The organism is Aminobacter sp. BA135 (assembly GCF_050859125.1).
GTDB lineage: Bacteria > Pseudomonadota > Alphaproteobacteria > Rhizobiales > Rhizobiaceae > Aminobacter > Aminobacter ciceronei.
Genome location: NZ_CP139572.1, coordinates 1 through 111,135, shown reverse-complemented (window position 1 = coordinate 111,135; position 111,135 = coordinate 1). Strand labels below are relative to the sequence as shown.

Here is a 111,135-nt window from a genome sequence, read left to right as displayed (position 1 = left end):
GGCACGCCGGGTCCGCACGGCTTCTCCGAGATCCTCTACGCCTACACCTCGGGCGCGGCCAACAACGGCTCGGCCTTCGGCGGTCTCACCGGCAACACGCCCTGGTACAACATAACAATTGGTCTCGCCATGCTGATGGGCCGCTTCCTGGTCATCATACCGGCACTCGCCATCGCCGGTTCGCTGGTCACCAAGAAGACCGTGCCCGCTTCCGCTGGCACCTTCCCCACCGACAGCCCGCTGTTCGTCGGCCTGCTTGCCGGCGTCATTCTGATTGTCGGCGGCCTGACCTTCTTCCCGGCGCTCGCCGTCGGCCCGATCGTCGAGCACCTCGCCATGATCGTCGGCCAGACGTTCTGATGCAGCGCCGCAAAACCAAACGACTGGAGTCTCTCACATGAGTGCCCACAAATCTGCGAGCCTGCTCGACGCTCGCATCATCGTTCCCGCCATAGGCGACGCGTTCAGGAAGCTCGACCCACGCAGCCTGGCCAAGAACCCTGTCATGTTCGTCGTCGCCGTCGTCACGGCGCTGACATCAGTGCTGTTCATCAAGGACCTGGTCACGGGTGCGGGCGGGCTCGGCTTCTCGTTCCAGATCATCCTGTGGCTCTGGTTCACCGTGCTGTTCGCCAACTTCGCCGAGGCTGTCGCCGAAGGCCGCGGCAAGGCCCAGGCAGACTCGCTGCGCAAGGCGCGCACCGAAACCCAGGCCAAGCTGCTCGAGGGCGAAAGCCGCACCGCCTACAAGATGGTGCCGGGCACCAGCTTGAAGGTCGGCCAGGTCGTCCTCGTCGAGGCCGGCGACATCATCCCCTCCGATGGCGAAATCATCGAAGGTGTCGCTTCGGTCAACGAAGCCGCGATAACAGGCGAGTCCGCGCCCGTCATTCGTGAATCCGGTGGCGACCGTTCGGCCGTGACAGGCGGCACCCAGGTGCTGTCGGACTGGATCCGCGTGCGTATCACGGCGGCCGCCGGCTCGACCTTCCTCGACCGCATGATCTCGCTGGTCGAGGGCGCCGAGCGCCAGAAGACGCCGAACGAAATTGCGCTCAACATCCTGCTTGCCGGCATGACGCTGATCTTCGTGCTCGCCGTCGCCACCATCCCGAGCTTCGCTACCTATGCCGGCGGCTATATTCCGGTCATCGTGCTTGTCGCGCTGTTCGTGACGCTGATCCCGACCACCATCGGCGCGTTGCTGTCGGCCATCGGCATTGCCGGCATGGACCGTCTAGTGCGCTTCAACGTGCTCGCCATGTCGGGCCGCGCCGTCGAGGCCGCCGGCGACGTCGACACGCTTTTGCTCGACAAGACCGGCACCATCACCCTCGGCAACCGCCAGGCCACAGAGTTCCGTCCGGTCAAGGGTGTAACCGAGCAGGAGCTCGCCGACGCGGCCCAGCTTGCCTCGCTCGCCGACGAAACGCCGGAAGGCCGCTCGATCGTCGTGCTCGCCAAGGAACGCTATGGCATCCGTGCCCGCGACATGGGCTCGCTGCATGCCCATTTCGTGCCCTTCACTGCTCAGAGCCGGATGAGCGGCGTCGATTTCGACGGCTCTTCCATCCGCAAAGGCGCCGTCGACTCGGTGCTCAACCATGTCAAGTCGGGCGCCGCCTCGGCCTCGGGCGCACGGGTCGATGCCGAAGCGGTGCGTGGCATCCAGGCCATCTCCGACGAAATCGGCAAGCTCGGTGGCACCCCGCTCGCGGTTGTCCGCGATGCCCGCCTGCTCGGCGTCATCTACCTCAAGGATATCGTCAAGGGTGGCATCAAGGAACGCTTCACCGAGCTGCGCCGGATGGGCATCCGCACTGTCATGATAACAGGCGACAACCCGATGACGGCCGCCGCCATCGCTGCCGAAGCCGGCGTCGACGACTTCCTCGCCCAGGCGACACCTGAGAACAAGCTCAGCCTGATCCGCGAGGAACAGGCCAAGGGCAAGCTGGTGGCCATGTGCGGCGACGGCACCAACGACGCCCCGGCCCTCGCCCAGGCCGACGTCGGCGTGGCGATGAACACCGGCACGGTCGCCGCCCGCGAGGCCGGCAACATGGTCGACCTCGACAGTGATCCGACCAAGCTCATCGAGATCGTCGAGATCGGCAAGCAGCTGTTGATGACCCGCGGCGCGCTGACGACCTTTTCCATCGCCAACGACATCGCCAAATATTTCGCCATCATCCCGGCGATGTTCCTGGCCTTCTATCCCCAGCTCGGCGCGCTCAACATCATGGGCTTGTCGACACCGCAGAGCGCCATCCTGTCGGCGATCATCTTCAACGCGCTGATCATCGTCGCGCTGATTCCGCTGTCGCTGAAGGGCGTCAAATACCGGCCGATCGGCGCCGGCGCACTACTCCGCCGCAACCTGCTCGTCTACGGCCTCGGCGGCATCATCGTGCCCTTCATCGGCATCAAGGCCATCGACATGGCGATCACCGCCATCGGCCTCGTGTAAAGGACATCCATCATGTTGAAGCAACTCAGACCTGCGCTCGTCATGATCGTCGCGCTCACCGTCATCACCGGCCTTGCCTATCCGCTTGGCATGACCGGCATCGCCCAGGTGCTGTTCCCCAGACAGGCCAATGGCAGCCTGATCGAGAAGGACGGCAAGATCATCGGTTCCGAGCTGATCGGCCAGGCTTTCGCCGGCGAGCAGTACTTCCATGGTCGCCCCTCTGCCGCCGGCGACGGCTACAATGCCGCCGCTTCCTCGGGCTCCAACCTCGGCCCGACAAGCGCCAAGCTCATCGACCGCATCAAGGCCGAGGTGGAGGCGCTGAAGCAGAGCGATCCTGGCGCACCAGTGCCGGTGGAACTGGTCACCGCCTCTGGCAGCGGTCTTGATCCGCACCTGTCGCCTGAAGCTGCCTATTTCCAGGTGGCACGTGTGGCCAAGGCACGAGGTGCCGATGAGGCGGTCATCCGCAAGCTCGTCGACGGCCATGTCGAGGCGCGCGAACTCGGCTTCATGGGCGAACCGGTGGTCAACGTGCTCAAGCTCAATTTGGCCCTCGACGCAGCGGTTTCGCCCTGACAAGGTCGCGTCGGAGTTCCAGTGGGACTTCGGCGCGCCAGACTGCAAAAGAACAGATGCCAGACGATATCAGGGACAAGGAAGCCAGGCCTTCGCCGGACGCGCTGCTCGAGACGGCAGAGCGCGAAGGCCGCGGCCGTCTGAAGATATTTCTCGGTGCTGCCCCCGGCGTCGGCAAGACCTACGAGATGCTGATGTCGGGCCGCGCGCGCCTTGCCGACGGCACTGACGTTGTCATCGGCGTCGTCGAGACCCACGGCCGCCGCGAAACCCAGGCGCTGGTCGAAGGCTTCGAGGTCGTCCCGCGCAAGGCAGTCGACTACAAGGGGCGTACCCTCGAAGAGATGGACCTCGATGCCATCATCGCGCGCCGGCCGGCGCTCGCACTTGTCGATGAACTCGCCCACACCAATGCGCCCGGCAGCCGCCATCCCAAGCGTTATCTCGACGTCCAGGAGCTGTTGAGCCAGGGCATCGATGTCTACACCACGCTCAACATCCAGCATGTCGAGAGCCTCAATGACATCGTCGCCCAGATCACCCGCGTCACCGTGCGCGAGACGGTACCTGACTCCATCATCGATCGCGCTGACGACGTCGAGATCATCGATCTCACGCCCGACGACCTGATCAAGCGCCTGCACGAGGGCAAGGTCTATGTACCGTCCACGGCGCGCCGCGCCATCGAGAACTATTTTTCGCCCGGCAACCTGACCGCTCTGCGCGAACTGGCACTGCGCCGCACCGCCCAGCGCGTCGACGAGCAGTTGCTGACCCACATGCAGGCCAACGCCATTGAGGGGCCGTGGGCGGCCGGCGATCGCGTGCTGGTTGCCGTCGACGAGCATCCGCGCGGCGCCTCGCTGGTTCGTTATGCGCGCCGCCAGGCCGACCGCCTGCGTTGCCCATGGGCGGCACTCCATGTCGAGACGTCGCGCTCGGCCAATCTGCCCGACGCCGACAAGGACCGGCTCGCCGCGACCATGCGCCTTGCCGAGCAGCTTGGCGGCGAGGCGATCACCATTCCCGGCCAGTCGGTGGCTGCAGACATCGTCCGCCATGCCGCCACCCACAACTTCACCCACATCGTCGTCGGCAAGCCGGCCAAGTCGCGCTGGCGCGAGTATTTCGAGGGCTCGGTCACCCATGACCTGATCCGCCAGGCCGGCAACATCTCGGTGCACGTCACCTCGGGCACCGAGCAAGATGCGGGGCCTGCCTCGCAGGGCGTGAAGACGGCGCCAGCTCGGCGGCGCTTAGACCCATGGCCCTATCTCACGGCAGGGCTGCATGTCGTCGGCGCGCTTGTCGTGGGCATGGCGCTGCGGCAATTCCTCGATGTTCGCAACATCGCACTGGTCTTCCTGATGGCCGTGCTGAGCTCGGCGGTCACGCTCGGCCTTTGGCCGGCATTGTTTGCCTCGGTGCTCAGCGCGTTCGCCTATAACTTCTTCTTTTTGCCGCCGCTCTACACGCTGACCATCGCCGATCCGGAAAGCGTGGTCGCGCTGGTGTTCTTCCTCATCGTTGCGGTCATCGCCTCCAACCTGACCGGCCGTGTCCAGCGCCAGGCCGCCGCCGCCCGCGAGCGCGCCCGGATGACCGAGGACCTCTATCTCTTCTCCAAGAAGCTCGCCGGCACCGGTACGCTCGACGACGTGCTCTGGGCCACCGCCTTCCAGATCGCCTCGATGCTCCGGGTCCGCGTCGTCCTGCTTTTGCCCGAGGAGGGCACCATCGCCGTCAAGGCCGGCTATCCACCCGACGACACGCTCGTCGACGCCGACATCGCCGCCGCCAGATGGGCCTGGGAACACAACCGCGCCGCCGGCCGGGGCGCCGACACGCTGCCCGGCGCCAAGCGGCTTTACCTGCCGCTGCGCACGGGGCGCATGGCGGTGGGCGTCGTCGGTCTCGACAACGACCGCCAGGGCCCGATCCTCACGCCCGAGCAGCAGCGCCTGTTCGATGCGCTGGCCGACCAGGCGGCGGTCGCCATCGAGCGCATCCAGCTCGTCGCCGATGTCGATCGTGCCAGACTTGCCGTCGAGGCCGACAGGCTGCGCTCGGCGTTGCTCACCTCGATCTCGCACGACCTCAAGACCCCGCTCGCCAGCATCATGGGCGCGGCGGGCGCGCTGCGCGAGTTCGGCGTCTCGCTGCCCGAGGAGGGCAGGGCGGAGCTCGTCTCGACGGTTCTCGACGAATCCGAGCGGCTCAACCGCTTCATCGCCAATCTGCTTGACATGACCAAGATCGAGTCGGGCGCGATGGAGCCCAATGCGGCGCTGCACTATGTCGGCGACATTGTCGGCTCGGCGCTCCGCCGCGCGGCCAAGATCACCGCACAGCACAAGACCGAGCTCGATATGCCGGCCGACCTGCCGATGCTGAAGCTTGATCCGGTGCTGTTCGAGCAGGTTCTGTTCAATCTGCTCGACAATGCCGCGAAATATGCCCCCGAGGGCTCGACGATCCGCATCCGCGGCTGGGCCGACGGTGTGACGGTCGTCATCCAGCTCATGGACGAGGGCCCCGGAATTCCGCAGGCTGATCTGGAGCGCGTCTTCGATACGTTCTATCGCGTCCGCAAGGGCGACCATGTCCGCGCCGGCACCGGTCTCGGCCTGTCGATCTGCCGTGGCTTCGTCGAGGCGATGGGCGGCACAATCGTCGCCTCCAACCGCGCCGATCGGCCAGGTGCTGTCTTCACCATCACCATGCCGGTGCCGGTCGAGCGACCAAATGTTGGCGGACCTGCCTTGGGCGGATCAAACCTGGACGAAACTGCATGACCAACGCATCGGTGAAGATCCTGATCGTCGATGACGAGCCGCCGATCCGCAAGCTGCTGCGGGTCGGGCTTTCAACCCAGGGCTATGCCATCTCCGAGGCACCGGCGGCCAAGCCGGCGATGGTCATGGTCAAGGCCGAGAAGCCGGATCTCATCCTGCTCGATCTCGGCCTGCCCGACATGGGCGGCCATGATCTGCTCGCCGCGTGGCGGCAGGGGGGCCTGCAGGTGCCGGTCATCATCCTGTCCAGCCGCACCGACGAGGCCGGCATCGTCAAGGCGCTGGAACTTGGCGCAGACGACTATGTGACAAAACCTTTCGGCATGAACGAGCTTGCCGCGCGCATCCGCACCGCGCTTCGTCACCGGCTGCAGCAGCAGGGTGAAAAGCCGGTGTTCCAGACTGGCGAGCTGTCGGTCGACCTGGTCAAGCGCATCGTCAGGCTTGGCGGTCAGGAGGTGAAGCTGTCGCCCAAGGAATACGACATCTTGCGTGTACTGGTGCAGCATGCCGGCAAGGTTCTCACCCACCGCTTCCTGCTCGAGCATGTCTGGGGCGGCTCGGCCGACGTGCAATATCTCCGCGTCTATGTCCGCCAGCTCAGGCAGAAGATCGAAAAAACCCCCGACGAGCCGCACTACATCACCACAGAGACCGGCGTCGGCTACAGGCTGCGCGAGCCCGACTGACTTGCCGGACGGACGGCGTCACGGCCTGCAAGCAACCGGTCTATCGCGATCAGGGTGACGGCGATGACGAGAAAGGCTGCGGTCAACAGCGTAATGCTGGCCGTAAGCTGCTTGAAGTTCAGTGCTTCCGGATTGAGGAACCAGTAGGCGTACCAGCCGTCGGCAGCACCCCTGGCAAAGGCATAGCCGCAATAGGCCAGCGGCAGCGCCGCCGCCCACAGCGCGTCTCGCCATTTGAGCCCGACGTGATCCCAGACGAGCCACGTCAGGAAGAACAGGACCGGCGTCGCGTCATGCAGGGCATGGTCGGCCACCGCCTGCCAACCAATCGGCTGCCAGATCGCCCTCAGCAATACCGAGTAGATCAACCCGCCGAACACGATCGCCGCTGCCGTCACCAGCCGCGAGCGTCGCCCGGCCATCGCGCTGCCGGGGCTCAACGCCAAGGCGCTGGCCACCACCGCAGCCATCAGGTTCATGATGATGGTGAAGAACCCGAAGAACCGCCATACCGCCTCGACGACAGACGCGCCGTCGGCGGTCATCTGCCCGACCAGCAACACAAGCTGCAGCCCAAGCGCTGACCATGCGACAATTGCGGTGATGAAGGCCAGGCTGCGGCGAAGGGGCAAAGCGGGCATTCCCGAGTAATTTCAGCCGCCAAGCTACATCAACAGGCCGTCGGCGCAATGCGCCCGCAGAAACGAAAATCGCCCCCTCCGCTGAGCGAAGGGGGCGACGCATCAAGCCTGAATCCCGTAGGGATCACACATCCAGATTGGCAACGCTGAGTGCGTTTTCCTGGATGAAGTCGCGGCGCGGCTCGACCTCGTCGCCCATCAGGCGGGCAAACAGCGCGTCGGCGTCGGTGGCGTCGTTGACCTTGACCTGCAGCAGCGAGCGCACGTTCGGGTCGAGCGTCGTCTCCCACAGCTGCTCGGCGTTCATTTCGCCCAGGCCCTTGTAGCGCTGCATGGTCAGGCCCTTGCGGCCCGAGGCGAAGACGGCGGTCAGCAGCGCCAGCGGCCCTGCCAGGGTCTCCGAATTGTCCTTGCGGCGCAGCACCGGCGGCTGGGAATAGAGCTCGGTAAGGCGTGCAGCATAACGGTCAAGCGCGCGCGCGTCGGCCGAGTTGATCAGCGCCATGTCGAGGTGGATGCTTTCCTTGACGCTGCGCAGCGTGCGTTCGAAGACATAGCCGCCCGAGCCGTCATTGCTGGTCGCGATCTCGCCCGTCCAGCCGCGCTCGATGTCTTCCGAGATCAGGTCGAGGCGCTGGGCGATTGTTTCGGCCATTGCCTTGGCGCGGCCGAGATCGTTGAAGATGTCGGGGTTGAGCGCGCCGGCGATCGCCGCCTGCTCGACCACCGGCCTGGAATAACGCGTATGCAGGCCGTCGATCAGCGTGCGCACGCCAAGCGCGTCGGCCACGGCCGTACGCAGATCCTGACCGGTCCGCACCTCGCCCGATGCAAGCGTCAGCGACGCCTCGTCGAGACCGACATCGACAAGGTAATCCTCAAAGGCGCTCTCGTCCTTCAGATACTGCGAGCTCTTGCCGCGCGTCACCTTGTAGAGCGGCGGCTGGGCGATATAGAGGTGGCCGCGCTCGATCAGCTCCGGCATCTGGCGGAAGAAGAACGTCAGCAAAAGCGTGCGGATATGGGCGCCGTCGACGTCGGCGTCGGTCATGATGATGATCTTGTGGTAGCGCAGCTTGTCGGCGTTGAACTCGTCCTTGCCGATCGAGGTGCCGAGCGCAGTGATCAGCGTGCCGATCATGTCAGACGACAGCATGCGGTCGAAGCGCGCACGCTCGACGTTGAGGATCTTGCCGCGCAGCGGCAGGATCGCCTGGTTCTGGCGCGAGCGGCCGCTCTTGGCGGAGCCGCCTGCCGAGTCACCCTCGACGATGAAGATTTCGGACTTGGCCGGATCGCGCTCCTGGCAGTCGGCCAGCTTGCCGGGCAGCGAGGTGATGTCGAGCACGCCCTTGCGGCGGGTCAGCTCCCGCGCTTTGCGCGCTGCTTCGCGCGCGGCAGCGGCCTCAACCACCTTGGCGATCAGCGTCTTGGCTTCGGTCGGGTGCTCCTCGAGCCAGGTGCCGAGTGCTTCGTTGACCAGGCTCTCCACCACCGGACGAACCTCGGAGGACACCAGCTTGTCCTTGGTCTGCGACGAAAACTTCGGATCGGGAACCTTGACCGAAAGCACCGCTGTCAGGCCCTCGCGGGTGTCGTCTGCGGTGATCGAGACCTTTTCCTTCTTCGAAATGCCCGAGGTTTCGGCATAGCCGGTCACCTGGCGCGTCAGGGCACCGCGGAAGCCGGCAAGGTGTGTGCCGCCGTCGCGCTGCGGGATGTTGTTGGTGAAGGCCAGCACGTTCTCGTGGTAGCTGTCGTTCCACCACATCGCCACTTCGACCGTGATGCCGTCGCGCTCGGCACGGATGGCGATCGGTGCCGCGATCAGCGGCTTCTTGGCGCGGTCGAGATACTTCACGAATTCGATCAGGCCGCCGTCATAGAGCAACTCCTGCACCTTCACGTCGGCATGGCGCTTGTCGGACAAGACGATGCGCACGCCCGAATTCAGGAAGGCCAGCTCGCGCAGGCGATGTTCCAGCGTGTTGTAGTCGAAATCCACCATGGTGAAGGTCTCGGACGAGGGCAGGAAGGTCACTTCCGTGCCGGTCTCGTCGCCGGCCTGTCCCACCACCTTCAGCGGCGCCACGGCATTGCCGTGGCTGAAGGTCATCTCGTGGATTTCGCCCTTGCGGCGGATTCTGAGCTTCAGCCACACCGACAATGCGTTGACGACGGACACGCCGACGCCGTGCAGGCCGCCCGACACCTTGTAGGAGTTCTGGTCGAACTTACCGCCAGCATGCAGCTGCGTCATGATCACCTCGGCGGCGGAAACGCCTTCCGAAGGGTGGATATCGGTCGGAATGCCGCGGCCGTTGTCGGTCACGGTCACCGATCCATCGGGATTGAGTGACACCGTCACCAGCGTGGCATGGCCGGCCAGCGCCTCGTCGATCGCGTTGTCGACGACCTCATAGACCATATGGTGCAGGCCCGAGCCGTCGTCAGTGTCGCCGATATACATGCCTGGGCGCTTGCGGACGGCATCCAACCCCTTCAAAACCTTGATGGAATCTGCGCCGTACTCGGCTTCTGCGCCGGGAAGGTTCTCGGACTGGTCGCTCATGAAAAACTTTCGTCTGACTGCCGCAGGAGGACGCGGCAAAATCGGCCCCGAATCGCACGCCCGTTGGTACCCGAGATATAGGCGTTAAGTGTGGTTTTTCCAAGTTTTACCGGGCTTTTGCGACGGGATAACGCCACGTCGCGTGGCCTTGCGGCGCCTCGCCTTCCGGCTTGATGGTTCGGCCCATCCGGGCCGTCTGCAGCCGGTGCCGAAAACGAGTAGAGACGCCGTCTACGCGAGCCAAAAATGCCGACAAGCTGCTACCGGGGGCCGACCAACGGCAGCATCTTGGCCGTGTTGCCTGAGGAGGCTGCCTATTGTTGGCAAACTGGCGAAACTATGTGATTTCTCTTCCGTCTATGTAGTCGGGGTTTGGAACAAACACCGCGCTGGCGCATTCAGGCTCGTCAATACTGCCGTCCCACTTCTGTCTGACGCCGTGGGGCCCGCTTTTTGCCGACCTACGCTTTTTACAACAGATTTCAGGCGAGAAAATTCTCATCCATGCCGACCACAAGACCATTGAAGGCCGACGACAAGATTTCCAATCCGATCGTTTCAGGCGAACTCGCCGGGCTCATCGAGGCCCTGGACTGGACGTCTACGCCGATCGGCCCGATCGGCTCCTGGCCAGCAGTCGTGCGCATGACGATCCGCATCATGCTGGCATCGGCAATGCCGATGTGCCTGCTCATCGGCCGCAAGGGCGTGATGATCTACAACGACGCCTATCGCGACATCGCGGGCGCGAGGCATCCGGCCTGCCTCGGCACTTCGGTCTTTGACAGTTGGCCCGAGGTCGCGCAGTTCAACCGTACCGTCATCGACCGCATCTTCGATGGAGAAACGCTGACCTACGAGGATCAGGAACTGGTGCTGTGGCGCAATGGTGCCGCCGAACGCGTCTGGCTCGAGCTCGACTACAGTCCGTTGCTCGACGACGACGGCGAGGCGGTCGGTGCATTTGCGATCCTGGCTGAAACCACCAAGCGCGTACGTGCCGAAAAGGCACTCGCCCGCAGCGAGGAGCGCCTGTCGCTGGCGCTCGAGGCGTCGGGCATCGTCGGTGCCTGGGAACTCGATCTGACCAGCCGGATCGTCACAGCCGACGCCCGTTTCGCCGAGATGTTCGGCGTCGGCCTCGCGGCCGCCGAACAGGGCATTTCGGCTGAAGGCTTCTTCAGGCGCATCCATCCCGCCGACCGGGACTTCGTCGCGCGCAAGACCGACGAAGCAATCGCCAATCGCGGCGGATTTCGGGCCGAGTATCGCCTCGTCGACGACGATGGCGGTATCCGTTGGGTGCTTGCCACCGGCAAGTTTTTCGAAACCGTCGGCGGCAATCCGCGTCTGCCGGGCGTCGTCATCGACATCACCGAGCGCAAGGCGGTCGAGGCGGCACTGGCGGCAAGCGAAGCCGGCTTCCGCACGCTTGCCGACACCATGCCGCAGATGGTTTGGTCGACCAGGCCCGACGGTTTCCATGACTATTACAATGCGCGCTGGTACGAATTCACCGGCATGCCGCTCGGTTCGACGGATGGCGAGGCATGGGCAGGTATGTTCCATCCCGACGACCAGGACCGCGCCTGGGAGTTGTGGCGCCATTCGCTCGCCACCGGCGAGCCCTACCAGATCGAGTACCGGCTGCGTCATGCCAATGGCGAATACCGCTGGACACTGGGTCGGGCGCTGGCCATCCGCAACGAGGCCGGCGAGATCATCCGCTGGTTTGGCACCTGTACCGACATCCATGAAACCAAGCAGGTTGCCGAGGAGCGCGAGATCGTCGCGCACGAGCTCAGCCACCGCATCAAGAACATCTTTTCGGTTCTCAACGGCATCATCAGCCTGTCGGCGCGGTCCCATCCCGACATCAAGCCCTTGGCCGACCAACTCAGGCAGCGCATCAGCGCGATGGGCAAGGCGCATGATTTTGTCCGGCCGCACAGCCAGGCATCGCGGCCGCAGAACAACCAGTCTTCGCTGCGCGCCCTGGTCGAGCTTCTGCTCGCTCCGCATGTCGGCGACGATTCCGGCCGTTTTACCTTCCACGGTGACGACGCCACCATCGACGACGGCGCGGCCACTCCGCTTGCGTTGCTGTTTCATGAGCTTGCCACCAATGCGGCGAAATATGGCGCCTTGGCGGAGGCCGATGGCCGCGTGGTCATCGACGCTGTTTTGAGCGGCGACAAGTATCGCATGGTCTGGAAGGAGACGGGTGGCGCGCCAGTTTCGGGGCCGCCCGCCGGCGAAGGTTTCGGCAGCCGCCTGATCACACTCAGCGTCCAGGGCCAGCTTGGCGGCACGCTGCAGCGGCGCTGGAACGCGGATGGGCTCGAAGTAGAACTGACGATGCCGGCAGCACAGCTCAACCGTTCGGCAACGTTGCGGCGCTAAAGCGACGACAAAGGGCGCAGCGGCTTCGGCCGGAGCGCCCTTGATGGTGTTGAGTCGTCGCGTTTTCGTCAGGCGGTTACGCCAAGTCCGTCCTCGCGCTCATTGCAATTATCCGCTCCAAACAGCTTCAGCCGCGTTGGCGGTTCTGCGGCAAGGCGGTGTCGGCGCGCCACTGCATATCGTACCGCTTCAGACAATTCTTCGTCCATCACCGGCTTGGGCAGTACGCCGATCGTGCCGGGAACGCCGTCGCCCAGTTGCGAAGGGTTGGCGGTGATGAACAGCACCGTCACGCCGAACTGTTCGGCAAGAATCTTGCCCAGTGAAGGGCCGGTAGGGCCATCCCGCAAATTGAGGTCAACAAGCGCTATTTCGGCATGCCGCGCCAAGTCGAGGGCACTCGCCGAGTCCATGGCGATGCCGATCGGTTGGTGTCCTAGCTCTTCGAGCATGCTTTCAATTTCGGTGGCAACGAATATCTCGTCTTCAACCACCATCACCTTGCAGTTCATCATGTCACTCTACACGCGTACTCCCTGTTGATTGGTTGCATGGCCAAACGTCACCGTCAGGGATAGGTTGCATGCCAGGGCGGTGAATTTCCGCAAAGACAATGTTTGTCGCCTCAATTTTGGTCCTGAGGCAACGACGTGGTCAACCGACACGGAGCGGCTTCAGCGCTTCGCTCCAGCGGAACAGTTCGTTGAGCATCGTCTTGGCGCTGTCCTCGATCAGCGCGTTCGACTTGAACTCGCCATCCTCGGCGAGGTGCTGGGTGAAGGCGGGGATGGCGATCGCCTCGGGGATCGGCATGATCTTCAGCGTCGTCAAAAGCATCTTTTCCGACTGCACGGCGCGCAGGCCGGCAGAGACGCCGCCATAGCTCAGGAAACCGGCCGGCTTGTAGTTCCACTCGCGCGCCAGATAGTTGACCGCGTTCACCAGCGCAGGCGCGGCGAAGAAATTGTACTCCGGCGTCACGAACACGAACGCGTCGCCGGCTTTGATCGCCTCGGACCACTTCTTCGTATGCTCGTTCTCGTACTGACCGAGCCTTGGGTGTCTGGGCTCGTCGAAGATCGGTAGGCCGAAGGCCTCGATGTCGGTGATGACGGGTTCGAACTTGCCATGCTCGCGCGCATAGGCATCGAGCCAGCGGGCGAAAACGGGTCCGACGCGGCCGGGGCGGGTGCTGGCCACGACGATATTGAGCTGGTGTTTCAAGATTTCAGTCCTTGGCAGGTAAGGGGGCGGTATCAAAAGGTGACTGGCGGGAGATAGTCGCCTGGACCCTGCCATGGCAAGAAGGCACCTTGAGGTAACCCGGTCACTTCTCGGTCATCGTCCCGTTCCGCCGCATGGACGTGCCCACTCTCCATGCCTACATTCCACGGATGAGGCATATTTGATGGACACAAGACCCGAACCCTTCGTCCCGCCCGCGCCGACGCCGCGCACCACGCCGCCGTCGACGCTGGAGATGATGCGCATCGTCTATCGCAATCCGCTCGAGTTGTGGGGCGAGCCGTCCTACAACGAGCCGTGGATTTCGGTAAACGGCGTCGGCGGTCCGCTGGTCATCGCCAACGATCCCGGGCTCATCCGTCACGTGCTGGTCGACAACGCCAAGAACTACAAGATGGCGACCGTCCGCCAGATGATCCTGCGACCGATCCTGCGCGATGGTCTGCTGACCGCCGAGGGCGACGTCTGGAAGCGTTCCCGCAAGGCTATGGCCCCGGTCTTTACCCCGCGCCATATTTTCGGTTTCGCCCAGCCGATGCTCGCCCGCACCCTCGACTTCGTCAAACGTTACGAGGACGCCTCAGGCACCGTCGATGTTGCCCACGACATGACAATGCTGACCTACGAGATTCTGGCCGAGACGCTGTTTTCGGGCGAGATCGCGGGCGAGGCCGGCAGCTTCGCCCACGAGATCGACCGGCTGTTCGAGACCATGGGTCGCGTCGACCCGCTCGACCTGTTACGCGCGCCCGAATGGCTGCCGCGCCTCACCCGCATCCGCGGCCGCAAGACCATGGCCTATTTCCGCAAGATCGTCACCGACACGGTGGCGATGCGCAGCGACAAGCTGGTGCGTGACGCAGCCGGCGCGCCCGAGGATTTCCTGACCCTGCTCTTGCGTGCCGAAGGCCCCGATGGCCTGTCGCGCCAGGAGATCGAAGACAACATCATCACCTTCATCGGCGCCGGCCACGAGACCACGGCCCGCGCGCTCGGCTGGACCATCTATTGCCTCGCCGAGGCGACCTGGGAGCGCGACCGCATCGAGCAGGAAATCGACGAGGTGCTGGCCCGCGAGCCAGACCCGGTCAAGTGGCTCGACGCCATGCCGCTCACCCGTGCTGCCTTCGAAGAGGCGCTGAGGCTCTACCCACCGGCGCCATCGATCAACCGCGAGCCGATCGCCGAGGACGAATACAAGGGCTTCAAGATCCCGCGCAAGGCGCAGGTTCTGGTCATGCCCTGGACGGTCCATCGACATCGCAAGCTCTGGGACAAGCCGGACGCGTTTCTGCCCGAGCGTTTCCATCCCGAAAACCGCGACAGGATCGACCGCTACCAGTATTTGCCCTTCGGCGCCGGTCCGCGTGTCTGCATCGGCATGAGTTTCGCCATGCAGGAAGCCATCATCGCGCTCGCCATCCTGCTCTCCCGCTTCCGCTTCGACACCGTCGCCGAGACAAAACCATGGCCGGTACAGAAGCTGACCACCCAGCCGCAAGGCGGCCTGCCGATGCGAGTGACGCAGCGGTGACAGCATCTTTCTCCCCGTTTGAGGAGGGGCGGCGCGACGCTCGGCAGAGCGATGTCAGTGTCGCTCGACGCCGCCTTCCCACAAAGAGAGGACGGGGAATCCGGGAGCGCCACAGGGAGGCTGACATGAGCGACCGCGCCGTCCTCGTCCGCATATCAGGCCGCGTCCAGGGCGTCAGTTTCCGCATCTGGACGCAGCGCGAGGCCCGTCGCCTCGGCCTGAATGGCTGGGTCCGCAATGAGCGAGACGGCTCCGTCAGCGCCCTGATCTCAGGTCCTGAGGGGGCAGTAACCTCGATGCTGGACGCATTTTGGCAAGGGCCGCCCGGCTGTGAAGTCCGCAGCGTGGTGCAGGAAACGGCCAGTCCTGCGGACGCTTCCGCCGGCTTCAACATCACCGCTTGACCAACGCAACCGCGCCGACTGGCGCTTCCTCTCCCCCCGTCGAGGGGGGAAGGGGTACGCACCACGACCCGGGTGGTGCTTAGGGGCGGTTGTTCAGCGTACTGCTCGCCAACATCACGCCTTCACGAAAGGCTCGACAGTGCCCTTGAGCTTGATGGTGATCGGCTCGCCGAAGCGGTCCTTGGACTTGCCGGCCGGCACACGGATCCAGCCTTCGCTGACGCAATACTCGCTGACGTCCTGACGCTCTTTGCCGTTGAACATGATGCCGACGCCAGCCTCCAGCGCCTCTGCGTTGAAAAAGGGACTGCGCGGGTCGTTGCTCAGGCGGTCGGGCAGGGACATTGCCATCTCCAGTAACTAGGGCGCCCCCTGGGCGCGAACCTCGTGCCCGCATCGCGAGCTTTGCGAGGCCTGTTAAGGGCAATGGCGGCAGGCGTAAAGAGCCAACGGCTGCTCGATGCTCAGTTCCGCCCCTGGAAGGCGTTCTCGACATGCACCGGCCAACGACGCGGCAGCACCGCCACCATGTCGAAACGCACCGAAAGCTTGCCATAGTCGGGCTGCCGCGCGAGCCACAAATCGGCAGCGCCCTCGATGCGCCGTTCTGACCCATAGGCGACGGCCTCCATCGCCTCGACCAGCGTTCTACGCGCCTTCACCTCGACGATCAGCACCAAGTCGCCGCGCCGCGCGATCAAGTCGATCTCGCCGAGCTTGGTCTTGTAGCGGCGAGCGACGATCCGATAGCCCTTGAGCATCAGCGCAAGCGCGGCCAGCCATTCGCCGCGATGGCCGCGGCCCAGTGCCTTCTGCCGGGTGCGCCGGTCAGTCACTGGATCCTTCCCGGAGCTCCAGCAATCGGCGATAAAGCGCTGGCTTCTGCTGGCCGGTCATGCGCGCGGCTTCCGCCGCCGCCTTCGACGCCGGCATCTCGCTGGCCAGCGACAGCAGGAGCTTGTCGACGTCGTCGGCCGTCTCGGTCCGCTCCTCGGGCGGCGCAACACAGATGACGATCTCGCCCTTCGGCGTGTCGGCCGCGGCATAGTGCGCGGCGAGCTCGGCCAGCGTGCCGGTGCGGATTTCCTCGAAGGCCTTGGTCAGTTCGCGGCCGATCGCTGCCTGGCGCGCGCCGAGCACCTCGGCCATCGCCACGAGCGTGTCGGCCAGCCGGCGCGGCGATTCAAAAAAGATCAGCGTTCCGGGCACGGCCCTGACCTCCTCGAGCCGTGTCCGCTTCTGGCCGTCCTTGACCGGCAGGAAGCCGGCAAAGAAGAACGCGTCCGAAGGCAGCCCCGAGGCGGTCAGTGCCGCCAGCACCGCCGAGGCGCCGGGGATCGGCACGACGCGAATGCCGCGCTCCTGTGCTTGCCCGACAAGGCGAAAACCCGGATCGGAAACAAGCGGCGTTCCCGCGTCCGATACAAGTGCTACACTGCGACCGTTTTCCAGTGCCTCGATCAGCCGCGGCCCGGCTTCGCCGGCATTGTGCTCGTGATAGGCGGTCGGCCGCTGGCGGATGCCGTAGCGGTCGAGCAGGACGCGGGTGACGCGCGTGTCCTCGCAGGCGACATGGTCGGCCCCAGCCAGCGTCTCCAGCGCGCGCAGCGTGATGTCGCCGAGATTGCCGATCGGCGTCGCCACCAGATAGAGCGCAGGCGTCAGCGGCCGCGCCGCGATCTCGGTCTGTCCGATGACATAGACCCGCTTGTTTTCGTTGTTCTGCACGCCGCCTCGCTTTCACCTTCTCCTTGGCATGGTCCGGTCCGGCTTGCAAAAGGATGTGATCGATTCTGCCATGGCTTTGCCACAGTGCGGGAAGCAAATCGCCGCCGCGGATCGGAACAGAGCGATTCGTGAACAGAGGCAATCGTACTGGCCATGCCCCATCGTTTCGACGCTTTCATCTCCCGCCTCGACGCCGCCGCCAAGGCGGCTCCACCCTCACGCCTTGTAGGCGACCAGCACCGCACCCGCCGCGATCAGCGCGACGCCGAGCCAGTTCGCCGTGCCAAGTCGCTCGCCAAGGAAAATGACGCCAAACACCGCGACAAGAACGACGCTTAGCTTGTCGATCGGCGCCACCTGCGCCGCGTTTCCGAGCTTCAGCGCGCGGAAGTAGCACAGCCACGACGCCCCCGTGGCCAGCCCGGAAAGCACGAGGAACAGATAGGTCTTGCTCGAAATCTCGACGAGCGACTGGAACTGCCCGGTGGCGGCAATGATCGCGCCGAGCACCAGAAGGATCACCACAGTCCTGATCAGCGTCGCGAAGTCGGAATTGATGTTCTCGATGCCGACCTTGGCGAATATCGCCGTCAGCGCCGCGAAAGTGGCTGAGAGAATGGCCCAGAACTGCCAGGAATCTAGGGATGAATTCATGTTGGCTCCGTCGTTCTGATCTCTTGGCTGCTGGATCGTTGCTTGCCCATGCTGTACCGGACGCCTGAAAATTTCGAAATCAGGCTGATACCATGGCGACGCACAAGACCTATTCCATCTCCGACCTGCGCGACAGGCCGGAATTCGCAGGCGACGTCGCCGACCGCATCTGGAACGCCTGGTGGCGTCAGGACGGCCACGAACGCGCCTTAATCAGGGGCCTCGTCGACGAGAATTTTGCCTCGACCGGCCTGCCGCAGGCGTTCGTCGCCCATGACGGCGACACCTTTCTCGGCACCGCTCACCTGATCGACAACGATCTCGAATCGCGGCCGCAATATTCGCCCTGGGTGGCCGCCGTCTGGGTCGATGAAACCGCCAGGAGGTCCGGCATCGGCGCGGCTCTTGTCCAGGCCGGGGCGGACGCCGCGTTCGGGCAGGGTTTCGACACCGCCTATCTCTGCGCCAAACCTGCCGTCTCCGCCTTCTACGAGCGCCTCGGCTGGCAGCGCATCGAGGAAGACGTCGAGGGGCTCAACGTCTTTTCGATGAAGCGTGGTGCCTGATCGGCCTTAGCGCAGGTGCCTCGGCACCCGCTCTTCCAGCAGCGTCACCAGTGCCGGGTCCATGAAAGCGTAGTCGTCGGGAATATCGAGGCAGACGACGCGCGCCTTCAGCGACCTGCGGAATTTCTTCTGCAGCTTGGTGCGGTGAGCCTTTTCCATGACGAAGATGATGTCGGCCCACGCCACCAGTTCCGCTGTCAGCGGGTTCTCGGCATCGTGGTTTGTGCCAGCCGAGTCGACCTCCATGTCGCGCCGGGCGGCAAACACCTGCTCGGCCGTCGGGCTGCGCAACTTGTTCTGGCTGCAGACGAAGAGCACGTTCTTCATCGCAGTCCCCGCCTACCGCGCCAGGTCGGCCACGACGGCGTCCAGCACGATCATGCCCTCAGGCGTCGCGCGCAAGCGCGAATTGCCGATCGGCGCCACCAGCCCTTCGCCCTGCAGGATCGACAACCGTGCCGAAGACAGCGACTTGCCGGAAAACTGCTCGTAGCGGGCGAGGTCGATGCCTTCGACCAGCCTGAGGCCCATCAGCAGGAACTCGTCGGCCTCTTCCGAGCGTGTCAGCGTCTCGCCGCCGACCACGCCATGGCCACGTTGCTCGACCAGTTCGACCCAGCGCTCCGGCAGCTTCTCGGCGATGGTGACGATGCGCGTGCCGTCCTCCAGGAAGCGGCCATGGGCACCGGGGCCGACGCCGACATATTCGCCGTAGCGCCAGTAGGTCAGATTGTGCCGGCTCTCGGCGCCCGGTTTGGCGTGGTTGGAAATCTCGTAGGCCGGCAGGCCGTGCGCCGCCGTCACTTCCTGCGTGATGGCGTAGAGCTCGGCCGCATGCTCGCCGTCGGGGATCTCGAACTTGCCAGCATTGTAGAGCTGGAAGAAGCGCGTGCCTTCTTCGATTGTCAGCTGGTACAGCGACAGATGGTCGACGGCATAACCGATCGCCTGCTTCAGCTCCGCCGCCCAGGCATCCGGCTTCTGGCCGGGTCGGGCATAGATCAGGTCGAAGGACAGGCGCGGAAAAATCTCGCGTGCCAGTCCGATCGCATGCAGCGCCTCCTCGACATTGTGCAGCCGCCCGAGGAAGCGCAAATCCTGGTCGTTCAGCGCCTGCACGCCCAGCGAGACGCGGTTGACGCCGGCCGATCGGTAGCCACGGAAGCGCTCTGCTTCCACCGACGACGGGTTCGCCTCCAGCGTGATCTCGGCGTTGTCTGCGATCGTCCAGTTGGAGGCGATAGCCTCCAGCACGGCGCCCACCGTCTCCGGCCGCATCAGCGACGGCGTACCGCCGCCGAGGAACACGCTCGTCACCTCGCGCGGCCCGGTGCGGGCGCGCATATTTGCCAGTTCCGTGGCAAAGGCGCGGGCAAAGCGTTCCTGGTCCACCGGCTGGTGGCGGACATGGCTGTTGAAGTCGCAATAAGGGCATTTGGCCGCGCAGAACGGCCAGTGCACATAGACGCCGAAGCCGGGGTCGCGGCTGAGCGACGCAAAGGCCATCAGGCCGAACCGAGCATGGCGCGCGCGAACTTCTGGAAAGCCCGCGCCCGGTGCGACAGTGCGTCGGCTTGGCCCGGCTTCCAGCCGTGCTTTTCCTCGGCGCTCATCTCGCCAAAGGTCTTGTCGAAGCCTTCCGGCAGGAACACCGGATCGTAGCCAAAACCCTTTTCGCCGCGCGGCGGCCAGACCAGATTGCCCTCGGCCTCGCCACGGAAATACTCGGCGTGTCCGTCCGGCCATGCCAGGCAGATGACGGCGACGAAGCGGCCGGTGCGCTGCGCGACGGCGTTGGCGCCGCGCTCCTGCAGGGCGTCCTCGGTGCGCTGCATTGCCATGGCAAAGTCGCGCGTGCCATCCGGCTTTTCGGCCCAGTTGGCGGTGTAGACGCCGGGCGCGCCGTCGAGCGCGTCGACCACCAGCCCTGAATCGTCAGACATTGCCGGCAGGCCGGTCGCGGTCGCCGCGGCCAGCGCCTTGATGTAGGCGTTTTCCTCGAAGGTCGTGCCGGTCTCGTCGGGTTCGGGCAGGCCGTATTCCTTGGCCGACTTGGCGCCGATGCCGAACGGCGCCATCAGGTCGGCGAATTCGCGCAGTTTGCCGGCATTGTGGCTGGCGATCACGATCTCATTGTCGGCAAGCTTGCGCATCAAAGGCCCCATAGTTTCGGCTCGGCGATCTCGAGCGAATTGCCACTGGGATCGCGGAAATAGATGGAACGGCCGCCATTGGGCCATTCGAAATCAGCTTCGATGGCGATGCCCTCGCCTTCGAGCCGCGTCTTCCAGTCCTCGACTTCTTCGGCCGTGCCGGCAAAGCACAGATGCCCCGGGCCTGACGTGCCATGCGGCGGCACCGGCAGCCTGGCATCGGGCTTCGGTGACTGCCGCGTCGCCTCGGCGTAAAAGAGCAGAAGCACGCCCTGGCCGCAGCGGAAGAACACATGCCGCCCCGGCACCTTGGCGATCCGCTCCAGCCCCATCACCTCGCCGTAGAAGTTTTCTGCGGCATCGAGGTCGGTGACATAGAGCGCGGATTCGAGGATCGCCGAGGGCTGCATGGCGAGAGCCTCAGCCCACCGCCATCTTCTGCAGGTCGACCAGACGCGCAATACCCTTGCGGGCGAGGCCCATCAGCTGCAGGAACTCCTCCTCCGAGAACGGCGTACCTTCGGCGGTGCCCTGGATCTCGACGATGCCGCCCTTGCCAGTCATGACGAAATTGGCGTCGGTGCCGGCCGAGGAATCCTCGACATAGTCGAGGTCGATGACCGGCTGCCCATCATGGATACCGCAGGAGATCGCCGCGACATGGTCCTTCAGCACCTTGTCGATGCTGACCATCTGGCGCGCTTCCATCCAGCGCAGGCAATCGTACAGCGCGATCCACGCGCCGGTGATCGAGGCCGTGCGGGTGCCGCCATCGGCCTGGATGACGTCGCAGTCGACGGTGATCTGGCGCTCGCCGAGCGCCTGCATGTCGACCACGGCTCGCAGCGAGCGGCCGATCAGGCGCTGGATTTCCAGCGTGCGGCCGCCCTGCTTGCCGGAAGAGGCTTCGCGGCGCATGCGTTCGCCGGTCGAGCGCGGCAGCATGCCGTACTCGGCCGTCACCCAGCCCTTGCCGGTGTTGCGCATCCAGCCCGGCACCTTCTCTTCAAGGCTGGCCGTGCACAGAACATGGGTGTCGCCGAACTTGACCAGGCACGAGCCTTCGGCGTGCTTGGAGATGTTGCGCTCGAAGGAGATGGCGCGCATTTCGTCGAACTGGCGTTTGGAGGGGCGCATACGGCTACTTTCTATAGCGAAATCGGAAATTGTTGCCGGCTTGTAGCCCCATGGCAGGACCAGCGCAAAGGAAAACCGGTTCCGCTGCTGGAGCAGTTGTGTTCGTGCCGCGGGCGTCTATATCATTTTGGACGGAGACCATGAAGCAGATGACCAAAGCGGTACCCGATCCCAGCCTGCAGTCGCTCGACATGCGTTCGCGCGACATCTTCCGGCGCATCGTCGATTCCTACCTGCGCGACGGCGAGCCGGTGGGCTCGCGCAACCTGTCGCGCATGCTGCCCTCGTCGCTGTCGCCGGCCACCGTGCGCAATGTCATGAGCGACCTCGAGCAGCTCGGCCTCGTCTACGCGCCGCACATCTCCGCCGGCCGCCTGCCGACGCAAAAGGGGCTCAGGTTCTTCGTCGACGCCTTCATGGAGCTTGGCGATCTGCCTGACGACGAACGCCGGACAATCGAGGCGCAGGTCAAGGCTTCGGGCGAGGGCGCCACGCTGGAGCATATGCTGACCGAGGCGAGCCAGATGCTGTCGGGCATGTCGCGCGGCGCAGGCCTCGTCCTCGCCGCCAAGAACGAGGTCGCGCTCAAACACATCGAGTTCATCCAGCTCGAACCGACCAAGGCGCTCGCCGTGCTGGTGTCGCAGAATGGCGATGTCGAGAACCGCGTCGTCGAGCTGCCGCTCGGCGTCACCGTCTCGCAACTGCACGAAGCGTCGAACTTCCTGAACGCCCATATTCGAGGCCGTACCCTTGCCGAGGCCCGGCTGGAGATCGCCCGTATCAAGGACGAGACCAAGGCAGCCCTCGACACGCTGTCGCAGGACCTCGTCGAAAAGGGTCTCGCCGTCTGGGCCGGCGCCGAGAGCGGCCTGCCGGCGCGCCTGATCGTGCGCGGCCGCGCCAATCTGCTCGAAAACGTCACCGCCCAGGCCGACATCGAGTTGCTCAAGCACCTGTTCGAGGACATGGAAACCCAGGACGGGCTGATCCAGTTGCTCGATCTTGCTGAAGAGGGCTCGGGCGTGCGCATCTTCATCGGCTCGGAAAACCGGTTGTTTTCGCTGTCCGGCTCGTCGCTGGTCGTCGCGCCCTATCGCGACAAGGATGCCCGCGTCGTCGGCGCGCTCGGCGTCATCGGCCCGACCCGGCTCAACTATGCCCGCATCGTGCCGATGGTCGACTATACGGCGCAGCTGATTTCGCGCATGCTGAGGTGAGCTGAAACTGCGGAGAACCGACCATGGCACTCGAACAGATCAAGGCCCAGATAGCCGTGCTGCTCCAGGAAATGGTCAACCAGCCCGAGGATTCACACGAGTTGCAGGAGCAGCTGCGCGAGAAGCTCTCCGAGCTGCGCGCCCAGGGCCTGCCGCTGCCCAAGGACCTCGTCGACCTCGAAAAGCGCCTCGACGACGATTTTTCCGAACAGGAAGAGTGAGCAGACGGGGCAATCACGCCTTGTTGCCAGCCTTGTCTTGCTCGCCCCACGTCACCTGCCGGTAGTCGAAGCCATATTCCAGCGTTGGTTTGACGATGCGGAAATAGGGCGACAGGTCGAAGTCGCGCGGCGTGTACAGCGAGTGGTGGCGGATGTGCATGATCTCCTGGCGCATGTAGGTCGACTGCGCCGAAGCGCGGCCGGGGGCGCGGGTGATCTCGGGCAGGATCGGATAGCGGATCTCACCATAGGCCTGCGCGATCATCGTCGAGCAGATGGCGCGTGTCGGGTCGCCGGAACCGAAGGCCAGCATGCGGCGGCGCCAGCGCACGGGCACCGGCGGCCGCGGAATGAAGTAGCGCAGCATGTCGGTGATGTTCTTGAGGTCGTATTTCAGCCCGAGCCTTTGCACCATGAATCTGACGACATGATCGCGATCCTCCGGTGACAGGCCGTTGGCCCGGCAGATGCGGGTGTTGTAGGTGCGGTATTTCGACAGCGGCACGGCAACGCAGCCTTCTCCGAGATTGACCTCGATCAGCCGTGGCCGCTCCGATCCGTCCGTTGGCTCCGGCAGCGCGTCGCCGACATAGAGTGCAGAATGCGACCAGGTCGACTGCGTCAGATACTTGATGACGGCCGAAATGCGCTGGTTGCCTTCGATCAGAAGGATGTCGCCGGGCTCCAGCGTTCGCCGCAGCGTGTCCGGGTCAGAAGGTGTGTAAGGCTCGTAGCCGGAGGATTCGACCTGCAGCCGGGAGGCGAGCCAGCGGCCGAGACGGTCGAGCAGGGTGTCGGTCTTTTGCGTCATGACGCACAGGACGTAACATGAGCCGGGCCGGCGATGCCAGCGGGGCAAACAGCTAGTCGGCTTCAGTTTCCGCCACGGTTCCGCCGAGGTCGTCGCGGACCTTCTTGGCCAGCCTGCGCGCCGTGCGCCGTGGCTTGTCCTCGAACAGTTCGGCGGCGTCGGCGAGGCACAGCTTGCGCAGCGCTTTCTCCGAGCGCTTGAGCAGCCTGACCAGCTGTTTCGGTTCGGGGCCGTCGAACGGCTTTTCGCCGGACTCGATCAGCTGGCGCATAACGAACACGTCGTGCAACTCGCCCAGGCTTTCGCCGAGTGCTTCGACGCGCTCGCGGCGCGGCTTGACCGGCGAGGGCCACAGCTTGCGCAGCAGGGACAGGTGTGCGGCATGCCGCTTCACCGCCTTGCGCAGCTCATGAAAATCATCCGCTTCGCCGCGCTCGCGGGATTGCTGCAGCGCCTTGCGCGCCCGCCTCAGCGTCGCCAAGGCGCCGTCTGCCAGGACGTCGGCGGCATGCTCCGGCAGGTCGGGCAGAGCGAGGGACTGCAGCGCTTCGAAACCTGCCTGGCATTCGCCGATTGCCGTGTCGAGTACGGCGTCCAGGCCTGCATCGCCATGGGCTGCCTGCGCGCGATGGCGCACCAGCATGGCGCGGATTGCGATCAGCCCGGCGTCTGCGGCGTACTCGGCGAAATCCTCAGCCAGCCGGTCGATGGTTTCGATCAGCGCGGTCGCCTGCCGTGGTGCCGCGATCGAGGCCGAGATGGCGCGGTAGCGGTCGTTCTCCGCGCGGCAGAAGGCCTCGTCGCCCGGCCACACCAGGTGCAACAGCGCACGCAGCGCCTTGAGCCGCCGGCGCGCCTTGTGCAGCGCCTTGTCGGGATTGTCGCGGGCGGTGACCAGATGGGCGGCGATTTTTTCGATCTCTTCGCCGGCGATACGGCGGACCTCGCCGGTAAGCGCCAGGCGCGGATCGATGCGAAAGCTCATGCAACGGCCTCCGGGACGTCGTCGCTGTGGGCGAGCGACGCATTGTAGTAGCGCGGATCGCCGGTCACCTCGCGGCCGAGCCAAGCCGGTAGTTCGGATGCCGGAACATCCTCCGGCGTCTCCAGTTCCGCGATGATCAGCCCCCTCAGTTCGCCTCCGAAAACGTCGATCTCATAGAGGCGGCCACGATGGCTAACATGGTGACGTGTCTTCTCGATGACACGGCCGATGGCAAAATCCATCATCTCCTCGGCCTCGGCGAGGGGCACCTGATACTCGAATTCGTCGCGCACGCGACCCCTGGAGCCGAATTTCAGCGTCAGCGTCGCCACTTCGCCATCGGAGATGCGCAGCCGCACGGAGCGGCCGGTATTCGAGGCGAGATAGAACTGGCGGATGCGGATCCTGCCTTCGACAAGGCTTCGCCACTCCTGTCCGTTTACCAGGAACTTGCGTTCGACTTCCTTGGCCATGGACGCCAATAAAGCGCGGCCCGGCAGTCGGTGCAACGTTTCATTTGACTTTAATCAATCGATTGATTAAATCACCGGAATGAGCAAGACACAGACCCCGCAAAATCCCTCCGCAGCCGACGCCACCCGCCTGGCACTCGTGATGGCTGCCCTGAAACTGTTTGGCCGCCAGGGCTTCGACGGCACCTCGACGCGCGAGATAGCCACCGCAGCCAATGCCAATATCGGCTCGATCGCCTATCATTTCGGCGGCAAGGAAGGGCTGAGGCTGGCCGCAGCCGACCATGTCGTGGCGACCATCCAGGCGATCGCCAGCCAGGCGCTCGGCAATGCCGGGCTGGCCCAGCCGCAAGTAGTTTCCGCCGCAGAGGCCGAGTCCCAGATCGAGGCGGCGGTGGAGCGCATGGTCGGCTTCATGGTCGCCCGCCCCGAGGCTGGCGAGATCGTCCAGTTCGTGCTGCGCGAGCTGTCGACGCCGACCGATGCGCTCGACCGTATCTACAGCGGCGTGTTTGAGCCGGTGCACCGCAGGCTGTGTCACCTCTGGGCCGCCGCCACCGGCGAGGAGGCCGAGAGTGAGCGCGTCAGGATCAGCGTCTTCATGATGATCGGCCAGGTCGTCTACTTCCGCATCGCCCGCGCCGCAGTCCTGCGCCGGATGGGCTGGGGCGACATCGGCCCCGCCGAAGTCGGCAAGGTCATCGGCATCGCTAGGGAAAACGTCGCAGCCGTCATCGCTGCGCGAAAGGCAGGAAAGCCATGAGTGTTCTGTGTTCCATACCCTTTGCCGCACAGCTGTTTACGGCCTGTGCCGGCCCGGCACCTCTGGCCGTCGGTTATGTCGAGGGCGACTATGTCCAGCTCGCTCCCATCGAGGTGGCGCAGGTTGAAACCGTTTCCGTCCGCCGCGGCGACCGCGTCGAGGCAGGCAAGCCCGTCGTCACGCTGGAAAGCGGCGATGCCAGGATCGCGGTGACCCAGGCCGAGGCAGCCCTTGCCCAGGCAGAGGCGCAGCTCGCCGACCTCAAGATCGGCAAGCGTCCCGACGAGATCGCCGCCCTCGAGGCAGCCGAGCGCTCCAGCCAGGCCCAGGCCGACGATGCTCAGCGCAGCCTGACCCGTACCCAGGATCTCGCACGACGTTCGATTGCCACCCAGGCCCAGCTCGACGACGCGACGACCAAGCTCGAAGTCGCCCAGGCGGCCTTTGGACAGGCCACAGCCAACCTCGCCGTCGGCCGCCTGCCGGCCCGCAGTGAGGTGATCAAGGCTGCCGAAAAGCAGGTCGAGCAGGCCCGCTCAGCGCTCGGCCAGGCCGAGTGGCGGCTGTCCAAGCGCACGCTGACCGCACCCGCCGCCGGCCGCATCGACGACGTCATCCGCAATGCCGGCGACACCGCCGGCCCGTCCTCGCCGGTGCTGTCGGTGCTGCCCGACGGCGCAGTCAAGCTGACCTTGTTCATCCCGGAGAGCGCGTTTTCCTCCGTTCATGTCGGCACCCGCCTTGCCGTACGCTGCGACGGCTGCGCCGACGGGCTCACCGCCAAGGTCAGCTATGTTTCGCCCGATCCCGAATTCACCCCGCCGGTCATCTACTCGCTCGAGAACCGGCAGAAGCTCGTCTACCTCGTCGAGGCGCGCCCCGAAGACGCCAACTCGGCGCTGCAGCCGGGCCAGATCGTCGATGTGGCACTGGAGAAGGGAGTAGGGGAGTAAGGCAGTAGGGCAAAACCAGGAGCGTTGCTGCCCCGTTGCCCTATCCACTTACCGCCCTGCCTACGGCACCCATGAACGCCATCGAAGTCACCAACCTCGTCAAGCGCTTCGGCGACAAGACCGTCGTCGACCATGTTACCATGACCGTCGCCGAAGGCGAGATCGTCGGTTTCCTCGGGCCCAACGGCTCGGGCAAGACAACCACCATCCGCATCATGTGCGGCCTGCTGACGCCCGACGAGGGCGAGGGCCAGGTGCTGGGCTACGACCTGCGCACCGACAGCCTCAAGATCAAGCGCGAAGTCGGCTACATGACGCAGAAGTTCTCTTTCTACGAGGACCTGACGATTGGCGAGAACCTCGAATTCGTTGCCCGGCTCTACAAGCTCAGACCTGTCGAGGAGCATGTCGCCCGAACCCTCGAAGAGCTCGGTCTGACCACGCGCCGTAACCAGCTTGCCGGCACGCTGTCGGGCGGCTGGAAGCAGCGCCTGGCACTCGCCGCCTGTATCATGCACAAGCCGAAGCTGCTTCTACTCGACGAACCCACGGCCGGCGTCGACCCTAAGGCGCGGCGCGAATTCTGGGACGAGATCCACCGCCTGGCGCGCGGCGGGCTCACCGTGCTCGTCTCCACCCACTACATGGACGAGGCCGAGCGCTGCCACCGCATCAGCTACATCTCCTATGGCAAGATGCTGGCGTCGGGCACCGTCGAGGACGTCGTGCGCAATGCCGGGCTGACCACTTTCGTCGTCTCGGGCCCGCGGCTCGACCATATCGCCGCAGCGCTTGAAGGCCGGCCCGGCGTCGAGCAGGTCGCCCCCTTCGGCGCCACGCTTCATGTCGTCGGCTCCGACGGGCAGAAGCTCGAGGCAGCCCTTGCCGACATCGGCAGCCGCGAAGGCGTGACCGTCGCGCCGGGCGAGACCAGCCTCGAGGACGTCTTCATCCAGTTCATGGCCGCTTCCAGGGACAATATGTCATGACCGCCAACGGCTTCTTTTCCTTTGCGCGGCTCGGTGCGCTGCTGACCAAGGAATTCATCCAGATGCGGCGTGACCGCATCACCTTCGCCATGATGCTCGGCGTGCCGCTGATGCAGCTGGTGTTGTTCGGCTTCGCCATCAACAGCGACCCCAAGAGCCTGCCCGCAGCACTGCTCGCCACCAGCAACGACCAGTACACGCGGGCCATGGTCTCGGCGCTGCAGAACACCAACTACTACCGCTTCGACCACATCGCCCATACCGCCGCCGAGGCCGAGGAGCTGATGGCCAGCGGCGAGGTTGCCTTCGTCGTCACCATCCCAGCCGATTTCGGCCGCCGGGTGGCGGCCGGCGACGCGCCGCAGATCCTGATCGAGGCCGACGCCACCGATCCCTCGGCCTCCAGCGGTGCCGTGTCTACGCTGGGCACGGTGGCCAACCAGGCGCTGCTCAGGGCCCAGGGCATGGAAGCGTCTTCCGCCGAGACCGCCAAGGGGCAGCTCGAGGTCGTCGTCCATCGCCGCTACAATCCCGAGGGCATCTCGCAATACAACATCGTGCCCGGCCTGCTCGGCGTCATCCTGCAGATGACCATGGTGATGATGACGTCTATGGCACTGACCCGCGAAACCGAACGCGGCACGATGGAAAATCTGCTCGCCATGCCGGCGAGCCCGGCCGAGATCATGCTCGGCAAGGTCTTGCCCTATCTTGTCGTCGGCGCGGTGCAGGTGACGGTGGTGCTGGTCGCCTCCAAGCTGCTGTTTGCCATCCCGTTCATCGGCTCGCTGTCGTTGCTTCTGTCGGCGATCCTGGTCTTCGTGCTGGCGCTGGTGCTGCTCGGCTACACCATCTCGACCATTGCCCGCACCCAGATGCAGGCGATGCAGCTGACCTTCTTCTTCTTCCTGCCGTCGATCCTGCTGTCGGGCTTCATGTTCCCCTATCGCGGCATGCCCGGCTGGGCCCAGGCGCTGGGCGAGATCCTGCCGCTGACGCATTTCCTGCGCATCATCCGCGCCGTCATGCTGAAGGGTGCAGAGCTGCCGGCCATCGCCGTCGAAGTCGGCATTCTCGGCCTGTTCGTTGCCGTGTTCGCCGGGCTGGCCCTGTTCCGCTTCCGCCGCACTCTGGACTGAGAAGGTCTGGCAGCTGCCTTGTGGCATGAGCTTTTGCGCCGCCCATGGCTCTGCTAGGCTGCCTGCTCCCGGCTGAAGGTGCGGCACATGCTTCGCGGCGGACTAAGCAACGCGCTGACAGCGCTCCTGCTGCTTTTCACTGGCGTCGGCCAGGCGAGGGCCGATGACCTCTATACCGTCGGTACGATCACCAGCGGCACCGCGCCCGAGCGGCGCGACATCGGTTTTGCCAATTGCCTGCGCGATGTCGTCGTCCGGGTCACCGGCGACAGCAGGCTGCTCAATGAGCCGCGCCTTGCCGAACAAGCCGCGCATGCCGGCGAGCTGATCGCCAGCCACAGCTTCCGCGACCGCATGAGTGGCACACCTATTCATGACGAGCAGGGCAGCTACGACCGCCCGCACGACCTGACCTGCGTCTTCGACCGCGCAAAACTCGACGCCTTCCTGAAGTCGTTCGACCATAAACCTTGGCTCAAGCGTCCAAAACTTGTCGCCGTCATCGGCGCCCTCGACATGAAGGGGAGGGCCAGCATGCTGGCCAGCGACAGCATTGCCCCGCGCGATGAAGACATGCGCGCAGCGCTGGTCAGCGCCGCCGACAAGGCAGCCTTGCCGCTTCTGCTGCCGTCGCAGCAACAGTTGATGCAGGCGGGGCTTTCGGCTTCGACCCTCGCGAAAGCCGATCCGGCGCGCCTCGGCATCCTGGCCCGCATGGCCGGCGGCGAGCGGGCGCTTGTCGGCACCATCGTCTGGAACAGCAAGCCTGCCGGCTGGGTCGCCGAATGGCGCATCGCCGACGCGTCGCCCGCCACGCGCTGGGGCATTTCAGGCGTCGGCTTCGATGACGCCTTCCGCAACGCCGTCTCAGGCGCCGCGCAGGTGCTGTCGGGGCATGAGGCGCCGTAGTGGCCGCCTTGTAGAGGCGAGGCGCTCCGGGTCTGCGAGGCCGCGCCTATGAGGTTGGCGATTCCTCTCCCTCACGAAATGGGAGAGGTGGCCGTGCTTCGGGCGTTCGTCGTTGGAAGAGCCAAATCGTTGGCCTGCCGCGAACACTCCTCACCCCATCAGCGACCTGACCCGCTTCTCGCCACCAGCCTTGCGCCACGCATTGAACCTGTGCGTCGCCGCCGCGAACGAGATCTTCATCGCCTGGGACACTGAGTAGCGCGACTTGCCCTCGTCGAACAAGCGGTAGCAGCATTCGACGCCGTCGGGCGTCAGTTTGCCATCGCAGGTCTTGTTGTGCGGGTTGGCCGGGTCGAACTGTTCCGGCTGCGGTTGGAGCATGCCCTTGAGGCGGGCGAGGTCCGCTTCGATGCTGGCGATCAGCTCGAGCACGGGCTTGGGGTCGATGTGATGCGCGTGCTGTTTGGCCGCCATTGTGCATTCCTTCTATCAGGTGAGATTAGGCTATATAGCCATACATTTCCCTATAACAAGGCGGGCCGCCGCAGCTTCTTGGACATGCGGCAAATAGATCACGCCAGGTGCCCATATTGACCGGTCAGCGTCGAATGCATAGTTTAGAATTATTCTAAACTGGAAGATTCGCAGATGTTGTCCCGTGTCTTCGGCTTCGGCCGCCGCGCCTTCGATTCTTTGTCCGAGCAGGAAATCCTGGCTCTCGCCATTTCATCGGAGGAGGATGACGGCCGCATTTACCGCGCCTATGCCGACGGCTTGCGCGACGCGTTTCCGCAATCGGCCAAGGTGTTCGATGCCATGGCCGAGGAGGAGGACGGCCACCGCGCCGCACTCATCGAACTGCATCGGGCCCGTTTCGGCGAGCGCATTCCGTTGATCCGCCGCGAGCATGTCCGGGGCTATTACGAGCGCAAGCCGGACTGGTTGGTGCGTCCCCTCGGCATCGACAAGGTACGCGACCAGGCCGAGGATATGGAGCGCCAAGCCTACCGTTTCTATGTCGAGGCGATGAAGCGGACGAGCGACGCCTCGACCCGCAAGCTGCTGGGCGACCTCGCCGCCGCCGAGCAAGGCCACGAGTCGCTCGCCCAGCGGCTGGGCGATAAGCTCGTGCCGGAGGACGTCAAGGACGAGGAGCGGGCGGGCGAGCGTCGCCAGTTTATCCTTACTTATGTCCAGCCGGGCCTTGCCGGCCTGATGGACGGATCGGTGTCGACGCTGGCGCCGATCTTCGCAGCCGCCTTCGCCACCCAGGATACCTGGCAGACCTTCCTCATCGGCCTGTCTGCCTCGGTCGGCGCCGGCATCTCGATGGGTTTCACCGAAGCCGCCCATGACGACGGCAAGCTGTCGGGGCGCGGTTCGCCGCTCAAGCGTGGTCTTGCCTCGGGCATCATGACCGCTGTCGGCGGCCTAGGCCATGCTCTGCCCTATCTCATTCCACATTTCTGGACCGCCACCACGGTTGCCGCCATCATTGTCTTCTTCGAGCTCTGGGCCATTGCCTTCATCCAGAACCGCTTCATGGAGACGCCGTTCCTGCGCGCGGCCTTCCAGGTGGTCCTCGGCGGCGCGCTGGTCTTCGCCGCAGGCGTGCTGATCGGCAATGCGTGATGCCTGGGCGCTGCTCATCACCCCTTCCCCGTGAAGGATGGGGGGAGGGAGACCGACGTTGCGGCCCTATCCTTCCCCGTCCTTACGTGCAGAAGGTCCTTCAGGCGGTTAAGGGTAGCGCATAGGGTCATGGACAGAGGGGCGGGAAAGCCTGACCTCACCCATGCATATCTCGACTATCCCCCGGCGCTTCCGCCCGCTCGGTCAGCCCGTAATCCCGCACGATATGCGCGATGCGCAGCCTGTAGGCCGAAAATACGCCGCGCCGCCCTGCCATCTGCGCCTGCCTGTGTTCTTCGGTGTTGCGCCAGGCCTTCACAGCTTCCTCGTCGCGCCAGAACGACAGCGACAGAAGTCGCTTGTCATCAACGAGACTCTGGAACCGCTCGATCGACAGGAAGCCGTCGATGCTCTGGAGCAGCGGGCGCAGGTCGGCGGCGATGCCGAGATAGGCGTCGCGCCGGCCCTCCGCCGGTTCAACTTCGAAAATCACGGCGATCATGGCTGCCTCACCAGCGATGCATGTGGCTCCGAGGCCAGCTTCAGGAAGATGCGGTCCTCCTTGAGGATGAACTTCTTCCGCTCGGCGAATTCATAGTTCTCACGCCCCAGCGGGTCGGCGGCGAGTCGCGCCCGATAGGCTTCGTAGGCGGCCAGGTTGTCGATGTTGTAGACGCCGTAGGCGGTCGTCGTTGAGCCCTCATGTGGGGCGAAGTAGCCGACGAGGTCTGCTCCGCAGCGCGGGATCGCTTGGCCCCAATTGCGGGCATAGGCCTCGAAGGCAGCCTTGCCGAACGGGTCGATCTCGTAGCGGATGAAGCAGGTGATGGTCATCTTGGTCTCCGGAAATGTTGGCAATGGTTCGGCCGGCGTCGAAGCATCGGGCCGAGTTCGCGTGCTAGCGCCAGAAGGGTCTTGCGACTTCGCTCTCGGCGTCGCGGCGGGAGACGCCGATGTCATCGAGTTGTTCGTCGGTCAGTTCGGAAAGGTCGAGCCGTTGCAGATGCCTGTCGTAGCCGCGGGACAGAAATGCCAGCACCCGGCCGAACACACCCGGCGGCAGGCGTCTCGGCGTGGTGGCGAATTGGGTTTTCGTCGTCATGGCTCACTCCTCTGTCTGGTCGGAGACTACCTCTTGCCTGGCGAGAATGCTTCGACTACCATCAAACCATGGAGGTAGTGACGCCATGAAGGAAGGACCTGATATCGCCCGCATCGCCAGCCTTGTCGGCGACCCGGCGCGCGCCAACATGTTGACCGCGCTGATGGATGGCGGCGCGCTGACAGCCAGCGAGCTGGCGCTCGAAGCCGGCGTATCGCTGCCGACGGCCAGTTCGCATCTCGCCAAGTTGATGGACGGCAAGCTGCTGACGGTGGCGAGCCAGGGAAGGCATCGCTACTACGCGTTGTCAGGTGCCGAGGTCGCCAACATGATCGAGGCGATCAGCGGCGTCGCCGCCCATTCCGGGCCCAAGCGCGCGCGTCCGGGCCCACGCGACACGTCGATGCGTGAAGCCCGCGTCTGCTACGACCATCTCGCCGGCGACCATGCAGTGGCGATGTTCGACCGCCTCATTGCCCAAGAGATCATCGTCCGCGACGACGAGGAGATCAGGCTGGGCCCGGCGGGCCAGGGTTTCTTCGCCGCCATCGGCATCGATACCTCGACGCTCGGCGCCTCGCGCCGGCCGATGTGCCGCGCCTGCCTCGACTGGAGCGTCAGGCGTTCGCATCTGGCGGGATCGCTCGGCACTGCGATCCTCGACAAGATCCTCGCCGAGAAATGGGCGCGCCGCCCAACAGGCAGCCGCGTCGTCGAATTCACCCCGCCAGGACGCAAGGCTTTCGAGAAGCTGTTCCTCGCCTGACGCCCGATCCGTCGCAGCCACGCCGCTGACAGCCCCTGCCGATGTAACCGCGCCGCGAAACCTGTGGATAGTTTCGCGGCAATTGGTCGTTACATCGGTGGCGCAAAAGACACATCTTAACCAATGCCGCCCGATCCGGTCTAAATGCCTAGAAAAAAACACTATTCAGCCCTGATCGGGCGCATTTTCACACGAAGATTAACATCGCGTTCACCGAAGATTCACACCCGCCGGCTATGATCGCTTTCACGTTCGGGACGAGCCCCGGGCGGACAGGGATAAGAACAATGGCTATCTGGAACCACCTCACTTACGCCGCTGTGGCGTTTCGCGAATTCATCGCCCCGACCTACCGCCCCGAACGCCACTACATGCGCGGCCCGGGACCTGCCTGTGCGCGCCGCACAAACACGCTTCAGTCGCGCGTGACCTTCCACTGATCATGACTGTTACCGGACGTCACGAAAGTCGCATCGCGCGGCCGACCAGCGATCACCGCTCGACCACCTTGCGCGGCGAGCGCCGGGCGATTGTCGCCACGCGCATCTAACGGCTTGCTCGCTACGCCGGCGGCGCAAGCCCGGCCAACCCCAGACGAGCTCTTCAAGACATGATGACAAACCGGCGCGCTGCTTCTTTGCGGGTGCGGGCGCCTTGCCGATCGGCCCGTTCATACGGGCCATTCCGCCTTCACCACATGGCGTGGCTGGCGTTCAGCTCCTTCAGCACTGCATCCTCCTTGAGAACCGTGCAGAGGCGCGCAATGTTGGGCCAGGCCAGAGCGAGCTTGGCCGGCTCCGGGTGCCAGTACGCCAGCATCAGCAGATAGACGTCGGCGATCGACATATGCGTTCCGGCCAGCCAGTCCCGGCCTTCCAGCGCCGCATCGACAACATTGAAGCTGCGTTCGGCCTCGGCGACTGCGGCCGCCTGCACCGCCTCGGTGCCGCCGGCGTCCGTCGTGTAGCGATGAGCGTAATATTCGCGCAGCAGCGCCGGGTAGGTCACCGATGTCAGGAAGGCCATCCAGCGCAGGAAGTCGGCGCGGCCTGTCGCATCCACCGACGGCGCCAGCCGGGCGTAGGGATGGCGCTCGGCGATCAGCTGGCACATCGCAGCGGACTCCGTCATCGCCTGCCCGTCCGGCAGCACCAGCGCCGGCACCTGGCCGAGCGGGCTGATCTGGCGGAACTCGGCTGCGGGCTCGACGCCCTTGACCACTTCGATGCGTTCGAATGGCACACCCGCCAGAGCGAAAGCCGCCTCGACGACAAAGCCGCCGCTGCCGGCGCGTGTATAAAGCCTGTACATTTCTGCCCCCTGCCGTTCTCGCACGGCGCTCGGATATGACATGCCGTCGACATCCTGCTCAAGGCGGGCAGGCGCTTGACAGGATCGATTTTTCGCCGGTCCAGCCGCCACGGCTCTGCTGCGCTGCCTGATCCTCCGTGATCGGGATCGATTTTCGCATTCGACCGGCGCGCGGCCGAAAGAAACTCTGCTAGCCTGTCGAAATCCGTCGAGGTGGCGCGACTTCCGTTCGGCCCGCGACGACGCGGCCGGGAACAACAGGAGACGACAATGCAGTACATGCTTCTGCTTCATCACGACGACACGCCCTTTGCGGCGGCGAGCCCGGAAGACCAGGAGAAGATGAGCGCGCCCTACATGGCCTACAATGAAGCGCTGATCAAAGCTGGAGCCATGGTTTCGGGCGAGCGTCTGCGCGGCGCGTCTTCGGCGACGACAGTCCGTGTCCGCGACGGCAAGACCGAAGTGCTCGACGGCCCCTTCGCCACGACCAAGGAGCAGCTTGGTGGTTTCTACATCATCGAGGCGCCGGACCTTGACGCCGCGCTCGGCTGGGCGGCGCGTTGCCCAAGCGCCAATTACGGCATCGTCGAGGTCCGCCCGATCTGGCCGACCCGCTAGCATGGCTCCCCGCTAGCATGGCTCAGGGCGCCGAACAGGCGCGGGCGGCGGCGGAAACCGCTGCCCGCCAGAGCTACGGCAGGCTCGTTGCCTGGCTGGCGGCGCGCACCCGCGATGTCGCCGGTGCCGAGGACGCGCTTGCCGACGCCTTTGCCGCGGCCTTGTCCAGATGGCCAGAGACCGGCGTGCCGGACCATCCCGAGGCCTGGCTGCTGACGGTGGCGCGGCGACGGTCCATCGACCAGCGGCGTCGGCGCATGACCGGCGAAGCGGGCCAGGCCCATCTCAGGCTCATTGGCGAAGAACTGGAACAGGAGATGGCGCGCGAGAAATGTCCCGACGACCGGCTTGGCCTGATCTTCGCTTGCGCCCATCCGGCGATCGAGGCCGGCGTGCGTGCCCCGTTGATCCTGCAGACCATCCTCGGCTTCGATGCCGCCACCATCGCCTCGGCCTTCCTCGTCTCGCCCTCGTCGATGAGCCAACGCCTGGTGCGGGCCAAGTCGCGCATCAGGCAGGCCGGCATCCCGTTCCGCATTCCCGAGAAGACCGAACTCGGCGAAAGGCTGGCGGCGGTGCTGGAGGCGATCTACGCGGCCTTCGCCGAAGGCTGGACCGACGCCAGCGGTGCCGAATCCCGCCGCCGCAACCTCGCTTCCGAAGCCATCTGGCTCGGCCGGCTGGTGGTCGACCTGCTGCCGGACGAACCGGAAGCGCTCTGCGTGCTGTCGCTGATGCTGCATGCCGAGGCGCGCCGGCCGGCCCGCCGCAACCCGCTGGGCGAGTTTGTGCCGCTCGGCGAGCAGAACACCTTGTTGTGGGATGCCCGTCTGATCGGCGAGGCCGACGCATTGCTGCAGCGTGCCAGCAGCTTGGACGGCATCGGACGCTACCAGATCGAGGCGGCAGTCCAGTCGGCCCACGCTGCGCGCCGCTGTGCCGGCCGCACCGACTGGGCAGCGATTGCAACCCTCTATGCCGGCCTGATGACGCTCTCGGCCTCTCCGGTCGTTGCCGTCAACCGTGCGGTGGCGGTGGCCTATGCCGGCGCGCCCGAACAAGGTCTGGCCCTGCTCGACGCCATCGACGACGCCAGGCTCAACGAATACCAGCCCTATTGGGCGGCGCGTGCCGAATTGCTGACTCTCTCAGGCAATCTCGCCGAAGCCGACAAGGCCTATGAACTCGCCATCGGCCTCGAACCCGACCAGGCCGTGTGCCGGTTCCTCAAGCGCCGCAGAGGCGACGCAGCCTCACGCAGCGGGCAGGTCAGCGGTTGAGTGCGGGGTCGCAGGCGCGCAGCATCACCGTCGCTTCGGCGTCTTCGCCAAGCGTCAGGCAGCCTTCGCTGGAGCAGAGCAGCCAGCCGTCGCCGGTGGCGCCCGATGCGGCCAGCACCAGCACTCCCTGTGGGCCGACCTTCGGTGTGTAGCGCCACCAGCCGTTGTCGAAGACAGCGCCTTCGGGCGGGTCCATGCCGGCGCCCGAGCCCTGCACGCGGGCGCCAACGATCTGGAGTTTACCGTCGCTCACGCGCCAGTCTTCTTCCCAGCGCAGTTTTTCCACCGAATGTGTCCAGCTCAGCGTGAAGGCGGCCACCGCGAGCGCGGCGGCCTTTGAGCCGGCGACTATGCACAAGCCCACGGTCAGGCCTTGTTGCTCCCTGCGGCCGCTCCAGCTTCGGGCTGTCCGCGCGTGCGCAGCCAGTGAAGCCCTATGATGACGGCCGCAAGCGCGAAACCGATTTCGTCCGTCATCGGCAGGGCGGCGACCAGGGTGAAGGCCGCTGCGGTCGCCAGCAGGCGTTCCCATGCGACCATGCGCCTGCGCAGGAAGCCGACGACTGCGGCGCCCCAGAGGGCGATGGCCAACCCGGTCTTGAAGACGATGTAGGCGACTGCCGGCCAGTAACCGATGGCGGCTGCCATCGGCCCGCCTTCCTGAAGCATGAGCGAGGGAGTGTAGACCGCCATGAACGGAATGACGAAGCCTGCTGCAGCGACCTTGATGGCCTCTAACGAGATCTTCAGTCCGCTCTCGCGCGCGATTGGCGCCGCAGCAAAACAGGCAAGCGCCACCGGTGGCGTCAAGTCGGCCAGGATACCGAAGTAGAACACGAACATGTGGCTGACCAGAAGCGGCACGCCCAGTTCGAGCAGGGCTGGCCCGGCGATTGACGAGGTGATGATGTAGTTCGGGATGGTTGGAATGCCCATGCCAAGCACGATGCAGGTCACCATCGTCAGGACCAGCGACAGGAACAGGCTCGATTCGCCCACCGACACGATGAACGCGCCGAAGGTTGTCGCGACTCCGGTCAGCGTCATCGTGCCGATGATGACGCCGACGACGGCGCAGGCGACGCCCACCGGCAGCGCCGTCCTGGCGCCTTCCGCAAGGGCGTCGCGGCACGAGATCAGCGTGTCGCGGCCGCCGCTGACGAAGGCGTTGACGGCGATCAGGGCCGCTGCCGCAACAAGGATCGCGCCGATACCGATGCGAAAGAAGCTCGCTGCCACCAGGCCAAGCCCGATCCAGAAGACCATCCGGATGACCATTGAAGGCAGCCGCAGCGCCACCGAACCGCCGAGGATCAGCAGAACGGTCATCGCAAGGCCGATGGTTCCAGCATACAGCGGCGTGTACCCGGAAAAGAGCAGGTAGACCAGCACCGCCAGCGGCAGGATAAGGAACCAGCCTTCGCGCAGCGCGCGGATCGGCGAGGGCAGGTCCGCCCGCGGCAGCCCGTGCAGCCCGTGCTTGCCCGCTTCGAGATGCACCATCCAGAATGCTGAGGCAAAATACAGCAGGGCCGGAATGAGCGCTGCCTTCACCACCTCGTAATACTCCACGCCCAGCGTCTCGGCCATGATGAAAGCCACCGCGCCCATCACCGGCGGCATGATCTGCCCACCCATCGACGCGGTCGCCTCGACGCCGCCGGCAAAGGCAGGGCGGTAGCCGAACCGCTTCATCAGTGGGATCGTGAACTGCCCGGTGGTCACCACATTGGCAACGCCAGAACCGGAAATCGTGCCCATCATGCCCGAAGCGATTACCGCCACCTTGGCGGCGCCACCGCGCGCGTGCCCGACGCAGCCCAGCGAGATGTCGGTGAACAGCTTGATCATGCCCGCGCGTTCGAGGAACGAGCCGAACAGGATGAACAGGAAGATGTAGGTCGCCGAGACGTAGATCGGAATACCGTAGATACCCTCGGTGCCGTAGGCCAGCTGGTCGATGACTTGCGAGAAGTCGTAGCCGCGATGGTTCAACGGCGACGGCAGGTACTGGCCGAACAACGCGTAAAGAAGGAAGCTTCCCGAAATGATCGGCAATGCCGGTCCCATCATCGCATAGGCGGCGAGGAATACGGTTGCCAGGGCGATCACGCCGAAGACCAAGTCGACCTGGTTCAGGTCGCCGGCCCTCAGGATCAACGGCTCATATTCGATGAACTGGTAGGTCGCCACCGCAACGCCGAGGAAGGCGAGCCCCCAGGCCAGCGCCTTGCCGATCGCACCGGCGCCGCGCGCCGTCGCCACCAGTGGAAAGGCCAACAGCAGCAGGAAGGCGACATGGGTCGCCCGCAGGACCTGGCTCGGCACGCTCAGCACATGGGCCGCAGTGGCGATCTGAAACAGAGAGAAGGCAACCGCCGTCCAAAACAGCAGCCGGCCTTCGGGTGTCTGGGCAAAGCCGCTGCCGGTCGGGTCATGGAAATCGGCTGCGGGCGGGGAGACGTCGGGTCGCGACATCGCTGGCTCCGGCAAGGGCTATGTTGGAAGTTAGGGCGGCAAGGTGCCGCCCCGCTGGATCAGGCCTGTGCGCGGGCCGGGGCCTACATCAGGCCCTTTTCCTTGTAATAGCGTTCCGCGCCCGGATGCAGCGGGATGGGCAGGCCCTTGGCGGCGCTATCGGCGGAGATCGCCTTCGCCGCGGCATGGGCTGCGGTCATCTGATCGAGATTGTCGAACAACTGCTTGGTCATTTCATAAGCGAGGTCGTCCGACACGTCGGAATTCGTCACGAGGATGTTGGTGATCGCCAGCGTCGGCACGTCGGCCGACTGGCCTTCATATGTGCCCGCCGGAATCGTGGCTGCCTGGAATGGTGCGCCCAGCTTCTCGGCGACGTCGGCCGGCACCGCCACGACGGTGATCGGCAACGACACCGCAAGGTCTTTGATCGACGCGACGCCAAGTCCGGCAGACTGCAAGGTGGCGTCGAGCTGCCGGTTCTTGATCAACTCGACCGACTCGCCAAACGGCAGGTATTCGGTCTTGCCGAGGTCCTGGTAGCTCATGCCGAGCGCTCCGAAGATGGCGCGAGCATTGAGCTCTGTGCCCGACTTGGGGGCGCCGACGGAAAGGCTCTTGCCTTTCAGGTCGGTGAAGCTGCTGATTCCGGATTCCTTGGCGGCCACGATCTGCACATAGTTCGGATAGATGGCGGCGATCGCCCGCAGCTTGTCGAGCTTCTTGCTGAAGCCTGCCTCGGTGTCGCCTTCCCAGGCCGCCTTGACGGAATCGCCGAGTGCGAAGCCTATTTCGCCCTTGCCCTGCTGCAGAAGGTTCAAGTTCTCCACCGACGCCTTGGTTGCCTGCACCTGAGTGCGCACGTCCTTGATGCTCTTGCCGTAGATTTCCGACAGCGCGACACCGAGCGGATAATACACGCCCGAAGTGCCTCCGGTCAGCACGTTGATGAACTGTTCCGCCTTGGCCGGAACTGCGGCCAGGGCGACACCGATGGCCACGGCGCCGGCAGCAAATAGCTTCGACTTCAGATGCAGCATGTATCTCTCCTCCGATTGACGCGCCCGCGCTCTGGTCTGCGCCGACTTGCGGGCATGTTAGCGGGAGGAGGTCAAATGCCAAGCCTCAATTGTTCATAGTAAACCTACGCTTTGTCCTCAGCCGCCCAGACCTTCGAACAACACCGTCGACAGATACCGCTCCGCAAAGGACGGGATCACCACAACGATGTTCTTGCCGGCATTCTCCGGCCGCGAGCCGACGATGACGGCGGCCTGCAGCGCTGCACCCGAGGAGATGCCGACCGGCACGCCTTCGAGACGCGCGACGAGGCGGGCGTTTGCCACCGCATCCTCGTTCGAAACCTTGATGATCTCGTCATACACGCTCGTGTCGAGCACTTTGGGCGCGAAGCCGGCGCCGATGCCCTGAATCTTGTGCGGGCCGGGCTGGCCGCCCGACAGCACCGGCGAACCCTCGGGCTCGACTGCCACGACATGCAGCGAAGGCTTGCGGGCCTTGATCACCTGGCCTACGCCGGTGATCGTGCCGCCGGTGCCAATGCCGGCAACGAAGATGTCGATCGACCCCTGCGTGTCGTTCCAGATCTCCTCGGCCGTCGTCTGGCGATGGATCTCGGGATTGGCCGGGTTTTCGAATTGCTGCGGAATGATCGCGTTGGGAATTGTCTGCACCAGCTCCTCGGCCTTGGCAATTGCGCCCTTCATGCCCTTGGCGCCTTCGGTCAGCACCAGTTCGGCACCGAGCAGCGCCAGCATCTTGCGGCGCTCGATCGACATCGTCTCCGGCATGGTCAGGATCAGCTTGTAGCCTTTGGCGGCGGCAGCAAACGCAAGCGCGATGCCGGTATTGCCCGACGTCGGCTCGATCAGCGTGCTCTTTCCCGGCTCGATCTTGCCTGACGCTTCGAGCGCCTCAATCATGGCGACGCCGATGCGGTCCTTGACCGATGCGATCGGGTTGAAGAACTCCAGCTTGGCGATCAGGTTCGCCGCAACGCCCTTCTCCCTGGCGAACTTGTCGAGCCGGACCAGCGGCGTGTCGCCGATCGTTTCGGTGATGGAGCCATAGATGCGTCCGCGACCTGGTACGCGCGTGGAGGTAACGGGCTTGTTCATCGATTTCGCTCCCGAAAATTGCCTGAGATGTGAACTGCGAAGATAGGGGGTCGCAGGGCAAATTCCGAGTGGGTGCCGTGCTGATTAGGTAAGGTTCACGGAAACATGTTTCCGCGAACCTTGTTTTGCAGGAATGAGATTCCAGTCAACCTGTCTACTGACGGACGGCGATAGCAGCGGCGGCACCAACCATGAAACCGGCTGCGGTCCGGTTGAGCAGCTTGAGCGCGCGTGGCGTCTTCAGGAACCAGCGCGCCTGCGAAGCCAGCGCCAGGTAGGGCACCAGCACGATCAGCAGCACGACGATCGTGACAGCGACGAGAATGCCGTAGTCGCCCAGCGTCAGCGCATGCAGGTCGACGACCGTCGGCATGATCGCCATGTAGAAGATCATCGACTTGGGATTGCCCAAGGTCACCGTCAGCCCGGCGAGGAAGCTCGAGAATAGTCCGCCCTTACCCTTCCTTGCCTCGACCGTCTCCGGCGTGATGCCGCTGGTCCAGAAATTCCAGGCGAGCCAGGCGAGATAGGCGACGCCGAGCCACTTGATCGCCAGGAACACCATGCCGAAGGACTGGGCGACAAAGGCAAGGCCAAGCGCGACGGCGGTGAGATAGGTAAGGTCGCCGAGCACGATCCCGAGCGACATGGCCAGCGACGAGCGGAAGCCCGAGCCGAGCGCGCGCGCCACCAGCGCCGTCACGCCCGGACCAGGAATGGCGGCAGCGATGGCGAGCGCACCGCTATAGGCAAGAAAACCTGTAAGGGTCATGGCGGATTCCAGGCAGGATTGAATGGCCGCGCTATCGCACGAAAGCGGTATCCATGGAATGCCGCGGGGATTGGGCCAGCGTTCACATTTTTCGGGAATTTGCCCTGTATTCTCAGAAAATGCCCTGGAGAGATCGACATTCGTCCCCCCGTCGTGTAGGCGCACGGTCCGATCGCGGCCCGGCAGACGCATGGGGTCGCCCGTTCATGCAGAAAATTCAGGACTAGGTGATGCGACCGGCTTTCGGCGGCATAGACTTCGGCACTTCCAATTCGACCGTCGGCGTTATCGAGAACGGCCGCCCGCGCCTCGTTGCGCTCGAGGGTGAAAACGTCACGCTGCCGTCGGCCATCTTCTTCAACTTCGAGGACAACCAGACAGCGCTTGGCCGCCGCGCCATCGGCGAATACACCGACGGTGCCGAAGGCCGCCTGATGCGCGCGCTGAAGAGCGTGCTCGGCTCCTCGCTGGTGCATGAGAAGACCCGCATCAAGGCGCGTTACATCGCCTTCACCGACATCGTCGGCATGTTCGTCGGCCATCTCAAGGACCGACTGGAGAACCACGTCGGCGAACCGGTCGAAAACGTCGTGCTCGGCCGTCCGGTGCAGTTCGTCGACGACAATCCCGAGGCCGACGCGGCTGCCCAGAGCGAGCTCGAAAAAGCCGCCCGCGCCCAGGGCTTCAAGCACATCGATTTCCAGTTCGAGCCGATCGCCGCCGCACTCGACTATGAGCGCACGGTGACGCGCGAGGAGCTGGCGCTGATCGTCGACATGGGCGGCGGCACCTCCGACTTCTCCATCGTCCGCGTCTCGCCCGAGCGCGCCACTTCCGGCGACCGCAAGGCCGACATCCTTGCCAATCGCGGTGTCCATATCGGCGGTACTGATTTCGACCGCCTGCTGTCGATTGCCCACGTCATGCCCGAACTCGGCTACCTCACGCCGACCAAGGACGGCAAACGCAACCTGCCGGCGGGATATTTCATCGACCTCGCCACCTGGCAGCGCATCAACCTGCTCTACACGCCCAAGGCGATGCTCGACTTGCGCGCAATCCGCTTCGAGGCCGAGCGTCCCGATCTTATCGACAGGATGATCGAGGTCGTCGATCAGCGTTTCGGTCACGCGCTGGCGACCAAGGTCGAAAAGGCCAAGATCGAGCTGACCGATGCGACCGAAACCGCCATCGACGTCGCCCTTCCGGGCGCGAAGTTCACCGCAGCGCTGACCAGGCAAGGTCTGGAGGATACGATCCGCGGCGCCGTCGACCGCGTCACCGCGACCGTCGCCGACACGCTTGCCGCAGCGCAGGTCGGCGCAAGGGACATCACCGCCGTCTTCCTCACCGGCGGCTCGACCGCCATCCCGCTGGCGCGCGAGAGCATCCTGGCCCTGGTGCCGGGCGCCCAGATCGTCCAGGGCGACGCATTCGGCTCCGTCGGCCTCGGCCTCGCCCTCGACGCCCAGCGCAAATTTGCTTAACGCTCCGGGGTGCTGGTCTTCCCGGGCTTGAGCAGGTCGAGTGCGTCCCGCACTGAGGCGGCATAACTGACGGCGGGATGCTTGACGCCGTGGTTGATCAGCATCCGTCGCGTCTGCGGCGATGCTCCTGTGATGAAGAAGCGGACACCTGCCTGCCGTGCCTTGCGTGCGGCGCCTTCGAGCACGTTCGCTGCGGTGGAATCGAGAAACGGCACGCCCGAGCAGTCGAGAATGAAATTCTTGCGCTGGTCGGCGATGCGGTCGAGCACAGCCCCCACCGTCGAGGCCGCGCCAAAGAAGAACGCGCCCGAAATGCGGTAGATGACGGTGTCGGCATCGCCCGCATCGCTCGCCTCATAGGCGTGGCGGCTGCCATTGGTGGCGTCGGCGACATCCTCCTGCACCAGTGGCTGATCGCTCTCCACCGCGATGCTTTTTGCCATGCGGTCGATGAACAGGATCGAACCGAGCGCGAAGCCGACGACGATGCCTTCTGTCAGGTCGCGGAACACCACCAGCAGGAATGTGACCATCAGCACCAGCGCGTCCCCCCATGACGAGCGGATCAGTGTCGCGAAGGCCTGCTTTTCGATCATGTTCCAGGCCACGACCGCCAGCACACCGGCGAGAGCTGCGAGCGGGATGTAGGCGGCAAGCGGTGCGGCTACCAGCATGAAGGCGAGCAAGAACACCGAATGCAGAATGCCTGATACCGGGCCGTGCGCGCCCGCCCGCACATTGGTTGCCGTTCGGGCAATCGTACCGGTCACGCAGATGCCTCCAAACAGCGCGGCACCGATATTGGCAAAGCCTTGTGCCACCAGTTCGCAGTTAGAGCGATGCCGCCTGCCGGTCATGCCGTCGGCAACGACGGCGGACAGCAGTGACTCGATCGCGCCGAGCAGCGCGAAGGCAAGCGCGTCCGGCAGTACCGCAATCGCCTTGTCCACACCGAAGCTGGGCAGGGCAGGCCAAGGCAGGCCGCGCGGAATGCCACCGAAACGCGTGCCGATGGTTTCTACCGGCAGGTCCAGCAGGGCAACGGCCACGGAAGCGACGCCGACCGCGATCAGCATGCCCGGCCAGCCGGGGCGCCAGCGTTTGAGCACCAGGATGGTGCCAATGGTCAGCACCGTAATCGCCAGGGCCGCGATGTTGACCGTGCCCATCGCATCAACCAGTGCCATCAACTTCGGCACAAGCGGACCCGGTTCCTTGCCGCTGAGCGTCAGTCCGAACATCTCGCTGATCTGGCTGGCGAAGATGATCACGGCGATGCCTGCGGTGAAACCCACCGTCACCGGATAGGGAATGAACTTGATGTAGGTTCCGAGCCTGAGATAGCCGATCGCCGCCAGGAACACCCCAGCCATGACAGTGGCGAGGATCAGCCCGTCCACGCCTTCGCGCGCCACCGTTGCCGCCACCAGAACGATGAAGGCGCCTGCCGGACCACCGATCTGGAAGCGGCTGCCGCCGAGAGCCGAGACTATGAAGCCGCCGACGATTGCCGTGAACAGCCCTTTGTCAGGCGACACACCCGATGCGATGGCGATTGCCATCGATAATGGCAGAGCCACGATTGCCACCGTCAGCCCCGAAATCGCGTCGGCCTTGAACTGCAGCGCGCCATAGCCCTCGCGGAAAACAGTCACCAGCTTGGGCGTGAACAGTTCCGCGAAAGTCGGTTGCCCGTGCTTCCCTGATCCGTATCGCCTTGGATTGCCGCCTGCATTCATCATCCGCACCACTGGAAACGCGGCGGCTTCGTCGGCAAGACTGTCGGCGGTCGCCGTCGCGACTACATCATGCGGATTGCCGGAAGCTTCACGCCTTCTTCTTCAGGCGCACGCCCCGACCGCCGGTCTCGCTCTCGCCGATCAGTTCCACCCCGGCATCTTCGATCGCCTGGATGACCTTGGTCAGCGTATCGACCACGCCACGCACCACGCCCTCGCTTGCTTCCATGCGCTGGATCGTCGGCACCGAGACACCGGCCATTTCGGCGAGCGTCTTCTGGTCGATACCTGCCAGCGCTCTTGCGGCGCGCATCTGTGCGGCTGTGATCACTGAGGTGGTCCCGTCTCAATCCGCATCACGAATGTATCATACATTCATGATGATGTTTCAAGCATCATTATTGATGCCTGAGACCCATATCATTCATCGGCCTCGGCCGGCCGCATGAAGCGGCGGCTGATCAGCCAGCACAAAGTCGCCCAGGCAAAGCCCGCGCACCAGCCCGCTAGCACGTCCGAAGGCCAATGCACGCCGAGATAGACGCGGCTGATGCCGACCATGAGCGTGGTCAGGATGGCGATGGAAAAGACGAAGATCGTCGCCGCCCGCCCGGGCAGGAAGCGTGCCAGCAGCGCCCCCAGCGTCAGATAGGTGACCGCCGACAGCATCGCGTGGCCGCTCGGAAAACTCATCGTGTGCACCTGCGCCAGATGCGGCACGAGGTCGGGCCTTGGGCGGTCGATGCCGAGCTTGAGCAGGCTCGACAGCACCTGGCCGCCGGCGACCGAGACGAACACGAACAGCGCCGGTCCCCAGCGCCTGGACATGCCGAGATAGATGATGCTGATGGCGGTGATGTAGATCAGCACCGAAGCGCTGCCGAGTGCGGTGATGTCGCGCATCGCCTCTTCCACCCATGACGGGCCGATGGGGTCGGCTGTGTTGCCTGCCGCGCGGAAGAGCAGCAGGATGTCGGTGTCGAAGCTGCGCGGCGCCTCACGGGCGATCTCGGACAGTTCGACGAAGCCCCACAGGCCGCCGGCAATGATGATGCCCGCCGCCAAAAGCGAAAACTCGATCCTGTTCCACAATCTGTCGTGCATCGTCCTGCCGTGTCTCGGGGCTGTTCCGCCCTTGGGATGGCCGCTTCCCGACCCATTCGCAACAGGTGGGGATGGCTTTCCCAAAGAAAAGGCATGTATGCAAAAGGTCGCAGCAAACCAACTCGCGTGAGCGCTCAGGTCACGCTTTTGGGTGCTGTGGATTTTCGGCCAATCTGTCATGCTGTTGTTATGCACGGCAACTAGCGGTCTCGGCGAACCCCAAGCCGAACACCCAGCCAGAGGTCGACGCCATGAACCAGCCCCATGATCAGAAATTCCGCACCTCGATGCTCGAGGAGAATGACGGTCCCGGTCACAACCCGACCGACAACCGCACCATGGGCGACATCATCGCCAAGCGCTTCTCCCGCCGCAGCTTCCTTCAGGGCTCGCTCGCCGTCTCGGCCATCGCCGCGACAGTCAGCCCGATCGCCATCCTGCTCGCCGACGATGCCCGCGCCGCCTCTGCGTCGGCCTTCGCCTTCGACGAGATCGAAGCCGGCATCGACGACAAGCATCATGTCGCGTCAGGCTACGACGCCGACATACTTTTGCGCTGGGGTGATCCGATCTTCGCCGACGCGCCCGAATTCGATCCGACCAACCAGTCGGCGGAAGCCCAGGCCAAGCAGTTCGGCTACAACAACGATTATGTTGGCTATATCGCCCTCGAAGGCTCGTCCGAGCACGGCCTGCTGGTGGTCAACCACGAATACACCAACGAGCACCTGATGTTCCCCGGCATCGTCAAGATCGTCGAGGGCAAGATCGAGGTCGCGCCAGCCGACCAGAAGCGCGTCGACATCGAGATGGCGGCCCATGGCGGCACCATCGTCGAGATCCGCAAGGAAGCGGGCAAGTGGCATCCGGTCCGCGACGGCAAGCTCAACCGCCGCATCACGTCGACCACCGAGATGCAGCTGACCGGCCCGGCCGCCGGCCATGATCGCCTGAAGACCAATGCCGATGCATCAGGTACCAAGGTGTACGGCACGCTCAACAATTGCGCCGGCGGCGTCACGCCCTGGGGCACCTACATCATGGCTGAGGAAAACTTCCACGGTTATTTCGGCGGCGAGCTGCCGGCCGATCATCCGGAGGCCGCCAACTACAAGCGTCTCGGCGTGCCTGAGGGCACCTATGAGTGGTCCAAGTTCTACGACCGTTTCGACGTCTCCAAGGAGCCGAACGAGCCCAACCGCTTCGGCTGGATCGTCGAGGTCGACGTCAACGACCCGACCTCGTTGCCGAAGAAGCGTACGGCACTCGGTCGCTTCAAGCACGAGGGCGCTGAATCCATCGTGGCCAGCGACGGCCGCGTCGTCTTCTATCTCGGCGACGACGAGCGCTTCGACTACGTCTACAAGTTCGTGACCAAGGGCAAGTTCAACCCTGACGACCGCGCTGCCAATCTCGACCTGCTTGACGAGGGCACGCTCTACGTCGCTAAATTTGCCGAGGACGGCACCTTCGCCTGGCTGCCGCTGGTTCAGGGGGAAGGCCCGCTTACTACCGACAACGGCTTTGTCAGCCAGGCCGACGTGGTCATCGAGGCGCGCCGCGCCGGCGACCTGCTTGGCGCCACCAAAATGGACCGCCCCGAGGACATTCAACCCAATGCCGTCAACGGCAAGGTCTATGTGATGCTGACCAACAACACCAAGCGCAAGGCCGACCAGGTCGACGCCGCCAATCCGCGCGCCGAGAACGCCTTCGGTCACATCATCGAGCTGATCGAGGACGGCAGCGATTTCACCGCCGCCAAGGGCAAGTGGGAAGTGCTGCTCAAATGTGGTGACCCGTCAGTCGCCGAGGTCGGTGCCTCGTTCTCGACGTCCACGACCCAAAATGGCTGGTTCGGCATGCCCGACAACTGCGCCGTCGATTCTGCCGGCCGTCTCTGGGTCGCCACCGACGGCAACAACCCCAAGGCCACCGGCCGGACCGACGGCCTCTGGGCCGTCGACACCGAAGGCGAGGCGCGCGCTACCTCCAAGCTGTTCTTCCGCGTGCCGGTCGGCGCCGAGATGTGCGGCCCGCTGTTTGCTCCCGACGACCAGACCGCCTTCGTCGCCGTCCAGCATCCGGGCGACGGCGGCGAGGATTGGGAAGGTTTCGGCCGCGCGTCCTACTACGAGGACCTGTCGACCCGCTGGCCCGACTTCAAGCCCGACATGCCGGTCCGCCCGGCAGTCGTCGCCATCACCAGGCAGGGCGGCGGCAAGATCGCCGTCTGATCGAAGTCTTTGTGCCTGGGGAAGCGGCCGCGTTCAGCGGCCGTTTTCATTTTCCGGCCAGCACCGGCCCGAGCGTGATCAGCGCCACCGCCACCACGGCGAGCCCGACGCCGATGCCCTGTATGCCGCTCAGCTTCTCGCCGAAATAGATGATGGCCACCGCGTTGACGGCGATCAGCTGGATCACCGCCGACAGCGAGAACGACACCGACATGCCGAAGTCGCGCACCAGACGCAGCATGATCAGATTGCCAAGCGAATAGAGCAGCAGCGTCACCACCAGCTTGCCGATGGTCGGCTCGATGCCCCAGGTCTTGGCCACCATCGCGGCGATCAGGAAGATCACGGTCGAGAAACCGAGCAGCGACAGGCCGATGACGGACATATTTCAGGCAAGCTCCCACGAATGTCCGGCGATTTGCTCCGAATGCCGCGCTGGCGTCAAGCAGAGCGGCGACACGCTTGAGCACTATCGCGCCATGCGACGCAAGAACCCTCCCGTCCGGAGACGGGAGGGCGTTTGGTTTCAGGTCTTGGGAGCCCCTGATTCCATCAGGGATAGGTACACTTGCCCTTCTGCGGTTCGCCTTGCGGGCCCGGTGTGCCGGTCTCCTCCCAGTCGCCGCCATTGCTGATGCAATAGGAGATCATCAGGTTGCACGACGCCTTGTTGTTGCAGGTCTCGACATGGCCGTGAGTCTGTCCGCCGCCGCCCGGCGCCTTCAGGCCGAGCTGGTGCGGCGGCGGAGCCGGCACGCGGGCCTTGAGCTGGGCTGCCGATGCAGCACCTGCAAAGGCCGACATCGAAAGTGCGAGCGTTGCGATGAGCGACGAGCGGATGATGGTGTTGGTCATGTTCATTTCGGTTCTCCTCTGGGACACCTTTGATCTTGCGGCTCACTGGCCGCCACGATCGTGTGTGTCCGAGCAGGAGAAGAAGGTTCACGGCGGAGATGGAAAAAAGTGCGGACGATTTTTGCGGCCTTTTACGATCCCACGAAAACAGGTGGTCGGGCGGCGACCCGACTGCCTATTCGCCACGCACGGGGATCGTTGCAACAACCCGCCCGGAAAGTGCCAGGTCATCGTTCGTTGCCATCACCGCCAGCGACGTGACCGGCAGTTCGGCCAGCACGCGCCGCCGCCACCGCTCCGCCAGTCCCGCCAGATCAGTCGTCTCCGCAGCGGTCAGAGCCGCCGCGAAATGGTAGAGGCCGACCAGATGGAAGCGGGTCTGCCGCGCGCCGCAGGCTTGCTGCACCAGGCCGAAGACATCTTCGTCGTGGTGGCAGCAGGGATAGACCGGCAGGTAGATCCGGCCGGTGTTGATCCGGCCGAGGAACGGCCCGCCTATGCGCAGGGCAAGTGCTCCCAGCGACGCGAGCGCTACGGTCACAGCCTGCGCGCACCGCTCGATGTCGGGCTCGGACAGGCCACCGACGATGGTGGCATGCAGCTTGCCGGCACGCTCGCGTCCGAGCGGCCAGGCGATCTTGTCGCTGAACGAAAACGAACGCAGCTCCGCCTCGAATTCTTGGAACGCCTCGGCGCGGCCGAGCGCCTGGGCGTCGATGGGGACGACAAGCGAATGGCGCGGCGTGTCATAGCGGCCATTGCGATAATCCGTGCCGTCCTTGCCGGCAATGATCTCGGCATGGCCTGGAGCAACCAGCGGCAGATGGGCAAGCCTATAGGCATCGTCGAAGGTCAGCGTCTCGCCGGGACCGAAGACCCGGCGTGACGCGTCAAAGGCCATGACGGTGTCGTTGCAGAATTTCATCCTGAAATGTCCATGCGGCCGGTTCCCCCTGCGCGCTCATCCCGCTCGCGGCTTGACCATCAGCACCCAGTTCTCGCCTGCACCGGTCCAGCCCTCCTTGACCATCGGCTCGGAGGCGACCTCGCGGTAGCCGACGCTTTCATAGAGATGGCGGGCCTTGGTGTTGGCGTCCGAAACGATCAGGCTGGTGCCGGTGCAGCCGGTGGCCTCGGCGATCGCGTCGGCCATGGCCAGCAGCCGCGAGCCGTAGCCGCGCGCCCGTGCCTCCGGCAGCGTCGCCATGACGTTGACATACCAGCTGCCCACCGCCATCGCCTCGAGTATGTTGAATGGCACGAACATCGCCGGCGTGTCGGGGTCGGGCAACGACGGCTCGATCGGATAGCCGATCAGGCAGGCAATCACCTTGCCATGCTCCAGTACCACCGCGTTGCGATAGGAAAAGCTGCCTTGCTCGCGTTGCGCCCGCTGGCGGCCGACCTCCCAGGGGTCGCCACCTTCGGCCATCTTGGTCCAGAGATAAAGCGGCAGCCCGTCGCCGGCCATGTTGACCAGCTTGGCCAGGATCGCGGCGTCCTCCTTGGTGGCGGGCCGCGCCTCGGCAGTCAAACCCTCGTCGCTATGCGCCTTTTCGGGCATGACATGCTCCTCCAGTCCACAGCGTCCCCTCGCTGCGGGAGGTATAGGAGCGCGCGTTCCGGGCGGCGTCAACCGCCGACCGCGTGTGCCCTGTCTCAGCCTTTGCGCGTGCCGAGCCCGAAAAAGCGGTCCAGCGAAAGCTGTCCGCCGCCATAGGCAGCCAGCGCCAGCGCCATCGCCGCCCAGGGCAAGTGGAAGTTGGCCCAGCCCTCCGGCACCGTCAGCTGAATCACCGCGGTCATCGCAAGAATGCCGAGGGCGGCAAAGCGCGTGCCGAGCCCCAGCACCAGCAGGATCGGCAGCACGATCTCGCCGATGCCGGCCAGCGTCGCCATCAGGATGGGTGCAGGATAGGGATACTGGTTGCCGAAAATGTGCAGCGAAAACTCCTGGGTGAACAGATAACGCGCGCCGTTGGACAGCGTCAGGAAGCCGTCCCATTTGGTCAGTCCCGACTTGAAGAACGGCACGGCAATGGCAAGGCGCAATGCCAGGAGCGGCAGCGCCTCGGGGATCGCCGCAATCGTCGCCTCAATGCGCCGGATCGCGGGGCCCAAGCCGGCCTTGTATGCCATTGGCTGGTGGTTGATGTCGGTCATCTCATGTCTCCTTGTTGGTCGGCGATGCCGATGAACATACCGAGCGACACCAGGCCGACGATGGCGCGGCCGAAGTCGAATGTGGGGTCCGTGTCGAAGGCTTCAGCCGCGGCGTCGCCGATGCTGTCGCCGCGCAACAGCGCTGCCGCGAACACCGCGTCCGCCTCGGCGATGACATGCACGGCTACCTCGATGTCCGGCCGGGTGATCACGATGCTCTCCGGCTCAAGCACCGTCTGCACGCGGACCTCGTCACCCTGGTGGGCCTGCCAGATCGTCCCGATGGAAAACTTCGAACGAACCAGCGCCGCCGCCGGATGCGCAATGAGGGTGGCGCTGCCGAGCCGCTCGGGCGCCAGCCTTGCCAGCGCCGCGACGTCGAGCGGAACGACGTCGGCGGCGTGGTAGGCGCGGGTCCAGTGGGCCTCCAGCCGCGCCGTGTCGGCGAGATAGGGCAGGGCGGCGGCCGGGGCAAAGCCGGCGACGAAATCGGGAAAGCTGTCGCCATAGGCAAACATCACCGGGTTGTCGGGCAGCGTCGTTGCGATGAAGGCGCGTGCCACGCCGTTGAAGAAGTCGTCGCCGACAAGCCGCCGCAGGACTGGGAAACGCTGGCTCAGCGCCTTGGACAGCGAAACCGCGACATTGTTGCGGTAGACGGCGAAGCGCGCCGCATCGGCCTCGCCGCGAGCGCTGGTCACGCCGTCCGGCAGCGGTCGTGTGGCATCGAGCAAGGCTGAGACAAACGTGTTCTGGTCCATCGTCACGCGCGCCTGGAAAACCGCGCATCGCGCCGCAGTGCTGCCTCGTCGAGCACGGCCTCGGCGCGCGTCGCCTCCGCCAGCAGCACGGCAAAGGCCGGCACGTCATTGTCCCATTCGATCAGCGTCGGCATCGGGCCGGTGCGGTCGATCGTGTGGCGATAGAGCGAAAAAACGTCGTCGGCGACTGTCGAATTGTGCGCGTCGATCAGCAGCCTGTCGCCGGCGCCGTCGACGGTCTCGTCATAGCCGGCGAGGTGGATCTCGCCGACACGCTCGACCGGAAAGCGGTCGATGTAAGCGAACGGGTCGAGCCGGTGGTTGACCGCCGACACCATCACGTTGTTGACGTCGAGCAGCAGCCCGCAGCCAGTCCGTTCGGCAATGGCGTCGAGGAAGTCGATCTCGTCGATCGTGCTGTCTTCGAACAATATGTAGGTCGAAGGGTTTTCGAGCAGCATGCGCCGCCCCAGCTCCTGCTGCACCTCATCGACATGGGCGCTGACGCGCTCCAGCGTCGTTTTTGTGTAGGGCAGCGGCAACAGGTCGTTGAGAAAGCCGCCCTCATGTGTCGACCAGGCCAGGTGTTCGGAAAAGGAGTGGGGTTTGTGGCGCTCGACCAGCATTTTCAGCCGCGCCAGATGCGCCTTGTCGAGTGGTCGTTCGGCCCCGATCGACAGCCCGACGCCATGCAGCGACAGCGGATAGCGTGCGACGATCTCCGCCAGCGCGCGGTGCGGCGCACCGCCGTCGCCCATATAATTCTCGGCATGGACTTCGAAGAAGCCGATTTCGGGCTCGGTCGCGATGATTTCGCCTATGTGCTCGGGTTTGAGGCCAAGGCCCGCGCGGGCGGGTAGGGACTGGCCGCTGTGTGTACCGGTATTCATGCTGGGTGCTCGGATTGCTCGGGCAGGCGAGATGGGGCCCGGCGCGCCGGGCCCCATGTGCATCACATGGCAGTTGGCTCGAGCATGCCCTTGTGACCGTCGACGTCCATCGTCGTGCAGGTGCCGGCCGGCACGGCCTTCCAGGCGTTGCCCTGATAGTCCATGGTCGAGGTGCCGGCGCAGGTCGTGCCTGCTCCCGCGGCGCAATCGTTCTGGCCCTTCAGCGAAATGCCGTAGCACTTTTCCATGCCGACCATCTTTTCAGCCGGCAGCGGGGCGGCAAAGGCGGACGAGGCAAGTGCCGATGCGAGCGAGCCGGCGAGAGCAATGGCTAGGGTCTGGCGATTCATGACGTTCTCCTGATAAAGGATTGACAGGGAAGCGTTCTGCGTCCCATGCCGTCGACTTCGCCGGCACCTCGCCATTCGTTACGCCGGACCGTGAACACGGTTTCGTGAGTGAGACGGCAGTTGGCGTTGTAACATTTCTGCGTCGACTGAAGTAACAAACGGCTATTTGGGCCGAAGAGAAGGAAGACAAGCTTGACGAGGACGGATGACGCCGAACTCGCCCGGCTTTTCAGGGCGGCAATTTCAGGTGATCAAGGTGCCTATGCTTTGTTTCTCGGAAGCGTGGGGCAGCTGGTGCGTGGATACTGCCGCAGGCGTATCGTGCATGGTGGCGTTGACCCGGAGGATGTCGTGCAGGAGGTTCTGCTTGCGATTCATCTGAAGCGTCATACATGGCGTCAGGACGAGGCGGTGACCCCTTGGGTCTATGCCATCGCTCGCTACAAGCTGATCGATGCTTTCCGCCGTCGCGGCAAGCGCATCGAGGTCGACATCGCCGATTTCGCCGACACGCTGGCGGAACCGGAAAAGGACGAGCTTGGCAGCCGAGACATCGGCCGCGCGCTCGACGGGCTGGCGCCGGTGCAGCGCAGTGTCGTTGCGTCGGTTTCGGTCGAGGGCGCTTCGATCGGCGAGACCGCCAATGCGCTTGGAATGACGGAGACGGCGGTGCGGGTGGCGCTGCATCGCGGCCTCAAGGCGATCGCACGTCGCTTCGCACAGGACTGACGGAACGGACATGGAAACGAAGGATCTCATCAAGGCGATTTCCAGCGACGCGGCAGCAGGCCGGCGTTCGTTCGGCACGCTGCTGCTCGCCGCCTTCGTTGCGGCAAGCGTCATTGCCGCTGTCGTCTTTTCCATCGTAGCCGGCCCGCGCGCCGATTTTGCCGCCGCCGCCGAAACCTGGCGTTTCCTCCTCAAATTCGTCGTCACCCTGGCGCTGGTTGCCACATCGGGTGCGGTGGCTATTGCACTCGCCCGTCCCGGTGCGCGGCTTGGCATGCGTGTCGCGTTGCTCGTTGCCGCACCCGCCATCCTGCTCGGCGCGGTCCTGATCGAACTCACCACCATGGCCCCTTCTGAATGGGCGACCCGGCTCGTCGGCACCAACAACATGGTTTGCCTGACGCTGATCCCACTCATCGGCCTCGGCCCGCTCGCGGTCCTGCTCACCGCCATGCGCCAGGGCGCGCCGACACGTCCCAGCCTCGCAGGTGCCGCCTGCGGCCTGCTCGCCGGAGGCCTTGCCGCGACGCTTTATGCCGCGCATTGCTTCGACGACTCGCCGTTCTTCGTTGCCACTTGGTACACGCTGGCCATCGCCATCCTGACAGCCGCCGGCGCGATCGCCGGCCGGTACGTCCTGCGCTGGTAGCAAAAGCGCCACAAAGCCGCGCTTGTTAACCCTTGCGGCCCCTGCTAAAGCGCGGCGCATGACCACACCGCTCGACCACATCCGCAATTTCTCCATCGTTGCCCATATCGATCATGGCAAGTCGACGCTTGCCGACCGGCTGATCCAGTCCACCGGCGGGCTGGAACTGCGCGAGATGACCGAGCAGGTGCTCGACAACATGGATATCGAGCGCGAGCGCGGCATCACCATCAAGGCCCAGACCGTTCGGCTCAACTACCGTGCCAACAATGGCGAGGATTACATCCTCAACCTGATCGACACGCCCGGACACGTCGACTTCGCCTATGAAGTCTCGCGCTCGCTGTCGGCCTGCGAGGGCTCGCTGCTCGTCGTCGACGCTTCCCAGGGTGTCGAGGCGCAGACACTGGCGAACGTCTACCAGGCCATCGACAACAACCACGAGATCGTCGTCGTCCTCAACAAGATCGACCTGCCCGCCGCCGAGCCCGAGCGCATCAAGGAGCAGGTCGAGGAAGTCATCGGCATCGACGCCTCGCAGGCCGTCTACATCTCGGCCAAGACCGGTCTCGGCATTCCCGACGTTCTGGAAGCGATCGTCACCCAGCTGCCGCCGCCGCGCGAAGGCGACATCGACGCGCCGCTCAAGGCGATGCTGGTCGACAGCTGGTACGACACCTATCTCGGCGTCATCGTCCTGGTGCGCATCATCGATGGCAAGCTCAAGAAGGGCCAGACCATCCGCATGATGGAGACCAACGCCAAGTACCTGGTCGAGCGCACAGGTGTCTTTACCCCCAAGATGATCCAGGTCGACGAGCTCGGCCCAGGTGAGTTCGGCTTCTTCACCGGCTCGATCAAGGAAGTGGCCGACACCCGCGTCGGCGACACCATCACCGAAGACAAGCGCCCGACCGCCAAGGCCCTACCGGGCTTCAAGCCGGCCCAGCCGGTGGTGTTCTGCGGCCTGTTCCCGGTCGACGCCGCCGACTTCGAGGACTTGCGCGCCGCCATGGGCAAGCTGCGCCTCAACGACGCCAGCTTCTCCTTCGAGATGGAAACCTCGGCCGCACTCGGTTTCGGCTTCCGCTGCGGCTTCCTCGGCCTGCTCCACCTCGAGATCATTCAGGAGCGGCTCGAGCGTGAGTTCAACCTCGACCTGATCGCCACCGCCCCTTCGGTTGTCTACCGCATGAACCTCAATGACGGGTCGACCAAGGAACTGCACAACCCCGCCGACATGCCCGACGTGGTCAAGATCGCCGCGATCGAAGAGCCGTGGATCCGCGCCACCATCCTCACCCCTGACGACTATCTCGGCTCGATCCTTAAGCTCTGCCAGGAGCGCCGCGGCATCCAGGCCGACCTCTCCTATGTCGGCAAGCGCGCCATGCTCGTCTACGACCTGCCGCTCAACGAAGTCGTGTTCGACTTCTACGATCGCCTGAAGTCGATCTCCAAGGGTTACGCCTCCTTCGACTACCACCTGACCGACTACCGCGAGGGCGACCTCGTCAAGATGTCGATCCTGGTCAATGAGGAGCCCGTCGATGCGCTGTCCATGCTCGTCCACCGCACCGCCGCGGAAAAGCGCGGCCGCGTCATGGTCGAGAAGCTGAAGGAGTTGATCCCGCAGCACATGTTCAAGATCCCGGTCCAGGCCGCCATTGGCGGCAAGGTCATTGCCCGCGAGACCATCTCGGCGCTGCGCAAGGACGTCACCGCCAAGTGCTACGGCGGCGACGTCACTCGCAAGCGCAAGCTGCTCGAGAAGCAGAAAGAGGGCAAGAAGCGCATGCGCCAGTTCGGCAAGGTCGACATCCCCCAGGAGGCCTTCATCCAGGCGCTCAAGATGGGGGATAGCTGAGGTTCTTCCTTCCTTCTCCCCGCCTGCGGGGGTGAGGAGCGTTCGGCCAAGGCCGACCAGTCGACAACGATTTGTCGACTGGAGCGACGAACGCCAGGAGCCATAGCGGAAGGCGGTGGCCCGCAGGGCCGGATGAGGGGCGGCGCGAGCCCGGCCATTTCCGCGTCCTTCAAGAATCGACACCTCCATCCGCAATCATGCTGCAGTGCAAACACGTATTGCACCGCAGCGTCGAATTATTCGCTTCGCTGCGTCTTCGACTGTTCTGTCGATTTACTGACACTATGAAGATAGCTAGCTTTCCCTCTGCATTCTGCCAGAGGGAACAACATGAGCTGGACTGAAAAGGATAAGAAGCTTGGCATGGATCGCGCCATAACAAGGCGTGATTTCATGGACGGCGTGGCGATGGCCATCGGCGGCGCGGTGGCGTTGCGTGCCATGGGCCCCGGCCGGGCGCAGGCGCAAGCTGCCGCCACGGCCTACCCACCTGCCTCGACCGGCCTACAGGGCCAGACCGACGCCGCCCAGAACGTCATGCACGCCGTCCGCGATGGCAGCTACTGGTCCGAAGCCGGCCCGGTCAGCGCAAGCGCCGAGAGCTACGACCTGGTTGTCGTCGGTGCCGGCATTTCCGGCCTTGCCGCCGCACACAGCTTCCGCAAGCAGGCCGGCCTCGACAAGCGCGTGCTGATCGTCGATCCGCTCGAGGATTTCGGTGGCCACGCCAAGCGCAACGAATTCACCGCCTCCAACGGCGCCAAACTCATCGGCTATGGCGGCAGCCAGTCGATGCAGACGCCGAGCTACTTCAGCCCCGCCGTCAACGCGCTGCTCACTGAGGTCGGCATCGAACCGAAACGCTTCGAAACCTTCTACGACCAGAAGTGGTCCGAGGATCGCGGCTTGTCGGGCGCCATCTTCTTCTCCAAGGAGCAGTGGGGCGAGGACAAGCTGGTTATCCGCAAGGGCAAGCCGGCTGAGTGGGTGGCCGAGACGCCGCTCAACGACAAGGCCAAGGCCGACCTGGTCCAGCTTATGGAAGCGCCCGGCGACTATCTGCCCGGCCTGACCAGCGAGCAACGCCTGGAGAAGTTGTCGGAGATCACCTACAGGGCGTTCCTGCTCGACCACGCCAAGGTCGACCCAGAGGTGGCCGACTACTTCGCGACCTCCACCAACGGCTATTTCGGCGTCGGTATCGATGCCGCGAGCGCGCTCGACGCGCGCGCCAACGGAAATCCGGGTTTCCAAGGCATGGACCTCGGCGAAGCCGTGTCGAAATACAACAGCCCGTCCGGCCGTCTCGCCTTCACCGATCCCGACGACTACATCTACCATTTCCCCGACGGCAACGCCGGCATCGCCCGCGCTCTGGTGCGCGCGCTGGTGCCGGGCGCTCTCGCCGGCTCGACGATGGAGGAACTCGTCACCCAAACCGTCGACTACGCCGCCCTCGACAAGCCGGAAAACCCCGTCCGCATCAGGCTGAATTCGACAGTCGTCAAGGTCGCCCATGATGGCGCGCCAGGCAGTGCCAGCTCGGTCACCGTCACCTATGCCGATATCAAGGGCAAGCCGGTCAGCGTCAAGGCCGGCCACGTCGTGCTCGCCTGCTGGCACCGGGTCATTCCCTATCTCACCGACGAACTCGGCACTGAGCAGATAGCTGCCCTCAACGACCAGCAGAAGGTGCCGCTGATCTACACCAACGTCCAGCTCCGCAACTGGGACGCCTTCGACAAGCTTAAGATCGACGGCTTCCGCGCGCGCGGCGATTTCTGGAGCGGCGCCGACATCGATTTCCCCGTTTCGATGGGTACTTACAAATTCGCCGACAAGCCTGAGGATCCCATCGTGCTGCACCTCTCCAAGGTGATGACCAGCCCAGGCCTTGCCCCGCGCGACCAGGCGCTGGCCGGACGGCGGGCTTTGATGACACTGAGCTTCGAGGAGATGGAGCGCTCGATCCGCGACCTGCTCGGCCGCGCGCTGTCAGGCGGCGGCTTCGACCCGGCCCGCGACATCGAGGCCATCACCTGCAATCGCTGGTCGCATGGCTACGCCTACGAATATATGCGCCCCGGCGACCGTTTCTGGCCCGACGGCCCGCTGCCCATCGAAGCCGCCCGCAAGCCCTGGGGCCGCATCTCGATCGCCAATGCCGACAGCGGCGCCTACGCCTACGCCCATTCGGCCATCGACCAGGGCGTCCGGGCGGTGCGGGATCTGCTCGGGACACCTGATGGCGCCCCGGACTATGCGCGCTTCCCGGGGCCGCCAGCGGACAAGATCGGGCTCTAAAGCGGGCGATCAACGCTATATACCTTCTCCCCGTTCAAGGGGAGAAGGTGGTGGGGGCGAGGGCCGGATGAGGGGCGGCGCAAACCAGCTCTTAAATGTCGTGTCAGCCATCACGGATACGCAAGATGAGTGCGCTCTATCGCTACCTCCCAAAACGCATCACCCAATTCACCTCCCACGTCTCGCCACCATCCCTAGACATCGCCTGTTCCCAGCGCGGACTTGCACCCGGTGTCCATAGAAACCGCACGCGCACCGGCACACCACCTTCGATGTCGTCGCCATAAAACACGCCGCGGCCGTTTTCAAACCGCCCGACCGTCGGTGGGAACAGCCGGTAATTCCTGGTGTCGCTCCAGTAGATCGACCACAGCCCTGTCTCGGGGTTGTAGAGCCTGAGCGTCATGCCGGTGAAGCCGCGCTCTGGCACCGTCATCTGGTCGAGATTGCCGCCGAACGTGCCGTCGGGTGCCTGCATCACCTTTTCTATGTGCGAGAACGCGGTGAACGTCTCCCATTCGGTGGAACCCACCAGCCGCGCGCGCAGGCGTTCGTTGGTCACCGTCCAGTCGCCGATCAGGAAATCGAAATCGTCAAAGCCGCTCATGTGGTCCTCCCCTTGATCTCCAAGGGATAGCAGACCCCTGCTGACAGGCTCCTGTCAGTAGCTGCCCATGAAAGCCGGCAGGCTTGACCTTGCCGGCACCTCGGGCTCATCTGCCGCCGCGATCCCGCCACACCTTGCCCTTAACGCCCGCCCCATGAAACTGCTCGCCGCCCTCCTTGCCCTGGCAATCCTCTCCGCCTGCGCTGCCCGCGCGCCGGTGCCCCCGGCACCCGTGGCCGCCCCGCCTGTTGCCGTGCAGCCTGCCGTCGAACCGCTGCCGGTTGGGGTAAAACCGCTGACGGTCGAGCAGGACGAGCAGATTTCGCAGGGCTGAGCGGGGAAGGTTTTTCCGTGCGCCGTTTCGTTCCGTCGCACCCCCCCTCTGGCCTGCCGGCCATCTCCCCCACAAGGAGGGAGATTAGTCGCTTCGCCGGCGGCTCCCGTCCTGCAGGGCCCGATCTGATGCGGGTGGTTAGCCGCAGGGCAGATGACGGCCTGATCTCCCTCCTTGTGGGGGAGATGCCCGGCAGGGCAGAGGGGGGTGCGAAGGAACGCTAGCTCTCAGGACCTGCGTCTCCGAGCCGTACTTCGGTGAAGGCCAAGTGCCAGAAGCGACGGCGAAGGGCGGAGGGATCGAGCAAGCAGCCCTTGCCAGCGCACGCGGTAGCGATAAGCTCCGCCCATATCCAGGGAGGCCGCGAAAGATATGGCCAAGGGCATGGTCGAGGGCGAAAAGATCGATGTCGGCTTTTCCGGCCGCCGTTGCATCCACTCGCGCAACTGCGTTCTCGCCAATCCGCATGTCTTCGAGCCCAACGCGCCGGGCGAATGGATTCACCCGGACGCGGCGTCTGTCGAGCAGGTCGTGGCGATCGCCGAAAGCTGCCCTTCGGGCGCCATCACCTATCGCCGCAAGGATGGCGGTCCGGAGGAGGCGCCGCCGGTGGTCAACACGGTTCGCATCCGCGAGAACGGGCCGCTCGCCCTGCATGCCGAGATCGTCTTCAACGGCGAGACCTTCCATCGCGCCACCTTGTGTCGCTGCGGTGCCTCTGGGAACAAGCCGTTCTGCGACGGCAGCCACACCAAGATCGGCTTTGTCGCGACCGGTGAGCCGGCGTTGAAGGAAAGCCAGCCGCTCGCTGCCCGCGGTGGCCCGCTGGTCGTCACGCCGCAGCCCAACGGCAACCTTAAGCTCGAGGGCAATGTCGAGATCGTCACCGGCACCGGCCACACGATCGACCGCGCGACAAAAGTCTGGCTTTGCCGCTGCGGCCAGTCGGCCAACAAGCCCTGGTGCGACAACAGCCACAAGCGGGTGTCGTGGTCGACCGAAGGTCGATGACAGGCCAACGATTTGGTTTGGCAAACGACTCAGCGCCCGGAGCCATAGCGGAGGGCAGGCTTCGTCGCGAGACAGGCGTGCGCGGCACGAGGCAGGCACAAAATGGGACGCGCATTGGGCTGCCCTCCTGCTTGGCCGCAACTGGCCAATTTTGCTTTGCGGGCGATATCGGCTAAGCGGGACGGAGCCCACCAGGTCCGGAACATCAGCGCATGCACGCCAGCCATCCCCTCTATCTCGGCATCGACACCGGTGGCACCTACACCGACGCCGTGTTGTGGTCCGAGGCGCATGGCCCGCAGGGTGCGGTGCTGGCCAAAGCCAAGTCGCTGACCACCCGCCACGACCTGGCAGTCGGCATTTCGGGCGCGGTCGACGCGGTGCTGGACAAGGCGGGCGTCAATCCCGCCGCCATCAAGCTGGTGTCGATGTCGACCACGCTTGCCACCAACGCGCTTGTCGAGGGCCAGGGCGGGCGCGTGGCGCTGGTCATGATCGGCTTCTCCGAGGCTGACCTTGCCCGCGACGGGCTCAAGACGGCACTCGGCACCGACCCGCTGGTGCTGTGCGAAGGCGGCCATGACGTCCACGGCAACGCCCGCACGCTTGATCTCGGAGCCCTCGAAGCGGCCTTGCCGGAGTTGGCGAAATCCGTCTCGGGTTTCGCCGTCTGCGCCTATTTCGCCACCCGCAACCCGGCCCATGAGATTCTTGCACGCGATTTGATCCGCGAGGTGACGGGCATGCCAGTCACCACCAGCCACGAGCTGTCGGCCAAGCTCGGCGGTCCGCGCCGGGCTCTGACGACGCTGCTCAATGCCCGCCTGATCTCGATGATCGACCGCCTCGTCGCCGCGACCGAAGGGTTCCTCGATAAGCGCAAGATCAATGCGCCCTTGATGGTAGTGCGCGGTGATGGCGCGCTGGTGTCTGCCCAATTCGCCCGCCAGCGGCCGATCGAGACGATCCTGTCCGGTCCCGCTGCCAGCCTCGTCGGCGCCCGTCACATGACCGGGCTCGACAATGCTGTCGTCTCCGACATCGGCGGTACCACCACAGACGTTGCCGTGCTCGACCACGGCCGCCCACGCCTCGATCCCGAGGGTGCCACCGTCGGCGGCTTCCGCACCATGGTCGAGGCTGTCGCCATGCGCACCTTCGGCCTCGGTGGCGATTCCGAGGTTGCGCTGGAGGAAGGCGGGCTGAAGCCGAAGATGTCGCTCGGCCCGCGCCGCCTGGTGCCGCTGGCGCTTGCCGGCATGGTCCATGGCGAGGCGATCACCGCGGAGCTCGAACGCCAGCTGCGCGCCCCCAATCCCGGCCGCATGGATGGCCGTTTCGCCGTGCGCACCGGCGTGCCCGAGCAACTGGCGGCAGGGTTGACCACGCCGGAGGCAAAGCTCTACGACCAGATTACCGGCGTGCCGCAGCCGATCGACCGCCTGCTCACATCCAACGCCCAGAATGCCACGCTCAATCGGCTGGTGTCGCGCGGGCTTGTCCATGTCTGTGGCTTTACGCCTTCGGATGCCGCCCATGTGCTTGGCCGCCAGGCCAATTGGGACGAGGCGGCGGCTAGGCTCGGCGCAGAGCTGTTCGCCCGCAAGCGCGACGGTCGCGGCCAGCAGATCGCTGCGAGCCCGGAGGCGATTGCCGAACGCGTGCTGGCGACGCTGACCCGCTTGTCGGCGGAGGTGATCCTCGAAACTGCCTTCGCCGAGGACGGGCTCGACGGTGCTGCAACCGTGGCACACGCGCTGGTACAGCGCGCGGTCGACGCCCATCCCGGCATCGCTCGCTTCACGGTTGCGCTCGACCGTCCGGTCATCGGTCTCGGCGCCTCGGCCCCGCTGCATTATGCCGGCCTGCCGCCGCTGGTCGGCAACGAATGCGTGGTGCCTAGGGATACCGACGTCGCCAATGCGCTGGGGGCGGTTGTCGGCCAGGTCCGCGTGACGGCCGAGGCCCGCGTCAGCCAGCCCAAGGAAGGTCTGTTCCGCGTCGCCGTCGGCGAATTGCTGCGCGATTTCACCGACGAGGAGGCGGCGATGGCGCTGGCGGAAGCCGAAGCGCGCGCCATCGTTGGCGCGAGGGCTCGCGATGCCGGCACCGATGCGGCAGAGGTCGAAGTGATTGTCGATCTCAAGGTCTCGACGGTCGAAAGCCAGCGCATGTTCATCGAGGCGCATGTGCTTGCCACCGCCAGCGGCCGGCCCCGGATCGCGGTTTGACGGCTAAATCGATTTGCAGCGGCAATGGCCGTAAATCATTGCTGCCTTGCAACATTCGACGAATTGACCCTGCGCGTTTTGCATGCCAAACGCCCGAAAAACTTTATTTAGAACGCCCCTGCGGCGCCGGAATTCTGGAGCGCATCTCATGACCGATACTGTCTCCCTTCATGGCCTTTCTGTTGCGCGCGCGCTCCACGACTTCGTGGTCTCGGAGGCACTTCCTGGGACGGGTGTCGATGCGGAGGCGTTCTGGGAAGGTTTTGCCGCGATCGTGCATGATCTGGCGCCGAAGAACCGGGCGCTTTTGGAAAAGCGCGACGACTTCCAGCTCAAGCTCGACGCCTGGTACCGCAAGCATGGCGCCCCGCACGACATGGCCGCCTATAAGGCGTTTCTGAGCGAGATCGGTTATCTGGTCCCCGAGGGCCCGGCCTTTGCTGTCACGACGGAGAATGTCGATCCCGAGATCGCCACCGTCGCCGGGCCGCAGCTTGTCGTGCCTGTCATGAATGCGCGTTATGCGCTGAACGCCGCCAACGCACGCTGGGGTTCGCTCTATGACGCGCTCTACGGCACCGATGCGATCCCGGATGCCGATGGCGCCGAAAAGGGCAAGGGCTACAATCCCAAGCGCGGCCAAAAGGTCATCGCCTGGGCCAAGGCCTTTTTGGACGCGTCCGCACCGCTGGCGTCGGGCAACTGGTCTGACGTGACTGCGCTTGCCGTCGAGGGCGGTGCGCTCAAGCTTGCCACCGCTGCCGGTTCGGTTGCGCTGGGTGATGCAAAACAGTTCGCCGGCTATCGCGGCGAGGCCAACAACCCCGACGCGGTGCTTCTGGTCAAGAATGGCCTGCATGTCGAGGTGGTGGTCGACAGGGACAGTGCGATCGGCAAGACCGATCCGGCCGGCATTTCGGACATGATCCTGGAATCGGCTTTGACCACCATCCAGGACTGCGAGGATTCGGTCGCGGCAGTGGACGCCGAAGACAAGGTCGCCGTCTACCGCAACTGGCTCGGCCTGATGAAGGGCGATTTGTCCGAAAGCTTCGACAAGGGCGGCAAGCTTGTCACCCGCAAGCTCAATGCCGACCGTGCCTACACCGGTGCCGATGGCAAGACTGTCTCGCTGCCCGGCCGGTCGCTGATGCTGGTGCGCAATGTCGGTCACCTGATGACCAACCCGGCGATCCATGACCGCGACGGCCACGAGGTGCCCGAAGGCATCATGGATGCGGCAATCACCGCACTGATTGCCCTGCACGATGTCGGCGCCAATGGGCGTCGCATGAATTCCCGCGCCGGCTCGATGTATGTCGTCAAGCCGAAGATGCATGGTCCCGAAGAGGTGGCCTTTGCCGTGGAGATCTTCGACCGCGTCGAGCGCCTTGTCGGCATGCCGCGCAAGACCATCAAGATGGGCATCATGGACGAGGAGCGGCGCACCACGATCAATCTCAGGGAATGCATCCGTGCTGCCAAGGAACGCGTGGTGTTCATCAACACCGGCTTCCTCGACCGCACCGGCGACGAGATCCACAGCTCGATGGAAGCCGGCCCGATGGTGCGCAAGGGCGACATGAAGCAGGCGCCTTGGATCAATGCCTATGAGGCCTGGAACGTCGACACCGGTCTCGAATGCGGTCTCTCCGGCCATGCCCAGATCGGCAAGGGCATGTGGGCGATGCCCGACCTGATGGCAGCGATGCTGGAGCAGAAGATCGCCCACCCACGCGCCGGCGCCAACACCGCCTGGGTGCCGTCGCCGACGGCAGCGACGCTTCATGCCACCCACTACCACAAGGTCGACGTGCACGCCGTGCAAGACCAGCTGAAGAGCCGGCCCAAGGCGCGGCTCGACGACATCCTGTCGGTGCCTGTGGTCGTCCGTCCCAACTGGACGCCCGACGAGATCCAGCGCGAGCTCGACAACAACGCGCAGGGCATCCTGGGTTATGTCGTGCGCTGGATCGACCAGGGCGTCGGCTGTTCCAAGGTTCCCGACATCAACGATGTCGGGCTGATGGAAGATCGCGCCACCTTGCGCATCTCGTCGCAGCACATCGCCAACTGGCTACGCCATGACGTCTGCTCACACATCCAGGTGATGGATTCCTTGCAGCGCATGGCAGCGATCGTCGACCGGCAGAATGTCGGCGATCCGCTGTACAAGCCGATGGCGCCCGAGTTCGACCAGTCGACCGCCTTCCGCGCCGCCTGCGACCTCGTCTTCGAAGGCCGCGCCCAGCCCAATGGCTATACCGAACCGGTCCTCCACAAGCGCAGGCTCGAGCTCAAGGCGAAGATGAGGGGCTGATCATTGCCAACGGAATGCTAAGCAGTCCGTGGTAACTTAACACCTATGATGGTGCTTCTTCACACCCCCCTCTGGCCTGCCGGCCGTTCGTCGTTCGAAAAGCCAAGCAATTGGCTTTTCGTCGCCTGCGGCGACCACTCCTCGCCCCGCCGCAAGGGGGGAGATCAGCTGTCACGCAGACCTTCGCAAAACAGCAAGGTTGCAGGACCAGCGGGAGCGTGGCCGCTGCCAATCTCCCCCCTTGCGGGGGAGATGCCCGGCAGGGCAGAGGGGGGTGCGCAGAAGCGCGCCCTGACAACCCCCAAGCGGCGCCTACCATGATCCTGCTCGCCATCGACTGTGCCGCCAGCCTCTGTGCCGCCAGCGTCTACGATGTCGGCGCCGGCCGCGAGCTTGGTCGCTCCGTGCGCGACCTCGGCAAGGGCCATGCCGAGCATCTGATGGCCGTCATCGACGAAGCCTTGGCGCAGGCCGGCAAGAGCTATTCCGATCTCGGGCGGATTGCGGTTTCCACCGGGCCGGGCTCGTTCACCGGCGTGCGGGTTGCGGTATCGGCGGCGCGCGGCTTTTCGCTGGCGCTGAAAATCCCCGCTGTCGGCGTGTCCACGCTGGAGGCGCTGGCCGCCGAGACGCGCGCGGCGCTTGGGCCGCGCAAGGTGCTTGCCGCACACGACGCAGGCCGCGCCGAACTGCATGCGGCAGTCTATGACAAAGACGGACAGGCGATCCACGCACCGGCGGTACTGACGCTCGACGAGGCCGTTGTCATCGCTGGTTCCGATGCAATGGCGCTGGCCGGCACCGCGGCGCAGCTGATCGCCGGCGCTGCCACCGGCAAGGTGTTCGAGTTCGGGCCCGTGTCGGCCACCGCCGACATCGGCACCTATGCCCGCATCGCAGCCGGCAAGGCCGGCGATGGTGAGCGACCGAAGCCTATTTATCTGAGAGCACCGGATGCCAAGCCGCAGGCTGGCTTCGTGCTGCCTAGGGAAGAGAAATGAAACTGCCCTTCTGGCCGCTGAAACGCGACTACGCTCTTGAACTCCTGACAATAGGCGACAGCGCCGCCATCGCTCCCTTGCATCGCGAGGATTTCGTCAGGCCGTGGTCGGGCGAGGAGTTTTCCCAGCTTCTGGACCAGGACACGGTGTTCGGCTTCGCCGTCCGCGAGATCGGTCATGGCGCGGAGGCCCCCGCCGGCTTCGTGCTGGCCAGGCTTGCGGCGGGCGAAGCAGAAATCCTGACGATTGCGGTTTCGCGCGCGCATCGCCGGCATGGGCTGGGCTGGCGCTTGATGGACGCGGTGCTGCGCGAACTGCACGCCCAGCGCGCGGAAGCGCTGTTCCTCGAGGTCGACGAGACCAATGTGCCGGCGATCGGCCTTTACCGCAAATTCGGCTTCCACGAGGTCGGCAAGCGCCCGAACTATTACCAGTCGGCGCAGGGCGCGACGGGCGCGCTTGTCATGCGGCTCGATCTTCGCTAGCCAGAAGCCCGAAATTAATAGGGCATCGAGCACTACATGATCGGAAAGATCCGTACGGGGCTCGCGCTCTTCTGGATGGTTGCGGCCTCGCTGGTGCTGGTGCCGCTGCAGGTCATCTCGATGAAGACCGGCTTGTGGCCGGAAACCGTGATCCTGAAGATCTGGCACCGCGCCATGCTAAAGGCGCTGGGCATGCGCGTGCACGTCGTCGGTGAGATGGTGAAGACCCGACCGCTGATGATCGCCTCCAACCACATCTCCTGGACCGACATCATGGCGATGGGGTCGCGTTTCGACGTCACCTTCATCGCCAAGTCGGAACTCAATGGCTGGCCGATCTTTGGTTTCCTGTCACGGCTGCAGCGCACGGTCTTCATCGAGCGCGAACGCAAGCGCAAGTCCGGCGACCAGGCCAGCGAGATCGCCAGGCGTCTCGCCGCCGGCAACGCCATGGTGCTGTTTGCCGAAGGCAGCACCGGTGATGGCAACATGCTGTTGCCGTTCAAGAGCACACTGTTTGGTGCCGCCTCGATGGCGATCGCCGAAGGCGCCGCCGAACATGTCGTCATCCAGCCGGTGTCGATCGCCTATACCCGCATACATGGCATTCCGCTTGGCCGCCAGCATCGCCCGCTCGCCAGCTGGATCGGCGACATGGACCTGGTGCCGCATGTCGGTCAGTTGCTCGCCGAAGGCGGGCTCGACGTCGAGATCCGCTTCGGCGAGCCGATCGACTTTTCCGCCAAATCGAGCCGCAAGGAAGCGACGCGTCTGATGGAAGAGCGGGTTCGTGACATGATGCAGCAGTCGCTCGGTCAGCCGTTGCCGGCGCGCTGAAGGGCGCGCGGCCTGCGGCCGCTACGGCGCCGGGGCTAAACCGTCTGTTTTTTGCCGCCGAAAGGCGTTAATAGGCGCGGCATGGAACTCGACGATATGTTTGAAATTATGCCGGAAGCCTTTGGCGAAGTCGCCGCGGCAAGCACCAGCGCGGACAAGAAGGTCTTCATCAAGACCTATGGCTGCCAGATGAATGTCTACGACTCGCAGCGCATGAGCGATGCGCTCGCTGCCGACGGCTACGCCGCGACCGAGACCATCGACGACGCCGACCTGGTGTTGCTCAACACTTGCCACATCAGGGAAAAGGCCGCCGAGAAGGTCTATTCGGAGCTTGGCCGCCTGCGCCAGCTCAAAGCCGAGCGGGCCGAGGCCGGGCGCGAGATGATCGTCGGCGTCACCGGCTGCGTCGCCCAGGCCGAGGGTCGCGAGATCATCCGCCGTGCTTCGGCGGTCGATCTCGTCGTCGGGCCGCAGACCTATCACCGCCTGCCCGAGGTGGTGAAGAAGGCACGTGGCGGCCAGAAGGTGGTCGAGACCGAATATGCGCTCGAGGACAAGTTCGAGCACCTGCCGCAGCCGCGCAAGGCCGAGGTCGCCAAGCGCGGCGTTACCGCCTTCCTGACCGTCCAGGAAGGCTGCGACAAGTTCTGCACCTTCTGCGTGGTGCCCTATACCAGGGGCTCGGAGGTGTCGCGCTCGGTCGCCCAGATCGTCACCGAGGCCGAAAGGCTGGCTGAAGCAGGCGTGCGTGAGGTCACGCTTCTCGGCCAGAACGTCAACGCCTGGCATGGCGAGGGCGCCGACGGCAAGGAGTGGGGGCTTGGCCGCCTGCTTTACCGGCTCGCGGAAATCCCCGGCATCGCCCGGCTGCGCTACACCACCAGCCACCCGCGCGACATGGACGACGAGCTGATTTCAGCCCATCGCGACCTGCGCGCCCTGATGCCCTATCTGCATCTGCCGGTTCAGTCAGGCTCGGACCGCATACTCAAGGCGATGAACCGCAGACATACTGCGGTTGATTATCTCAAGCTGATCGATCGAATCCGCGCTGCCCGTCCCGACATCGCCATGTCGGGCGATTTCATCGTCGGTTTTCCCGGCGAGACGGATGCCGATTTCGAGGCTACAATGGAGATCGTGCGCCAGACCAATTACGCCTCGGCCTACACGTTCAAATATTCGCCGCGTCCCGGCACGCCGGGCGCCGACATGGACGGTCATGTCGAGGAAAAGGTCAAGGACGAGCGCCTGCAGCGGCTGCAAAAGCTGATCACCGAGCAGCAACACGCCTTCGCCGACGGGCTGGTCGGACAGACGATTTCGACGCTGATCGAAAAGCCGGGCCGCCAGCCTGGGCAGATCGTCGGACGGTCGCCATGGCTGCAGCCGGTTATTGTTGATGAAAAGGCCGGCGAAATCGGTGACATTGTTGATGTGCGAATCACGAAGACAGGCACCAACAGCCTGTTCGCCGAGGCGGTCTGATCGGCCGTACGGCAGATGAGGAGAGACGGTTGAGCGCTGCTGAACTCAAGAACCTGCCCTCCGGGGCGTCTGACATGGCGCACATCGTACTGACCTTCGACAACAACAAGCTAGCCAGTGCGCTATATGGCCAGTTCGACGAGAACCTGGCCCGTCTCGAACAGAAACTCGGCGTCGACATCCGCTCTCGCGGCAACCAGCTGACCATCAAGGGCAGCGCGACTGCTGCCGAGCAGGCGCGCCGTGCGCTCGATCATCTCTATGCCATCCTGCAGAAAGGCGGCGAAGTGGCGCAATCCGACGTAGACGGCGCCGTGCGCATGGCGGTTGCTCCCGACGACCAGCTGACGCTGCCGACGCTGGAGCGCAAGGGCAAGATGGCCGCCGCCCAGATTTCGACCCGCAAGCGCACCATCTATGCCCGCTCGCTCAACCAGGATGCCTATATGCGGGCGCTGGAGCGCGCCGAGCTCGTCTTCGGCATCGGCCCTGCCGGTACCGGCAAGACCTATCTGGCGGTGGCGCATGCCGCCATGCTGCTCGAACGCGGCATGGTCGAGCGCATCATCCTGTCGCGACCGGCGGTGGAAGCGGGCGAACGCCTCGGCTTCCTGCCCGGCGACATGAAGGAGAAGGTCGATCCCTATCTGCGGCCGCTCTACGACGCGCTCTACGACATGATGCCGGCCGACAAGGTCGAGCGGGCGATCGCAGCCGAGGTCATCGAGATCGCGCCGCTGGCCTTCATGCGTGGCCGCACGCTGGCCCATTCGGCCGTCATCCTCGACGAGGCGCAGAACACCACCTCGATGCAGATGAAGATGTTCCTGACCCGACTCGGCGAAGGCTCGCGCATGATCATCACGGGCGACCCGACGCAGATCGACTTGCCGCCCAACACCAAGTCGGGCCTGGTCGAGGCGCTGCGCATCCTCGACGGCGTGCCGGGTGCCGTGACCGTGCGCTTCAACGACGCCGACGTCGTTCGCCATCCGCTCGTCGCCGAGATCGTCAGGGCCTATGACCGCGACGGCAAGGTCGCGCGCGGCCTTGGCACCGAGGGTTGATCGGGAAAAGTTTTGGCCATGCCTGACAAGAAAACACCGGCGTCCGCCGTTGCGGCGGGCGCTCTCGACATTGGCTTGATGATCGAGGAAGGCGGTTGGCCGGACGAAGACACGCTGCGTGCAATCGTCGACCGTGCCGTGCCTGTTGTCCTTGCCGAGGCTGAGGTCGAGGTGGTGGACGGCGTCGAGCTCAGCCTGGTTTTCACCGACGACGATGCCATCCAGAGCCTCAACGCCGAATGGCGCCAGAAGGACAAGCCGACCAACGTGCTGTCCTTTCCGGCCTTCCCGATGGCGCCGGGCGACGCTTTGCCGCCGATGCTCGGCGACATCGTACTTGCCTACGAGACGGTGCAGCGCGAGGCCGAGCTTGAAGGCAAGCCACTCGAAAACCACATAACCCACCTCATAATCCACGGACTCCTGCACCTTTTGGGGTATGATCACGAGACCGACGAGGAGGCCGAGGAAATGGAGGCGCTTGAACGCCAGGCGCTGGCGAGGCTTGCCATTCCCGATCCCTACGCGTAACAGGGACGAACAACGACCGGACGACGATGAACGACAAGCAAGAGACTGCCGCCACGCCGGACACGGGAACCGCGGCAAGGGCCTCCGACCAGACCGAGGACGGACCTAGTAGCAGTGCGCCGTTACAAGCGACGCACGACCCCCAGGCCGAGCGGCCAACATTCATCGAGCGGTTGAGCCGGTTTTTCCGTCACCGCAGCAACGGCACCAATATCCGTGAGGAAATTGTCGACGCGCTGGCCGAAACCGGCAGCGACGTCGATTCGTTCTCGCCCGGCGAACGTGCCATGCTCAACAACATCCTCCGGCTCCGCGAAGTCAGGGTCGAGGATGTCATGGTGCCGCGAGCCGACGTCGAGGCGATCGAGCTGTCGACGACCCTCGGCGAGTTGCTTTCGGTGTTCGAGCAGTCGGGCCATTCGCGCATGCCTGTCTATGTCGAGACGCTCGACGATCCGCGCGGCATGGTCCACATCCGCGACGTGCTGGCTCACATCACCCGTGGCGCGCGTGTCAAGAAGGGCAGGGCGCGCAAGACGCAAGCCGCCGACATGCAACTGGATCTCGCCCAGGTCGACCTCAAGCGCACGATCGGCGACCTCAACCTGATCCGCACGGTGCTGTTCGTGCCGCCGTCGATGCTGGCCTCCGACCTGATGAGCCGCATGCAGGCGACGCGCACCCAGATGGCGCTGGTCATCGACGAGTATGGCGGCACCGATGGTCTCGTCTCGCTCGAGGACATCGTCGAGATGGTCGTCGGCGACATCGAGGACGAGCATGACGACGACGAGCCGATGATCACCCAGGCCGGCGATGGCGTTTATGTCGTCGACGGCAAGGCCGAGATCGAGGAAGTCGCCAAGGTTCTCGGCGAGGAGTTCTCGCCCGGCGAACACAGCGAATATGTCGACACCATTGGCGGCATGATCTTCAACGCCCTCGGCCGCGTGCCGGCGCGCGGTGAAGTGGTGCAGGCGATCCCAGGCTTCGAGTTCCATGTGCTCGACGCCGATCCGCGCCGCGTCAAGCGCGTCCGCATCGTCCACAGCGTCAAGAGCGAGCGCCGCCGTCGCGCCAAGGCTGAACAGGCGTGAGCCTGTTCCCGCCGGGCGGTCCGCCATTTGGTGCCGCCCTGCGGTGCTGCTACACCTTCGATCCGTGATTCTGCGACGAGGGCACGGATGGAGCGTCATGCTGGGCGGATAATTCTGCTGTGGGGATGGAAAAGGGCGCTTGTCGCCTTTGTGGCCGGCGCCTTTGCCGTCCTCGGTCAAGCGCCTTACGATTTCTTCGCCGCCTGCTTCGTCTCGTTCCCGATCTTGGTCTGGCTGCTCGACGGCGCCGTCGCCGACAGGCCGGCGGGTTTCATCCGCCGCCTCATGCCGGCCTTTTCCACCGGCTGGTGGTTCGGCTTCGGCTATTTCCTCGCCGGCCTGTGGTGGGTCGGCGGCGCATTGCTGGTCGAAGCCGAGAGTTTTGCTTGGGCGCTGCCTTTCGCCGTCGTCGGCATCCCGCTGATCCTGGCTTTTTTCTACGGTTTCGCTGCCGCGCTGGCGCGGCTGTTGTGGAGCGACGGCATTGGCCGCATTGCAGCGCTTGCCTTCGCCTTCGGCCTGATCGAGTGGCTGCGAACCTTCCTGTTTACCGGTTTTCCGTGGAATCCGCTCGGCTTCGCGGCCATGCCCGTGCCTCTGTTCATGCAGAGCGTGACGATTGCAGGCGTCACCGGCATGAACGTGCTGGCGGTCTTCGTCTTTGCCATGCCGGCGCTGCTCGCCGACCGGCGTAACCTCAAGCTCGGCACGGCCCTTGCCGCAGTGCTGATCGCGGCCCATGCCGGATATGGCTATTTCAGGCTGTCCAGGCCGGCACAGCCTGCCGGGCGGACGCTCAATGTCCGCATCGTTCAGCCCAATATCGACCTCAGCGAAAAATGGGATGGCCGCGTCCGCGACCGCATCTTTGCCAGCATGCTGCAGCTCTCGGCCGAGGCGCCCAAGCCGGGTGCGAAAAAGCCGGACCTGATCATCTGGCCCGAAACCTCGGTGCCATTCCTGTTCACCGAACGGCCGGATGCGCTGGTGGCGATCGGCGACATGCTGGGCGACGGCCAAACCCTGATGGCCGGCACCGTGCGCGCCGAAGGCGAATCGGTAGCCGGCGCCGACACCCGCTATTACAATTCCGTCGTCTCCATCAACGACAGGGGCGAGATCGTCGATGCCATCGACAAGGTCCATCTCGTACCCTTCGGCGAGTACATCCCTTTCGCCGGACTGATGGAGCGGATCGGGCTGACGCAGCTCGTCGCCGGGCCGATGAACTTCTCCGCCGGCACCGACCGGCGACCGCTCGAGCTGCCCAGCGGCATCAAGGCATCAGCCTTCATTTGTTATGAAATTATCTTTCCCCGCATGGTTGCAGTTGACGCAGCGTCAACTGGGATTATTGTAAACGTGACCAACGACGCGTGGTTTGGCGACACTCCGGGCCCCTACCAGCATTTCCGGCAGTCGCAGGTCCGCGCGGTCGAAAACGGGTTGCCGGTCCTGCGCGCGGCCAACACAGGAATTTCCGGCATTGTCGACCCGAGCGGGCGAGTTGTGGATGCACTTGCGATGAACGTTCGCGGCACCATCGATGTCTCGCTTCCGGTGGCCGCCATTGGCGCTGCCTCGCCGCCGTTTTCGCGCGTTAACGCTTTCCTGATCATGTTGTTGATTGCCGTAGCGGCAAGTGGCTTGAAGCTCAGACAGAGGCTCAGGGCGAATTGACACTGCGCTTGTTAGAAACTCATATGTCGCCGCGCAGCCAGAAGCTGTGCCAATCAACGTCTGCACCCGGACGCAATAAACTGCCCTGAATGGGGTGCCTGCCCAAATAATAAGCTGGAAAAATCCGGCGAGGAAAGACAGTGGAAAAAGAGAACAAGAAAAAGCCAAATCCGACCGACGTCTACGTCGGCGGACGCATTCGCCTGCGACGCAATATGCTTGGAATGAGCCAGGAGAAACTTGGAGAGAGCCTCGGCATTACTTTTCAGCAAATCCAGAAATACGAAAAAGGAACAAATCGTGTCGGAGCGAGTCGCCTTCAGGCCATCGCTTCCATCCTGAGCGTTCCGGTTGCTTTCTTCTTCGAGGATGCCCCCGGCGCCGAGGGCGGCGAGAACAAGGGGCTGTCGGAAGATTCGTCCACGTCTTTTGTGGTCGATTTTCTCTCGAGCGCCGAAGGCCTCCAGCTCAACCGCGCTTTTGCCCGGATTTCCAACCCCAAGGTTCGGCGCAAGGTTATCGAGTTGGCTAAGGTCCTGGCTGACGACGAAGACCAGTAGCAGCGCAGCGTTGCGCGGCCCGCCGGGATGCGCGAGCCGCGCCCCGACTGCCCGAAAATCGCTTCTGATCTTCGGGCCGATGCGCGAGTGCGACGGCGATGCGCCGTCGCAACTCCCTTGCATTAACAGCGCTTCCGCGATGAAGCCTGCTTGACGAGGTCTGGCAGGCTTCGCTAACACGTGTCGCGCCAAATGATCGGCATCGCGCCGATCGCTTTCTAGAGGGGACATCCCGTGCAGCGGCAGAATTATCTTTTCACCTCCGAGTCCGTATCCGAAGGTCACCCCGACAAGGTGTGCGACCGCATTTCCGATGAGATCGTCGATCTCGTCTATCGTGAAGCCAAAAAGACCGGCATGGATCCGTGGAAGGTCCGCGTTGCCTGTGAAACCCTGGCAACCACCAACCGCGTCGTGATCGCCGGCGAAGTTCGCGTGCCGGACACGCTGCTGAAGAAAGACAAGAACGGCCAAGTCGTGAAGGACGCCGCCGGTCATCCGGTCGTCAATCCGTCCAAGTTCAAGTCGGTGGCCCGCAAGGCCATCCGCGCCATCGGCTACGAGCAGGCCGGCTTCCACTGGAAGACCGCCCGCATCGACGTGCTGCTGCACGGCCAGTCGCCCGACATCGGCCAGGGCGTCGACAGCGCCGCCGACCGCCAGGGCGAAGAGGGTGCTGGCGACCAGGGCATCATGTTCGGTTATGCCTGCCGCGAAACGCCCGACCTGATGCCGGCGCCGATCTATTACAGCCACAAGATTCTCGAACTGCTGGCTTCGGCCCGCCACGAGGGCCAGGGCGATGTCGGAAAGCTCGGTCCGGATGCCAAGAGCCAGGTCACCGTGCGCTACCAGGACGGCAAGGCCCATGAAGTGACTCAGATCGTGCTTTCGACCCAGCACCTCGATGGCAGCTGGGATTCGGGCAAGGTCCGCAAGGTCGTCGAGCCCTACATCCGCGAAGCCCTTGGCGACCTCGAGATCGCCAACGACTGTAACTGGTACATCAACCCGACCGGCAAGTTCGTCATCGGCGGTCCTGACGGCGACGCCGGCCTGACCGGCCGCAAGATCATCGTCGACACTTACGGCGGCGCTGCCCCGCATGGCGGCGGTGCGTTCTCCGGCAAGGACACCACCAAGGTCGACCGCTCCGCAGCCTATGCCGCGCGCTACCTCGCCAAGAACGTCGTTGCGGCCAAGCTTGCCGACCGTTGCACCATCCAGCTGTCCTACGCCATCGGCGTCGCCCAGCCGCTGTCGGTCTATGTCGACCTGCACGGCACCGGCAAGGTCGACGAGGCGGTGCTGGAAGATGCGCTGCGCCAGGTCATGGACCTGTCGCCGTCGGGCATCCGCCGTCACCTCGACCTCAACAAGCCGATCTATGCCAAGACTTCGTCCTACGGCCATTTCGGCCGCAAGGCCGGTCGCGACGGTTCTTTCTCCTGGGAGAAGACCGATCTGGTGAAGGCACTCAAGGACGCCGTTGCCGGCAAGGAAGCGGTCGCCGCTTGAGGCGACCGTAGGACCACCAATGGAACAGGAACCGCGCCGCAGCCGCTCGACGGAAGCCTTCTTCGGGCGTCGGCGCGGCAAGCCCATCCGCCCCTATCAGGCGGAGGCGCTTGAGCAGGGATTGGCACGCCTCGGCATCGACCTGGGCGTGGCTGCTCCCGCTGATCTTCGCACTATGTTCGAAGCCGAGGTTTCGAAGGTCAGGCTCGAGATCGGTTTCGGCGGCGGCGAACATCTTCGCCATATTGCTGCGAACAATGCCGATGACGGCTTCATCGGCATTGAGCCCTTCGTCAACGGCATGGCCAAGATGGCTGCGGCGCTGCATGAAAAGCCACTCGCCAACATCCGCCTCTACGACGAGGACGCCACCCAGCTGCTCGACTGGCTGCCGGAGGCCTCGCTCGACGGCATCGACCTGCTGTATCCCGACCCGTGGCGCAAGAAAAAGCACTGGAAGCGCCGTTTCGTCAGCCCGGTCAATCTCGACCGCTTCGCCCGCGTGCTGAAAAGCGGCGCGAAGTTTCGCTTCGCCTCGGACATCGACACCTATGTCAACTGGACGCTGCAGCACTGCCGCGCCCACCCTGCCTTCGACTGGCCGGCCGCTGATGCCAAGGACTGGCACACCCCCTACGAAGGCTGGACCCGCACCCGCTACGAAGCCAAGGCCATCCGTGAGAACCGCACGCCGGCCTATCTGACCTTCGTCAGGACGTAGGGCGCGATCCCTTCTCTCCTTGCGGGAGAAGGTGCCCCGAAAGGGCGGATGACGGGTGTTGGATGAAGCGCGGCGACGTCCTCCCGGCCGAGCGGAGCGAGAGCCGGGACCCAGTGACTGGATCATCGTGAAGGGCTGCCAGGTCCTTGCTTCGTTGGCCTTCATGGATGCAACCGCAAGGCCAGATCCCGGCCGTGCTCATCAATGGTCCCGGACAACCTGCGCTTCGCTAAGTTCTCCGGGATGACGAGCGCTCCTTTTCGGGCTGCTAGGCGTCGGCGGCCTTCCCGAACGCCACCCTGACCCTGAGCCCACGGCCATCGGCCCCGGCCAACAGCTCCAGCCGGCCGCCGAACAGCGAGGCGATTTCCTCGACGATCGGCAGGCCGAGACCGGCGCCGGGCTTGTCGCCTGCTCGCCCGCGGACGAAGCGCTGGCGCACGCCTTCAAGATCAGCGGGCGCGATCCCCGGACCGGTGTCCTCGACCTCCAGCACCACCTCGGTGCCACCGTCGAACACCTTGACCGTCGCCTCGGCGTCGCTGCCGGCATAGGCAAGCACGTTCTCGATCAGGTTGCGGATCATTTCGCCGAGCAGCATCGGCTCGCCGCGCACGAACAGCGGCTCTTCGCCCTCGAAGCCAAGGTCGATGCCGGCGGCATGCGCCTGGGTGACGCGATCGGCGGTGAGCTGCTGGGCAAGCTCGGTCAGGTTGACCGCGCCAAGGTTCTTCAGCCGGTCGGATGCCGCTTCGTCGACCTTGGCGAGCAACAGCAGCTGGGCGATGACGCGCTCGGCATGGGCCACCGCCTCGTCGCCCATCCGGGCCGCCTGCCGCGCCTCTTCCAGCGAATGGGCGCGCGAGGCGAGCGCCAGCTGGGTCCGGATAATGGTCAGCGGCGTGCGCAGCTGGTGGCTGGCATTGCCGGTGAAATGCCGCATCGCGCCGAGCGCCGAGCCGAGCCGGCCCATGAAGGAATTGACCGTGTCGACCAGTCCGCGCACCTCCTTCGGCACCGACTGCTCGATCGGGTGCAGGTCGTCGGGATTGCGCTCGGCGATGGCGTCGCGGAGCCGGTAGAGCGGCCTGAGCGAGAAGGTGACGGCGAACCAGACGATCGCCGCCGCACTGCCGATCAGGATGGCGAGTCTCAGCGCCGAGCGCAGCAGGATTGTCTGCGCCAGCTGGGTGCGGGCGATCGTCGTTTCGGCAATGGTGACGACGAACGGGATCGAGGTCGCACCCGTCGAGGCGGCGCGGGACAGTGAAGTGAGCCGGATCGGCTCGCCGCGGAAGCTGGCATCTTCATATCCGCTCTCTTCGAGCTCCAGCCCGTCGATGACGGGCAGCGTCTGGTAGCCGGTGATGAAGCCGTCGGGGCCGTCGACGCGGTAGAAGACGCGGTCCTGTGCGGCCGAGGTCAGCATTTCCAGCGCGACATAGGGGATGTCGACCTCCAACGCCCCGTCCTCGGCCACCACCACGCGCTCGGCGATCGCCAGTGCCGAGCCGGCGAGCACGCGGTCGGAAACGGCATTCGCCGTCTCGACCGCCTCGCGATAGGTGTCGACGAGCGCAATCAGGCCAAGCGTGACCAGCGGCACAAGGAGCCACAGCAACAGCCGTCGGCGGAGCGAATAGGGCCGCGTCCGCGCCATCAGGGGCTTTGGATCTTTTCGAGATAATAGCCGATGCCGCGCGCCGTCCTGACCGTCAGGCCGTAGGGCGCCAGACGCTTGCGCAGCCGGCTGACATATTGCTCGATCGCATTGGCGCTCAAATCCTCGTCGAAGCCGGCGAGCGATTCGATGATCGCCTGCTTGGCGACGACCTTGCCGGCACGCATGAACAATGTTTCGAGCAGTGCCAGTTCCCGCGCCGGGATGTCGATGGCCGCCCCGTGCGAGGAGAAGCTGCGTGTGTTGAGGTCGAGCTGGACCTCGCCGAAGCTGACTGTGGCGGCCTTCAACCCGGCGCGGCGGCGCAGCAGCGTGCGGACACGCGCCTCCAGTTCGCCGACGTCGAAGGGCTTGACCATGTAATCGTCGGCGCCGAGGTCGAGGCCCTTGACCCGCTCGTCGAGCGAATGCCTGGCCGACAGGATCAGCACGGCGGCGTCGTGCTGGCGCCCGCGCATGGTGCGCAGCACGTCGAGCCCGTCCATCTCCGGCAAATTGAGGTCGAGGATGACGAGATCGAAGCGTTCGGTGGCGAGCACCGCGACAGCGGACGCGCCGTCGCCGACCACGTCGACGGCATAGCCGCTGCCCTTGAGCACCGCCGCCAGCCCGCCTGCCAGCGTCGCGTTGTCCTCCACCACCAGAATGCGCAACCCTGTTCTCCTTGCCCGCCCGATCCGAACGATGCCCATTCACCGGGCAAAGGTCCATAGCCCGTTCGACGCACCCGCCCGTTGTGTCGTCCGGCGCGCTGAGGCATGGTCCGGCGATCATGCGCCTAGCCATTCTCACCGCCCTTGCCTGCCTTTCAGCCCCCGTGCGGGCAGAGGTTACCGTGTTTCCCGCGCTCAACGGTGCTTCGGACGCGCGCACGCTCGTCGTCTATTCCTCTCTCGACGCGCCGCTGAACAATCCGATGATTGCCGGCTTCCAGAAAGCCAATCCAGGCGTTGCCGTCCGCTATGAGGAATTGCAGACCGTCGACATCTATGACCGCGTGCTGGCCGAGACCGACGCCGGCAAGGGCACTGCCGACATCGCCTTTTCCTCGGCGATGGACCTGCAGGTCAAGCTCGCCAATGACGGTTACGCCCAGGAAAGCCGGCTGCCTCTGTCCGACCGCTGGCCGCGCTGGGCCAACTGGCGCGACACCGCCTATGCCCTGACCTACGAGCCGGCGGTGTTCGTCTACCACAAGCCGAGCTTCAAGGATGCCGAGCCGCCGGCGACGCGCGGCCAGTTCGTCGACTATCTCAAGTCGCAGGGCGACAGGGTCTATGGCCGCATCGCCACCTACGACATCGAGCGCTCCGGTGTCGGCTTCATGTTCATGGCGCGTGACCAGGAGCAGTATCCCGACATCTGGTCAGTGATCCGCGCCATGGGGGCGGCGGGCGTCAAGCTTTATTCGACGAGCAGCGCGATCCTCGAGCGCATCGCCGACGGCCGCTTCGTGCTCGGCTACAACATTCTGGGCTCCTATGCCGCCGACTGGGCGGCGCGCAACCCGGATGTCGGCATCGTCCTGCCCAAGGACTATACGGTGGTGATGTCGCGCATCGGCCTGGTGCCGGCGGCGGCCAGGTCGCCCGACCTCGGCCGCCGCTATCTCGAATATTTCATGTCGGCCGAGGGCCAGACTGTCATGGCGCGGCAACTGCATATCGCTGCCGTCAATCCTGACGTCTCGGGCGAGAACACCGCCAACCGGATGCAGGAGGTGCTGGGCGGGCAACTGCGCCCGGTGCCGGTCAGCCCGGGCCTGATGGTCTATCTCGACCAGGTCAAGCGCTCGCGCGTCATCGGGCGCTGGAACGAGGCGCTGCGCAGCCCCTGACGTCAGGATGTTCCCAAGCTGTTGCATCGGTGTCAGTCTGATGTCAGGTTGCTGCGATAGGGAAGTTTTGGCCCACCCGTTGGAGGCGGCGAAGGCTCGGAAAGTTCGGGAGGATTTCGAACACGTTTCCGCTAAGGCTACCCGACGGCGGCACTCACCGTCGCGCAGAGGAGCCAGGAAACGCTGCATAAAGAGGCCGGCGTTCAGCTGGCCCGTTCCTTCCCCAATACGTTCCGGGACGCTGCTTCAGGCGCGGGCTTCGAAACTGAAAAAGCATTTTGTCCCGCGCATGCGGGCAAGGGAGGAACAGCAATGAAGCAGTTCGTATTGGCATCCATCATCGCAGGCGCGCTTGCCCTGCCGGCGGCCGCGGCCGACTACAAGATCATGGCGCCGGCAGCGCCTGGCGGCGGCTGGGACCAGACCGCGCGTTCGATGCAGACCGCACTCCAGGACGAGAAGATCTCCGGCTCGGTCCAGGTCAACAACGTTCCGGGTGCCGGCGGCACTATCGGTCTCGCCCAGTTCGTCAACCAGGCCAATGGCGATCCGGCACAGCTGATCGTCGGCGGCTACGTCATGGTCGGCGCCATCCTGACCAACGCCTCGCCCGTCACGCTCGACCAGGTCACCCCGATCGCGCGCCTGACCGGTGAATATGAAGCGCTGGTGGTTCCGGCCGCTTCCGACATCAAGGACATGGCCGGCCTCGTCGCCAAGCTGAAGGCTGATCCGGGTTCGGTTTCCTGGGGCGGCGGCTCGGCCGGCGGCACCGACCACATCACGGCCGGCCTGATCGCCAAGGCTGCCGGCGTCGACCCGACCAAGGTCAACTATATCGCCTATTCCGGCGGTGGCGAGGCTCTAGCTGCCATCCTCGGCGGCCAGGTGACGGTCGGCATTTCCGGCTACGGCGAATTTGCCGAGCAGATCAAGGCCGGCACGCTGCGCATCATCGGCATCTCGTCGGATGCCAAGGTCGAAGGCATCGATGCCCCGACCTTCAAGGAAGGCGGCGTTGACGTCTCGATCCAGAATTGGCGCATGGTCGCTGCTGCTCCCGGCATCTCGGCCGAGCAGAAGGCGGCCGTCCTCGCCGACGTCGAAAAGATGGTGACCTCGGCCTCGTGGACCAAGATCCTCGCCGACAAGGGTTGGGCCAATACCTATCTCGCCGGCGACGACTTCGCAGCCCAGCTGAAGAAGGACACCGAGGCGACGTCCGCCATCCTGAAAGACATCGGCCTGGTGAAATGAGCCTGGACAACCAGCAACAAGAAAGGCGCCGCCCCGACCGGGCGGCGCTTGTCATCGCCGCCCTGCTGATGGTGGTGTCTCTGGTCATTGCCTGGAGCACAGCCAGCCATGGCGCCGGCGCCAACTATGCCCGCGTCGGCCCGACAACGTTTCCCTATGTAATTGCTGTGGCCTTTTTCGGCCTGTCAATCTGGACGTTCTTCGAAGCCTGGCGTGGCGACTTCCCCGAGCGCGAAAAGCAGGAGATCAGCCCGATCCTTTGGATCGTCGGCGGTCTTGCCGCCCAGATGCTGCTGCTCAAGACAGCTGGCTTCTCGATCGCCACCGGATTGCTCTTTGCCGCAACGGCACGCGCTTTTGGCCGCGGACCGCTGTGGAAGACGATCCCGATCGGGTTCGTGCTTTCATTCGTTGTCTGGATCATTTTCGCCAAGGGACTGCAGCTCTCGCTGCCCGCCGGCCCGCTCGAACATCTGTTGTTCTGAGCGATTATCAAGGGAGCTCGGCTCTAAATGGATACCTTCGGTCTGCTCGCGCAGGGGCTGCTCACGGCACTCGAGCCGATGAACATGCTTTATGCGCTGATCGGCGTGACGCTCGGCACGGCTGTCGGCGTTCTTCCCGGCATCGGCCCGGCACTGACCGTCGCCCTGCTTTTGCCGGTCACTTACAAGCTTGATCCCGCGGGCTCGCTGATCATGTTCGCCGGCATCTACTACGGCGGCATGTATGGCGGCTCGACGACGTCGATCCTGCTCAACACGCCTGGCGAAAGTGCCTCGATCGTGACTGCGCTCGAAGGCAACAAGATGGCGCGTGCCGGGCGAGGCGGCCCGGCACTGGCAACGGCCGCCATCGGCTCGTTCGTTGCCGGACTGATCGCCACGGTCGGTCTCGCCTTTGTCGCGCCGACGGTCGTCAAGATGGCGCTGTCCTTTGGCCCGGCCGAATATTTTGCGCTGATGATCCTGGCCTTCATGACCGTCTCCGCCGCCTTCGGCGATTCGACGTTGCGCGGACTGACGGCGCTGTTCATCGGCCTCGGCCTCGGTCTCATCGGCATCGACCTGCAGACCGGCCAGGCGCGCCTGGCTTTCGGCATTCCCGACCTGCTCGACGGCATCGAGGTGACGACGCTTGCGGTCGCGCTGTTCGCCGTCGGTGAAGCGCTCAGCGTCGCTGCCAGCAGGGGTGGCGATTCGACCATCCAGGCGATCAAGGGTTCGGTGTGGATGACGCGCGAGGACTGGAGCCGGTCATGGAAGCCATGGCTGCGCGGCACCGCAATCGGCTTCCCGATCGGCGCCATGCCGGCCGGCGGCGCCGAAATCGGCACGTTCCTGTCCTATTCGGTGGAAAAGAACCTGGCCAAGAAGCCGGAAGAGTTCGGCCATGGCGCCATCGAAGGCGTCGCAGGCCCCGAGGCGGCCAACAATGCTTCCGCGGCCGGCACGCTTGTGCCGCTGTTGACGCTCGGCCTGCCGACGACGGCGACCGCTGCCATCATGCTCGCCGGTTTCCAGCAATTCGGCCTGCAACCGGGACCGTTGCTGTTTGCGACCAACCCGCAGCTCGTCTGGGGCCTGATCGCCTCGCTGCTGGTCGCCAACCTGATGCTCCTGGTGCTCAACTTGCCGCTGGTCGGCGTCTGGGTCAGGCTGCTGACCATCCCACTGCCCTGGCTTTATTCGGGCATCCTGCTGTTTGCGACGCTCGGCACCATTGGCGCCAACCCCTCGACCTTCGAACTTGGCATGCTCCTGGCATTCGGTCTGCTCGGCTATGGTCTGCGCCGCTTCGGCTATCCTATCGCGCCCGTCGTTGTCGGTCTGATCCTTGGGCCGATGGCGGAGCAGCAGCTTCGCCGCGCGCTGGCCATCAGCCAGGGCGACCCGACGATCCTGGTGCATTCGCCGATCGCGATCGTGTTGCTGCTGCTTGCGGCGACTGCCGTCCTGCTGCCGCTGTATCTGCGTGCCCGTGGCCGGGGCAAGGTGCTGGCCCAGCTGGGCGCCAACGAGGACTGAGTTCGTCTCGTCCTATGAAACGAAAAAAGCCGAGGCCCGGAATCCCGGCCTCGGCTTTTCTTTGCCTCATGGGGGAGGCTGAGTACCCAGGGACAGAGCGACGGTCAGAATAACCGGCCGCTCCGGAGCACTGCCCGGCTGGCCCGTCTCGGCTATCGCCAATGACCGGCCAGCGGTGCGCTCTCTACCCTGAATGCCTTGATCAGTATTTGCGGATGCGGTCGAAGTGCATCGGGTCGATGCCCAGCATCACCAGGTCCTGGTTGGTTGGGCGATGACCGCGCTCGACGGCTGCTGCTGCAGCGACGGCGCTACCAAAGGTGCGGACCAGTACGCCAATGCGGCCAAATTGCTTGCGGGTGCTCATCTCGGTGTCCTCTTTTGCGCTGCATCAACATTTTTGTGCAACGCACCAAATATAGGTGACGCAGAGAGAAGCGGTAGTGGTGTCCGCGCATGTTTGCCATGCATCTGCTGCAATGGTCGGTTAAACAAGTGCCAGTGGACGCAACCGGCCACAGGACTTGAAAGGCGCGCCGCCTTGGGCTATATCAGCCTCAAATTCTTGGTCGGTATGACGAAGAGTGGGTCCACCCGGTCCCGCTCTTTTTTGTTACCTGCCGACCGTCTGGAGAACCAATGACCGAAAACGCAGTCGAACAGACAGGCGACGACCGCATCATTCGCGAGACCGGCATCGACGCCCGCATCGCCCTGATCGTTCAGCCCGTCCTTCGCGCGATCGGCTTCCGCCTCGTTCGCATCCGCCTCTCGGGCCAGAACGGGCTGACGCTGCAGATCATGACCGAGCGCGAAGACGGCACCATGACCGTCCAGGATTGCGAAGAGGTGAGCCGCGCGGTTTCGCCTGCTCTCGATGTCGATGATCCGATCGAAAAGGCGTATCATCTCGAAGTCTCGTCGCCGGGCATCGACCGGCCGCTGGTCCGCAAGTCGGATTTCGGCAACTGGATCGGTCACATCGTCAAGATGGAGACCTCGGTCATGGTTGCCGATCGCAAGCGCTTCCGCGGCAAGATCGCCGAAGTCGACGAAGAGAGCGTCCTGATCCAGCGCGACCAGGCTGCTTACGGCGAGGAGCCGACCGTGCGCGTGCCTTTCGAGGCGATCTCGGATGCCCGGCTGATCCTCACCGACGATCTTATTCGCGATGCCCTGAGCAAGGACAATCAGGCGCGCAAGGAAGCACGGAAGCGTCGCGGCGAAGCCGAGGATGCGCCGGAAGACGAAGAAACCGAAACGGAAGATTGATAGAGCCGAACGGCTGGGCAAGGTCCGGCCGGCCGCTCCGGGAGAAAGACAATGGTTGTAAGCGCCAACAGGCTCGAACTGCTGCAGATCGCCGATGCGGTCGCCCGCGAGAAGTCGATCGACAAGTCGATCGTCATCGCCGCCATGGCCGACGCGATCCAGAAGGCAGCGCGCTCGCGCTATGGTCAGGAGACCAACATCCGCGCCGACATCAACCCCAACACGGGTGAGATGAAGCTGCAGCGCCTGATGGAAGTTGTCGACAAGGTCGAGGACTATGCCACCCAGATCGCCCTGACCTCGGCACGCGAGCGCAACCCCGACGCCCAGCTCGGCGACTTCATCGCCGAACAGCTGCCGCCGATGGATTTCGGCCGCATTGCCGCCCAGTCGGCCAAGCAGGTCATCGTCCAGAAGGTGCGTGAAGCCGAGCGCGATCGCCAGTACGACGAATACAAGGATCGCATCGGCGAGATCGTCAACGGCACGGTCAAGCGCGTCGAATACGGCAACGTCATCGTCGACCTCGGCCGTGGCGAGGCGATCATCCGCCGCGACGAGCTGATCCCCCGCGAAAACTACAAGTATGGCGACCGCGTCCGTGCTTACGTCTACGACGTGCGCCGCGAGCAGCGCGGCCCGCAGATCTTCCTGTCGCGTACCCATCCGCAGTTCATGGCGAAGCTGTTCACCATGGAAGTGCCGGAAATCTACGACGGCATCATCGAGATCAAGTCGGTTGCCCGCGACCCTGGTTCGCGCGCCAAGATCGCCGTCATCTCGCGTGACAGCTCGATCGACCCGGTCGGCGCCTGCGTCGGTATGCGTGGTTCGCGCGTTCAGGCCGTCGTCGGTGAGCTCCAGGGCGAAAAGATCGACATCATTCCGTGGTCGCCTTCGGCTGCCTCCTTCATCGTCAACGCCCTGCAGCCGGCTGAAGTCGCCAAGGTCGTTCTCGACGAGGACGCCGAGCGCATCGAAGTCGTGGTTCCTGATGATCAGCTGTCGCTGGCCATCGGCCGCCGCGGTCAGAATGTGCGCCTGGCTTCGCAGCTGACCGGCTGGGACATCGACATCCTGACCGAACAGGAAGAGTCGGAGCGCCGTCAGAAGGAATTCGTCGAGCGTTCGACCCTGTTCATGGAATCGCTCGACGTCGACGAGATGGTCGGCCAGGTTCTGGCCTCCGAAGGCTTCACCTCGGTTGAGGAAGTTGCTTACGTCGATGCCGACGAAATCGCATCGATCGACGGCTTCGACGAGGACACCGCTTCCGAGATCCAGACCCGCGCCCGCGAATATCTCGGCAAGATCGAGGCCGAGCACGACGAGAAGCGCAAGTCGCTCGGCGTGCAAGACGAGCTGCGCGAGATCCCCGGCATCACCACCGCGATGCTGGTGGCGCTCGGCAATGACGGTGTCACCACTGTCGAGGACTTCGCCGGCTACGCCGCCGACGATCTCGTCGGCTGGAAGGAACGCAAGGACGGAGAGACCAAGTTCTTCCCCGGCGTGCTCGCCGACTTCGGCGTCTCGCGCACCGACGCGGAACAGATGGTTGTTGCTGCCCGACGCATGGTCGGCTGGATCGCCGAGGACGAGATTGCGTCCGAGGAAGAGCCTGCCGACGTCGCCGGTGAGTGACGTGAGGCCGGCCGGAGAATCTGTTGGACGAGATGAACGATCGCACCTGCATCGTCACGCGCAAAAGCGCCGAACCGGATAATCTGATCCGTTTCGTCGTCGGCCCGGATTCGGCCGTCTATCCCGATCTCAAAAGAAATCTGCCCGGCCGCGGTTGCTGGGTGACGGCCGACCGCCTACATATCGACAAGGCGGCGGCCAAGGGCATGTTCGCCCGTGCCTTCAAGGCGCAGGTCGTCGTGCCGCCCGATCTGGGCGCAATGGTGGATAATCTGCTCGCCCGGTCAGCACTTGGCTCGCTTGGGCTTGCCCGCAAGGCCGGTCTGGTGGCACTAGGTGCCGCCAAGGTCGACTCCACGGTCCGTGCCGGCAAGGCGCTTCTAGTACTCCATGCTTACGAGGGCGCCGAGGATGGCGTCCGCAAGATCACCCAGGCCCGCAAGGCCACGGTGCATATCGGCGGGCCTGCCACGCCCGCCTACAAACTTTTTTCGGAAGCGGAATTGGGTTTGGCATTGGGGGCAACAAATGTGATACATGCTGCCGTCCTCGCGGGAGAAGCGGGCAAGGCGGTCGCGAAGCGCATGGTTGCGCTTGACCGATATCGGGGCGGATCCCCGGATGATCTGGCAATGATTGCGGCGATTGCCTACGACGATGATGCCGCAGAGGATATGGAATGAGCGATAGCAAATCGGGCGATGACAACACGTTGAGCGTCACTCCGAAGAAGACCTTGACGCTGAAGCGCCCGGGATCGGAGCAGGGAACGGTACGCCAGAACTTCTCGCACGGCCGCACCAAGCAGGTCGTCGTGGAGACGAAGAAGCGTAAGTTCTCCATGCCCGGCGACAAGCACGAGCCGACGCCGACGGCACAGACTGTTTTCGCGCCCAAGCCCCAGCCGGCAGCGCCCGCACCGGCAGCGCCGGTTGCGCCCGTGGCAGCAGCGCCCGTTGCTCCGACACCGGTCGCGGCAGCTCCTGCGCCCAGGCCTGCCCCGACGCCCGCCCCCGCGCCGGCGCCCGTCGCGAAAGAGGCACCGCGGCCTGCGCCGCGCCAGCCCGAGCGCTCGGGCATGGTGCTGAACTCATTGTCGCGCAGCGAGATGGATGCCCGTCGTCGTGCGCTCGAAGGCTCGGTCGCGCGCGAACAGGAAGATCGCGCCCGTGCTGCCGAAGACGCACGCCGCCGCGCCGAAGAAGACGAGCGCCGCCGCAAGGAGCGCGAGGATTCGGCTCGCCGCCAGGCGGAGGAGGAAGCCCGGCTCAAGACCGAGGCTGAATCGCGCCGCCGCGCCGAGGACGAAGCCCGCCGCCGTGCGCCGGCCGCTGCCCTCGAAGCCAATGTGCCTGACGAAGTGGAAGCCAAGCCGAAGGGCCGCGTTGGCCCCGGTGCTGCAACCGCATCGCCGATTCGCCGCGTTGCGACCCCGGAGATCGCCCGTCCGGCCAAGACCAAGACCGAGGACGACCGTCGTCGTGGCAAGCTGACGCTCAACACGGCGCTGTCTTCCGCGGATGGCGACGCACGTTCGCGTTCGCTGTCGGCGATGCGTCGCCGCCAGGAGAAGTTCAAGCGTGCGATGCACCAGGAGACGCGCGAAAAGATCGTGCGCGAGGTCATCCTTCCTGAGACCATCACGATCCAGGAACTGGCCCAGCGCATGTCCGAGCGCGCCGTCGAGGTCGTCAAGTTCTTCATGAAGCAGGGCCAGATGCTGAAGCCGGGCGACGTCATCGACGCCGATACGGCCGAACTGGTGGCTGGCGAGTTCGGCCACACGGTCCGCCGCGTTGCTGAGTCCGACATCGAAGAAGGCCTGTTCGACATCGCCGATCACAGCACGACACTGGTGTCGCGTCCGCCTGTGGTCACCATCATGGGCCACGTTGATCACGGCAAGACGTCGCTGCTCGATGCCATCCGCAATGCCAATGTCGTGTCGGGCGAAGCCGGTGGCATCACCCAGCACATCGGCGCCTACCAGGTCGAAAAGAACGGTCAGAAGATCACCTTCATCGACACCCCTGGCCACGCCGCCTTCACGGCGATGCGTGCCCGTGGCGCCCAGGCGACCGACATTGCGATCCTGGTGGTTGCGGCCGACGACAGCGTCATGCCGCAGACCATCGAGTCGATCAGCCATGCCAAGGCTGCCGGCGTGCCGATCATCGTTGCGATCAACAAGATCGACAAGCCGTCGGCGAACGCCCAGAAGGTCCGTACCGAGCTGCTGCGCCACGAAGTCTTTGTGGAATCTATGGGCGGTGAAGTTCTCGACGTCGAGGTTTCGGCGAAGAACGGCACCAATCTCGACAAGCTGCTCGAAGCGATCCTGCTGCAGGCCGAAGTTCTCGACCTGAAGGCCAACCCCGACCGTACGGCCGAGGGCGTGGTCATCGAAGCCAAGCTCGACAAGGGCCGTGGTCCGGTTGCGACCGTGCTCGTCCAGACCGGTACGCTGCTGCCGGGCGACATCCTCGTCGCCGGCGACCAGTGGGGCCGTGTCCGTGCCCTGGTCGACGATCGTGGCAACCGCCTCGAAGAAGCTCCGCCGTCGATGCCGGTCGAAATTCTCGGCCTCCAGGGCACGCCTCAGGCTGGCGACCGCTTCGCGGTCGTCAACAACGAGGCCCGCGCCCGCGAGATCACCGAGTACCGCCAGCGTCTGGCGCGCGACAAGGCTGTCGCCAAGCACGCCACCCAGCGCGGCTCGCTCGAACAGATGATGTCGCAGCTGCAATCGTCCGGCCTCAAGGAGTTCCCGCTCATCATCAAGGGTGACGTGCAGGGCTCGGTCGAAGCGATCATCGCAGCGCTCGACAAGCTCGGCACCGACGAGGTGCGTGCGCGCATCGTCCATTCGGGCGCCGGCGCGATCACCGAAAGCGACGTCACGCTCGCCGAAACGTCGGGTGCTGCAATCATCGGCTTCAACGTCCGCGCCAATGCGCAGGCACGTCACGCCGCTGAGCAGCAGGGCATCGAGATCCGCTACTACAACATCATCTACAGCCTCGTGGATGACATCAAGGATGCGATGTCGGGCCTGCTGTCGCCGGAGCGTCGCGAGACCTTCATCGGCAACGCCGAAATCCTCGAAGTCTTCAACATCACGAAGACGGGCAAGGTTGCGGGCTGCCGTGTCACCGAAGGCAAGGTCGAACGTGGTGCCGGCGTTCGCCTCATCCGCGACAACGTCGTCATCCACGAAGGCACGCTCAAGACGCTCAAGCGCTTCAAGGACGAAGTCTCCGAAGTGCCGGTCGGCCAGGAATGTGGTATGGCCTTCCAGAACTACGAGGACATGCGTCAGGGTGACATCATCGAGTGCTTCCGCGTCGAGATGATTACCCGGAGGCTCTAAGCCTCTGGCATTAGTCTAGTCATTTGGACGGTGGCCGTTCGGCCGCCGTCCGTTTTCGTGCAGCAGGATGTGCGGTCCCATTCCGCTCCCTGCGACATATGGATTTTCAGGACCATGTCGCGTTTTCAGAGTTCAGGCCCATCCCAGCGCCAGCTTCGCGTCGGCGAGCAGGTGCGTCATGCGCTGTCCGAAATGCTCCCGCGCGGAGAGATCATCGATCCGGTGATCGAAACGACAGTCATCTCGATCACCGAGGTGCGGATGTCGCCCGATCTCAAGATCGCCACAGCCTTCGTGTCGCCGATCGGCGCCAAGGACCCGGACGCGGTCATCTCGGCACTCAACAAATACGCCAAATTCATCCGTGGCCGCGTTTCATTTGCCCTCAAGCAGATGAAATACATGCCGGAATTCCGTTTCCGGCTGGACACCAGTTACGACAATTTCGCCAAGATCAACGATCTGCTGCGCTCGCCCGAAGTGGCGCGCGACCTCGACGGCGAAGAAGACAAGGAAGACTGACATGTCGCGTCGCGGCAAGAAGAAAGGCCGGCCTGTCTCCGGCTGGCTGGTGCTGGACAAACCGGTGGGCATGGGCTCGACCGAGGCCGTCTCCAAGATCAAGTGGCTGTTCAACGCCGAGAAGGCCGGACATGCCGGAACCCTCGACCCGCTCGCCTCCGGCATGCTGCCGATCGCGCTCGGCGAAGCCACCAAGACCGTGCCCTACGTCATGGATGGCGCAAAGGTTTACCGCTTCACCGTCTCGTGGGGCGAAGAGCGCTCGACCGATGACCTGGAAGGACCGGTGACCAAGACCTCGGACAAGCGTCCGTCCGAGGAAGAGATCCGCGCCGTCATGCCAAAATATACCGGCGTCATCATGCAGACGCCGCCGCAGTTCTCGGCGATCAAGATCGCAGGCGAACGCGCCTATGACCTCGCCCGTGAGGGCGAGACCGTCGACATTCCGGCCCGCGAGGTCGAGATCGGCCGTCTCGAGATCATCGAAAACAGTGCTGAGCGCACCGTATTCGAGATCGATTGCGGCAAGGGCACCTATGTCCGCTCGCTTGCCCGCGACATGGGACGGGATCTCGGCTGCTTCGGCCACATCTCCGAGCTTCGCCGCACCGAGGTCGACCCCTTCACGGCAGAGGACTTCGTCACCATCGCCGAGCTCGAAGCGGCTCGCACCGCCGGCCAGCCGGAAGGCGAAGAGGGCAAATGGGACTTCACAGCGATCGATGAATTCGTCGTCGACACCTCGGCGGCACTCGACTGCCTGCCGCAGGTCGCCGTTACCGACGAAGCCGCCTCCAAGATCAGGCTCGGCAACCCGGTCATCGTTCGCGGCCGCGATGCCCCTGTCGAGGCCGAGGAAGCCTGCGCCACCGCGCGCGGCAAGCTCGTCGCCATCGGCGCCATCGAGCAGGGCATGTTCAAGCCCAAGCGGGTGTTCACTGCCTGACACTTGTCTGCCGGTGCCGTTTCCGCTTGGATCGCTGACATGATTCCGCGAGCGAGGCGAAATGGCACTGGCTGAACCCAACGGCAATCGTCGCCATCGCCAGCACGCGCGGCCGCCGGTCGGCGCGTCACCCGGCACGCTGATCGCCGATCCGTCGGCGCGCCAGTCGGCGCTGAACCTGACGCTGATCTCGCCTGATACCTGCGAGTTCGTCAACGACGCCAGCCTCGATGACGTCGAGGCGGCTTGCAACAACTGGCCGTTGATCTGGCTCGACTGCGTCGGGCTCGCCAATATCGGCCTGATCGAGGAGATCGGCAGGATCTTCCACCTGCACACGCTGGCACTCGAGGATGTGGTCAACACAGGCCAGCGCTCCAAGGCCGACTTCTTCGACGAGCATGCCTTCTTCGTACTGTCGATGATCGACGACGCCAGGACCAGCCGCTACGAGCAGATTTCGTTCTTCTTCGGCGACACCTTCGTCGTCACCTTCCAGGAGCGCGAGGGCGACCCGTTCGAGCCGGTGCGCCAGCGCATCCGCACCTCCAATCCGAGCCGCCTGCGCCATCGCAAGGCCGATTATCTTGCCTATGCGTTGATCGATGCGGTGGTGGACAGCTACTTCCCGATTGTCGATGCCACCGGCGACAAGGTCGACGCCATCGAGGACGAGCTGCTGGCCGCGCCCAGGAAGCAGCACATCAGCCAGCTGCACGGCTTGCGCCGGGCAACCAGCCAGCTCAAGCGCACGATCATGCCATTGCGCGACGCCCTGACGACACTCATCCGCTCCGATGCCCCCTTCATCACGACCGAGACGAAGGTCTATTTCAACGACACGCTCGACCATGCCATTCGTCTCGCCGAAACGGTCGAGTCCCAGCGGGAAACGATGATCGGCCTGATCGAGATGCAGCTGTCGCTGTCGCAATCGCGGACCAACGAGATCATCGGCGTTTTGACGATCGTCTCGGCGATCTTCATCCCGCTAACCTTTCTCGCCGGCATCTGGGGCATGAATTTCGATCCCGCCAGTTCGCCCTGGAACATGCCCGAGCTGCTGTGGCCCTATGGCTATCCGGCGGCCCTTGGCTTCATGGCCTTTGTCGCGATCTCGCTGGTGCTGTTTTTCCGCTGGCGCAAATGGCTCTGAAGGCCGGCTCGGAGCCGGCTTGCGAATGGGACTGGCTTTTGTTGCCAAATTCCACTATATGCGCCGCAACATCGCGCTTTTAAGCGCCTTGTTCCATTGGCCCCAGCTGGACGACATCCCGGCCGAGGGCGTCCCGTTTCCTCCAGATTGAAAGGAAAACACGATGTCGATCACTGCAGAGCGCAAGGCCGAGCTTATGACTCAGTTCGCAACCGCCAAGGGCGACACCGGTTCGCCGGAAGTCCAGGTTGCCATCCTCTCCGAGCGCATCAAGAACCTGACCGAGCACTTCAAGGACCACAAGAAGGACAATCACTCCCGTCGTGGTCTTCTGGCGCTCGTCTCCCTGCGTCGCTCGCTGCTTGACTACCTCAAGCGCAAGGACGACGCACGCTATCAGACGCTGATCGAGAAGCTCGGTCTGCGCCGCTGATGAATTGATCGGCGGGTTCTCCCCAGAGGAGAGCCCGCCGTTCGCGCATTCGGGCCATCCTTTTTGATGGTCCATTGGTCCGATCTCGCCACAGGGGCGGGGTCGCGCTGAAAAAGGTTCCGGAGCGCCGCAGCGACGCGCCCGAACCGCCCATGGACGGTCATGGGGCAGGATTGCAGGACGTTCGGCCGGCCGCATTTGCGGCCATTTCTCCCACCGAGCTTCTTGTTGTCTTGCCCGTGGCTGGCCAAATCGAAGCCAAGGCGTGTGCGGAAGACCAAGCGGTTTTCCCTATGGCGCGCCGAACAAGCCAGGGAATTGGCGCGCCGGAATGCGGCGTGGGCCGTTCCCGCCACGAAGGACAGAATATGTTCAATCACCACAAAGTTGAAATCGAATGGGGCGGCCGTCCGCTCATCCTCGAGACCGGCAAGATCGCGCGTCAGGCCGATGCCGCCGTGCTCGCCACCTACGGCGAAACCGTCGTCCTCGCCACCGTCGTTTCGGCCAAGGAGCCGAAGCCGGGCTTCGACTTCTTCCCGCTGACGGTCAACTATCAGGAAAAGACCTACGCAGCCGGCAAGATCCCCGGCGGCTACTTCAAGCGTGAAGGCCGTCCGAGCGAGAAGGAGACGCTGGTCTCCCGTCTGATCGACCGCCCGATCCGCCCGCTCTTCGCAGCCGGCTACAAGAACGACACCCAGGTCGTCATCACCGTCGTCCAGCACGACCTCGAAAACGATCCTGATATCCTGTCGATCGTTGCCACCTCGGCTGCCCTGACGCTCTCGGGCGTGCCTTTCATGGGCCCGATCGGCGGCGCCCGCGTCGGCTACATCAACGGCGAATACGTGCTCAACCCGCACATCGACGAGATGCAGGAATCCAAGCTCGACCTCGTCGTCGCCGGCACCGATGCCGCCGTGCTGATGGTAGAGTCGGAAGCCAAGGAACTGGCCGAAGACATCATGCTCGGCGCCGTCATGTTCGGTCACCGCGGCTTCCAGCCGGTCATCGACGCCATCATCAAGCTGGCCGAAGTGGCCGCCAAGGATCCGCGCGACTTCACCGCGCCGGATTATTCCGAGCTTGAAGCAGAGATGCTGAAGATCGTCGAAGGCGAGCTGCGCGACGCTTACAAGAACATCGACAAGCAGGCTCGTTATGCCGCTGTCGACGCGGTCAAGGCCAAGGTCAAGGCAGCGTTTGCCGCTGAAGGCGACGAAGCTCCGAAGTGGTCGGCCGACAAGGTCGCCACCGTGTTCAAGGAACTCCAGGCCAAGATCGTGCGCTGGAACATCCTCGACACCGGTTCGCGCATCGACGGCCGCGATCTCTCGACCGTTCGCCAGATCGTCTCCGAAGTCGGCGTCCTGCCGCGCACCCATGGTTCGTCGCTGTTCACCCGCGGCGAGACCCAGGCGCTGGTCGTTGCCACGCTGGGCACCGGCGAAGACGAGCAGTATGTCGACTCGCTGACCGGCATGTACAAGGAGAAGTTCCTCCTTCACTACAACTTCCCGCCCTACTCGGTTGGTGAAACCGGCCGCATGGGTTCGCCCGGCCGCCGCGAAATCGGCCACGGCAAGCTCGCCTGGCGCGCAGTGCGCCCGATGCTGCCGGCTGCCGACCAGTTCCCCTACACGTTGCGCGTCGTCTCCGAGATCACCGAGTCGAACGGCTCGTCCTCGATGGCTACCGTTTGCGGCACTTCGCTTGCTCTGATGGACGCCGGCGTTCCGCTGCAGAAGCCGGTTGCCGGCATCGCCATGGGTCTGATCAAGGAAGGCGAGCGTTTTGCAGTCCTGTCGGACATCCTCGGCGATGAGGATCACCTCGGCGACATGGACTTCAAGGTTGCCGGCACGACCAACGGCATCACCGCGCTGCAGATGGACATCAAGATCGACGGCATCACCGAAGAGATCATGAACATTGCGCTCGGCCAGGCCAAGGACGGCCGTCTGCACATCCTCGGCGAAATGTCGAAGGCTCTGTCGGAAGGCCGCTCGGAGCTGGGCGAATTCGCTCCGCGCATCGAGGTCATGCACATCCCGACCGACAAGATCCGTGAAGTCATCGGTTCGGGCGGCAAGGTCATCCGCGAGATCGTCGAGAAGACCGGCGCCAAGATCAACATCGAGGACGACGGCACGGTCAAGATCGCTTCGTCGAACGCTAAGGAGATCGAGGCGGCCAAGAAGTGGATCCACACTATCGTGGCCGAGCCGGAAGTCGGTGAGATCTACGAAGGCACGGTCGTCAAGACCGCCGACTTCGGCGCTTTCGTCAACTTCTTCGGCCCGCGCGACGGCCTCGTCCACATCTCGCAGCTTGCCAACGACCGCGTTGCCAAGACCTCGGATGTGGTCAAGGAAGGCGACAAGGTCTGGGTCAAGCTGATGGGCTTCGACGAGCGCGGCAAGGTCCGCCTGTCGATGAAGGTCGTCGACCAGGCCACCGGCAAGGAAATCATCAAGAAGGCTGAAGGCGAAGAAACCGCCGCTTGAGCTTCTGCTTGATGTAATCATGAAAGGGGCGCAGCCGCATGGCTGCGCCCTTTTTGTTTGGGGAAGGGGCGACCGAATGACAAGCTTAAGACGGATCGATGTTCCGGCATGCGACGCTGGGGCGCCCATGCCGATGGTAGTCGCCGATGAAGAAGGTCTGCTCTTCGGTTACTACCAACAGGCTTCCGGACGCGTGCCGTTCGAGACATGCGCGATTGTCAGCGCCGGCCCGTATCTTGCCCTCAAATTCGGCTATCCCAACGACTAGGTGCTGGGCGGGCATCGTTATGCGCCCTTGGGGCTTGCGGCTTACGAAGCCTATGAGGTGCAGGACTCGGAGTGGATCGACGAAATGAGGGCGGCTAATCGCGTACATCGACAGCATTCGGACGCGCTGTTTGCACGCTATCGTCATTTTGTCTTCGCATTCCACGACTCCGTCCTGGAGTTCGTGGCCTCACGCGCGCCGCAGGTGAAGTGCCTGCGTGGAGAGTTGCGTAGCTTGCTTTTTGCCGAGGTTGGCGGTCAGACAAAGAACGGCTAAGCGATAGCCTGGCGGCGGTCCCGGACTGGCCGCTGATCGAACTCCCAGACACCTGGAAAACGCCATGCCACGCGACGCACTGAAAACCCTGTTCTATCCCTTCGAGGCCGAGCTGTTGGCGATGCCGGGGCCGGGCATGCGTGCCCTGTTCATTGGCGCTGAGCCGGGCTTCAGGAAGCCGCAGGGCTTCGACGCCAGGCTTTCCCTTGTCCAGGGCTTCCGCCCGCATGTGCTGGCCCTGGCGGCGGCCGGACACGATGTTGCGGCGCGCGCCGAGGACGACGGTTTCGACATTACCCTGGTGCTGGCCGGGCGTCATCGCGGGCTCAACGAGCTGCGAGTCGCCGAGGCGATCGAACGCGTTGCGCCCGGCGGGCTGATCGTCGTTGCCGGCGGCAAGGAGGACGGCATTTCGAGCTTGCGCAAGCGCCTTGGCGGTTTGCTCGAGATCGAGGACCATTTGCCCAAATATCACGGCACGGCGCTGTGGTTCCACCGAACCGCCCAGGCCGAGGCAGCCGCAGCAACCTTGCGCGCCGACAATCCCGAAATGCTGGTTGAGGGCCGCTTCCGCACCGCGCCCGGCATGTTCTCCTTCGAGCGCATCGACGCAGGCTCGCGCCTTCTGGTCGACAACCTGCCCGCCGACATCAAGGGCAAGGTCGCCGACTTCTGCGCCGGCTGGGGTTATGTCGCGGCGGAGGTGGTTTCGCGTGCGAAGGAGCTCAAGGCGCTCGACCTGTTCGAAGCCGATTTCGAGGCACTGGAGGCAGCCAGGTCCAACGTGGCGGCCACATCCGTCCAGCCTGGCTTCCACTGGCAGGACCTCGCCAAGGAGCCTGTCGAGCGGCGCTACGACGTGGTGGTGATGAACCCGCCCTTCCACCAGGATCGCGACGCCGATCCCGAGATCGGCCATCGCATGATCAAGGCGGCGGCCGCGGCGCTCAAGCCGGGCGGGCGGCTGTTCATGGTGGCGAACCGCCACCTGCCCTACATGCCCGTTTTGGCGCAGGCTTTCTTCTCGGTCGAGGAAATCGCCGTCGACAACGCCTTCAGGGTCTATTCCGCCAAGCGTTGAGGTTGAGCATCTGCGCCAGGCGCGGAACCGCCATCAGGCCACGGCGCTGACGGGGGTCAGTGCAGGTTGGCGATGCCTTCGGTGCCCTGGGTCAGTGCCGGGTCGCCGAGGCTGAGCGGCGCGGGCCGCCCATAGAAATAGCCCTGGACCTCCTGGCAGCCGGCGGCCCTGAGCAGGGTCGCCTGTGTCTCCGTCTCCACGCCCTCGGCAATGGTGCGCACGCCGAGTGCCCTGGACAGGCCGACGATCGTCGACACCACGGCGCCCGAATTGCTGTCGGTCTCCATGCGGCTGACGAAAGAACGGTCGATCTTCAGCTTGTGGAACGAGAAGTCGATCAGATAGGCGAGGTTCGAGTAGCCGGTGCCGAAATCGTCGACTGCCACAGAGATGCCCATGGCGGTCAGCTGCTTCAGGATGGACGCCGCGCGATCGCGGTCCTGCATCATCGCCGATTCGGTCAGTTCGAGTTCCAGCCGCTTCGGCTCGATGCCGGTGTCCTTGATGATGCGCTCGACGATGCCGACGAAATCGCGGGTCATGAACTGCACCGGCGAAATGTTGACGGCAACGAAGCAATCCTCCGGCAGCAGGCGGGCGTCGGTGCAGGCCTTGCGCAGCACCCATTCGCCGATCGGCGCGATCATGCCGGTCTCCTCGGCGACCGAGATGAACTCGACCGGCGGGATCATGCCACGCTCGGGGTGGCGCCAGCGGATCAGCGCCTCATAGCCGACGACGCGGCCCGACGTCAGGTCGAGCTGCGGCTGGTAGTGCAGGTCGAAATCGCCCCGTTCGAAGGCGCCGTGAAGCTCCGATTCGACCCAGCGGCGGTGGTCGGCTACCCGGCCCATTTCGGGCTGGAACACGGCCCAGTCGCCGATGCCGCTGGCGCGCGCATTCTGCAGCGCAAGGTTCGAGCGGCGCAGGAGTACGACCGGGTCGTAGCCGTCCTTGGGCATGGCCACGACGCCGATGGAGACGTTGACCGACTGCTGGTGCGACGGCAGCTGGTACGGCCGCATCAGGTCGTGGATCAGGCGCTCGATCAGCGTGTCGAGCGAGCAGCGCAGCATCTGGTCGGGATAGAGGATGGCAAACTCGCCGGCGCCGATACGACCGATGACCATGTCGCGCGGCAAAGCCGCCTTGAGCCTCGCGGTAAAAGCGCGGATCAGCGCGTCGCCATTGCTGTAGCCGATGGCGTCGTTGATCTGCTTAAAGCGATCGATATCGATGTCGATAAGGAACATCGGCTTGCCGGTACGGGCCGTCGACGACGCTGCCTCGGCGATCTTGCCGACCATCGCGGGCCGCGCCAGAAGCCCGGTCAGCTTGTCGAAATGCGTTTCGTTGAAGACGAAATCAGCCGATTCGTCGACGCCGGCGAAGAACGACATTGCGGCGATCGAGGCGGCAAGTGCGCAAAGAGCTGCGATAACAGCGCTGATCGCGTCGCCCGACATGCCGCCGACATTGTTGCCAAGGCCAAGCCTCAGGACCCACAGGCCCAGCACGAAGCTGCCCATGCCGGAGGCGGCGATGGTAATGAGCCGAAACGTGGAGCTTCGACGGGGATTCCTGGCGGCAGGCATGCTGATTTTCCTAACTTGCGCGGCATTTCTACCGATTCGCTCGTTAAGATCGATTTTGACGATTGTCTACAATTTTACTAGCAGGCGTTTTTGTTACCGCGCCACGCGCCCCGTCCGGATGCGAGAATGGCGCCGCATATCCTGAAGTCGAGCTCGATCATGCTCGAAAATCGACGCCGATTTTCGAGGGGAGGGCGCTAGTCGCGCCCGCCATCCATCTGCTTGAGCTCGTCCAGCGTCGGCATCGAGACGATGTGGTAGCCCGAATCGACGTAGTGGATCTCGCCCGTGACGCCCGACGACAGGTCGGACAACAGGTACAGCGCCGAGCCGCCGACCTCTTCGAGGCTGACCGTGCGGCGCAGCGGCGAGTTGCGCTGCTGATAGGTGAACATGTGGCGCGCATCGGCGATGCCGGCACCCGCAAGCGTGCGCACCGGTCCGGCCGAGATGCCGTTGACCCGGATGCCGCGCGGGCCGTAGTCGTTGGCGAGGTAACGGACGCTGGCCTCGAGGCCAGCCTTGGCGACGCCCATGACGTTGTAGTTCGGCATGACGCGGACAGAGCCGGCATAGGTCAGCGTGATCATCGAGCCGCCGTCGTTCATCAGCGCCGCCGCATGTTTGGCGACCTCGGTGAAGGAGAAGCACGAGATCACCATGGTGCGCACGAAGTTCTCGCGCGTGGTGTCGGCGTAAAGGCCCTTGAGCTCGTTCTTGTCGGAGAAGCCGATGGCGTGCACCAGGAAGTCGATGCCGCCCCATTTTTCCCTGAGCGTCTCGAAGGCAGCAGCCACCGAAGCACTGTCCTCGACGTCACACGGCACCAGGATCTCGGCGCCGACCTTTTCTGCCAGCGGCTTGACACGGCGGCCGAAAGCTTCGCCTTGATAGGTAAAGGCGAGTTCGGCGCCATGCTCGGCAAGCTTCTGTGCGATGCCCCAGGCAATCGAATGGTCGTTCGCGACGCCCATGATGAGCCCGCGCTTGCCCTTCATCAATCCGTCCATGTCGGTGTCCCTATGCCGAGAGGCGCTGGAAAACGAGCGTGGCGTTGGTGCCGCCGAAACCGAAGGAGTTGGACAGCACGGTGTCGATCTTGGCGTCGTCGATGCGCTTGCGCACGATTGGCATGCCTTCGAATTCCGGGTCCAGCTCTTCGATATGCGCGCTTTCTCCGATGAAGCCGCCCTGCATCATCAGGATCGAATAGATCGATTCCTGCACGCCGGCTGCACCCAGCGAGTGACCGGTCAGCGACTTGGTCGAGGTGATGTTCGGCAGCTTGCCGGCGAAGACTTCGCGGATGGCGCCCATTTCCTTCGAATCGCCCACCGGCGTCGAGGTGCCGTGGGTGTTGATGTAGTCGACCTCACCCTTCACCGTCGACAGCGCCTGGCGCATGCAGCGCATCGCGCCTTCGCCCGACGGCGCGACCATGTCGTAGCCGTCAGAGGTCGCACCGTAGCCGACCAGCTCGCAATAGATCTTGGCGCCGCGCGCCTTGGCATGTTCGAGCTCTTCGAGCACCAGCACGCCGGCCCCACCGGCGATGACGAAGCCGTCGCGGTTGAGGTCATAAGCGCGTGAAGCGACCGAGGCACGGTCATTGTATTTGGACGACATCGCGCCCATGGCGTCGAACAGGTTCGACATGGTCCAGTCGAGGTCCTCGTGGCCGCCGGCGAACATGACGTCCTGCTTGCCCCACTGGATCATCTCCGCAGCATTGCCGATGCAATGCGCCGAGGTCGAGCAGGCCGACGAGATCGAATAGTTGACGCCGTGGATCTTGAACCAGGTGGCGAGCGTCGCCGAAGCGGTCGACGACATCGCCTTCGGCACCGCGAACGGTCCGATGCGCTTGGGGGAATTGTTCTTGAGCGTGATTTCCGACGCTTCGACGATGGTGCGCGTCGACGGGCCGCCCGAGCCCATGATGATACCGGTGCGCGGGTTGCCGGAGACGACGCTCTCTTCGAGGCCGCTGTCGGCGATCGCCTGCTTCATGGCGACATGGTTCCACATGCCGCCCTGCGACAGGAAACGGGCGGCGCGACGGTCGACCAGCTCGGTCGTGTCGAGATTGGGCGCGCCCCAGACCTGGCACTTGAAGCCGTGTTCGGCGAAATCGTTGGAGAAGCTGATGCCGGACTTGGCGTCCCGCAGCGATGCCGTGACCTCGTCGGCATTGTTGCCGATGGACGATACGATACCAAGGCCCGTTACGACGACGCGTCTCATTCAGATTTTCCTTTCAGAATGTCCGGCGGCCTCAGGCCGCGGCTTCCTGCTTCGAGAGCCCGACCTTGAGGTCGGTGGCCTTGTATATGGTCTCGCCATCGGCTTTCAACCAGCCGTCAGCGATGCCCAGGACCAGGCGGCCGCGCATCACGCGCTTGAAATCGATGCCGTATTCGACCTTCTTGACCGAAGGCGTCACCATGCCCTTGAACTTCACCTCACCGGTGGAAAGGGCCATGCCCTTGCCCTGCTCGCCGAGCCAGCCGAGGTAGAAGCCGGTCAGCTGCCACATGGCGTCGAGGCCGAGGCAGCCCGGCATGATCGGGTTGCCGATGAAGTGGCAAGGGAAGAACCAAAGGTCCGGCTTGATGTCGAACTCGGCGCGGGCAAAGCCCTTGTCGAACTCGCCGCCGGTCTCGCTGATCTCGGTGATGCGATCGAACATCAGCATCGGCGGAGCAGGCAATTGGGCATTGCCGGGTCCAAACAGCTCACCGCGGGCGCAAGCCAGCAGTTCCTCGTAGCCGTAGCTGGATTTCTGTTCGGCCATGAACACCTTCCCGTCATCGTTTTGGGCGGTGCCACGCCCTTCTTGTGTGCTCTCACTAGCACAGACTGTCTCAAGCCGGAAACCGGCGTTTGCGATTAACGCGCCCATCCGCCTGGGTCAATGCGCGCTATTGATCGCATTTGAGCTACAGAATATATGTCAACCATAGCTTGCCGGCTGCCGATCAGATTTTGGCGCGTTTGCGGGCTTAATATGGGGCGAAGGCAAAACTTCGACGAGGCGACGAGTGGATTCCCACAAGGCAAGCATTGCTGTGGAAATGCGTGTCCGCGACGCGGGGCTGAGGCCCACGCGTCAGCGTATCGCTTTGGCTGAACTGCTGTTTGCCAAGGGCGACCGGCACCTTTCCGCTGAGGAACTGCATGAAGAAGCCTTGTCGGCCGGTGTGCCGGTGTCGCTTGCGACCGTCTACAACGCGCTGCATCAGTTCACGGAATCAGGCCTTCTGCGCATCCTGGCCGTCGAAGGGTCGAAGACCTATTTCGACACCAACACCTCTGACCATCACCACTTCTACATCGAGGGCGAGAACCGCATCTTCGACATCGAGTCGAATTCGGTTTGTGTGTCCAACCTGCCGGAGCCTCCGGAAGGCATGGAAATCGCCAATGTCGATATCGTGGTCAGGCTGAGGCCCAAGCGCCCGGCCTGACCGGGAGCCTGCATCCGCTCTTTTCGATTGATCGCTCAGCCGCGTTCGCCGCGCGCCCGGAGACAGCCGGGCGTCGACGATCAGTTCTCGATGCTTTCGCCCGGGTAGGCGCCCCAGACCTGCGACTGGTTGAGCCAGCCGCTGGTGCCGGCAAACGACATCTCGCACCATGTGCCGTTGCACTGCTTGATCGAGCCGACGACGCCGGGATCGATGATGGCGACAGTGCGCGCGCCGTTCTCGGGCTTGGCGAGCAGGTTGAGCTGCGCCGGCTTGCCACGCTGCCAGGGGGCCGTCATCGCGGTGCGGTGACCCGACAGCAGCGACTGGTTGATCCAGCCTTCGGCACCTTCGGAATCGCGCACGCGGCGCCAGTTGTCATATTCCTGGATGATTTCCATCGGCAGGCCCGGCTTCATATAGAGCCAGTCGACCGGATAGTTGACGCCGGGACCGATGCGCGAATTGACCTTGCCCGACTTGAGACTGACGAATCGCGGCAACGGCAGGCCGCTGGGGCCGATCGTCCCATTCGGGGCAGCCGTGGCCGGGCCGACGAAACCGCTATCGGGCGAAACGAAAGCAAGGCCGATCAGGGCTGCGCTGACGGCCAGACGGAGCGACGCGAAACCAGACACTTCCGTAACCTCTGTTTGAACTTGGTGCCCTTTAGGCGGACACCCTTTTTCTTTGTCTTCGGCGGCACTGCTTGTTACACAGATTACCACTCATGGATCGGATTGCAGTTTCGCCGGTCTTGGTTAAAGAGGTCTCAACGAGATCTTCGTCGAGGATAGAATGGCCGGTCGAAAAAAGCCTCTCGTCGTCATTACGCGCAAGCTGCCCGACCAGGTCGAGACGCGGATGCGCGAACTCTTCGACGCGCGGCTGAATGTCGACGACCGGCCGATGAGCCAGCCGGAGCTGGTGGCGGCGGTCAAGGAAGCCGACGTGCTGGTACCGACTGTGACCGACACCATCGACGCCGCCCTGATCGAGCAGGCCGGCCCCAACCTCAAGCTGATCGCCAATTTCGGCAATGGTGTCGACAAGATCGACGTCACCGCCGCCGCCAAGCGCGGCATCACCGTCACCAACACGCCGAACGTCCTGACCGAAGACACCGCCGACATGGCGATGGCGCTGATGCTCGCCGTTCCACGCCGCCTGACCGAGGGCGCCAGTGTTCTCACCGGCGACAAGAAATGGGCCGGCTGGTCGCCGACCTGGATGCTCGGCCGCCGCATCGGCGGCAAGCGCCTCGGCATCGTCGGCATGGGGCGCATCGGCACCGCGGTTGCCCGCCGCGCCAAGGCCTTCGGACTGTCGATCCATTACCACAACCGCCACCGTGTGCTGCAGTCGGTCGAAGACGAGTTGGAGGCGACCTATTGGGAGAGCCTCGACCAGATGCTCGCCCGCATGGACATCATCTCGATCAACTGCCCGTCGACGCCGGCGACCTTCCATCTGCTGTCGGGCCGCAGGTTGGCGCTGATGCAGCCGCACGCCTATCTCGTCAACATCGCCCGTGGCGACATCATCGACGAGGACGCACTGGTCAAGATGCTGCAGGACGGCAAGCTTGCCGGGGCCGCCCTCGACGTCTTCGAGCATGAGCCGGCGGTCAACCACAAGCTGCTCAAGCTTGCCGCCCGCGGCAAGGTGGTGCTGATGCCGCATATGGGCTCGGCCACCATCGAGGGCCGCATCGACATGGGCGAAAAGGTCATCATCAACATCCGCGCTCACGTCGACGGCCACCGCCCACCGGACCGCGTGCTGCCGCTGAGGACCTGAGCGGACGCGATTTCGCTGCGTCCCTTGAGGCTCGCCTCTTGCACCTCAGGATGAGGAAGGTCGTCGATTTTCAGCTTGCCGCCTCGATGGTCCAGAACTTGGTGCTTAGTGCTCCGACTGCCCCATCCAGAGGTGCGAGCCCTCATCCACCTTGCATGGTTGGGGCCATAGGCTGGCGGCGAGCCTCGAAGACGCACGGCCCAGCCGCCCGCTTCAGTTGGAAACGCTGATCGCCCCATCAGCACCAACCTGCAGCTGCCTTCCCTCGAACGCGCCGAACATCTCCCGCGGCAGCCTCACCGCCACCGGTGTCTCCCAACCCATCTCTTGCGCCACGATCAGCCCGAGCAGGAGGATGGCGTCGGGCTCGTGCAGCACCAGTGCCGCCGGCGCATGACCGGCATGGACAAGTTCCATCAGCACGGCTGATGCCGATGAAGAGCCGATAGTGCCAGGCAAAAACAACACCTTGCCCGAGATGCTCTGGCCGCATTCGGGATGGCGTACGTCGGCGATGCGCCCGGATTTTGGATCGACGCCGCCCCAGAAGCTGATCGGCGCCGACAGCACCAGTGCCGGGCCTTGACCCGGCTTGCCTGCGACGAGGATGTTGCCGCGTGCGCTCACGAGCCGAACCTCGCAAACACCGGCCGCCCGGTGACAGCACTTTCGACGCAGTCGGCGAGCGAGCCATAGAGCACGGCGTAGCCGGTGTTTCCGGGTGCATAATGGGCGAACTTTCCCGAATTGGTCATCAGCACGCCGCCGGCACTGTCAGGCAGGATCGGTGTCACCACCACGCAGGTATCAGTAACGACGACCACGCCGAGCGCTTCCAGCGCCTTGCGCCAGCCGTTGCGGTCGAGCTCGGCCAGCACATGTCGGCCGGTGCAGGCATGGATCGGCACGGCAAGCCGCCGCCCAGCCATCAGCCGTTGCAGCGCGCCGAACTCGTCAAGCGACAGATGGGGGCTGCCGATGGCGACGGCGTCGATGCGGTCGGTGTTGCCGGCTGTCGAAAGCTTGGCCTGGGCGGAGGTGACCATGGCGGCCGTTACCAGGATCGTGGTCTCGGCTGCGATGCCGCCCAGCGCCGTTTCGGCATCGGGCGCTTCCGGGGTGACGCCGTCAATATGGAACAGGCCGACCGCACCAGACGATGCGGCCGCAGCACCAAAGGCCTTGAGCGCGTCCTCGCCGGGGTTTCGTGGTATCCCCGTCACCACGCCGACGGCATTGCCGACCTCGCGGCCATAAAGGCTGCCGAGCACCGGCCAGGCGATTTCAGAGGCGAGGAATTCAGGGGGCAGGGCGGAGACATCGAAAACCAGCGTCGCGCGGCGGTTCTCCTTGAGGTGCAGGCCATAGTCGGGCGCGCGGCCCGAGATCGCGCAGGCAATGTCGAGGAAGTCGCCATAGCGGTTTGTGCGGGCGCCAAGCACCGAGTTGCAGAAGACGACAGCGTTCGATTCGCCCCAGGCGACGTCGCTGCCGAAGGCAGGCCGGTGGCCGGCCTGGTAGGGCGCGCAGGTCCAGCTCTGCTCGCAGCCGAGCTTGCGGTAGGCCTCCATCATCCGACGCGCCATCGACCGTTGCGGCTCTTCGAGGCGCACGCGCGAGCAGCCCATGAGATCGAGCGCGCCGACATTGAGCGTCGAGCGCACAGCCACTTGGGCGCCGCCTTCGACCAGCCGTTCGGCGAACAGCGTGCCCGAATCGCCGTGATAGAGCGCACCGTCTATATGCGCCGAGGCGATCGGGATCAGCCTGGGCGCGCCGAGCAGGGCCGCACGTTCGGCGACGATGCGCATCGCCATGGCAGCGCCATCGGCTCCGCCGGCGATTCTCCGTTCGTCGGCGGTGAGAGCGAGACTCACCGAAGCGTCTTTCGAAAGGTGATCGAGGTCGGGCGGTCGAAGCCGTCATGCGCGGTACGCTCGAACTCTACGAAGCCCATTTTGGCAAAGGTAGCGTGGTTGGCAGCGAGCTCGATTCGGGTTTGCAGCTCGAGCACCGGCTTGCCCCGCTCTGCGGCATGGCGCTCGGCCGCCAGCATCAGCGCCCGGCCGATGCCAAGGCCGCGAGCGCTGTCGTCGACGGCAAGCTTGCCGACATAGATGACATCGTCCCGCTCGGCGGCGAAGATGCAGCCGACAAGCCGTCCGTCCAGGGTGGCGATGAAGCCGACCTCATCCCAGGCCTTGTCGCGCAGACTGGCTGCAGTCAGCCGATGCGCCGAGGACGGCGGGTCGATGACGCCGTCCATATAGGCGAAGGCGCGCATGATCAGGCCGAGCAACTCGTCCCAGCGGTCGAAAGCCTGCGTCAGCCGCGCGATGTCAGCTTTGCCTGCCATGGTTCAGGAGGCTTTGTAGCGCACGGTGTCGAAACGTGCTCCGAGCGCATCGTAGAGCAAAAGCCGGCCGACAAGCGGCTCGCCGATGCCGGTGATCAGCTTGATCGCCTCCATTGCCTGCAGCGTGCCGATCACGCCGGTCAGCGCGCCGAGCACGCCGGCCTCGGCACAGGACGGCACCAGCCCCGCCGGCGGCGGCTCGGGAAAGAGGTCGCGATAGGTCGGGTTCTTGAGGCCTTCGCCGTTCGTCTCGAACGGCTTCAAAACGGTGATCGAACCGTCGAAGCGTCCCACAGCGGCATGTACCAGCGGCCGCCTCACCTCGGCTGCGGCATCGGCCACGGCATAACGCGTCTCGAAGTTGTCGGAGCCGTCGATGACCATGTCGTAACCGGCGATCAGCTCGGCAGCGTTCGCCGAGGTCAGCCTGAGCTTGTGCAATTGGACCGTCACATGCGGGTTGATGCGGGCAATGGTTGCGGCGGCACTGTCAGCCTTGGAGATGCCGACTGAATCAGTGGCGTGGATGACCTGGCGCTGCAGGTTGGACAACGAGACATGGTCGTCGTCGACGATTCCAAGCGTGCCGACGCCGGCCGCTGCGAGATATTCGAGCACCGGGGCGCCGAGCCCGCCGGCACCAATCACCAGCACGCGTGCGCGCTTTAACTTCTGCTGGCCCGGCCCGCCGATCTCCGGCAGCACGATATGCCTGGCGTAGCGTTCGAGTTCTTCAGGGGAGAGCGGGGCTGGCTGGTTCATGGCTCAACCATATCGCCACGGCTTGTGCTTGTCAGTCGGATAGCCGCGCGAACTATCGGTCCAGACTATCGGGCAACGGCGTTTCGCTGACATTGCCATGGTCGACGGTCAGGAACTGCGCCCGGCCGGCGAGGCTTGAGAACAGGCTGGGCTCGGTGCCGGTCATGAAGGCCTGGCAATTGAGGTCTTCGAGGATTTCGAACAGTGCCGCGCGCCGTCCGGCATCGAGATGGGCGGCGATCTCGTCGAGCAGCAGGATGGGAGCCGCACCCGCCATCTCGCCGGTGAGGCGGGCATGCGAAATGACGATGCCGACCAGCAAGGCCTTCTGTTCGCCGGTCGAGCACAGCTCCGCCGGCATGGATTTCGGCTTGTGGCGCACGACGAGATCGGAGCGGTGCGGGCCTTCGAGCGTGCGTCCCGCCGCGCGGTCGCGCTCGCGCCCGCCGGCCAGGGCCTGGCGGAAACGCTCCTCCAGCTCCACCGCCGGCATGTCGCCGATGCTCTGTTCGAGCGTACCGGCCAAACTCAGCTCGGCTTGCGGGAACGGGCCGGTTTCCGGCATCCGCCCGATCATCGCCGTCAGAAGTCGCACCATCTCGACGCGCGCGGCGGCGATCGCGGCACCCGTCTCGGCCATCTGGATCTCGATCGCATCGAACCAGGCGTTGTCGCGCCGGTCTTCGGACAGCAGGCGATTGCGGCCGCGCATCGCCTTTTCATAGTCGAGCGCGCGCTGGCCATGCGCCGGGTCGATCGCCAGCACCAGACGGTCGAGAAAACGGCGACGGTCGCCGGCCGGCCCGGTGAACAGCGCGTCCATCGACGGCGTCAACCACACCACGCGTAGCCATTCCAGCATGTCGTCGGCCTTGGCGGCGGCACCATTGATGCGCACGCGGCGCCCGGCCTCGCCTACAGCGTCCGGCGTCGTGCCCGTGCCCAGCTCGGCATCGCCGAACGGCCCCTCGATCGCCGCATGCACGGCAAAGGCACCCGCGCTGCCTTCGCGGGCGACGTCGGGATAGGGCGCACGGCGCAGGCCGCGTCCCGGCGTCAGGAAGGAGATGGCTTCGAGAAGGTTGGTCTTGCCGGCACCATTCTCGCCGGTGAACACCACCGCGCCCGGCCTGAGGTCGAGCGAGAGCGAGCTGTAATTGCGGAAGTCGGTAAGCTGAAGCTTACCGATATGTGTCGAGGGGATGCGCTTCCGCGTCTCCCCCGTATCTGGCTCCAACACGGGCGTGTGGGCGCTACACGCGCATCGGCATCAGCACGTAGAGAGCGTTCTCGTCGGCTGTGTCGTGGATGAGCGTGGGCGACCCGGCATCGGCCAGCATGAAGCGGGCTTCGCTGCCCTTGAGCTGGGCGGCGACGTCGAGCAGGTACTTGGCGTTGAAGCCGATCTCGATCGGGTCCGAGGAATAGTCGGCGGCCAGCTCTTCGACGGCGCTGCCCGAATCGGGATTGTTGACGGCCAGCGTCACCAGCCCGTCGGCGATCGACAGCTTCACCGCGCGGCCACGCTCGGACGAGATCGTCGAGACACGGTCGACGGCAGCAGCAAAGCTCTGGCGGTCGATGATCAGCTTCTTGTCGTTGCCGCTCGGAATGACGCGCTGATAGTCGGGGAAGGTTCCGTCGATCAGCTTCGAGGTCAGGATCACGCCGCCGATGGTCAGGCGCATCTTGGTGTCGGAAATCTCGGTGGTGACGGCGACGTCCGGATCGTCGATCAGCTTCTGCAGCTCGGAAACGGTCTTGCGCGGAATGATGATGCCCGGCATGCCCTCTGAGCCGGCCGGCGCCTCGACCTCGGCGCGCGCCAGGCGGTGGCCGTCGGTGGCGACCGCGCGCAGCATCAGCTTGCCGCCGCTCTCATGCGTGTGCAGGTAGATGCCGTTGAGATAATAACGCGTCTCTTCGGTCGAGATGGCGAACTGGGTCTTGTCGATCAGGCCCTTGAGCGCGTTGGCGTCGAGCCGGAAGATGTGGGAGAAAGTGCCGGCGGAAAGCTCGGGGAAATCCGACTGCGGCAGGCACTGCAGCCGGAAGCTGGAGCGGCCCGAGACCACCGACATGGCGTTGCCGTCCTCGTCGGTCTTCAGCATCACTTCGGCGCCGTCAGGCAGCTTGCGCACGATGTCGTAGAGCAGGTGCGCGGGAACCGTGGTCGCGCCGCCCTGTTCGACGGAGGCCGGTGTAGCTTCCGAGATCTCGAGATCGAGGTCGGTCGCCTTCAGTTCGAGGCTCGCGCCATTGGCCTGCAGCAGCACGTTGGACAGGATCGGAATGGTGTTCCGGCGCTCGACCACGCGGTGCACGTGGTTCAGGGACTTCAACAGGTTGGAGCGTTCCAGGATAACACGCATGACGAAACAGGCTCGCTTGTTTGAAGGTGCGGGCTCGCGGGCTCGAATGCGCCCGGGAAAGCCCGCAACACGATCGGAATTCACCTGAGTCTGACAGGAAAAACGGCGGAAAGGCAAGCCCGCGCGACGACTTGGCGGCCGTGGCGCGGGCGTTCTGGGGATAAGTCGCAGGCGTCAATCCGTCGCCTGCGTTTGCAGCCCGTCAGGCCTGGTCGTTGATCAGCCGCCTCAACAGTTCGAGCTCCTGGGCGAGCGTGTTGTCGCCGCCCGACAGATCCTCGATCTTGCGCACGGCATGCAGCACCGTGGTGTGGTCGCGACCACCGAAACGCCGGCCGATCTCGGGCAGCGACCGCGGCGTCATCACCTTCGACAGATACATCGCGATCTGACGCGGCTTGACGATGGTGCGGGTGCGGCGGTTCGACAGAAGCTCGGTCTTCGACACGTTGTAGTGCCGCGCCACGATGCGCTGGATGTCTTCGATGCGCACGCGCTTCGGCTCGCCGGAGCGGTAGATGTGGCCGAGAATCTCGTCGATGCGCTCGATCGACAGCTGCGGCTCGAACGACTGGCGGAAGATCAGCTGGTTGAAGGCGCCTTCCAGCTCACGGCCCGAGCCGGTCACGGTGCGGGCGACATGGGTGAGGATTTCCTCGTCCATGGCAAGGTTGGGGTCTTCGTGCTTGGCGCCGGCGAAGCGCAGCTTGAGCATGCCAAGGCGCATGCCGAAGTCCGGTGCCGACATTTCGAGCGCCACGCCGCCATTGAGGCGCGAACGCACGCGCGGCTCGAGCGATTCCAGTTCCGCCGGCGGCCGGTCGGCCGCAACCACCACCTGCTTGGCCGAATCGAGCAGCATGTTGATGAGATGGCAGAACTCGTGCTGGATCGACTTGCCCTGCAGGAACTGCATGTCGTCGATGATGAGCAGGTCGATGTCGCGCAACTGTTCCTTGAGCGTCAGCGCGTTGTTGTCGCGGATCGCGGTCGCAAAGCGCCACATGAAGTATTCGGCCGTCAGGTAGACGACACGCGACTTCGGGTTCTGGCGCAGTGATTCTGCCGCGATCGCCTGCAACAGGTGCGTCTTGCCGAGACCGACGGTGGCGTGGAGGAACAGCGGGTTGAAGCGCGAGTTCGATTCCGCCACAGCACGCGCCGCTGCAAGGGCCACCCGGTTGGACGGGCCTTCGACGAAGGACTGGAAGGTGTAGCGCGGGTCGAGCGGCGAGCCGAGCACGCTCTGCTTGAATTCCTGGTCGGCGGTACCGTTGCGCACCGGGGCAGGGCGCTCGGCAGCGCGCCCGGCAGCCACGGTGCTGGTGGCAAGGGCGGTCTGTGCCTGGCGCACCGGCTTGCGCAGCGCAGCCGTGTCGGCTTCCACGCCGGGGCGCGCCGTACGGGTTGCCGTACGGATGATGATTTCGAGCTTCAGCAGCCCAGGCTCTTCCTGGCGCCAGAGTTCGGAAATCAGATCGAGATAATGGCTGTTGATCCAGGAGCGCAGGAAAGCCGTCGGCACCGAGAGGCGCACGATGCCCTTCGAGGTCTCCGCAAGCTTCATGCGGCCGAACCAGCTTGAGAAGACCTCGCTGCCCAGGCGTACCTGGAGCTGCGTCTTGACCCGGTCAAAATTCTTCTCTGCGGCGCTGGTTGCTGCCACTTCATTGCCCTCGATCAGTTCGCCGGTAAAAAGAAAGCCCGCATTTGCTTCCCTTTCGATGCCGCTTTGCAT

At 64.5% G+C, this 111,135-nt stretch carries 112 protein-coding genes (1 of these 112 only partly in view); 59 read left to right on the top strand and 53 right to left on the bottom strand.

Translation table 11 applies throughout. The features are described 5' to 3' along the window. The 5 genes in view from kdpA to SLT36_RS00540 are tightly spaced (at most 56 nt apart) and all read left to right on the top strand, a layout consistent with a single transcriptional unit that may run on beyond the window. Positions 1-360: the 3' end of a potassium-transporting ATPase subunit KdpA gene (gene kdpA / locus SLT36_RS00560; RefSeq protein ID WP_432285305.1), read on the top strand. It extends 1,344 nt beyond the left edge of the window; the window shows 360 of its 1,704 coding nt (coding positions 1,345-1,704); its start codon lies off the left edge, out of view; its stop codon occupies positions 358-360. 37 nt (positions 361-397) lie between these two features. Next, entirely contained in the window at positions 398-2,470 is a 2,073-nt protein-coding gene (gene kdpB / locus SLT36_RS00555) for a potassium-transporting ATPase subunit KdpB (protein WP_432285304.1), read from the top strand. Between the two features lie 12 nt (positions 2,471-2,482). Further along, complete coding sequence (gene kdpC, locus SLT36_RS00550; RefSeq protein ID WP_432285302.1) at positions 2,483-3,052, top strand: potassium-transporting ATPase subunit KdpC; 570 nt, start codon at positions 2,483-2,485, stop codon at positions 3,050-3,052. 56 nt (positions 3,053-3,108) lie between these two features. Next, complete coding sequence (locus SLT36_RS00545) at positions 3,109-5,847, top strand: DUF4118 domain-containing protein (protein WP_432285301.1); 2,739 nt, start codon at positions 3,109-3,111, stop codon at positions 5,845-5,847. Then, on the top strand, positions 5,844-6,536 hold the full coding sequence (locus tag SLT36_RS00540; RefSeq protein WP_432285300.1) for a response regulator transcription factor: 693 nt from the start codon (positions 5,844-5,846) through the stop codon (positions 6,534-6,536). The genes SLT36_RS00545 and SLT36_RS00540 overlap by 4 nt, the downstream gene beginning before the upstream one ends. On the opposite strand, the gene SLT36_RS00535 is transcribed toward SLT36_RS00540, so the two are convergent. Continuing rightward, positions 6,512-7,177, bottom strand: coding sequence for a Pr6Pr family membrane protein (locus SLT36_RS00535; RefSeq protein WP_432285299.1), 666 nt, complete (start codon positions 7,175-7,177; stop codon positions 6,512-6,514). The genes SLT36_RS00540 and SLT36_RS00535 overlap by 25 nt on opposite strands. A 124-nt stretch (positions 7,178-7,301) precedes the next feature. Beyond that, the gene (gene gyrB, locus SLT36_RS00530) at positions 7,302-9,749 is read right to left on the bottom strand and encodes a DNA topoisomerase (ATP-hydrolyzing) subunit B (protein ID WP_432285298.1); all 2,448 of its coding nucleotides are present in this window, start codon (positions 9,747-9,749) and stop codon (positions 7,302-7,304) included. A gap of 504 nt (positions 9,750-10,253) precedes the next feature. Here gyrB and SLT36_RS00525 point away from each other — a divergent pair. Next, positions 10,254-12,152, top strand: a complete 1,899-nt coding sequence (locus SLT36_RS00525) for a PAS domain-containing protein (RefSeq protein ID WP_432285296.1) — start codon at positions 10,254-10,256, stop codon at positions 12,150-12,152. 68 nt (positions 12,153-12,220) lie between these two features. On the opposite strand, the gene SLT36_RS00520 is transcribed toward SLT36_RS00525, so the two are convergent. Together SLT36_RS00520 and SLT36_RS00515 are read right to left on the bottom strand one after the other, a co-directional pair. Then, complete coding sequence (locus SLT36_RS00520; RefSeq protein WP_432285295.1) at positions 12,221-12,667, bottom strand: response regulator; 447 nt, start codon at positions 12,665-12,667, stop codon at positions 12,221-12,223. Positions 12,668-12,806: 139 nt separating this feature from the next. Then, complete coding sequence (locus SLT36_RS00515) at positions 12,807-13,376, bottom strand: NADPH-dependent FMN reductase (protein ID WP_432285293.1); 570 nt, start codon at positions 13,374-13,376, stop codon at positions 12,807-12,809. Between the two features lie 184 nt (positions 13,377-13,560). Between SLT36_RS00515 and SLT36_RS00510 the strand changes: the two genes are divergently transcribed. Together SLT36_RS00510 and SLT36_RS00505 are read left to right on the top strand one after the other, a co-directional pair. Next, complete coding sequence (locus SLT36_RS00510) at positions 13,561-14,931, top strand: cytochrome P450 (protein WP_432285291.1); 1,371 nt, start codon at positions 13,561-13,563, stop codon at positions 14,929-14,931. A 125-nt stretch (positions 14,932-15,056) separates the two neighbouring features. Continuing rightward, positions 15,057-15,335: an acylphosphatase gene (locus SLT36_RS00505; RefSeq protein ID WP_432285289.1), complete on the top strand. Its 279-nt coding sequence runs from the start codon at positions 15,057-15,059 to the stop codon at positions 15,333-15,335. A gap of 114 nt (positions 15,336-15,449) precedes the next feature. On the opposite strand, the gene SLT36_RS00500 is transcribed toward SLT36_RS00505, so the two are convergent. From SLT36_RS00500 to SLT36_RS00485, 4 genes are all read right to left on the bottom strand, one after another. Then, positions 15,450-15,680, bottom strand: a complete 231-nt coding sequence (locus tag SLT36_RS00500; protein ID WP_067954580.1) for a DUF3297 family protein — start codon at positions 15,678-15,680, stop codon at positions 15,450-15,452. 119 nt (positions 15,681-15,799) lie between these two features. Beyond that, the gene (locus SLT36_RS00495; RefSeq protein ID WP_067954578.1) at positions 15,800-16,171 is read right to left on the bottom strand and encodes a YraN family protein; all 372 of its coding nucleotides are present in this window, start codon (positions 16,169-16,171) and stop codon (positions 15,800-15,802) included. After that, positions 16,164-17,063 carry a 16S rRNA (cytidine(1402)-2'-O)-methyltransferase gene (rsmI, locus tag SLT36_RS00490; RefSeq protein WP_432285287.1) on the bottom strand — a complete coding sequence of 300 codons (900 nt, stop codon included), beginning with the start codon at positions 17,061-17,063 and terminating at the stop codon, positions 16,164-16,166. Before rsmI ends, SLT36_RS00495 begins: the two co-directional genes overlap by 8 nt. Before the next feature lie 216 nt (positions 17,064-17,279). Then, positions 17,280-17,717, bottom strand: a complete 438-nt coding sequence (locus SLT36_RS00485; RefSeq protein ID WP_432285286.1) for an EamA family transporter — start codon at positions 17,715-17,717, stop codon at positions 17,280-17,282. Positions 17,718-17,809: 92 nt separating this feature from the next. Here SLT36_RS00485 and SLT36_RS00480 point away from each other — a divergent pair, with 92 nt between their 5' ends. After that, entirely contained in the window at positions 17,810-18,283 is a 474-nt protein-coding gene (locus tag SLT36_RS00480) for a GNAT family N-acetyltransferase (RefSeq protein WP_432285285.1), read from the top strand. Positions 18,284-18,289: 6 nt separating this feature from the next. Here SLT36_RS00480 and SLT36_RS00475 read toward each other — a convergent pair whose 3' ends face one another. From SLT36_RS00475 to rph, 5 genes are read right to left on the bottom strand one after another with little or no spacing between them, the layout of a single operon-like run. Continuing rightward, positions 18,290-18,610: a low molecular weight protein tyrosine phosphatase family protein gene (locus SLT36_RS00475; protein ID WP_432285284.1), complete on the bottom strand. Its 321-nt coding sequence runs from the start codon at positions 18,608-18,610 to the stop codon at positions 18,290-18,292. Positions 18,611-18,622: 12 nt separating this feature from the next. Beyond that, positions 18,623-19,789 (bottom strand): radical SAM family heme chaperone HemW, encoded by a 1,167-nt coding sequence (gene hemW / locus SLT36_RS00470; RefSeq protein WP_432285283.1) that lies wholly within the window; start codon positions 19,787-19,789, stop codon positions 18,623-18,625. Continuing rightward, positions 19,789-20,436, bottom strand: coding sequence for an RdgB/HAM1 family non-canonical purine NTP pyrophosphatase (rdgB, locus tag SLT36_RS00465; protein WP_432285282.1), 648 nt, complete (start codon positions 20,434-20,436; stop codon positions 19,789-19,791). The genes hemW and rdgB overlap by 1 nt, the downstream gene beginning before the upstream one ends. After that, a complete protein-coding gene (locus tag SLT36_RS00460) occupies positions 20,436-20,846 on the bottom strand; it encodes a VOC family protein (RefSeq protein WP_432285281.1) in 411 nt (136 codons plus the stop codon). The genes rdgB and SLT36_RS00460 overlap by 1 nt, the downstream gene beginning before the upstream one ends. Before the next feature lie 10 nt (positions 20,847-20,856). Continuing rightward, entirely contained in the window at positions 20,857-21,573 is a 717-nt protein-coding gene (rph, locus tag SLT36_RS00455; RefSeq protein ID WP_432285280.1) for a ribonuclease PH, read from the bottom strand. Between the two features lie 149 nt (positions 21,574-21,722). Here rph and hrcA point away from each other — a divergent pair, with 149 nt between their 5' ends. Further along, complete coding sequence (gene hrcA, locus SLT36_RS00450) at positions 21,723-22,793, top strand: heat-inducible transcriptional repressor HrcA (protein ID WP_432288528.1); 1,071 nt, start codon at positions 21,723-21,725, stop codon at positions 22,791-22,793. 23 nt (positions 22,794-22,816) lie between these two features. Beyond that, the gene (locus SLT36_RS00445) at positions 22,817-23,014 is read left to right on the top strand and encodes a hypothetical protein (RefSeq protein ID WP_067954561.1); all 198 of its coding nucleotides are present in this window, start codon (positions 22,817-22,819) and stop codon (positions 23,012-23,014) included. A 13-nt stretch (positions 23,015-23,027) separates the two neighbouring features. Here SLT36_RS00445 and SLT36_RS00440 read toward each other — a convergent pair whose 3' ends face one another. From SLT36_RS00440 to SLT36_RS00430, 3 genes are read right to left on the bottom strand one after another with little or no spacing between them, the layout of a single operon-like run. Then, positions 23,028-23,825, bottom strand: coding sequence for a YiiX/YebB-like N1pC/P60 family cysteine hydrolase (locus SLT36_RS00440; protein WP_432285279.1), 798 nt, complete (start codon positions 23,823-23,825; stop codon positions 23,028-23,030). Positions 23,826-23,877: 52 nt separating this feature from the next. Next, positions 23,878-24,810: a CHAD domain-containing protein gene (locus SLT36_RS00435; RefSeq protein ID WP_432285278.1), complete on the bottom strand. Its 933-nt coding sequence runs from the start codon at positions 24,808-24,810 to the stop codon at positions 23,878-23,880. Continuing rightward, a complete protein-coding gene (locus SLT36_RS00430; RefSeq protein WP_067954556.1) occupies positions 24,807-25,283 on the bottom strand; it encodes a CYTH domain-containing protein in 477 nt (158 codons plus the stop codon). The genes SLT36_RS00435 and SLT36_RS00430 overlap by 4 nt, the downstream gene beginning before the upstream one ends. Before the next feature lie 79 nt (positions 25,284-25,362). Between SLT36_RS00430 and SLT36_RS00425 the strand changes: the two genes are divergently transcribed. From SLT36_RS00425 to SLT36_RS00405, 5 genes are all read left to right on the top strand, one after another. Further along, positions 25,363-26,046: a CerR family C-terminal domain-containing protein gene (locus tag SLT36_RS00425; protein ID WP_432285277.1), complete on the top strand. Its 684-nt coding sequence runs from the start codon at positions 25,363-25,365 to the stop codon at positions 26,044-26,046. After that, on the top strand, positions 26,043-26,999 hold the full coding sequence (locus SLT36_RS00420; protein ID WP_432285276.1) for an HlyD family secretion protein: 957 nt from the start codon (positions 26,043-26,045) through the stop codon (positions 26,997-26,999). Before SLT36_RS00425 ends, SLT36_RS00420 begins: the two co-directional genes overlap by 4 nt. Before the next feature lie 71 nt (positions 27,000-27,070). Beyond that, positions 27,071-27,988 (top strand): ATP-binding cassette domain-containing protein, encoded by a 918-nt coding sequence (locus SLT36_RS00415; RefSeq protein ID WP_432285275.1) that lies wholly within the window; start codon positions 27,071-27,073, stop codon positions 27,986-27,988. Next, a complete protein-coding gene (locus SLT36_RS00410; RefSeq protein WP_154384700.1) occupies positions 27,985-29,127 on the top strand; it encodes an ABC transporter permease in 1,143 nt (380 codons plus the stop codon). The genes SLT36_RS00415 and SLT36_RS00410 overlap by 4 nt, the downstream gene beginning before the upstream one ends. An 87-nt stretch (positions 29,128-29,214) precedes the next feature. After that, complete coding sequence (locus tag SLT36_RS00405) at positions 29,215-30,036, top strand: DUF2066 domain-containing protein (RefSeq protein ID WP_432285274.1); 822 nt, start codon at positions 29,215-29,217, stop codon at positions 30,034-30,036. 150 nt (positions 30,037-30,186) lie between these two features. Here SLT36_RS00405 and SLT36_RS00400 read toward each other — a convergent pair whose 3' ends face one another. Further along, complete coding sequence (locus SLT36_RS00400) at positions 30,187-30,510, bottom strand: hypothetical protein (protein WP_432285273.1); 324 nt, start codon at positions 30,508-30,510, stop codon at positions 30,187-30,189. A 174-nt stretch (positions 30,511-30,684) separates the two neighbouring features. On the opposite strand from SLT36_RS00400, the gene mbfA reads away from it, so the two are divergent. Then, positions 30,685-31,668, top strand: a complete 984-nt coding sequence (mbfA, locus tag SLT36_RS00395) for an iron exporter MbfA (RefSeq protein WP_432285271.1) — start codon at positions 30,685-30,687, stop codon at positions 31,666-31,668. Positions 31,669-31,825: 157 nt separating this feature from the next. Here mbfA and SLT36_RS00390 read toward each other — a convergent pair whose 3' ends face one another. The 3 genes from SLT36_RS00390 to SLT36_RS00380 form a co-directional block, all read right to left on the bottom strand. After that, the gene (locus tag SLT36_RS00390; RefSeq protein WP_432285270.1) at positions 31,826-32,170 is read right to left on the bottom strand and encodes an antibiotic biosynthesis monooxygenase family protein; all 345 of its coding nucleotides are present in this window, start codon (positions 32,168-32,170) and stop codon (positions 31,826-31,828) included. Further along, positions 32,167-32,502 (bottom strand): NIPSNAP family protein, encoded by a 336-nt coding sequence (locus SLT36_RS00385; protein WP_432285268.1) that lies wholly within the window; start codon positions 32,500-32,502, stop codon positions 32,167-32,169. Before SLT36_RS00385 ends, SLT36_RS00390 begins: the two co-directional genes overlap by 4 nt. Positions 32,503-32,566: 64 nt before the next feature. After that, complete coding sequence (locus SLT36_RS00380; RefSeq protein WP_432285266.1) at positions 32,567-32,770, bottom strand: DUF1127 domain-containing protein; 204 nt, start codon at positions 32,768-32,770, stop codon at positions 32,567-32,569. Positions 32,771-32,855: 85 nt separating this feature from the next. On the opposite strand from SLT36_RS00380, the gene SLT36_RS00375 reads away from it, so the two are divergent. Both SLT36_RS00375 and SLT36_RS00370 read left to right on the top strand, forming a co-directional pair. Continuing rightward, on the top strand, positions 32,856-33,536 hold the full coding sequence (locus tag SLT36_RS00375; RefSeq protein ID WP_432285265.1) for an ArsR/SmtB family transcription factor: 681 nt from the start codon (positions 32,856-32,858) through the stop codon (positions 33,534-33,536). Positions 33,537-33,823: 287 nt separating this feature from the next. Further along, a complete protein-coding gene (locus SLT36_RS00370; protein WP_165915964.1) occupies positions 33,824-33,976 on the top strand; it encodes a hypothetical protein in 153 nt (50 codons plus the stop codon). 250 nt (positions 33,977-34,226) lie between these two features. Here the strand turns inward: SLT36_RS00370 and SLT36_RS00365 are convergent, their stop codons facing one another. Continuing rightward, positions 34,227-34,847, bottom strand: coding sequence for a glutathione S-transferase family protein (locus SLT36_RS00365; RefSeq protein WP_432285264.1), 621 nt, complete (start codon positions 34,845-34,847; stop codon positions 34,227-34,229). A 270-nt stretch (positions 34,848-35,117) separates the two neighbouring features. On the opposite strand from SLT36_RS00365, the gene SLT36_RS00360 reads away from it, so the two are divergent. Further along, a complete protein-coding gene (locus tag SLT36_RS00360; protein ID WP_067965761.1) occupies positions 35,118-35,468 on the top strand; it encodes a YciI family protein in 351 nt (116 codons plus the stop codon). 17 nt (positions 35,469-35,485) lie between these two features. After that, positions 35,486-36,748 carry an RNA polymerase sigma factor gene (locus tag SLT36_RS00355; protein ID WP_432285263.1) on the top strand — a complete coding sequence of 421 codons (1,263 nt, stop codon included), beginning with the start codon at positions 35,486-35,488 and terminating at the stop codon, positions 36,746-36,748. Here SLT36_RS00355 and SLT36_RS00350 read toward each other — a convergent pair. The 5 genes from SLT36_RS00350 to SLT36_RS00330 form a co-directional block, all read right to left on the bottom strand. After that, positions 36,738-37,112 carry a DUF1850 domain-containing protein gene (locus SLT36_RS00350; RefSeq protein WP_432285262.1) on the bottom strand — a complete coding sequence of 125 codons (375 nt, stop codon included), beginning with the start codon at positions 37,110-37,112 and terminating at the stop codon, positions 36,738-36,740. The two genes, SLT36_RS00355 and SLT36_RS00350, sit on opposite strands and share 11 nt — an antisense overlap. 2 nt (positions 37,113-37,114) lie before the next feature. Continuing rightward, a complete protein-coding gene (locus SLT36_RS00345) occupies positions 37,115-39,226 on the bottom strand; it encodes a TRAP transporter permease (protein WP_432285261.1) in 2,112 nt (703 codons plus the stop codon). An 83-nt stretch (positions 39,227-39,309) separates the two neighbouring features. Next, a complete protein-coding gene (locus tag SLT36_RS00340; protein WP_182573538.1) occupies positions 39,310-40,266 on the bottom strand; it encodes a TAXI family TRAP transporter solute-binding subunit in 957 nt (318 codons plus the stop codon). Between the two features lie 117 nt (positions 40,267-40,383). Continuing rightward, a complete protein-coding gene (gene cysK, locus SLT36_RS00335; protein ID WP_432285260.1) occupies positions 40,384-41,364 on the bottom strand; it encodes a cysteine synthase A in 981 nt (326 codons plus the stop codon). A 154-nt stretch (positions 41,365-41,518) separates the two neighbouring features. Continuing rightward, positions 41,519-42,136 carry a LysE family translocator gene (locus SLT36_RS00330; RefSeq protein WP_192318738.1) on the bottom strand — a complete coding sequence of 206 codons (618 nt, stop codon included), beginning with the start codon at positions 42,134-42,136 and terminating at the stop codon, positions 41,519-41,521. A gap of 230 nt (positions 42,137-42,366) precedes the next feature. On the opposite strand from SLT36_RS00330, the gene SLT36_RS00325 reads away from it, so the two are divergent. Then, a complete protein-coding gene (locus tag SLT36_RS00325) occupies positions 42,367-43,623 on the top strand; it encodes an Hsp70 family protein (protein ID WP_432285259.1) in 1,257 nt (418 codons plus the stop codon). Here the strand turns inward: SLT36_RS00325 and SLT36_RS00320 are convergent. The 3 genes from SLT36_RS00320 to SLT36_RS00310 all read right to left on the bottom strand — a co-directional run bounded on the left by SLT36_RS00320 (position 43,620) and on the right by SLT36_RS00310 (position 46,466). Beyond that, positions 43,620-45,365 (bottom strand): SulP family inorganic anion transporter, encoded by a 1,746-nt coding sequence (locus SLT36_RS00320; RefSeq protein WP_432285258.1) that lies wholly within the window; start codon positions 45,363-45,365, stop codon positions 43,620-43,622. The two genes, SLT36_RS00325 and SLT36_RS00320, sit on opposite strands and share 4 nt — an antisense overlap. Positions 45,366-45,450: 85 nt before the next feature. Continuing rightward, the gene (locus SLT36_RS00315; protein WP_067954516.1) at positions 45,451-45,693 is read right to left on the bottom strand and encodes a helix-turn-helix domain-containing protein; all 243 of its coding nucleotides are present in this window, start codon (positions 45,691-45,693) and stop codon (positions 45,451-45,453) included. Between the two features lie 89 nt (positions 45,694-45,782). Beyond that, entirely contained in the window at positions 45,783-46,466 is a 684-nt protein-coding gene (locus SLT36_RS00310; RefSeq protein ID WP_432285256.1) for a phosphatase PAP2 family protein, read from the bottom strand. 251 nt (positions 46,467-46,717) lie between these two features. Between SLT36_RS00310 and SLT36_RS00305 the strand changes: the two genes are divergently transcribed. Further along, positions 46,718-48,703: a PhoX family protein gene (locus SLT36_RS00305; protein WP_432285255.1), complete on the top strand. Its 1,986-nt coding sequence runs from the start codon at positions 46,718-46,720 to the stop codon at positions 48,701-48,703. Between the two features lie 46 nt (positions 48,704-48,749). Here SLT36_RS00305 and SLT36_RS00300 read toward each other — a convergent pair whose 3' ends face one another. The 8 genes from SLT36_RS00300 to SLT36_RS00265 all read right to left on the bottom strand — a co-directional run bounded on the left by SLT36_RS00300 (position 48,750) and on the right by SLT36_RS00265 (position 53,722). After that, positions 48,750-49,088 carry a hypothetical protein gene (locus SLT36_RS00300; RefSeq protein ID WP_432285254.1) on the bottom strand — a complete coding sequence of 113 codons (339 nt, stop codon included), beginning with the start codon at positions 49,086-49,088 and terminating at the stop codon, positions 48,750-48,752. A 167-nt stretch (positions 49,089-49,255) separates the two neighbouring features. Then, positions 49,256-49,564 (bottom strand): hypothetical protein, encoded by a 309-nt coding sequence (locus SLT36_RS00295; RefSeq protein WP_432285252.1) that lies wholly within the window; start codon positions 49,562-49,564, stop codon positions 49,256-49,258. Positions 49,565-49,733: 169 nt separating this feature from the next. Then, the gene (locus SLT36_RS00290) at positions 49,734-50,483 is read right to left on the bottom strand and encodes a hypothetical protein (protein WP_432285251.1); all 750 of its coding nucleotides are present in this window, start codon (positions 50,481-50,483) and stop codon (positions 49,734-49,736) included. A 36-nt stretch (positions 50,484-50,519) separates the two neighbouring features. Then, positions 50,520-51,122, bottom strand: coding sequence for a GNAT family N-acetyltransferase (locus SLT36_RS00285; protein ID WP_432285250.1), 603 nt, complete (start codon positions 51,120-51,122; stop codon positions 50,520-50,522). Between the two features lie 95 nt (positions 51,123-51,217). Further along, positions 51,218-51,697, bottom strand: a complete 480-nt coding sequence (locus SLT36_RS00280) for a DoxX family protein (RefSeq protein WP_432288527.1) — start codon at positions 51,695-51,697, stop codon at positions 51,218-51,220. 20 nt (positions 51,698-51,717) lie between these two features. After that, positions 51,718-52,482, bottom strand: a complete 765-nt coding sequence (locus SLT36_RS00275) for an HvfC/BufC family peptide modification chaperone (RefSeq protein WP_432285248.1) — start codon at positions 52,480-52,482, stop codon at positions 51,718-51,720. Positions 52,483-52,484: 2 nt separating this feature from the next. Then, complete coding sequence (bufB, locus tag SLT36_RS00270) at positions 52,485-53,372, bottom strand: MNIO family bufferin maturase (RefSeq protein ID WP_432285246.1); 888 nt, start codon at positions 53,370-53,372, stop codon at positions 52,485-52,487. Positions 53,373-53,434: 62 nt separating this feature from the next. Further along, complete coding sequence (locus tag SLT36_RS00265; RefSeq protein ID WP_432285245.1) at positions 53,435-53,722, bottom strand: BufA1 family periplasmic bufferin-type metallophore; 288 nt, start codon at positions 53,720-53,722, stop codon at positions 53,435-53,437. Between the two features lie 192 nt (positions 53,723-53,914). Here SLT36_RS00265 and SLT36_RS00260 point away from each other — a divergent pair, with 192 nt between their 5' ends. The 4 genes from SLT36_RS00260 to SLT36_RS00245 all read left to right on the top strand — a co-directional run bounded on the left by SLT36_RS00260 (position 53,915) and on the right by SLT36_RS00245 (position 59,271). Next, complete coding sequence (locus SLT36_RS00260; RefSeq protein WP_432285244.1) at positions 53,915-54,451, top strand: sigma-70 family RNA polymerase sigma factor; 537 nt, start codon at positions 53,915-53,917, stop codon at positions 54,449-54,451. A gap of 10 nt (positions 54,452-54,461) precedes the next feature. Next, positions 54,462-55,100: an NrsF family protein gene (locus SLT36_RS00255; RefSeq protein WP_432285242.1), complete on the top strand. Its 639-nt coding sequence runs from the start codon at positions 54,462-54,464 to the stop codon at positions 55,098-55,100. A gap of 58 nt (positions 55,101-55,158) precedes the next feature. Then, positions 55,159-56,967 carry a translation elongation factor 4 gene (gene lepA, locus SLT36_RS00250; RefSeq protein ID WP_432285241.1) on the top strand — a complete coding sequence of 603 codons (1,809 nt, stop codon included), beginning with the start codon at positions 55,159-55,161 and terminating at the stop codon, positions 56,965-56,967. Positions 56,968-57,297: 330 nt separating this feature from the next. After that, positions 57,298-59,271, top strand: a complete 1,974-nt coding sequence (locus tag SLT36_RS00245) for an NAD(P)-binding protein (protein ID WP_432285240.1) — start codon at positions 57,298-57,300, stop codon at positions 59,269-59,271. Positions 59,272-59,413: 142 nt separating this feature from the next. Here the strand turns inward: SLT36_RS00245 and SLT36_RS00240 are convergent, their stop codons facing one another. Further along, complete coding sequence (locus tag SLT36_RS00240; RefSeq protein ID WP_432285239.1) at positions 59,414-59,878, bottom strand: hypothetical protein; 465 nt, start codon at positions 59,876-59,878, stop codon at positions 59,414-59,416. Between the two features lie 154 nt (positions 59,879-60,032). Here SLT36_RS00240 and SLT36_RS00235 point away from each other — a divergent pair, with 154 nt between their 5' ends. The 15 genes from SLT36_RS00235 (at position 60,033) to trmB (ending at position 76,762) form a co-directional block, all read left to right on the top strand. Further along, positions 60,033-60,212 (top strand): hypothetical protein, encoded by a 180-nt coding sequence (locus SLT36_RS00235; protein WP_432285238.1) that lies wholly within the window; start codon positions 60,033-60,035, stop codon positions 60,210-60,212. Positions 60,213-60,584: 372 nt separating this feature from the next. Beyond that, positions 60,585-61,223: a CDGSH iron-sulfur domain-containing protein gene (locus SLT36_RS00230; protein ID WP_432285237.1), complete on the top strand. Its 639-nt coding sequence runs from the start codon at positions 60,585-60,587 to the stop codon at positions 61,221-61,223. Positions 61,224-61,435: 212 nt separating this feature from the next. Beyond that, the gene (locus tag SLT36_RS00225) at positions 61,436-63,454 is read left to right on the top strand and encodes a hydantoinase/oxoprolinase N-terminal domain-containing protein (protein WP_432285236.1); all 2,019 of its coding nucleotides are present in this window, start codon (positions 61,436-61,438) and stop codon (positions 63,452-63,454) included. Positions 63,455-63,602: 148 nt separating this feature from the next. Beyond that, on the top strand, positions 63,603-65,774 hold the full coding sequence (locus SLT36_RS00220) for a malate synthase G (protein WP_432285235.1): 2,172 nt from the start codon (positions 63,603-63,605) through the stop codon (positions 65,772-65,774). 317 nt (positions 65,775-66,091) lie between these two features. Then, on the top strand, positions 66,092-66,775 hold the full coding sequence (tsaB, locus tag SLT36_RS00215; protein ID WP_432285234.1) for a tRNA (adenosine(37)-N6)-threonylcarbamoyltransferase complex dimerization subunit type 1 TsaB: 684 nt from the start codon (positions 66,092-66,094) through the stop codon (positions 66,773-66,775). Beyond that, positions 66,772-67,260, top strand: coding sequence for a GNAT family N-acetyltransferase (locus tag SLT36_RS00210; RefSeq protein WP_432285233.1), 489 nt, complete (start codon positions 66,772-66,774; stop codon positions 67,258-67,260). The genes tsaB and SLT36_RS00210 overlap by 4 nt, the downstream gene beginning before the upstream one ends. 36 nt (positions 67,261-67,296) lie before the next feature. Further along, positions 67,297-68,097, top strand: coding sequence for a lysophospholipid acyltransferase family protein (locus tag SLT36_RS00205; protein ID WP_432285232.1), 801 nt, complete (start codon positions 67,297-67,299; stop codon positions 68,095-68,097). Positions 68,098-68,178: 81 nt separating this feature from the next. Then, positions 68,179-69,588 carry a tRNA (N6-isopentenyl adenosine(37)-C2)-methylthiotransferase MiaB gene (miaB, locus tag SLT36_RS00200; protein ID WP_432285231.1) on the top strand — a complete coding sequence of 470 codons (1,410 nt, stop codon included), beginning with the start codon at positions 68,179-68,181 and terminating at the stop codon, positions 69,586-69,588. A 74-nt stretch (positions 69,589-69,662) separates the two neighbouring features. Further along, a complete protein-coding gene (locus tag SLT36_RS00195) occupies positions 69,663-70,655 on the top strand; it encodes a PhoH family protein (RefSeq protein WP_371746544.1) in 993 nt (330 codons plus the stop codon). A gap of 18 nt (positions 70,656-70,673) precedes the next feature. Beyond that, complete coding sequence (ybeY, locus tag SLT36_RS00190) at positions 70,674-71,186, top strand: rRNA maturation RNase YbeY (protein WP_432285229.1); 513 nt, start codon at positions 70,674-70,676, stop codon at positions 71,184-71,186. 26 nt (positions 71,187-71,212) lie between these two features. Further along, on the top strand, positions 71,213-72,283 hold the full coding sequence (locus SLT36_RS00185) for a hemolysin family protein (protein WP_154385953.1): 1,071 nt from the start codon (positions 71,213-71,215) through the stop codon (positions 72,281-72,283). An 87-nt stretch (positions 72,284-72,370) separates the two neighbouring features. Next, positions 72,371-73,963 (top strand): apolipoprotein N-acyltransferase, encoded by a 1,593-nt coding sequence (gene lnt / locus SLT36_RS00180; protein ID WP_432285228.1) that lies wholly within the window; start codon positions 72,371-72,373, stop codon positions 73,961-73,963. A 140-nt stretch (positions 73,964-74,103) separates the two neighbouring features. Next, positions 74,104-74,523, top strand: coding sequence for a helix-turn-helix domain-containing protein (locus tag SLT36_RS00175; protein ID WP_432285226.1), 420 nt, complete (start codon positions 74,104-74,106; stop codon positions 74,521-74,523). 234 nt (positions 74,524-74,757) lie between these two features. Beyond that, complete coding sequence (metK, locus tag SLT36_RS00170) at positions 74,758-76,041, top strand: methionine adenosyltransferase (RefSeq protein WP_067954457.1); 1,284 nt, start codon at positions 74,758-74,760, stop codon at positions 76,039-76,041. 19 nt (positions 76,042-76,060) lie between these two features. After that, a complete protein-coding gene (trmB, locus tag SLT36_RS00165) occupies positions 76,061-76,762 on the top strand; it encodes a tRNA (guanine(46)-N(7))-methyltransferase TrmB (RefSeq protein WP_432285224.1) in 702 nt (233 codons plus the stop codon). A 268-nt stretch (positions 76,763-77,030) separates the two neighbouring features. Here the strand turns inward: trmB and SLT36_RS00160 are convergent, their stop codons facing one another. Both SLT36_RS00160 and SLT36_RS00155 read right to left on the bottom strand, forming a co-directional pair. Beyond that, positions 77,031-78,422 carry a sensor histidine kinase N-terminal domain-containing protein gene (locus SLT36_RS00160; RefSeq protein ID WP_432285223.1) on the bottom strand — a complete coding sequence of 464 codons (1,392 nt, stop codon included), beginning with the start codon at positions 78,420-78,422 and terminating at the stop codon, positions 77,031-77,033. Continuing rightward, positions 78,422-79,096: a response regulator transcription factor gene (locus tag SLT36_RS00155; RefSeq protein ID WP_310319613.1), complete on the bottom strand. Its 675-nt coding sequence runs from the start codon at positions 79,094-79,096 to the stop codon at positions 78,422-78,424. The genes SLT36_RS00160 and SLT36_RS00155 overlap by 1 nt, the downstream gene beginning before the upstream one ends. Positions 79,097-79,215: 119 nt before the next feature. On the opposite strand from SLT36_RS00155, the gene SLT36_RS00150 reads away from it, so the two are divergent. From SLT36_RS00150 to SLT36_RS00135, 4 genes are all read left to right on the top strand, one after another. Further along, positions 79,216-80,280 carry an ABC transporter substrate-binding protein gene (locus tag SLT36_RS00150; RefSeq protein WP_432285222.1) on the top strand — a complete coding sequence of 355 codons (1,065 nt, stop codon included), beginning with the start codon at positions 79,216-79,218 and terminating at the stop codon, positions 80,278-80,280. 312 nt (positions 80,281-80,592) lie between these two features. Next, a complete protein-coding gene (locus SLT36_RS00145; protein ID WP_067954450.1) occupies positions 80,593-81,537 on the top strand; it encodes a Bug family tripartite tricarboxylate transporter substrate binding protein in 945 nt (314 codons plus the stop codon). Continuing rightward, the gene (locus SLT36_RS00140; RefSeq protein ID WP_432285220.1) at positions 81,534-82,022 is read left to right on the top strand and encodes a tripartite tricarboxylate transporter TctB family protein; all 489 of its coding nucleotides are present in this window, start codon (positions 81,534-81,536) and stop codon (positions 82,020-82,022) included. Before SLT36_RS00145 ends, SLT36_RS00140 begins: the two co-directional genes overlap by 4 nt. Positions 82,023-82,049: 27 nt before the next feature. Then, positions 82,050-83,564, top strand: coding sequence for a tripartite tricarboxylate transporter permease (locus SLT36_RS00135; protein WP_067954447.1), 1,515 nt, complete (start codon positions 82,050-82,052; stop codon positions 83,562-83,564). A 202-nt stretch (positions 83,565-83,766) separates the two neighbouring features. Here SLT36_RS00135 and SLT36_RS00130 read toward each other — a convergent pair whose 3' ends face one another. Next, a complete protein-coding gene (locus tag SLT36_RS00130) occupies positions 83,767-83,931 on the bottom strand; it encodes a hypothetical protein (protein WP_169808283.1) in 165 nt (54 codons plus the stop codon). A 272-nt stretch (positions 83,932-84,203) separates the two neighbouring features. On the opposite strand from SLT36_RS00130, the gene rimP reads away from it, so the two are divergent. From rimP to SLT36_RS00075, 11 genes are all read left to right on the top strand, one after another. Next, positions 84,204-84,836, top strand: coding sequence for a ribosome maturation factor RimP (gene rimP, locus SLT36_RS00125; RefSeq protein ID WP_263005045.1), 633 nt, complete (start codon positions 84,204-84,206; stop codon positions 84,834-84,836). 51 nt (positions 84,837-84,887) lie between these two features. Continuing rightward, on the top strand, positions 84,888-86,480 hold the full coding sequence (gene nusA, locus SLT36_RS00120; protein WP_067954442.1) for a transcription termination factor NusA: 1,593 nt from the start codon (positions 84,888-84,890) through the stop codon (positions 86,478-86,480). A gap of 32 nt (positions 86,481-86,512) precedes the next feature. Next, entirely contained in the window at positions 86,513-87,163 is a 651-nt protein-coding gene (locus SLT36_RS00115; protein WP_432288525.1) for an RNA-binding protein, read from the top strand. Beyond that, positions 87,160-89,850, top strand: coding sequence for a translation initiation factor IF-2 (infB, locus tag SLT36_RS00110; RefSeq protein WP_432285218.1), 2,691 nt, complete (start codon positions 87,160-87,162; stop codon positions 89,848-89,850). Before SLT36_RS00115 ends, infB begins: the two co-directional genes overlap by 4 nt. Positions 89,851-89,964: 114 nt before the next feature. After that, on the top strand, positions 89,965-90,372 hold the full coding sequence (gene rbfA / locus SLT36_RS00105; protein ID WP_067954438.1) for a 30S ribosome-binding factor RbfA: 408 nt from the start codon (positions 89,965-89,967) through the stop codon (positions 90,370-90,372). Position 90,373: 1 nt separating this feature from the next. Continuing rightward, positions 90,374-91,321 (top strand): tRNA pseudouridine(55) synthase TruB, encoded by a 948-nt coding sequence (gene truB / locus SLT36_RS00100; protein WP_432285216.1) that lies wholly within the window; start codon positions 90,374-90,376, stop codon positions 91,319-91,321. Between the two features lie 61 nt (positions 91,322-91,382). Then, on the top strand, positions 91,383-92,477 hold the full coding sequence (corA, locus tag SLT36_RS00095; protein ID WP_432285214.1) for a magnesium/cobalt transporter CorA: 1,095 nt from the start codon (positions 91,383-91,385) through the stop codon (positions 92,475-92,477). Between the two features lie 163 nt (positions 92,478-92,640). Continuing rightward, entirely contained in the window at positions 92,641-92,910 is a 270-nt protein-coding gene (gene rpsO, locus SLT36_RS00090; RefSeq protein ID WP_432285212.1) for a 30S ribosomal protein S15, read from the top strand. 368 nt (positions 92,911-93,278) lie between these two features. Then, positions 93,279-95,420 (top strand): polyribonucleotide nucleotidyltransferase, encoded by a 2,142-nt coding sequence (gene pnp / locus SLT36_RS00085; protein WP_432285211.1) that lies wholly within the window; start codon positions 93,279-93,281, stop codon positions 95,418-95,420. A 127-nt stretch (positions 95,421-95,547) separates the two neighbouring features. Next, positions 95,548-95,688: a hypothetical protein gene (locus SLT36_RS00080; RefSeq protein ID WP_432285209.1), complete on the top strand. Its 141-nt coding sequence runs from the start codon at positions 95,548-95,550 to the stop codon at positions 95,686-95,688. A 340-nt stretch (positions 95,689-96,028) separates the two neighbouring features. After that, complete coding sequence (locus SLT36_RS00075; RefSeq protein WP_432285207.1) at positions 96,029-97,045, top strand: class I SAM-dependent methyltransferase; 1,017 nt, start codon at positions 96,029-96,031, stop codon at positions 97,043-97,045. 56 nt (positions 97,046-97,101) lie between these two features. Here the strand turns inward: SLT36_RS00075 and SLT36_RS00070 are convergent, their stop codons facing one another. From SLT36_RS00070 to fabA, 4 genes are all read right to left on the bottom strand, one after another. Beyond that, a complete protein-coding gene (locus SLT36_RS00070; RefSeq protein ID WP_432285205.1) occupies positions 97,102-98,640 on the bottom strand; it encodes a putative bifunctional diguanylate cyclase/phosphodiesterase in 1,539 nt (512 codons plus the stop codon). A 197-nt stretch (positions 98,641-98,837) separates the two neighbouring features. Beyond that, entirely contained in the window at positions 98,838-99,650 is an 813-nt protein-coding gene (fabI, locus tag SLT36_RS00065; protein ID WP_067954426.1) for an enoyl-ACP reductase FabI, read from the bottom strand. A 10-nt stretch (positions 99,651-99,660) separates the two neighbouring features. Further along, on the bottom strand, positions 99,661-100,884 hold the full coding sequence (gene fabB, locus SLT36_RS00060; protein WP_067954424.1) for a beta-ketoacyl-ACP synthase I: 1,224 nt from the start codon (positions 100,882-100,884) through the stop codon (positions 99,661-99,663). Between the two features lie 31 nt (positions 100,885-100,915). Then, positions 100,916-101,434 (bottom strand): 3-hydroxyacyl-[acyl-carrier-protein] dehydratase FabA, encoded by a 519-nt coding sequence (gene fabA / locus SLT36_RS00055; RefSeq protein ID WP_067954422.1) that lies wholly within the window; start codon positions 101,432-101,434, stop codon positions 100,916-100,918. A gap of 280 nt (positions 101,435-101,714) precedes the next feature. Here fabA and irrA point away from each other — a divergent pair, with 280 nt between their 5' ends. After that, complete coding sequence (irrA, locus tag SLT36_RS00050; protein ID WP_067954421.1) at positions 101,715-102,107, top strand: iron response transcriptional regulator IrrA; 393 nt, start codon at positions 101,715-101,717, stop codon at positions 102,105-102,107. A gap of 80 nt (positions 102,108-102,187) precedes the next feature. Here the strand turns inward: irrA and SLT36_RS00045 are convergent, their stop codons facing one another. Continuing rightward, on the bottom strand, positions 102,188-102,745 hold the full coding sequence (locus SLT36_RS00045; RefSeq protein WP_182575142.1) for an SH3 domain-containing protein: 558 nt from the start codon (positions 102,743-102,745) through the stop codon (positions 102,188-102,190). Positions 102,746-102,905: 160 nt separating this feature from the next. Here SLT36_RS00045 and SLT36_RS00040 point away from each other — a divergent pair, with 160 nt between their 5' ends. Beyond that, positions 102,906-103,907, top strand: coding sequence for a 2-hydroxyacid dehydrogenase (locus SLT36_RS00040; protein WP_192318687.1), 1,002 nt, complete (start codon positions 102,906-102,908; stop codon positions 103,905-103,907). A 213-nt stretch (positions 103,908-104,120) separates the two neighbouring features. Here SLT36_RS00040 and SLT36_RS00035 read toward each other — a convergent pair whose 3' ends face one another. The 7 genes from SLT36_RS00035 to dnaA form a co-directional block, all read right to left on the bottom strand. After that, on the bottom strand, positions 104,121-104,534 hold the full coding sequence (locus SLT36_RS00035; protein WP_432285203.1) for an aconitase X swivel domain-containing protein: 414 nt from the start codon (positions 104,532-104,534) through the stop codon (positions 104,121-104,123). Beyond that, complete coding sequence (locus tag SLT36_RS00030; RefSeq protein WP_432285201.1) at positions 104,531-105,784, bottom strand: aconitase X; 1,254 nt, start codon at positions 105,782-105,784, stop codon at positions 104,531-104,533. The genes SLT36_RS00035 and SLT36_RS00030 overlap by 4 nt, the downstream gene beginning before the upstream one ends. Next, entirely contained in the window at positions 105,781-106,263 is a 483-nt protein-coding gene (locus SLT36_RS00025; RefSeq protein WP_432285199.1) for a GNAT family N-acetyltransferase, read from the bottom strand. The genes SLT36_RS00030 and SLT36_RS00025 overlap by 4 nt, the downstream gene beginning before the upstream one ends. Positions 106,264-106,266: 3 nt before the next feature. Then, on the bottom strand, positions 106,267-107,025 hold the full coding sequence (locus tag SLT36_RS00020; protein WP_432285198.1) for a molybdopterin-synthase adenylyltransferase MoeB: 759 nt from the start codon (positions 107,023-107,025) through the stop codon (positions 106,267-106,269). A 52-nt stretch (positions 107,026-107,077) separates the two neighbouring features. Further along, positions 107,078-108,229 (bottom strand): DNA replication/repair protein RecF, encoded by a 1,152-nt coding sequence (recF, locus tag SLT36_RS00015; RefSeq protein WP_432288523.1) that lies wholly within the window; start codon positions 108,227-108,229, stop codon positions 107,078-107,080. Positions 108,230-108,278: 49 nt separating this feature from the next. Further along, the gene (gene dnaN, locus SLT36_RS00010) at positions 108,279-109,397 is read right to left on the bottom strand and encodes a DNA polymerase III subunit beta (protein ID WP_067954407.1); all 1,119 of its coding nucleotides are present in this window, start codon (positions 109,395-109,397) and stop codon (positions 108,279-108,281) included. A gap of 202 nt (positions 109,398-109,599) precedes the next feature. Next, positions 109,600-111,135, bottom strand: coding sequence for a chromosomal replication initiator protein DnaA (gene dnaA, locus SLT36_RS00005; RefSeq protein ID WP_067954401.1), 1,536 nt, complete (start codon positions 111,133-111,135; stop codon positions 109,600-109,602).

Bases quoted from the DNA above. Each gene is read 5' to 3' on its own strand.
- SLT36_RS00445 (WP_067954561.1), top strand. From the start codon at position 22,817: ATGGCACTCGAACAGATCAAGGCCCAGATAGCCGTGCTGCTCCAGGAA.
- SLT36_RS00205 (WP_432285232.1), top strand. From the start codon at position 67,297: ATGATCGGAAAGATCCGTACGGGGCTCGCGCTCTTCTGGATGGTTGCG.
- SLT36_RS00390 (WP_432285270.1), bottom strand. From the start codon at position 32,170: ATGATCGCCGTGATTTTCGAAGTTGAACCGGCGGAGGGCCGGCGCGAC.
- SLT36_RS00365 (WP_432285264.1), bottom strand. From the start codon at position 34,847: ATGTACAGGCTTTATACACGCGCCGGCAGCGGCGGCTTTGTCGTCGAG.
- irrA (WP_067954421.1), top strand. From the start codon at position 101,715: ATGCGTGTCCGCGACGCGGGGCTGAGGCCCACGCGTCAGCGTATCGCT.
- SLT36_RS00230 (WP_432285237.1), top strand. From the start codon at position 60,585: ATGGCCAAGGGCATGGTCGAGGGCGAAAAGATCGATGTCGGCTTTTCC.
- SLT36_RS00245 (WP_432285240.1), top strand. From the start codon at position 57,298: ATGAGCTGGACTGAAAAGGATAAGAAGCTTGGCATGGATCGCGCCATA.
- SLT36_RS00355 (WP_432285263.1), top strand. From the start codon at position 35,486: ATGGCTCAGGGCGCCGAACAGGCGCGGGCGGCGGCGGAAACCGCTGCC.
- SLT36_RS00040 (WP_192318687.1), top strand. From the start codon at position 102,906: ATGGCCGGTCGAAAAAAGCCTCTCGTCGTCATTACGCGCAAGCTGCCC.
- SLT36_RS00425 (WP_432285277.1), top strand. From the start codon at position 25,363: ATGAGCAAGACACAGACCCCGCAAAATCCCTCCGCAGCCGACGCCACC.
- rbfA (WP_067954438.1), top strand. From the start codon at position 89,965: ATGTCGCGTTTTCAGAGTTCAGGCCCATCCCAGCGCCAGCTTCGCGTC.
- SLT36_RS00505 (WP_432285289.1), top strand. From the start codon at position 15,057: ATGAGCGACCGCGCCGTCCTCGTCCGCATATCAGGCCGCGTCCAGGGC.
- SLT36_RS00295 (WP_432285252.1), bottom strand. From the start codon at position 49,564: ATGAACATGACCAACACCATCATCCGCTCGTCGCTCATCGCAACGCTC.
- fabI (WP_067954426.1), bottom strand. From the start codon at position 99,650: ATGGACGGATTGATGAAGGGCAAGCGCGGGCTCATCATGGGCGTCGCG.
- SLT36_RS00020 (WP_432285198.1), bottom strand. From the start codon at position 107,025: ATGAACCAGCCAGCCCCGCTCTCCCCTGAAGAACTCGAACGCTACGCC.
- bufB (WP_432285246.1), bottom strand. From the start codon at position 53,372: ATGAATACCGGTACACACAGCGGCCAGTCCCTACCCGCCCGCGCGGGC.
- SLT36_RS00300 (WP_432285254.1), bottom strand. From the start codon at position 49,088: ATGTCCGTCATCGGCCTGTCGCTGCTCGGTTTCTCGACCGTGATCTTC.
- SLT36_RS00545 (WP_432285301.1), top strand. From the start codon at position 3,109: ATGCCAGACGATATCAGGGACAAGGAAGCCAGGCCTTCGCCGGACGCG.
- gyrB (WP_432285298.1), bottom strand. From the start codon at position 9,749: ATGAGCGACCAGTCCGAGAACCTTCCCGGCGCAGAAGCCGAGTACGGC.
- SLT36_RS00130 (WP_169808283.1), bottom strand. From the start codon at position 83,931: ATGAGCACCCGCAAGCAATTTGGCCGCATTGGCGTACTGGTCCGCACC.
- SLT36_RS00360 (WP_067965761.1), top strand. From the start codon at position 35,118: ATGCAGTACATGCTTCTGCTTCATCACGACGACACGCCCTTTGCGGCG.
- SLT36_RS00305 (WP_432285255.1), top strand. From the start codon at position 46,718: ATGAACCAGCCCCATGATCAGAAATTCCGCACCTCGATGCTCGAGGAG.
- SLT36_RS00320 (WP_432285258.1), bottom strand. From the start codon at position 45,365: ATGATGAATGCAGGCGGCAATCCAAGGCGATACGGATCAGGGAAGCAC.
- hrcA (WP_432288528.1), top strand. From the start codon at position 21,723: ATGACCAAAGCGGTACCCGATCCCAGCCTGCAGTCGCTCGACATGCGT.
- hemW (WP_432285283.1), bottom strand. From the start codon at position 19,789: ATGGCCTTTGCGTCGCTCAGCCGCGACCCCGGCTTCGGCGTCTATGTG.
- SLT36_RS00535 (WP_432285299.1), bottom strand. From the start codon at position 7,177: ATGCCCGCTTTGCCCCTTCGCCGCAGCCTGGCCTTCATCACCGCAATT.
- tsaB (WP_432285234.1), top strand. From the start codon at position 66,092: ATGATCCTGCTCGCCATCGACTGTGCCGCCAGCCTCTGTGCCGCCAGC.
- SLT36_RS00160 (WP_432285223.1), bottom strand. From the start codon at position 78,422: ATGGCGCGGACGCGGCCCTATTCGCTCCGCCGACGGCTGTTGCTGTGG.
- dnaN (WP_067954407.1), bottom strand. From the start codon at position 109,397: ATGCGTGTTATCCTGGAACGCTCCAACCTGTTGAAGTCCCTGAACCAC.
- lnt (WP_432285228.1), top strand. From the start codon at position 72,371: ATGGAGCGTCATGCTGGGCGGATAATTCTGCTGTGGGGATGGAAAAGG.
- SLT36_RS00025 (WP_432285199.1), bottom strand. From the start codon at position 106,263: ATGGCAGGCAAAGCTGACATCGCGCGGCTGACGCAGGCTTTCGACCGC.
- SLT36_RS00410 (WP_154384700.1), top strand. From the start codon at position 27,985: ATGACCGCCAACGGCTTCTTTTCCTTTGCGCGGCTCGGTGCGCTGCTG.
- kdpC (WP_432285302.1), top strand. From the start codon at position 2,483: ATGTTGAAGCAACTCAGACCTGCGCTCGTCATGATCGTCGCGCTCACC.
- SLT36_RS00330 (WP_192318738.1), bottom strand. From the start codon at position 42,136: ATGACCCTTACAGGTTTTCTTGCCTATAGCGGTGCGCTCGCCATCGCT.
- SLT36_RS00265 (WP_432285245.1), bottom strand. From the start codon at position 53,722: ATGAATCGCCAGACCCTAGCCATTGCTCTCGCCGGCTCGCTCGCATCG.
- SLT36_RS00480 (WP_432285285.1), top strand. From the start codon at position 17,810: ATGGCGACGCACAAGACCTATTCCATCTCCGACCTGCGCGACAGGCCG.
- SLT36_RS00210 (WP_432285233.1), top strand. From the start codon at position 66,772: ATGAAACTGCCCTTCTGGCCGCTGAAACGCGACTACGCTCTTGAACTC.
- SLT36_RS00145 (WP_067954450.1), top strand. From the start codon at position 80,593: ATGAAGCAGTTCGTATTGGCATCCATCATCGCAGGCGCGCTTGCCCTG.
- SLT36_RS00280 (WP_432288527.1), bottom strand. From the start codon at position 51,697: ATGGCATACAAGGCCGGCTTGGGCCCCGCGATCCGGCGCATTGAGGCG.
- rdgB (WP_432285282.1), bottom strand. From the start codon at position 20,436: ATGCGCAAGCTTGCCGACAATGAGATCGTGATCGCCAGCCACAATGCC.
- truB (WP_432285216.1), top strand. From the start codon at position 90,374: ATGTCGCGTCGCGGCAAGAAGAAAGGCCGGCCTGTCTCCGGCTGGCTG.
- pnp (WP_432285211.1), top strand. From the start codon at position 93,279: ATGTTCAATCACCACAAAGTTGAAATCGAATGGGGCGGCCGTCCGCTC.
- ybeY (WP_432285229.1), top strand. From the start codon at position 70,674: ATGCCTGACAAGAAAACACCGGCGTCCGCCGTTGCGGCGGGCGCTCTC.
- SLT36_RS00380 (WP_432285266.1), bottom strand. From the start codon at position 32,770: ATGACGACGAAAACCCAATTCGCCACCACGCCGAGACGCCTGCCGCCG.
- SLT36_RS00420 (WP_432285276.1), top strand. From the start codon at position 26,043: ATGAGTGTTCTGTGTTCCATACCCTTTGCCGCACAGCTGTTTACGGCC.
- rph (WP_432285280.1), bottom strand. From the start codon at position 21,573: ATGCGCCCCTCCAAACGCCAGTTCGACGAAATGCGCGCCATCTCCTTC.
- SLT36_RS00070 (WP_432285205.1), bottom strand. From the start codon at position 98,640: ATGCCTGCCGCCAGGAATCCCCGTCGAAGCTCCACGTTTCGGCTCATT.
- SLT36_RS00385 (WP_432285268.1), bottom strand. From the start codon at position 32,502: ATGACCATCACCTGCTTCATCCGCTACGAGATCGACCCGTTCGGCAAG.
- SLT36_RS00225 (WP_432285236.1), top strand. From the start codon at position 61,436: ATGCACGCCAGCCATCCCCTCTATCTCGGCATCGACACCGGTGGCACC.
- SLT36_RS00440 (WP_432285279.1), bottom strand. From the start codon at position 23,825: ATGACGCAAAAGACCGACACCCTGCTCGACCGTCTCGGCCGCTGGCTC.
- nusA (WP_067954442.1), top strand. From the start codon at position 84,888: ATGGTTGTAAGCGCCAACAGGCTCGAACTGCTGCAGATCGCCGATGCG.
- corA (WP_432285214.1), top strand. From the start codon at position 91,383: ATGGCACTGGCTGAACCCAACGGCAATCGTCGCCATCGCCAGCACGCG.
- SLT36_RS00430 (WP_067954556.1), bottom strand. From the start codon at position 25,283: ATGGCCAAGGAAGTCGAACGCAAGTTCCTGGTAAACGGACAGGAGTGG.
- SLT36_RS00185 (WP_154385953.1), top strand. From the start codon at position 71,213: ATGAACGACAAGCAAGAGACTGCCGCCACGCCGGACACGGGAACCGCG.
- SLT36_RS00115 (WP_432288525.1), top strand. From the start codon at position 86,513: ATGAACGATCGCACCTGCATCGTCACGCGCAAAAGCGCCGAACCGGAT.
- lepA (WP_432285241.1), top strand. From the start codon at position 55,159: ATGACCACACCGCTCGACCACATCCGCAATTTCTCCATCGTTGCCCAT.
- SLT36_RS00150 (WP_432285222.1), top strand. From the start codon at position 79,216: ATGCGCCTAGCCATTCTCACCGCCCTTGCCTGCCTTTCAGCCCCCGTG.
- fabA (WP_067954422.1), bottom strand. From the start codon at position 101,434: ATGGCCGAACAGAAATCCAGCTACGGCTACGAGGAACTGCTGGCTTGC.
- SLT36_RS00240 (WP_432285239.1), bottom strand. From the start codon at position 59,878: ATGAGCGGCTTTGACGATTTCGATTTCCTGATCGGCGACTGGACGGTG.
- SLT36_RS00235 (WP_432285238.1), top strand. From the start codon at position 60,033: ATGAAACTGCTCGCCGCCCTCCTTGCCCTGGCAATCCTCTCCGCCTGC.
- SLT36_RS00310 (WP_432285256.1), bottom strand. From the start codon at position 46,466: ATGCACGACAGATTGTGGAACAGGATCGAGTTTTCGCTTTTGGCGGCG.
- mbfA (WP_432285271.1), top strand. From the start codon at position 30,685: ATGTTGTCCCGTGTCTTCGGCTTCGGCCGCCGCGCCTTCGATTCTTTG.
- rimP (WP_263005045.1), top strand. From the start codon at position 84,204: ATGACCGAAAACGCAGTCGAACAGACAGGCGACGACCGCATCATTCGC.
- SLT36_RS00520 (WP_432285295.1), bottom strand. From the start codon at position 12,667: ATGATGAACTGCAAGGTGATGGTGGTTGAAGACGAGATATTCGTTGCC.
- infB (WP_432285218.1), top strand. From the start codon at position 87,160: ATGAGCGATAGCAAATCGGGCGATGACAACACGTTGAGCGTCACTCCG.
- SLT36_RS00140 (WP_432285220.1), top strand. From the start codon at position 81,534: ATGAGCCTGGACAACCAGCAACAAGAAAGGCGCCGCCCCGACCGGGCG.
- SLT36_RS00195 (WP_371746544.1), top strand. From the start codon at position 69,663: ATGGCGCACATCGTACTGACCTTCGACAACAACAAGCTAGCCAGTGCG.
- SLT36_RS00285 (WP_432285250.1), bottom strand. From the start codon at position 51,122: ATGCCCGAAAAGGCGCATAGCGACGAGGGTTTGACTGCCGAGGCGCGG.
- SLT36_RS00460 (WP_432285281.1), bottom strand. From the start codon at position 20,846: ATGCAGCCCTCGGCGATCCTCGAATCCGCGCTCTATGTCACCGACCTC.
- SLT36_RS00540 (WP_432285300.1), top strand. From the start codon at position 5,844: ATGACCAACGCATCGGTGAAGATCCTGATCGTCGATGACGAGCCGCCG.
- SLT36_RS00325 (WP_432285259.1), top strand. From the start codon at position 42,367: ATGCGACCGGCTTTCGGCGGCATAGACTTCGGCACTTCCAATTCGACC.
- SLT36_RS00340 (WP_182573538.1), bottom strand. From the start codon at position 40,266: ATGCTGCATCTGAAGTCGAAGCTATTTGCTGCCGGCGCCGTGGCCATC.
- SLT36_RS00345 (WP_432285261.1), bottom strand. From the start codon at position 39,226: ATGTCGCGACCCGACGTCTCCCCGCCCGCAGCCGATTTCCATGACCCG.
- SLT36_RS00275 (WP_432285248.1), bottom strand. From the start codon at position 52,482: ATGGACCAGAACACGTTTGTCTCAGCCTTGCTCGATGCCACACGACCG.
- cysK (WP_432285260.1), bottom strand. From the start codon at position 41,364: ATGAACAAGCCCGTTACCTCCACGCGCGTACCAGGTCGCGGACGCATC.
- miaB (WP_432285231.1), top strand. From the start codon at position 68,179: ATGGAACTCGACGATATGTTTGAAATTATGCCGGAAGCCTTTGGCGAA.
- trmB (WP_432285224.1), top strand. From the start codon at position 76,061: ATGGAACAGGAACCGCGCCGCAGCCGCTCGACGGAAGCCTTCTTCGGG.
- SLT36_RS00370 (WP_165915964.1), top strand. From the start codon at position 33,824: ATGGCTATCTGGAACCACCTCACTTACGCCGCTGTGGCGTTTCGCGAA.
- SLT36_RS00485 (WP_432285286.1), bottom strand. From the start codon at position 17,717: ATGAATTCATCCCTAGATTCCTGGCAGTTCTGGGCCATTCTCTCAGCC.
- dnaA (WP_067954401.1), bottom strand. From the start codon at position 111,135: ATGCAAAGCGGCATCGAAAGGGAAGCAAATGCGGGCTTTCTTTTTACC.
- SLT36_RS00220 (WP_432285235.1), top strand. From the start codon at position 63,603: ATGACCGATACTGTCTCCCTTCATGGCCTTTCTGTTGCGCGCGCGCTC.
- SLT36_RS00255 (WP_432285242.1), top strand. From the start codon at position 54,462: ATGGAAACGAAGGATCTCATCAAGGCGATTTCCAGCGACGCGGCAGCA.
- SLT36_RS00400 (WP_432285273.1), bottom strand. From the start codon at position 30,510: ATGGCGGCCAAACAGCACGCGCATCACATCGACCCCAAGCCCGTGCTC.
- SLT36_RS00415 (WP_432285275.1), top strand. From the start codon at position 27,071: ATGAACGCCATCGAAGTCACCAACCTCGTCAAGCGCTTCGGCGACAAG.
- rpsO (WP_432285212.1), top strand. From the start codon at position 92,641: ATGTCGATCACTGCAGAGCGCAAGGCCGAGCTTATGACTCAGTTCGCA.
- SLT36_RS00405 (WP_432285274.1), top strand. From the start codon at position 29,215: ATGCTTCGCGGCGGACTAAGCAACGCGCTGACAGCGCTCCTGCTGCTT.
- SLT36_RS00375 (WP_432285265.1), top strand. From the start codon at position 32,856: ATGAAGGAAGGACCTGATATCGCCCGCATCGCCAGCCTTGTCGGCGAC.
- SLT36_RS00510 (WP_432285291.1), top strand. From the start codon at position 13,561: ATGGACACAAGACCCGAACCCTTCGTCCCGCCCGCGCCGACGCCGCGC.
- SLT36_RS00525 (WP_432285296.1), top strand. From the start codon at position 10,254: ATGCCGACCACAAGACCATTGAAGGCCGACGACAAGATTTCCAATCCG.
- SLT36_RS00475 (WP_432285284.1), bottom strand. From the start codon at position 18,610: ATGAAGAACGTGCTCTTCGTCTGCAGCCAGAACAAGTTGCGCAGCCCG.
- SLT36_RS00080 (WP_432285209.1), top strand. From the start codon at position 95,548: ATGCCGATGGTAGTCGCCGATGAAGAAGGTCTGCTCTTCGGTTACTAC.
- fabB (WP_067954424.1), bottom strand. From the start codon at position 100,884: ATGAGACGCGTCGTCGTAACGGGCCTTGGTATCGTATCGTCCATCGGC.
- SLT36_RS00500 (WP_067954580.1), bottom strand. From the start codon at position 15,680: ATGTCCCTGCCCGACCGCCTGAGCAACGACCCGCGCAGTCCCTTTTTC.
- SLT36_RS00075 (WP_432285207.1), top strand. From the start codon at position 96,029: ATGCCACGCGACGCACTGAAAACCCTGTTCTATCCCTTCGAGGCCGAG.
- kdpB (WP_432285304.1), top strand. From the start codon at position 398: ATGAGTGCCCACAAATCTGCGAGCCTGCTCGACGCTCGCATCATCGTT.
- SLT36_RS00135 (WP_067954447.1), top strand. From the start codon at position 82,050: ATGGATACCTTCGGTCTGCTCGCGCAGGGGCTGCTCACGGCACTCGAG.
- SLT36_RS00290 (WP_432285251.1), bottom strand. From the start codon at position 50,483: ATGAAATTCTGCAACGACACCGTCATGGCCTTTGACGCGTCACGCCGG.
- SLT36_RS00435 (WP_432285278.1), bottom strand. From the start codon at position 24,810: ATGAGCTTTCGCATCGATCCGCGCCTGGCGCTTACCGGCGAGGTCCGC.